The sequence below is a fragment of the Paraburkholderia heleia NBRC 101817 genome (assembly GCF_000739775.1).
GTDB lineage: Bacteria > Pseudomonadota > Gammaproteobacteria > Burkholderiales > Burkholderiaceae > Paraburkholderia > Paraburkholderia heleia.
In genome coordinates, this window is sequence record NZ_BBJH01000043.1 from 1 (window position 1) to 87,745 (window position 87,745).

The 87,745-nt window shown below is 65.0% G+C and carries 80 protein-coding genes, 2 pseudogenes and 1 riboswitch; of the genes and pseudogenes, 26 read left to right on the forward strand and 56 right to left on the reverse strand.

The window, feature by feature from the left end:
- Window positions 1-191: 191 nt before the first annotated feature.
- From BHE01S_RS29190 to BHE01S_RS29205, 4 genes are all read right to left on the reverse strand, one after another.
- Entirely contained in the window at window positions 192-959 is a 768-nt protein-coding gene (locus BHE01S_RS29190) for an amino acid ABC transporter ATP-binding protein (protein ID WP_042270112.1), read from the reverse strand.
- Window positions 956-1,624 (reverse strand): amino acid ABC transporter permease, encoded by a 669-nt coding sequence (locus BHE01S_RS29195; protein WP_042270114.1) that lies wholly within the window; start codon window positions 1,622-1,624, stop codon window positions 956-958. The genes BHE01S_RS29190 and BHE01S_RS29195 overlap by 4 nt, the downstream gene beginning before the upstream one ends.
- 17 nt (window positions 1,625-1,641) lie before the next feature.
- A complete protein-coding gene (locus BHE01S_RS29200; protein ID WP_042270117.1) occupies window positions 1,642-2,397 on the reverse strand; it encodes a transporter substrate-binding domain-containing protein in 756 nt (251 codons plus the stop codon).
- Between the two features lie 70 nt (window positions 2,398-2,467).
- Window positions 2,468-3,217, reverse strand: a complete 750-nt coding sequence (locus BHE01S_RS29205) for an IclR family transcriptional regulator (protein WP_042270245.1) — start codon at window positions 3,215-3,217, stop codon at window positions 2,468-2,470.
- A gap of 171 nt (window positions 3,218-3,388) precedes the next feature.
- Here BHE01S_RS29205 and BHE01S_RS29210 point away from each other — a divergent pair, with 171 nt between their 5' ends.
- A complete protein-coding gene (locus tag BHE01S_RS29210) occupies window positions 3,389-4,381 on the forward strand; it encodes an ABC transporter ATP-binding protein (RefSeq protein WP_084069352.1) in 993 nt (330 codons plus the stop codon).
- Complete coding sequence (locus tag BHE01S_RS29215) at window positions 4,378-5,139, forward strand: ABC transporter permease (RefSeq protein WP_042270119.1); 762 nt, start codon at window positions 4,378-4,380, stop codon at window positions 5,137-5,139. The genes BHE01S_RS29210 and BHE01S_RS29215 overlap by 4 nt, the downstream gene beginning before the upstream one ends.
- A gap of 40 nt (window positions 5,140-5,179) precedes the next feature.
- Here BHE01S_RS29215 and BHE01S_RS29220 read toward each other — a convergent pair whose 3' ends face one another.
- From BHE01S_RS29220 to BHE01S_RS29235, 4 genes are all read right to left on the reverse strand, one after another.
- Complete coding sequence (locus BHE01S_RS29220) at window positions 5,180-6,535, reverse strand: hypothetical protein (RefSeq protein WP_042270122.1); 1,356 nt, start codon at window positions 6,533-6,535, stop codon at window positions 5,180-5,182.
- A gap of 101 nt (window positions 6,536-6,636) precedes the next feature.
- Window positions 6,637-7,404, reverse strand: a complete 768-nt coding sequence (locus BHE01S_RS29225) for a ParA family protein (RefSeq protein WP_042270124.1) — start codon at window positions 7,402-7,404, stop codon at window positions 6,637-6,639.
- A gap of 347 nt (window positions 7,405-7,751) precedes the next feature.
- Window positions 7,752-8,288 carry a nucleoside deaminase gene (locus tag BHE01S_RS29230; RefSeq protein WP_042270126.1) on the reverse strand — a complete coding sequence of 179 codons (537 nt, stop codon included), beginning with the start codon at window positions 8,286-8,288 and terminating at the stop codon, window positions 7,752-7,754.
- 26 nt (window positions 8,289-8,314) lie between these two features.
- A complete protein-coding gene (locus tag BHE01S_RS29235; protein ID WP_042270128.1) occupies window positions 8,315-9,427 on the reverse strand; it encodes a BMP family ABC transporter substrate-binding protein in 1,113 nt (370 codons plus the stop codon).
- A gap of 206 nt (window positions 9,428-9,633) precedes the next feature.
- On the opposite strand from BHE01S_RS29235, the gene BHE01S_RS29240 reads away from it, so the two are divergent.
- Window positions 9,634-10,071 carry a cupin domain-containing protein gene (locus BHE01S_RS29240; RefSeq protein ID WP_042270130.1) on the forward strand — a complete coding sequence of 146 codons (438 nt, stop codon included), beginning with the start codon at window positions 9,634-9,636 and terminating at the stop codon, window positions 10,069-10,071.
- Window positions 10,072-10,076: 5 nt separating this feature from the next.
- Here BHE01S_RS29240 and BHE01S_RS29245 read toward each other — a convergent pair whose 3' ends face one another.
- Complete coding sequence (locus BHE01S_RS29245) at window positions 10,077-11,426, reverse strand: polyhydroxyalkanoate depolymerase (protein WP_042270132.1); 1,350 nt, start codon at window positions 11,424-11,426, stop codon at window positions 10,077-10,079.
- A 126-nt stretch (window positions 11,427-11,552) separates the two neighbouring features.
- Window positions 11,553-11,714 carry a hypothetical protein gene (locus BHE01S_RS38105; protein WP_157025706.1) on the reverse strand — a complete coding sequence of 54 codons (162 nt, stop codon included), beginning with the start codon at window positions 11,712-11,714 and terminating at the stop codon, window positions 11,553-11,555.
- 24 nt (window positions 11,715-11,738) lie between these two features.
- Between BHE01S_RS38105 and BHE01S_RS29250 the strand changes: the two genes are divergently transcribed.
- Both BHE01S_RS29250 and BHE01S_RS29255 read left to right on the forward strand, forming a co-directional pair.
- Window positions 11,739-12,398, forward strand: a complete 660-nt coding sequence (locus BHE01S_RS29250; protein WP_042270134.1) for a glutathione S-transferase family protein — start codon at window positions 11,739-11,741, stop codon at window positions 12,396-12,398.
- Window positions 12,399-12,586: 188 nt separating this feature from the next.
- The gene (locus BHE01S_RS29255; protein ID WP_407669568.1) at window positions 12,587-14,035 is read left to right on the forward strand and encodes a circularly permuted type 2 ATP-grasp protein; all 1,449 of its coding nucleotides are present in this window, start codon (window positions 12,587-12,589) and stop codon (window positions 14,033-14,035) included.
- Between the two features lie 37 nt (window positions 14,036-14,072).
- Here the strand turns inward: BHE01S_RS29255 and BHE01S_RS29260 are convergent, their stop codons facing one another.
- On the reverse strand, window positions 14,073-15,146 hold the full coding sequence (locus BHE01S_RS29260; protein WP_042270137.1) for a zinc-binding metallopeptidase family protein: 1,074 nt from the start codon (window positions 15,144-15,146) through the stop codon (window positions 14,073-14,075).
- Window positions 15,147-15,340: 194 nt separating this feature from the next.
- On the opposite strand from BHE01S_RS29260, the gene BHE01S_RS29265 reads away from it, so the two are divergent.
- From BHE01S_RS29265 to BHE01S_RS29285, 4 genes are all read left to right on the forward strand, one after another.
- Complete coding sequence (locus BHE01S_RS29265; protein ID WP_042270140.1) at window positions 15,341-18,817, forward strand: transglutaminase family protein; 3,477 nt, start codon at window positions 15,341-15,343, stop codon at window positions 18,815-18,817.
- A gap of 77 nt (window positions 18,818-18,894) precedes the next feature.
- Window positions 18,895-21,537 (forward strand): circularly permuted type 2 ATP-grasp protein, encoded by a 2,643-nt coding sequence (locus BHE01S_RS29270; protein ID WP_042270142.1) that lies wholly within the window; start codon window positions 18,895-18,897, stop codon window positions 21,535-21,537.
- Window positions 21,534-22,424, forward strand: a complete 891-nt coding sequence (locus BHE01S_RS29275; protein WP_042270144.1) for a transglutaminase family protein — start codon at window positions 21,534-21,536, stop codon at window positions 22,422-22,424. Before BHE01S_RS29270 ends, BHE01S_RS29275 begins: the two co-directional genes overlap by 4 nt.
- A gap of 411 nt (window positions 22,425-22,835) precedes the next feature.
- On the forward strand, window positions 22,836-23,303 hold the full coding sequence (locus BHE01S_RS29285) for a hypothetical protein (protein ID WP_042270148.1): 468 nt from the start codon (window positions 22,836-22,838) through the stop codon (window positions 23,301-23,303).
- Between the two features lie 111 nt (window positions 23,304-23,414).
- Here BHE01S_RS29285 and BHE01S_RS29290 read toward each other — a convergent pair whose 3' ends face one another.
- Window positions 23,415-23,783, reverse strand: a complete 369-nt coding sequence (locus BHE01S_RS29290; protein WP_042270250.1) for an NUDIX hydrolase — start codon at window positions 23,781-23,783, stop codon at window positions 23,415-23,417.
- A gap of 233 nt (window positions 23,784-24,016) precedes the next feature.
- Here BHE01S_RS29290 and BHE01S_RS29295 point away from each other — a divergent pair, with 233 nt between their 5' ends.
- Window positions 24,017-24,928, forward strand: coding sequence for a CHAD domain-containing protein (locus BHE01S_RS29295; RefSeq protein ID WP_042270150.1), 912 nt, complete (start codon window positions 24,017-24,019; stop codon window positions 24,926-24,928).
- A 17-nt stretch (window positions 24,929-24,945) separates the two neighbouring features.
- Here BHE01S_RS29295 and BHE01S_RS29300 read toward each other — a convergent pair whose 3' ends face one another.
- A complete protein-coding gene (locus tag BHE01S_RS29300; protein WP_157025710.1) occupies window positions 24,946-25,368 on the reverse strand; it encodes a hypothetical protein in 423 nt (140 codons plus the stop codon).
- A gap of 119 nt (window positions 25,369-25,487) precedes the next feature.
- Window positions 25,488-25,945 (reverse strand): annotated as a pseudogene (locus BHE01S_RS40000) (YncE family protein); the annotation flags it as partial.
- Between the two features lie 624 nt (window positions 25,946-26,569).
- Between BHE01S_RS40000 and BHE01S_RS29310 the strand changes: the two are divergent.
- Together BHE01S_RS29310 and BHE01S_RS29315 are read left to right on the forward strand one after the other, a co-directional pair.
- A complete protein-coding gene (locus BHE01S_RS29310) occupies window positions 26,570-28,153 on the forward strand; it encodes an MFS transporter (RefSeq protein WP_042270156.1) in 1,584 nt (527 codons plus the stop codon).
- A 67-nt stretch (window positions 28,154-28,220) separates the two neighbouring features.
- Window positions 28,221-28,402: riboswitch (cobalamin riboswitch) on the forward strand.
- A gap of 103 nt (window positions 28,403-28,505) precedes the next feature.
- Complete coding sequence (locus BHE01S_RS29315; RefSeq protein ID WP_084069355.1) at window positions 28,506-30,464, forward strand: TonB-dependent receptor domain-containing protein; 1,959 nt, start codon at window positions 28,506-28,508, stop codon at window positions 30,462-30,464.
- A gap of 56 nt (window positions 30,465-30,520) precedes the next feature.
- Here BHE01S_RS29315 and BHE01S_RS29320 read toward each other — a convergent pair whose 3' ends face one another.
- Both BHE01S_RS29320 and BHE01S_RS29325 read right to left on the reverse strand, forming a co-directional pair.
- The gene (locus tag BHE01S_RS29320) at window positions 30,521-31,162 is read right to left on the reverse strand and encodes a Vgb family protein (RefSeq protein ID WP_042270158.1); all 642 of its coding nucleotides are present in this window, start codon (window positions 31,160-31,162) and stop codon (window positions 30,521-30,523) included.
- Between the two features lie 35 nt (window positions 31,163-31,197).
- On the reverse strand, window positions 31,198-32,418 hold the full coding sequence (locus tag BHE01S_RS29325; protein ID WP_042270254.1) for a hypothetical protein: 1,221 nt from the start codon (window positions 32,416-32,418) through the stop codon (window positions 31,198-31,200).
- Window positions 32,419-32,567: 149 nt separating this feature from the next.
- Between BHE01S_RS29325 and BHE01S_RS29330 the strand changes: the two genes are divergently transcribed.
- Entirely contained in the window at window positions 32,568-33,332 is a 765-nt protein-coding gene (locus BHE01S_RS29330) for a DUF899 domain-containing protein (protein WP_042270161.1), read from the forward strand.
- An 8-nt stretch (window positions 33,333-33,340) separates the two neighbouring features.
- Entirely contained in the window at window positions 33,341-34,150 is an 810-nt protein-coding gene (locus BHE01S_RS29335) for a DUF2182 domain-containing protein (protein WP_042270163.1), read from the forward strand.
- Window positions 34,151-34,382: 232 nt separating this feature from the next.
- Here the strand turns inward: BHE01S_RS29335 and BHE01S_RS29340 are convergent, their stop codons facing one another.
- The 9 genes from BHE01S_RS29340 to BHE01S_RS29380 all read right to left on the reverse strand — a co-directional run bounded on the left by BHE01S_RS29340 (window position 34,383) and on the right by BHE01S_RS29380 (window position 42,127).
- Entirely contained in the window at window positions 34,383-34,748 is a 366-nt protein-coding gene (locus tag BHE01S_RS29340) for a BON domain-containing protein (RefSeq protein WP_042270166.1), read from the reverse strand.
- A gap of 35 nt (window positions 34,749-34,783) precedes the next feature.
- A complete protein-coding gene (locus tag BHE01S_RS29345; RefSeq protein WP_042270168.1) occupies window positions 34,784-35,935 on the reverse strand; it encodes a porin in 1,152 nt (383 codons plus the stop codon).
- Between the two features lie 118 nt (window positions 35,936-36,053).
- Window positions 36,054-36,386 carry a Rieske (2Fe-2S) protein gene (locus BHE01S_RS29350; protein ID WP_042270170.1) on the reverse strand — a complete coding sequence of 111 codons (333 nt, stop codon included), beginning with the start codon at window positions 36,384-36,386 and terminating at the stop codon, window positions 36,054-36,056.
- 33 nt (window positions 36,387-36,419) lie between these two features.
- Window positions 36,420-37,130, reverse strand: a complete 711-nt coding sequence (locus tag BHE01S_RS29355; protein WP_052406179.1) for a DsbA family oxidoreductase — start codon at window positions 37,128-37,130, stop codon at window positions 36,420-36,422.
- Window positions 37,117-37,677 (reverse strand): RBBP9/YdeN family alpha/beta hydrolase, encoded by a 561-nt coding sequence (locus tag BHE01S_RS29360; protein WP_042270172.1) that lies wholly within the window; start codon window positions 37,675-37,677, stop codon window positions 37,117-37,119. Before BHE01S_RS29360 ends, BHE01S_RS29355 begins: the two co-directional genes overlap by 14 nt.
- Window positions 37,678-37,699: 22 nt before the next feature.
- Window positions 37,700-38,548, reverse strand: a complete 849-nt coding sequence (locus BHE01S_RS29365; RefSeq protein WP_042270174.1) for a TauD/TfdA dioxygenase family protein — start codon at window positions 38,546-38,548, stop codon at window positions 37,700-37,702.
- A 10-nt stretch (window positions 38,549-38,558) separates the two neighbouring features.
- Complete coding sequence (locus BHE01S_RS29370) at window positions 38,559-39,539, reverse strand: quinone oxidoreductase family protein (protein WP_042270176.1); 981 nt, start codon at window positions 39,537-39,539, stop codon at window positions 38,559-38,561.
- Between the two features lie 74 nt (window positions 39,540-39,613).
- On the reverse strand, window positions 39,614-40,945 hold the full coding sequence (locus tag BHE01S_RS29375) for an MFS transporter (protein WP_042270178.1): 1,332 nt from the start codon (window positions 40,943-40,945) through the stop codon (window positions 39,614-39,616).
- A gap of 126 nt (window positions 40,946-41,071) precedes the next feature.
- A complete protein-coding gene (locus BHE01S_RS29380; protein ID WP_042270258.1) occupies window positions 41,072-42,127 on the reverse strand; it encodes a BKACE family enzyme in 1,056 nt (351 codons plus the stop codon).
- 245 nt (window positions 42,128-42,372) lie between these two features.
- Here BHE01S_RS29380 and BHE01S_RS29385 point away from each other — a divergent pair, with 245 nt between their 5' ends.
- Window positions 42,373-43,374: an AraC family transcriptional regulator gene (locus tag BHE01S_RS29385; protein WP_042270180.1), complete on the forward strand. Its 1,002-nt coding sequence runs from the start codon at window positions 42,373-42,375 to the stop codon at window positions 43,372-43,374.
- A gap of 50 nt (window positions 43,375-43,424) precedes the next feature.
- Here BHE01S_RS29385 and BHE01S_RS29390 read toward each other — a convergent pair whose 3' ends face one another.
- Both BHE01S_RS29390 and BHE01S_RS29395 read right to left on the reverse strand, forming a co-directional pair.
- The gene (locus tag BHE01S_RS29390) at window positions 43,425-44,066 is read right to left on the reverse strand and encodes a response regulator transcription factor (protein ID WP_042270183.1); all 642 of its coding nucleotides are present in this window, start codon (window positions 44,064-44,066) and stop codon (window positions 43,425-43,427) included.
- Window positions 44,063-45,361 (reverse strand): sensor histidine kinase, encoded by a 1,299-nt coding sequence (locus BHE01S_RS29395; protein ID WP_157025712.1) that lies wholly within the window; start codon window positions 45,359-45,361, stop codon window positions 44,063-44,065. Before BHE01S_RS29395 ends, BHE01S_RS29390 begins: the two co-directional genes overlap by 4 nt.
- A 1,075-nt stretch (window positions 45,362-46,436) precedes the next feature.
- On the opposite strand from BHE01S_RS29395, the gene BHE01S_RS29400 reads away from it, so the two are divergent.
- A complete protein-coding gene (locus BHE01S_RS29400; protein ID WP_042270262.1) occupies window positions 46,437-47,912 on the forward strand; it encodes a DUF3300 domain-containing protein in 1,476 nt (491 codons plus the stop codon).
- Between the two features lie 11 nt (window positions 47,913-47,923).
- Window positions 47,924-48,841, forward strand: a complete 918-nt coding sequence (locus BHE01S_RS29405; RefSeq protein WP_042270185.1) for a DUF2950 domain-containing protein — start codon at window positions 47,924-47,926, stop codon at window positions 48,839-48,841.
- 37 nt (window positions 48,842-48,878) lie between these two features.
- Here the strand turns inward: BHE01S_RS29405 and BHE01S_RS29410 are convergent, their stop codons facing one another.
- From BHE01S_RS29410 to BHE01S_RS29465, 12 genes are all read right to left on the reverse strand, one after another.
- Complete coding sequence (locus BHE01S_RS29410) at window positions 48,879-49,712, reverse strand: hypothetical protein (RefSeq protein WP_042270186.1); 834 nt, start codon at window positions 49,710-49,712, stop codon at window positions 48,879-48,881.
- A gap of 19 nt (window positions 49,713-49,731) precedes the next feature.
- Window positions 49,732-50,364: a PqiC family protein gene (locus tag BHE01S_RS29415; RefSeq protein WP_245639893.1), complete on the reverse strand. Its 633-nt coding sequence runs from the start codon at window positions 50,362-50,364 to the stop codon at window positions 49,732-49,734.
- Window positions 50,361-51,986 (reverse strand): PqiB family protein, encoded by a 1,626-nt coding sequence (locus tag BHE01S_RS29420; protein WP_042270188.1) that lies wholly within the window; start codon window positions 51,984-51,986, stop codon window positions 50,361-50,363. The genes BHE01S_RS29415 and BHE01S_RS29420 overlap by 4 nt, the downstream gene beginning before the upstream one ends.
- On the reverse strand, window positions 51,970-53,304 hold the full coding sequence (locus BHE01S_RS29425) for a paraquat-inducible protein A (protein WP_042270190.1): 1,335 nt from the start codon (window positions 53,302-53,304) through the stop codon (window positions 51,970-51,972). The genes BHE01S_RS29420 and BHE01S_RS29425 overlap by 17 nt, the downstream gene beginning before the upstream one ends.
- A 72-nt stretch (window positions 53,305-53,376) precedes the next feature.
- The gene (locus BHE01S_RS29430) at window positions 53,377-53,763 is read right to left on the reverse strand and encodes a response regulator transcription factor (RefSeq protein ID WP_042270192.1); all 387 of its coding nucleotides are present in this window, start codon (window positions 53,761-53,763) and stop codon (window positions 53,377-53,379) included.
- A 96-nt stretch (window positions 53,764-53,859) separates the two neighbouring features.
- A complete protein-coding gene (locus BHE01S_RS29435) occupies window positions 53,860-54,450 on the reverse strand; it encodes a DUF1344 domain-containing protein (RefSeq protein WP_042270194.1) in 591 nt (196 codons plus the stop codon).
- 12 nt (window positions 54,451-54,462) lie between these two features.
- Complete coding sequence (locus tag BHE01S_RS29440; protein ID WP_042270266.1) at window positions 54,463-55,041, reverse strand: BPSL1445 family SYLF domain-containing lipoprotein; 579 nt, start codon at window positions 55,039-55,041, stop codon at window positions 54,463-54,465.
- Between the two features lie 188 nt (window positions 55,042-55,229).
- Window positions 55,230-55,703, reverse strand: coding sequence for a glycine zipper family protein (locus BHE01S_RS29445; protein ID WP_042270196.1), 474 nt, complete (start codon window positions 55,701-55,703; stop codon window positions 55,230-55,232).
- A 290-nt stretch (window positions 55,704-55,993) separates the two neighbouring features.
- Window positions 55,994-57,160 carry a porin gene (locus tag BHE01S_RS29450; RefSeq protein ID WP_042270199.1) on the reverse strand — a complete coding sequence of 389 codons (1,167 nt, stop codon included), beginning with the start codon at window positions 57,158-57,160 and terminating at the stop codon, window positions 55,994-55,996.
- A 260-nt stretch (window positions 57,161-57,420) separates the two neighbouring features.
- Window positions 57,421-58,191: an SDR family oxidoreductase gene (locus BHE01S_RS29455; RefSeq protein ID WP_042270201.1), complete on the reverse strand. Its 771-nt coding sequence runs from the start codon at window positions 58,189-58,191 to the stop codon at window positions 57,421-57,423.
- A gap of 35 nt (window positions 58,192-58,226) precedes the next feature.
- The gene (locus BHE01S_RS29460; RefSeq protein ID WP_042270203.1) at window positions 58,227-59,078 is read right to left on the reverse strand and encodes an alpha/beta fold hydrolase; all 852 of its coding nucleotides are present in this window, start codon (window positions 59,076-59,078) and stop codon (window positions 58,227-58,229) included.
- Window positions 59,079-59,111: 33 nt separating this feature from the next.
- Window positions 59,112-59,807, reverse strand: coding sequence for an alpha/beta hydrolase (locus tag BHE01S_RS29465; protein ID WP_042270205.1), 696 nt, complete (start codon window positions 59,805-59,807; stop codon window positions 59,112-59,114).
- 124 nt (window positions 59,808-59,931) lie between these two features.
- On the opposite strand from BHE01S_RS29465, the gene BHE01S_RS29470 reads away from it, so the two are divergent.
- Together BHE01S_RS29470 and BHE01S_RS29475 are read left to right on the forward strand one after the other, a co-directional pair.
- Window positions 59,932-60,564: a CGNR zinc finger domain-containing protein gene (locus BHE01S_RS29470; RefSeq protein ID WP_042270207.1), complete on the forward strand. Its 633-nt coding sequence runs from the start codon at window positions 59,932-59,934 to the stop codon at window positions 60,562-60,564.
- Window positions 60,565-60,631: 67 nt separating this feature from the next.
- The gene (locus BHE01S_RS29475) at window positions 60,632-60,823 is read left to right on the forward strand and encodes a hypothetical protein (RefSeq protein WP_042270209.1); all 192 of its coding nucleotides are present in this window, start codon (window positions 60,632-60,634) and stop codon (window positions 60,821-60,823) included.
- Window positions 60,824-60,905: 82 nt separating this feature from the next.
- Here the strand turns inward: BHE01S_RS29475 and BHE01S_RS29480 are convergent, their stop codons facing one another.
- Together BHE01S_RS29480 and BHE01S_RS29485 are read right to left on the reverse strand one after the other, a co-directional pair.
- A complete protein-coding gene (locus BHE01S_RS29480) occupies window positions 60,906-61,565 on the reverse strand; it encodes a glutathione S-transferase family protein (RefSeq protein ID WP_042270211.1) in 660 nt (219 codons plus the stop codon).
- 184 nt (window positions 61,566-61,749) lie between these two features.
- The gene (locus BHE01S_RS29485) at window positions 61,750-62,607 is read right to left on the reverse strand and encodes an oxidoreductase (RefSeq protein ID WP_042270214.1); all 858 of its coding nucleotides are present in this window, start codon (window positions 62,605-62,607) and stop codon (window positions 61,750-61,752) included.
- A gap of 123 nt (window positions 62,608-62,730) precedes the next feature.
- On the opposite strand from BHE01S_RS29485, the gene BHE01S_RS29490 reads away from it, so the two are divergent.
- From BHE01S_RS29490 to BHE01S_RS29500, 3 genes are read left to right on the forward strand one after another with little or no spacing between them, the layout of a single operon-like run.
- A complete protein-coding gene (locus tag BHE01S_RS29490) occupies window positions 62,731-63,663 on the forward strand; it encodes a LysR family transcriptional regulator (protein WP_042270216.1) in 933 nt (310 codons plus the stop codon).
- Between the two features lie 38 nt (window positions 63,664-63,701).
- The gene (locus BHE01S_RS29495) at window positions 63,702-63,917 is read left to right on the forward strand and encodes a DUF3820 family protein (RefSeq protein ID WP_042270267.1); all 216 of its coding nucleotides are present in this window, start codon (window positions 63,702-63,704) and stop codon (window positions 63,915-63,917) included.
- A gap of 58 nt (window positions 63,918-63,975) precedes the next feature.
- A complete protein-coding gene (locus BHE01S_RS29500) occupies window positions 63,976-64,386 on the forward strand; it encodes a VOC family protein (protein ID WP_042270218.1) in 411 nt (136 codons plus the stop codon).
- Between the two features lie 59 nt (window positions 64,387-64,445).
- Here BHE01S_RS29500 and BHE01S_RS29505 read toward each other — a convergent pair whose 3' ends face one another.
- Window positions 64,446-65,729 carry an adenylosuccinate synthase gene (locus tag BHE01S_RS29505; protein WP_042270220.1) on the reverse strand — a complete coding sequence of 428 codons (1,284 nt, stop codon included), beginning with the start codon at window positions 65,727-65,729 and terminating at the stop codon, window positions 64,446-64,448.
- A gap of 144 nt (window positions 65,730-65,873) precedes the next feature.
- On the opposite strand from BHE01S_RS29505, the gene gcvA reads away from it, so the two are divergent.
- From gcvA to BHE01S_RS29520, 3 genes are all read left to right on the forward strand, one after another.
- Window positions 65,874-66,773, forward strand: coding sequence for a transcriptional regulator GcvA (gene gcvA / locus BHE01S_RS29510; RefSeq protein ID WP_042270222.1), 900 nt, complete (start codon window positions 65,874-65,876; stop codon window positions 66,771-66,773).
- Window positions 66,774-66,846: 73 nt separating this feature from the next.
- Window positions 66,847-67,215, forward strand: a complete 369-nt coding sequence (locus tag BHE01S_RS29515) for a winged helix-turn-helix transcriptional regulator (protein ID WP_042270224.1) — start codon at window positions 66,847-66,849, stop codon at window positions 67,213-67,215.
- Window positions 67,216-67,237: 22 nt separating this feature from the next.
- The gene (locus BHE01S_RS29520) at window positions 67,238-68,776 is read left to right on the forward strand and encodes an MFS transporter (protein ID WP_052406181.1); all 1,539 of its coding nucleotides are present in this window, start codon (window positions 67,238-67,240) and stop codon (window positions 68,774-68,776) included.
- Here the strand turns inward: BHE01S_RS29520 and BHE01S_RS29525 are convergent.
- From BHE01S_RS29525 to BHE01S_RS29545, 5 genes are all read right to left on the reverse strand, one after another.
- Window positions 68,761-69,162 carry a RidA family protein gene (locus BHE01S_RS29525; RefSeq protein WP_042270227.1) on the reverse strand — a complete coding sequence of 134 codons (402 nt, stop codon included), beginning with the start codon at window positions 69,160-69,162 and terminating at the stop codon, window positions 68,761-68,763. The genes BHE01S_RS29520 and BHE01S_RS29525 overlap by 16 nt on opposite strands.
- A 78-nt stretch (window positions 69,163-69,240) precedes the next feature.
- Window positions 69,241-71,649 (reverse strand): acetamidase/formamidase family protein, encoded by a 2,409-nt coding sequence (locus tag BHE01S_RS29530; RefSeq protein WP_042270229.1) that lies wholly within the window; start codon window positions 71,647-71,649, stop codon window positions 69,241-69,243.
- Between the two features lie 272 nt (window positions 71,650-71,921).
- Window positions 71,922-73,172, reverse strand: a complete 1,251-nt coding sequence (locus BHE01S_RS29535; RefSeq protein ID WP_042270231.1) for an acetamidase/formamidase family protein — start codon at window positions 73,170-73,172, stop codon at window positions 71,922-71,924.
- Between the two features lie 66 nt (window positions 73,173-73,238).
- Window positions 73,239-74,855 carry an amino acid ABC transporter permease/ATP-binding protein gene (locus BHE01S_RS29540; RefSeq protein WP_042270233.1) on the reverse strand — a complete coding sequence of 539 codons (1,617 nt, stop codon included), beginning with the start codon at window positions 74,853-74,855 and terminating at the stop codon, window positions 73,239-73,241.
- Window positions 74,855-75,781: an ABC transporter substrate-binding protein gene (locus BHE01S_RS29545; protein WP_042270234.1), complete on the reverse strand. Its 927-nt coding sequence runs from the start codon at window positions 75,779-75,781 to the stop codon at window positions 74,855-74,857. Before BHE01S_RS29545 ends, BHE01S_RS29540 begins: the two co-directional genes overlap by 1 nt.
- A gap of 508 nt (window positions 75,782-76,289) precedes the next feature.
- Between BHE01S_RS29545 and BHE01S_RS29550 the strand changes: the two genes are divergently transcribed.
- Window positions 76,290-76,940: a VC0807 family protein gene (locus tag BHE01S_RS29550; RefSeq protein WP_042270235.1), complete on the forward strand. Its 651-nt coding sequence runs from the start codon at window positions 76,290-76,292 to the stop codon at window positions 76,938-76,940.
- Window positions 76,941-77,233: 293 nt separating this feature from the next.
- Here the strand turns inward: BHE01S_RS29550 and BHE01S_RS29555 are convergent, their stop codons facing one another.
- The 9 genes and pseudogenes from BHE01S_RS29555 to BHE01S_RS29595 form a co-directional block, all read right to left on the reverse strand.
- On the reverse strand, window positions 77,234-77,923 hold the full coding sequence (locus BHE01S_RS29555; protein WP_084069357.1) for a GNAT family N-acetyltransferase: 690 nt from the start codon (window positions 77,921-77,923) through the stop codon (window positions 77,234-77,236).
- 704 nt (window positions 77,924-78,627) lie between these two features.
- Window positions 78,628-78,897: pseudogene (locus BHE01S_RS29560) on the reverse strand (efflux RND transporter permease subunit); the annotation flags it as partial.
- Window positions 78,898-78,976: 79 nt separating this feature from the next.
- Window positions 78,977-80,305, reverse strand: coding sequence for a cytochrome c (locus tag BHE01S_RS29565; protein WP_042270238.1), 1,329 nt, complete (start codon window positions 80,303-80,305; stop codon window positions 78,977-78,979).
- Entirely contained in the window at window positions 80,302-82,074 is a 1,773-nt protein-coding gene (locus tag BHE01S_RS29570; protein ID WP_042270239.1) for a GMC family oxidoreductase, read from the reverse strand. Before BHE01S_RS29570 ends, BHE01S_RS29565 begins: the two co-directional genes overlap by 4 nt.
- A gap of 1 nt (window position 82,075) precedes the next feature.
- On the reverse strand, window positions 82,076-82,837 hold the full coding sequence (locus BHE01S_RS29575) for a gluconate 2-dehydrogenase subunit 3 family protein (RefSeq protein ID WP_042270240.1): 762 nt from the start codon (window positions 82,835-82,837) through the stop codon (window positions 82,076-82,078).
- A 165-nt stretch (window positions 82,838-83,002) separates the two neighbouring features.
- On the reverse strand, window positions 83,003-84,823 hold the full coding sequence (locus tag BHE01S_RS29580) for a methyl-accepting chemotaxis protein (protein ID WP_042270241.1): 1,821 nt from the start codon (window positions 84,821-84,823) through the stop codon (window positions 83,003-83,005).
- A 431-nt stretch (window positions 84,824-85,254) separates the two neighbouring features.
- Window positions 85,255-86,109: an urea carboxylase-associated family protein gene (locus tag BHE01S_RS29585; protein ID WP_042270242.1), complete on the reverse strand. Its 855-nt coding sequence runs from the start codon at window positions 86,107-86,109 to the stop codon at window positions 85,255-85,257.
- A 130-nt stretch (window positions 86,110-86,239) separates the two neighbouring features.
- Complete coding sequence (locus tag BHE01S_RS29590) at window positions 86,240-86,914, reverse strand: GntR family transcriptional regulator (protein ID WP_042270271.1); 675 nt, start codon at window positions 86,912-86,914, stop codon at window positions 86,240-86,242.
- Between the two features lie 8 nt (window positions 86,915-86,922).
- On the reverse strand, window positions 86,923-87,745 hold an 823-nt coding region (locus BHE01S_RS29595), incomplete at its 5' end, for an amino acid ABC transporter ATP-binding protein (protein ID WP_042270243.1).

Genomic DNA, 87,745 nt, shown 5'->3' on the forward strand with positions numbered 1-87,745 from the left:
ATCCGCGAGATCGGGCGTCACGTTGCGCAACGTGCCCGCGGCGTCCCATTCGAGCAGCACGTTGCGGCGCCAGCCGTCGGGCAGGTAAGCATGGTCCGCGAAGAGCGCATTCGTCATGGAAAGCGGGGGAATCAGCGCGCCCCTCGAATCAGGCCCGCGCGATATCGATTGTGACGGTACGGACGAGCGGTTCATGCGCGCGACAACACCGCTTGCAGGAAACTGCGCGTGCGCGGTTGTGCCGGCGCGGTGAAGATCGTCGAAGGCGGTCCCGCCTCGACGATCTCGCCGCCATCCATCACGACCACGACATCGGCCACTTCCTTTGCGAAGCCCATCTCGTGCGTGACGACCACCATGGTCATGCCCTCGGAAGCCAGCAGCTTCATGACCTGCAAGACCTCGCCGACCAGTTCCGGGTCGAGCGCCGAAGTCGGCTCGTCGAACAGCATCACGCGCGGCTGCATGGCAAGCGCGCGCGCAATGGCTACACGCTGCTTCTGCCCGCCCGAAAGGCTCGCCGGCATCCCATGCGCCTTGTGCGCGAGCCCGACTTTTTCGAGCAGCGCAAGCGCGGCGGACTCGGCTTGCGCCTTCGATGCCCCGCGCAGCATGCGCGGCCCAACCGTGATGTTGTGCAGCACCGAGAGGTGCGGAAACAGGTTGAACGACTGGAACACCATGCCGACTTCGGTACGCAGCGCATTGAGCGCGCGGTCCTTGAGCATCGCGCCGTTTTCGACGAGGCGATGACCGCAGATATCGATGGTGCCGCCCTCGGGCTGCTCGAGCCCGTTGCAGCAGCGCAGGAACGTGCTCTTGCCCGATCCGCTCGGGCCGATCACCACGACCACCTGTTGCGGCTGAATGTCGAAGTCGATGCCGTTGAGCACGAGGTGCGAGCCAAACGACTTCTTGAGCCCGCGAATGCTGACGATCGGATCCTGTTTCGCGCTCATTGCACCATCCCTCCCGCGCGCAAGCGGCGCTCGACGCGATGCAGCGCATAATTTGTCGTCTGCGTGAGCACGAGATAGACGAGCGCAATCACGAGGTACACCTCCAGCGAGCGATACGAAACACTGATGATCTTCTGGCCTTCATGCATCAGGTCGTCGATCGTCAGCAGCGAGACCAGCGCGGAATTCTTGATGAGCGCGATGAATTCGTTGCCGAGCGGCGGAATCATGCGAACCACGGCCTGCGGCAGGATGATCGCGCGCATGGCCTGCGCCGCCGACATGCCGATCGAACGCGCGGCTTCCATCTGCCCGCGATCGACGGACTGGATCGCGCCGCGCACGATCTCCGAGACATAGGCCGCCGAATAGAGCCCCAGCCCCAGCATGCCGCAGACGAACGCCGGCAGCAGGATGTTGAACTGCGGCAGTCCGAAGAACAGCAGGAACAGCTGCACGAGCAGCGGCGTGCCGCGAAAGAACACGAGGTAGCCCGTGCAGAAGCCGTAAATGAGCCGCCGTTGCGGCGCGAGCCGGCCGATGCCGATCAGGAGCCCGAGCATGCAGCTGAGCACGAGCGCGGCAGCGGTCACTTCCACCGTCACCAGCGCGCCGTGTGCGATGTCGGCCCAGCCGGCGATAGCCGGAGAGAAGTCGAGTTGCATCGATCAGATCCGCCGGGTCACTTCGAACTCGTGCCGAACCACTTGTTCACGATCTGGGCGTAGGTGCCGTCCGCCTTGATCTTCGCAAGCGCGGCATTCAGCGCATCGCGCAGTTGCGGTTCGTCCTTGCGCACGGCAATGCCATAGGCCTCCTTCGTCAGTTCCGTGTCGAGCACGCGAAATCCCGCGCGCGTGCGGGCAAACTGGTACGCGGCGGGCTTGCCGGTCACGGCGGCGTCGGCGCGGCCAATGCCGACGAGGTCGAACATTTCCTGGTTCTTCTCGACCTCGACGCGCGTCACCTTCGGGTAGTTGTCGCGCAGGAAGTTCACCGACTTCGTGCCGACCTGCACCGAGACCTTCTTGCCGTCGAGATCGGCGAGCGTCTTGATGGGCGAATCGGCCTTCACGAGCGCAACGAGGCCGCCCGCGAAATACGGCTGCGTGAAGTCCACCACCTGGCTGCGTTCAGGCGTGATGTAGATGCCGGAGATCGCAGCGTCGAAGCGATGCGCGATGAGACCCGGAATCAGCCCCTTGAAGTCGATGTCGGTCCACTGGATCTGCTTGCCCATTGCCTTGGCGAGCGCGTTCATCAGGTCGACGTCGAACCCGGTGCGCTGACCGTTTTCCGTGAACTCCATCGGCGGGAACGTCGCATCAGTCGCGACCTGGAGGACGTTCTGCGCCTGCGCGCTCGCGGTGCCGGGTGCGGCGGCGGCGAACATCGCGAGGGCGACGCACGTGGCGGACAGCAGGTTGTGCAGTTTCATGTTGGACTCCTGTGTGGTTTGTCGGGACGCTGCGGTTTTGGGCTTCGTTCTTTGTCGTCGTGCGTTGCGGTCAATCGGTCTGCAGGCGGGCGGAGATGGCGTGCGCGGTGCGCAAGGTCCAGTCGGCGAGCTGCCGCTCGCGGCCCGCCACGCGCGAGGACGGCGCCATCAAGGTAATCGATGCGTTGGCGAGCACGCCGCGCGCAACGCGCCGGAACACAGGCGCACTCACGCCCCATACGCCGGGGTCGACTTCGCTTTCGCTCACCGCGTAGCCGCGCGCGCGAATCTGCTCCAGTTCCGTTTCCATGGCGGCGCGGCCCCGAGAGTCGCCGGCGAAGATGCGCTCGAGCGTCTCGCCGCGCGCCTTGTCATGCATGAACGCGAGCAACGACCTGGCCGACGCCCCGGCCTTGAGCGGCACCGCGCGCCCCTTCTCGAACGAACAGCGCAGCGAATGCGTGCTTTCGACCATTTCGAGGCAGACCACCTGGTCGTTCACGGCGACGACGAGCCCAACGCTCTCCTGCGAGGTCTGCGCGAGTTGCAGCATGCCTTCGCGGCTCGATTCGACGAGCAGCGAATTGACGTCGAAGCCGAGCGCGAGCTGCAGACTGATGGGGCCCGGCGCGTAGTAGCCGGCATCTTCGGTCACGAAGCCCCAGCGCTTGAGCACCGCGACCTGGCGATAAAGCGTGCTTTGCGCGAGCCCCGTAGCCGCGAGCATGTCCTTCGCGGACATTGCCTTGCCGCGGCTCGCGAGTGCCGAAAGCACGAGTAGCAGGCGCTCTGCGCCGGTAACGCCGGGGTCCTGTTTCACCTGGAAGACGAAAGCTGAATTGATGCGCTCAGCATGCCACGTCACTCCCGGAAATCAAAAATACGATTCCCAACGAATGGGAATGAGACGAGAGGGTTTTCCCTGGGGATGTCCGATGTCCCGCGTGGGTCCGCGCGATGTCTTTTGCCCGCTTCTGGTAATGTCACGCACATGCAAACGATCCTCTCTGTCGAGAATCTCTCGAAAGTCTATGCGTCGGGACTCCGGGCGCTCACGAACGTCAATCTGGACATCGCGCGGGGCGAGATCTTCGCGCTGCTGGGGCCGAACGGCGCGGGCAAGACGACGCTGATCAGCATCGTCTGCGGCATCGTCAATGCGAGCGAAGGCAGTGTGCGCGTGGCCGGTCACGATATCGTCGCCGACTACCGCGCCGCGCGCTCGCTGATCGGCCTCGTGCCTCAGGAACTGACGACCGACGCGTTCGAAACGGTCTGGGCCACCGTATCGTTTAGCCGCGGCCTGTTCGGCAAGCCGTCCAACCCCGCGTATGTCGAGCGCGTGCTGCGCGACCTCTCGCTGTGGGAGAAGCGCAACAACAAGATCATGACGCTCTCGGGCGGCATGAAACGCCGCGTGCTGATCGCGAAGGCGCTCGCGCACGAGCCGCAGGTCCTGTTTCTGGACGAACCGACGGCGGGGGTGGACGTCGAGCTGCGCCGCGACATGTGGGAACTCGTGCGCGGGCTCAAGGCGAATGGCGTGACGATCATCCTGACGACGCACTACATCGACGAGGCGGAGGAAATGGCCGACCGCATCGGCGTCATCGACGCGGGCAAGATCATGCTCGTCGAGCACAAGGACGTGCTCATGCGCAAGCTCGGCCGCAAACAGCTGACGTTGCAGCTCGACGCTCCGCTGAGCGCCATTCCGGACGGCCTCGCCGCCTGGGGGCTGGAGCTGGCCGGCAGCGGCGCCGAACTCGTCTATACCTACGACAGCGAGAACGAACGCAACGACATCATCACGCTGCTGAAGAACCTGAACGAAGCCGGCATCGGCTTCACGGACCTGAAAACGAGCCAGAGTTCGCTGGAGGACATCTTCGTGAGTCTCGTCCACAAAGATCCGGCGGCCCCCTCGCGGCCCGCCCCAGCTTCAGTCGCGGAAGACGGCAAAAGACAGGTAACCTCCCGATGAACCACTACGCAATTCGCGCCATCTACCGCTTCGAAATGGCGCGCACGCGGCGCACGCTGATGCAGAGCATTGTTGCGCCGGTCATTTCGACCTCGCTCTACTTCATCGTATTCGGCTCCGCTATCGGCTCGCGCATCAAGGAAGTGAACGGCGTCAGCTACGGCGCGTTCATCGTGCCGGGCCTGATCATGTTGTCGCTGCTCTCGCAGAGCATCTCGAACGCGTCGTTCGGCATCTACTTCCCGCGCTTCACGGGCACGATCTACGAACTGCTCTCGGCGCCCGTGTCGTACCTCGAAATCGTGGTCAGCTATGTCGGCGCGGCGGCGACCAAGTCGGTCGTGCTCGGGCTCATCATCCTCGCGACCGCGGCGCTCTTCGTGCCGATCCAGATCCAGCATCCCGTGTGGATGGCGCTGTTCCTGCTGCTCACCGCGGTCACGTTCAGCCTGCTCGGTTTCATCATCGGCATCTGGGCGGACAACTTCGAGAAGCTGCAGATCGTGCCGCTCCTCGTCATCACGCCGCTGACCTTCCTCGGCGGCGCCTTCTACTCGGTCGACATGCTGCCGACGGCGTGGAAGGTGATCACACTATTCAATCCGATCGTCTATCTCATCAGCGGTTTTCGCTGGAGCTTTTACGGGCTCGCGGATGTCGACGTCGGCGTGAGTCTCGGCATGACAGCCGCCTTTCTCGCCTTGTTCCTCGCCATCACCGCGTGGATCTTCAAGACGGGCTACCGGCTGAAAACCTGACGCCAGGGCCTGCTCAGATTCGTAACGGGCGCCTCGAACTTCAGGCTGGCAGCTGTCCCGGCGCGCCGTCGAGCGGCCGGTCCTGCGGGCCGTTCAGGGGAGCGTCGAACGAGCCGTCCAGAATGCGCAGCTTGTCGGTCATATCGGGGAAGTTGTGACCCGCCGCGCGCAGCTCGTTCACGAGCCGATGCGCAACGGCCCGGCAGTGAGCGAGCGTTTCGTGCAGGCGCGGCTCCGACTGCAGACCGGTCACGGCCCGCTCCAGGTCCGGTGGCGATTCGCTCAGCAAAGCGGGAACGACTTCGTCCGGCGGGATCAGCGAGCCGTGACTCAGCAGTTGCGCGGTCCAGTCGCAGCCGTACAGCAGTGCGCGCCGCTCGGCCCTGCGCGCCTCGTCCTGTTCGAGCGTGGCGAGGCTGTGGCGATTCTTCTGAATCTCGGCGCGCCACGGCGCCAGAATGTCGGCACGCAGCGCCGCTATCGCATCGCCGAGCGCAGCGTTCTGCCCGCCCGCAACGAGCCGGCGTTCATCCAGCCTGTCCACCTCGTCCCGGTAGCCCTCGAGGTACGCCAGCCAGTTCAACGGCAACTCCGGCTTTTCGAAGAAAGCGCGCCTCACTTCATTGAGTTCGTTGCGAATATCCTGCAGCGCCTGGTTGTCGGCAAGACGCGCCTCATGCACGTCGTGCGCCGTCACCATCTGCCGGTGCAGCGGAAAGAGCGGATTGCCGTAGCGCCGCTGCAGATGCCGCTCCGCCGCACCCGGACGGGCGCTCCATTTCCAGTTGGGCAACGATTTCGCGTCGAACCCGACCGCCTGGATCATCGGCCGGAAAACGGCCAGCGCTTCGTCAGTCGCATGGCGAAAGCAGTCCGCCAGCTTGTAGTCGTTGCCTTGCAGGGAGGCGGCCGCATCCCCCGCATAAGGCGAATCGGGCCTGAGCCTGAGCGTGCCGGTGGCCAGAAAGAATTCCATCGGCAGCTCGATGCTCAGGCCTTCCAGGCTGAACGCCCGCTGCCCGGCGGAAATCGTCTCGACAGCGTGCGCGAGACGGTTTTCCTGATCGAGGAGCGCATCGATCGCGTCCCCCGACGCCGGCTGCGCCGCATCGGCTAGCAGGCAGAACGTTTCGCGGACCATTCTCGCCGCGATGGTGCCGTGCTTTTCAGCAAAGAGCCAGAACCAGAGGGCGAGCTGATAGCCCTTGACCCCATTTTGGGCGATCGATTCGACTTCGGGCGTGAATGCGATGCCGGGCGCGGCCCAGTTCGTGAACGGCGGCGCGCCGGCGCCCTGGTACATGCTCAGGAGTTGACGTATCGATTCATGCGTATCGCCGGGCCAGTTGCGCGCCGCTTCCTGGCGCTTCTCTATCTTCCAGAACCTCCAGTCCATTCTGAACCTCGCAAGAGAGCAAGAGTCTCGGTGCGACTCGCTGCGAGGGATACTTGCACACTCCGCCGGGGGCGTAAACCGGTGATGTCCGCGCTTGCCCTTTACGCCCCGCTCAATTCCCGATGGAGCGCGACGAATTCGCGTGTGAGCTTGTGCGCCGGATCGAGGTGAACGACGGGCCTCGCCTGCTGATGCGATTCGCGAATCTTCACTGACGAAGACAGCCGCGACGACAACACCGGCAGCCCTTCATCGACAAGTTCGTCGACGAGTTTCTGCGGCAGGCTCGCGCGCGGCTGGAACTGGTTGATGACGATGCCTTCGACGGTGAGCCCGGCATTGTGATCCTGCTGAATTTCCTTCACGTTCTCGAGCAGCGTATAGAGTGCGCGGCGCGAGAAGTCGTCGCAGTCGAATGGGATGAGACAGCGCTCGACCGCGATCAGCGCCGAGCGCGTGTAGAAGTTCAGCGCGGGCGGCGTGTCGATGTAAATCGCATCGTACATGTCGAGTTCCTTGAGCGCATCACGCAGCTTGTAGATCTTGTAGCGCGACTCGAGCTTTCCGTGCAGCGTGTCGAGATCGGGATGCGCGGGCATCACGTCGAGATTCTCGAAGGGCGTCGAATGAATGAACGACGTGACCTCGACCGGGCGGAAGCTGAACGTCAGCGCGGTTTCGAAGAAGTCGGCGACGTTGGGCTTCGCGTCGGTGGAAGCCGCGCCGAGCAGGTACTGGCTCGAATTTGCCTGCGCGTCGAGGTCGATGACGAGCGTACGCCGCCCCTCATTCGCGCTGATTGCAGCGAGATTGCAAACGATCGTTGACTTGCCTACGCCGCCCTTCTGATTGAACACCACACGCCGCATGTCTTCGCTCCCCTGTTTCTCTCATTCGATGAGATGGATGGGGATGAGCATACCCGATGCGGCGGTGCAAAAAGATTCCGGGTGGCGGTTTTCCTGTTTTCCCGGTAAGCGGCTAGTTATCTCACCGCTTCATTTTCCCGCGCCGCCTGACTGGTTATAACCCGTGCCGTCGCATGCGTAACTCGCGGTTGCTGGCAGCGCCAGGACAAACGATACAGCCAACAGGGCTGCAAAGATGCGCCGAGCTTTCATTTGCTTTTCTCCTGTTCAAATGTACGCCGGTGCATCAAGCATAGGTCAGGTGACTGACAGAGCAAGTTCGCGCGATTACGACATGAAGTCACGGCTCACGCGTGTCCCCAGAATGCGCGCTGCACCTGCATCACTTCCTCCTCGACCTCGGCTACGGGCCCGATCAGGTCGACGCGCTTCTGGCAATGATCGAAAACATAACGCGACGACACACTCATCGTCGGGTTCTCCGCGTGATTGCCCGTAGCCTGCAGCAGCCGCTCTTCGGTCATGCCGAACACCACGCGCCCGATGTTCGCCCAATAGGCCGTGCCCGCGCACATGCAGCACGGCTCGACCGTCGTATAGAGCGTGCAGGTCCACAAGTATTGCGGCGTGAAGTTGAGCGCGGCGATGCGCGCGAGCACGGCTTCCGCATGATTAACGGTATCGACATTGCCCTGTTCGATGAGAACCGATTCCTGATCGGGCCCGACGAGAATGGCGCCAAACGGGTGATGGCCCAACTGCGTCGCGCGTTGCGCGACCACGCTCGCGCGCCGCAAATGGCGGACGATCTGCTCGCGCGTCGGCGCGAGCCCTTGCTCAGGGAATGCCGATGCGTTCTGTTGCGGGGAAAGGGTCAGGCTCAAAACGCGTCTCCTCCTTGCTGGCGGGGTTATTTCGGCAACGCGCCGTCCACGCCCTGCACGAACCAGTTCAGCCGCAGCAACTCGGCGTCGGGCAGCGACGTGCCCGCTGCCACCTTGATCGCGCCGCTCTGATCCTTGATCGGTCCCGCGAACGGATCGAATTTGCCGGCGATGATGTCGTCGCGCTTTTGCGCGAGCGCCTTCTGCGCGGCAGGCGATACGGCTGCGGTATTGATGTCGGCGAGGTCGATGGCTTTTTCCTTGAGGCCCCACCACGTCGGCGCGTTGGTCCACGTCCCCGCTTGCACCTGTTCGATCAGGTGAGAGTAATAGACGCCCCAGTAACTCACGCAAGCACCCAGCTGGGCGTTCGGGCCGAACTTCTTCATGTCGGAGTCCCAACCGAACGCATGCACTTTCTTCTGCTCGGCCGTCTGCATCGTCGCCGTCGAGTCGGTGTTCTGGATCAGCACGTCCGCGCCCTGGCCGATCAGCGTTTCGGCCGCCTGTTTCTCCTTGCCCGGATCGAACCAGCTATTGATCCAGATGACCTTGACCTTCGCATTCGGATTGACCGAACGCGCGCCCATGGTGAAGGCGTCGATGTTGCGCACCACTTCGGGCACCGGCACCGAGGCGACAAAGCCGAGCGTGTTCGTCTTCGTCGTATAGCCGCCGACGAGACCGGCCAGATACGCGCTCTGGTACGTGCGCACGTCATAGGTCGCAAAGTTCGCGGCCTTCTTGTATCCCGTCGCATGCTCGAAGACGACGTCGGGATAATCCTTTGCCGTCTTCAGTTCGAAGTCCTGAAAGCCGAAGCTGGAGCCCACGATAATCTTGTTGCCCTTGCTCGCCAGGTCGCGAAACACGCGCTCCGAGTCGGCGGATTCGGGCACGTTCTCGACGCGCGTGACCTTGATCTTGTCGCCGAACTTCGCTTCGATCGCCTTGACGCCCTGTTCGTGCGCGTAGGTCCAGCCTGCGTCACCGGGGTTGCCGAGGTAGACGAACGCAACGCCCATCGGGGCCGCAACGGCGGCAGTGGGGCTCAACGCGGCCCAGGCGCCGAGCGTGGCGAAAAGCGCAGCCATGAGGCGTAGTGAGCGCGCCGCCGCGCCAGCGAATCTTGTTGCCATGAGGTCTCCGAAACAGGAATGGGAAGGTCGAATAGTGGTCAGTCAAAATTGAGGCCGAAATCTGGATTTATTATGTGACGAATAACGGAATCGATATAACGCTCAATGCGTGGTTGCAGCACGCAAACGTCCACCGCCTCGCGCTGGAACGCCTCGTGCTTGCCAAACCCGTTGCCCCTTCAACCTTTGCGCTCGGGAGACCTGCCATGCAAACCGCATTCGCCACGGATTTTTCGCACGTCAAGCCGCAGGACACGTCATACACGGGCGGCGGGCTGCGCGACTTCTTTGTCTATCGTGACCTGGGCATCGCTGAAGCCACGCATGGCAAGGTGGTCGCGCAACTCGTCAGGGCAAATCTTGCGCCGGAACTGGGCACGGGCTGGCACCGGCATGAGGCAGACTTTCATATCGTCATCATGCTCAAGGGCTGGGCGCGCTTCATGTACGGCGACAAGGAAACGCTCGTCGAAGCGGGCGACTGCGTGCATCAGGCGCCGGGCATCGCCCATTACCTCTTCGATTACTCGCCCGACATGGAGTACCTCGAAATCGTGAGCCCCGCCGACTTCAAGTCGATCGATGTGCAAGCGCCCTGCGCCGTGCCCGCGCCGACGCCCTGGCAAGCCGGCCCTGCAATCTAGAAGCCCTATTTGGGCTGCGTTTCGGCAGCGCGGCTGATTGCCATGGCCGCATGCGCATCGGCATCGAGCAGCGCGCGCAGGGTCACCCGATCGTCGCCCATCGCCTCCGGCGCCGCGATGCGCCGTGCGCGCGGTTCGTGGTCGTGAATGGTCGAGCGCACGAGCGGGTAAATCTGCGTGTCCCAGCGGCGGCCATTGAATACGCCGTAGTGGCCCACGCCCGTCTGCACATGATGCGTCTTCATATAAGGGCGCAGCCCCCGGCACAGGTCATGGGCGGCAACGGTCTGGCCGACTGCGCAGATATCGTCCTTCTCGCCTTCGATCGTGAGCAGCGCGGTGCGGCGGATCGCGTGCGGTTCCACGAGGCGCTCGCCCACCTTGAGCTTGCCTAACGGCAGGGCGTATTCCTGAAACACCGAGCTGACGGTTTCCAGGTAGAACTCCGCGGTGAGATCGGACGTGGCGAAGTACTCACGGTAGAACACGTTGAGCGCATCCGCCCTCGCGGGGTCGCCCTTCGCCCGCTCGTGGCGCATCTCCTCGAACGAAGCGAGATGACGCTCCAGGTTCATCGACATGAACGCACTGAGCTGCACGAAGCCCGGATACACGCGACGTTGCGCGCCTGGAAAACCGCCTGGCACCACGCTGATCAGATTGCGCTCGAACCACGTGATCGGCTTGCTGTTGGCGAGTTCGTTGACCTTGGTGGGATTCACCCGGCAATCGATCGGTCCCGCCATCAGCGTCATGCTCGCAGGCTGCGCGGGATCGTTGTCGGCGGCCATCAGCGAGACGGCGGCGAGCGCCGCGACCGTTGGCTGGCAGATCGCCACCAGATGCGCATCGGGGCCGATGCGCCGAATGAAGGACATGACGTGCTCGACGTATTCGTCGAAGCCGAAGCGCCCCGCCGACAAAGGCACGTCGCGCGGGTTGTGCCAGTCGGTGATATAGACGTCGTGGTCGGCGAGCATGGTGCGCACGGTGCCGCGCAGCAGCGTCGCGAAGTGTCCCGACATGGGAGCGACGAGCAGCACGCGCGGCTGCGGCGTGGCAACGTCCTTGCGAAAGTGCAGCAGCGAGGCGAACGGCGTGCGCTTGACGACCGCTTCGGTCACCGGCGTGCGCACGCCATCCACCTCCACCCCATCGATTTCGAACGGCGGACGCGTGTGCGAGAGCCCGGCAAGCTCGATCTGCTCGCACCACGCATCGAGATAGCGCGTATCGAAGCCGCAGGCGAGCGCGGGCCACGCCGCGAGCGCCGCGCGGGAGAACGACGCAGTAGTACGCCCGAACCTCGTCAAGTCCGCGAACGTCTGGTAGGCCAGATAGGCGAGCAGGTTCATTGGCAAAGATCCCGATTGTCTTGAACGCGAAGTGAAGCAGGCAATACATATGCCAGAAGCGTGCATTGGCACAGTGCTTGCACCTGCCGGGCAGGGTGCGCGAGCCCTCGTGCCCTGGCCGGCGCGTCACGCCGTGGCGGCACGGCGCGGGCGCTGCGCGGCAAGCGGCGGGATGGTTCCCCTGCATGCCGCAATGTAGTGCGGCCAGTTGGCGTGAGCGGTGCATGCAGCGGCGATGCGCGCATTCGGTGCATGCGGCTTGCCGAGCGTCGCCCTGTTTGCCGTCATGTCCTCACCGTTCAGGAGCTTTCCATGAGTCAGACGAATACGACCCTGACGATCAGCAGCCGGAACTATTCGTCGTGGTCCATGCGCGGCTGGCTGCTTGCCAGACTCGCCGGACTCGAATTCGACACGGTGACGGTGCCGCTCGACGACGCGGCCACGCGCGCCGAACTGCTGCTGCTCTCGCCTTCCATCCTCGTTCCCTGCCTGCGCCACGACGGCATCACGGTCTGGGACACGCTCGCGATCTGCGAATACCTCAACGAGATCCAGCCGCAGGCACAGTTGCTGCCCGCGGACCGCACGGCGCGCGCGCACTGCCGCTCCGTGTGCGGGGAAATGCATTCGGGCTTCGGCGCATTGCGCTCCGCCCTGCCGATGAACCTGCGCGGCCATTTCCCGAATTTTCGCGTCTGGTCGCGCGCGCAGGACGATATCGGGCGCATCGTGACGATCTGGCGCGAATGCCTGCAGAAGTACGGCGGCCCGTGGCTCTTCGGCGAGATCGGCGCGGCGGACGCGATGTATGCGCCCGTCGTCACGCGCCTGCTTACCTATGACGTGCCGATCGACCCCGACATCGGCGACTACTGCATGCGCGTGCTCAAGCAGCCTTATGTTGCGGAATGGATCGCGGCAGCCCAGTCGGAGACCGAGGACATCGACGAACTGGATATGGAATTCTGAGCGTCGCCGCGCACCAGCATCGGGCATGAGGGCTTGCGCTCGCAGGTCCGGCACCGGCATGGAAGTTGCATTGACCCCATGCAGCCCGATCACCGAACAGGATGAAAAAGCGCGGAGCAACACGAACCATCGAGCGCAAAGAACAGCGAACGGAAAAAACGAGCATGACGCAAACAGTCTTCAACGAGATGTTCGAGTACGGGGAGTTCGACGTTCGGGGCCTGGCCGCCGCGGCCTTCGCGCAGGCCGGCGAGCCGCGCGCCCACTATCGCGAATTTTTCGCCTGGATGCGCGGCCAGAGCGAGCAGCAGATGCTCAAGAAGCGCACCGAAGCCGATGCCATCTTCCGGCGCGTGGGCATCACCTTCGCCGTGTATGGCGAAAAGGACGAAACGGGCGCGGGCACCGAGCGCACGATCCCGTTCGACGTGATCCCGCGCATCTTCCAGCGCCAGGAGTGGAACACGCTCGAGCGAGGCCTGCGCCAGCGTGTGAACGCGCTCAACCGCTTCCTCCACGACATCTATCACGAGCAGGAGATCGTGAAGCGCGGCATCGTGCCCGCCGACCAGATCTTCCGCAACGCACAGTACCGCCCCGAGATGCAGGGCGTGAACGTCGCGCACGACATCTATGCGCATATCGCGGGCATCGATATCGTGCGCGCTGGCGAGGGCGAGTTCTACGTACTCGAGGACAACCTGCGCGTGCCCTCCGGCGTCTCGTACATGCTGGAAAACCGCAAGATGATGATGCGGCTCTTTCCCGATCTGTTCGTGCGCAACCGCGTGGCGCCCGTCGCGCATTACCCCGACCTGCTGCTCGACACGCTGCGCGCCGCCGCGCCTTCGGGCTCGGACAATCCCACGGTCGTGCTGCTCACGCCGGGCATGTACAACTCGGCGTACTTCGAGCACGCGTTCCTCGCGCAGCAAATGGGCATCGAACTCGTGGAAGGCCAGGACCTGTTCGTCGAGAACGACCACCTCTATATGCGCACGACGCAGGGCCCGCAGCGCGTGGACGTGATCTACCGGCGCGTGGACGACGACTTTCTCGATCCGCTCGTGTTCCGCTCCGACTCGGCGCTCGGCGCGGCGGGCCTCATGAACGTCTACCGCAAAGGCAACGTGACGCTGTGCAACGCGGTGGGCACGGGCGTGGCCGACGACAAGTCGATCTACCCCTACGTGCCCGACATGGTGCGCTTCTATCTGGGCGAGGAACCGCTGCTCAAGAACGTGCCCACATGGATGTGCCGCAAGGCCGACGACCTGCACTACGTGCTCGACCATCTGCACGAACTGGTCGTGAAGGAAACGCACGGCGCGGGCGGCTACGGCATGCTGATCGGTCCCGCTGCCACGCGCGCCGAGATCGAGGCGTTCCGCGCGGCACTCGTCGCGAACCCGGACAAGTACATCGCGCAGCCCACGCTCTCGCTTTCCACCTGCCCGACGTGGGTCGAGACAGGCGTCGCGCCGCGCCACATCGACCTGCGCCCGTTCGTGCTCTCGGGCAAGGAAGTCCGCATGGTGCCGGGCGGGCTCACGCGCGTCGCGCTGCGCGAGGGCTCGCTCGTGGTCAATTCCTCGCAGGGCGGCGGCACGAAGGACACCTGGGTGCTGGAGCGCTGAGCCGGCGCAGCAACGAACTCGCGCGGCGCGTGGACGTTCACGGCCGCGAAGACGAAGCCGAGATCACGCGATGAACGAAGCGCAACTTGTCGATGACGGGCGTGGCCAGCGCGAACGGATAGCCGTCGGGCATGCCGAGGCTGCGGTTCAGGCTGTTGAGCGCGTAGGTGAGCGCAAACCAGCGCGCCATCAGGCTGTCGAAGCTCGCCTCGTCCACCGGCGTCTGGTCGATGAGCGTGGGCTCGTCGGGGCTGTCGGGCAAGAGCGCGAGGCCGCAGGCCGTGGCCGTGTCGAGCGTATCGACGATATGCAGGTAATGCGCCCACGTCTCGGCCCAGTCCTCCCAGGGATGCACGGACGCATACGCGCTCACGTGGCGCGCGGCCCAGTCGGGCGCGGGGCCGGCGGCGTAATGCGCGGCGAGCGCGGCCGCATAGTCGGCGCGCTCGTCGCCGAAACGGCGGCGAAACGGCTCGAGCCAGCGCCCCGCCGGCTCCTGCGCGATGAGACGGTCGAAATAGTAGTGGCCGACCTCGTGGCGGAAATGCCCCAGCATGGTGCGATACGGCTCGTGCAGCGACACGCGCGTGCGCTCGCGATGCGCGTCGTCGGCCTCGGCGATGTTCATGGTGATGAGGCCGTGATCGTGGCCCGTCATGATCGGCCGGCCATCGCCCGTTGCTTCGAGGAACTCGAATTGCAGGCCCTGTTCCGGGTCTTCGGCGCGCGTGACGAGCGGCAGGCCGAGCGCCCCCAGCGTGTAGAGCAGGCGCCGCTTGGCCGTCTCGAGGCGATACCAGTACAGGCGGTTCTCGGGCCGCGAGAGGTTGGGGATCGTGCGCGTGAACTGGCAGGCGCGGCACAGCGTGTCTTCGGAATCGGCCGGGATCATGCCGTTGCAGACGTTCTCGACCGCGTAGTTGTGGCACTGGCGAAAGAGCGCACCCTGGGCCCGCGCATTCAGGCTGCGCCAGCGGCCCTCGCCCGCATCCTCGAACGCGTGCATCTCGCCTGTCTGCGGCACGTAGCCGAGGCGCGCCTCGCAACGCTCGCAGCGCTCGTTCTCGAAAAACACCAGCTGATTGCAGTGGTCGCAGTGAAAGGTCTTCATGGCCGCATTCCCGGGAAGGCCGCGCGGGCCGCAGCACTTCGCGCAGCACGCGGCGTGCCGCGCACGCGCATGGGCGCGGTTGTCACCCCGGCTGTCACATCCCGCACTTGCGCCATGCGCATCATAGGCGCGCTGCGCCGTGCGCCGCTTGCCCCTTTTCCGCCGTTCCATCCACGTCGATCGAGGAGTCGGGTGTGTCCATCCGTGTCGCGTTAAACCATGTCACGCAGTATCGCTATGACCGGCTCGTGCGCCTCGCGCCTCACGTGGTGCGCCTGCGCCCCGCGCCGCACTGCCGCACGCCCATCCTCTCGTATTCGATGCGCGTGGAGCCCGCCGGTCATTTCGTCAACTGGCAGCAGGACCCGTTCGCCAACTATCAGGCGCGGCTCGCGTTTCCCGAGCCGACGCGCGAATTCCGCGTCACCATCGATCTGGTCGCGGAAATGGCGGTCTACAACCCGTTCGACTTCTTTCTCGAACCGAGCGCCGAGCGCTTTCCGTTCGTGTACGCGCCCGAGCTGGCCGCGGAGCTTGCGCCGTATCTGGCGCACGGCGAGCCGACGCCGCGCTTCGCCGCGTTCGTCGAGACGATCGATCGCACGCCGCGCGTGACCATCGACTTCCTCGTCGATCTGAACCAGCGCCTGCAACGCGAGATCGGCTACCTGATCCGCATGGAGCCCGGCGTGCAGACGCCCGAGGAAACGCTGGAGAAAGGCTCCGGGTCGTGCCGCGACACGGGCTGGCTGCTCGTGCAGACGCTGCGTCAGCTCGGCCTGGCGGCGCGCTTCGTCTCGGGTTATCTGCTGCAGCTCACGCCCGACGTCAAGGCGATCGACGGTCCGCGCGGCGCCGAAGCCGACTTCACCGACCTGCACGCGTGGTGCGAGGTCTACCTGCCGGGCGCGGGCTGGATCGGGCTCGATCCGACCTCGGGCCTGCTCGCGGGCGAAGGCCACATTCCCGTGGCATGCACCCCGGAGCCCGGCAGCGCCGCACCGATCGCGGGCGCGCTCGACGAATGCGAAGTCGAGTTTTCGCACTCGATGTCGATTTCGCGCGTACTCGAAACGCCGCGCGTGACGAAGCCCTACACCGAAGCGCAATGGGCCGACATGCACGCCATGGGTGTCCAGGTGGACGCCGCGCTCGCCGGCCAGGACGTGCGTCTCACGATGGGCGGCGAGCCGACCTTCGTGGCGGCCGGAGACCGCGACGCACCCGAATGGAACACCGACGCGCTCGGCCCGACCAAGCGCCGCTACGCCATCGCGCTGATGGACAAGCTGCGGGCGCACTATGGCGCGCTGGGCTTTCTGCATATCGGCCAGGGCAAGTGGTATCCGGGCGAGCAGTTGCCGCGCTGGGCGCTTTCGCTCTTTTGGCGCGCGGACGGCGAGCCCTGCTGGCGCGATCCCGCGCTCTTCGCCGACGAGCGCTCGCCGGCCCATCACACGGCGGCGGATGCCCAGCGCTTCATCGCACACCTCGCCGCGAAGCTCGCGGTCGATCCCCAGCACGCGCAGGCGGCCTACGAAGACACGTGGTATTACCTGTGGCGCGAGCGCCGCCTGCCCGTGAACGTCGATCCGTTCGACTCGCGTCTCGACGACGAGCTGGAGCGCACGCGGCTGCGCCGCGTGTTCGACGCGGGCCTCGATGCCGTGACGGGCTACGTGCTGCCGCTCGCATGCGAGCGCGCCGGGGCGCCGGCGGGCCAGCCCGGGTTGCGGGGTCCGCGCTGGGTGAGCGGCCCGTGGTTCTTCCGCGACGAGCGCATGTACCTGATTCCCGGCGACTCGCCGATGGGCTATCGCTTGCCGCTCGATTCGCTGCCGTGGGTCGCGGCGGCCGACTACCCGTGGCAGCACGCGCGCGATCCGTTCGCCGCGCCGGCGCCGCTGCGCAGCGCGGCCGAGTTGCGCATGCAGTACGCGGCGGGCTTCGACGAAGCTGCGAAGGCGGCGACTGGGGGCGGCGCGGGCAGCGCCGCCTACGCAGAAGGCGCGGGCAACACCGGCGAACTCAATGCAAACCGCTACCCCGGGCGCGGCGAATCGGCCGCCTGGATCCACCGCACGGCACTGTGCGTCGAAGCACGCGACCCGGCGCGCGCCGCTGGGCCGAAAGCCGAAGCCGCATCGTTCGGCCGCGCGCAGGGCCAGTTGCACGTCTTCATGCCGCCGCTCGCCGAACTCGACGATTACCTCGACCTGCTGGCCGCCGTCGAAGCCACCGCCGCCGACCTCGCGCTGCCCGTCGTCATCGAAGGCTATCCGCCGCCGCGCGATCCGCGTCTGAAAATGCTCCAGGTCACGCCCGACCCCGGCGTGATCGAGGTGAACATTCACCCGTCGTCGAACTGGGACGAACTGGTCGAGCGCACCGAATTCCTCTATCAGGCCGCGCACGAAACCCTGCTCTCCACCGAAAAGTTCATGCTGGACGGCCGCCACACGGGCACAGGCGGCGGCAATCACCTCGTGCTCGGCGGCGCCACGCCCGCCGACAGCCCGTTCCTGCGCCGCCCCGACCTGCTCGCGAGCCTCGTGGCCTACTGGCACAACCATCCGTCGCTGTCCTACCTGTTCTCGGGCCTCTTCATCGGGCCGACGAGCCAGGCACCGCGCGTGGACGAAGCGCGCAACGATCAGGTATACGAACTGGAGGTCGCGTTCGCCGAGATCCAGCGTCAGGTCGATCTGCTGCGCGGCTTCGGAAGCCCCTTCGACGACGGCCCGCGCGTACCGCCCTGGCTCATCGACCGCACGCTGCGCAACATCCTCATCGACGTGACCGGCAACACGCATCGCGCCGAGTTCTGCATCGACAAGCTCTACTCGCCCGACGGCCCGACCGGGCGCCTCGGCCTGCTCGAGCTGCGCGGCTTCGAAATGCCGCCGCACGCGCGCATGAGCCTCGCGCAGCAACTGCTGCTGCGCGCGCTCGTCGCGCGCTTCTGGAAGACGCCGTACACGCAGCGCCTCACGCGCTGGGGCACCGAGCTGCACGACCGCTTCATGCTTTCGACCTTCGTGCAGATGGATTTCGACGACGTGCTCGCCGAAACGTCCGCGGCAGGCTTCGCGCTCGACCCCGCCTGGTTCGCGCCGCACTTCGAATTCCGCTTCCCGCTGGTGGGCGAACTGCAGACGAGCGGCATCGCGCTCTCGGTGCGCCATGCGCTCGAACCGTGGCACGTGATGGGCGAAGAAGGCGGGGCCGGCACCACGGTGCGTTACGTCGATTCGTCGGTCGAGCGGCTCGAAGTGCGCGTGCTCGGCATCAACGAAAGCCGCCACGTCGTGACCGTGAACGGCCGCGCGCTGCCGCTGCAGCCCACCGGGCGCGTGAGCGAGAGCGTGGCGGGCGTGCGTTTTCGCGCGTGGCAGCAGGCGGCGTCGCTGCACCCCACCATCGGCGTGCACGCGCCGCTCACGATCGATATCGTCGACACCTGGAGCGCGCGCGCGATCGGCGGATGCCAGTATCATGTTGCGCATCCGGGCGGCCGCAATTATCAGACGTTTCCGGTCAACGCCTACGAGGCCGAAAGCCGGCGACGCGCCCGCTTCTTCACGACCGGCCACACGCCGGGGCCCGTGGAAGTGGCGCCGCCCGAGCGCAGCCTCGAATTTCCGTTCACACTGGATCTACGCTGCGGCTAATTGCGGCCGATAACCCGTCAAGCGCCCTAACCGAAAGCGCGCCTCGCGAACGAGGCGCGCTGCCACGACCCACGATCTTGCCGACCCAATCCACCCTGCCGTTCGATTCCTCCGCCAGCGACGACGAGGCGTGCGCGCCGCTGCGCACGCTGCCAGTGCGCGCCGGACACTGGGACGAACTGCAAACGGCAGAAGGCGAGCTGCGCGAGCCCTGGCGGCAGTTTTTCGGTCTGCTCGGCAAGCCGGGCGCGGCGGGGTTCGACGGCGCCGCGGCGTCAGTCGCGCGCCAGGTACGGGAAAACGACATCACCTATAACGTCTACGCGGACGCGGGCGGACCGCGGCCGTGGGCGCTCGACGTGCTGCCGTTCATCATCGACGAGGCCGAATGGGCGCAGATCGAGCGCGGCGCCGCGCAGCGCGCGCGCCTGCTCAACGAGATCGTCGCCGACGTCTACGGGCCGCAAACGCTGCTCGCGCGCGGCCTGCTGCCGCCCGCGCTGGTGTTCGGCCACCCGGGCTACCTGCGCGCCGTGAAAGGCTTTGTGCCGCCCGGCCGCCAGTATCTGCAGATCGTCGCGCTCGACCTCGCGCGCTCGCCCGAAGGCCAGTGGACCGTCGTCTCGCACCGCACGGAAGCGCCCTCGGGACTCGGCTATCTGCTGGAAAACCGCCTGATCGTCTCGAGCCTCTTCGCCGAGCCGTTTCGCGCCCTGCGGGTGCACCGTCTCGCGCCCTCCTATTCGCAGCTCGTCGCCACGCTCGCCGCAGCCGCGCGCGCGATCATGAACGCCGACGAGCGCAGCGTGAGCGGCGCGTCTGCGCATATCGTGCTGCTCACGCCGGGGCCCTTTAGCGAGACCTACTTCGAGCACGTGTTCCTCGCGCGCTACCTCGGCCTCACGCTCGTCGAGGGCAAGGACCTCACGGTGCGCGACGACATGCTGTACCTGAAGACGCTGGACGGCCTGGAGCGCGTGCACGCCGTGCTGCGGCGCCTCGACGATACCTTCTGCGATCCGGTCGAGCTTCGCGCCGACTCGACCATCGGCGTGCCGGGCCTGCTGCAGGTCATGCGCGCGGGCAACGTGATGGTCTCGAACGTGCCCGGCGCGGGCTTCGTCGAATCGCCTGCGCTGCACGGCTTCATGCCCGGCATCGCGCAGGCGCTGCTCGGCGAGGAACTCGCGCTGCCGGGCATCGCGACATGGTGGTGCGGCGAAGACGCCGCCTGGCGCGATGCGCTCGCGCAGGTGCCCGAGGCGCTGCTCGTGCCGACGTGGCCGGGCGCGGCGAATGCGTCGTCCGCGCCGCCCGCGGTGCCAGGATTGGCCGCCGGCCTGCAAACGCTCGCCGACTGGCGCGAGCGCATCGAGCAGTTGCCCAACGCCTTCACGGTCCAGCAGCCGCTGCGCTACAGCTATACGCCGCGTTATGAGACCGGTGCGGGCATGCTCGGCGCCCGGCCTGCCGTGCTGCGCGTCTACGCGATCGCCGACCAGGAATGCGGCTGGCGTGTGCTGCCTGGCGGCTTCACGCGCCTCGCTGCCGAACATCAGGAATCCGTATCGATGCAGATGGGCGGCAGCAGCGTGGACACCTGGGTGCTGTCGAGCCAGCCCGGTTCGACCTTCACGCTCCTGCCGAGTCCGATCAAGCCCGGCGAGCTGCGCCGCGAGCGCCGCCGCGTGCCGAGCCGCGCGGCGGAAAACCTGTTCTGGGCGGGGCGTTATGGCGAGCGCGCCGAAAATGGCGTACGCCTGTGCCGGCTGATTCTCGGTTCGCTCGAAGGCAGCGACGCCGAAGAGTTGTTCGACACCTTCATCGAACTGGCCGCCGCCAACGGACTCGTGCCCTCAACGGTCAGCGAAGCCCGGTGCAGCCTCGACGACTTCGAGCGCGTGCTCGTGGCCAACCTGCACGAAAATGCGGGCGCAACGGGAATCGGCCGCACGCTCGCGAGCCAGGCGTACGCGTGCGGCGAAATTCGCGGCCGGTTGTCGAACGACCATTGGCGCACCGTGCTTGCCTCGCGCAACGACTTCCGCGATGCGCTTCATGCGCTTTCGCTCGTGCCTGCGGCTGCGCGTCAGGGAGCGGCGATCGAATTCAGGCGCCCCACGCCGTACGACCGCATGGCGCTGATGGGCGCGCTCGATGCGCTCGCCACCCAGTTGAGCGCCATCAGCGGCTGCCAGGGCGACCGCATGACCCGCGACGAAGCCTGGCGCCTGCTGTTCGCGGGACGCCATATCGAACGCGTGGCCGCGTTGGCCACCATGCTCCGCATCGCCGCGCACGAACGCACGCTCGCCACGCCCGCGGGCTTCGACGTGCTGCTGCAACTGTTCGACAGCACGCTCACGTATCGCTCGCTGTATCCGGGGCGCCTCGAGGTGCCCGCCCTGCTCGACGTGATCGTGACCGACCCGACCAATCCTCGCGGCCTCTACGGCGTCTATGCGCGGCTACGCGCGCGGCTCGACGAAATCGCCCAGGCGGCGCGCGGTCCAAAGCGCGAGCCGTTCGCCTCGCAACTCGCGCCCGTCGAGGCACTGCCGACGCTGGAGGCGATCTGCGAGCCCGGCGACGACGGCCGCTACCCTGCGCTCACCGCACTGTGCGACAGTCTCGCCGAGCGGATGGCAGCGATGTCGAACGAGATCAGCGCGCGCTGGTTCAGCCACGCCGCGCCGCTCGCCGCACAGGTCTGGTCATGAACGGCACGCGCCTCGCGGTCACGCACCGCACGACCTACCGCTATTCGACGCTCGTCGAGACCGCGCAGCATCTCGCGACCATCCGCCCGCTCGACCTTCCCTGGCAGCGCGTGCTCGCCCACCGCGAGCGTATCGAACCCGCGCCGTCGTATCAGACGAGCCGCCGCGACGCCTTCGGCAACGAGGTCCTCTACTTCTCGTTCGACGCGCCGCACGACTACCTGCGGATGACGAGCGAGACGAATGTGCTGCTCACGCCGCGCTACGCGACGCTCGACGCTCGCGGCACCCCGGCGTGGGAAGACGTCGCGCGCAGGCTGCGTTACACGGCGGGCGGCACCTTCCATGCAGAATCCGAATTTTGCTTCGCCTCGCCGAATATCGCCCTGCTGCCCGAACTGCGCGCCTACGCGCTGGAGAGTTTCGCGCCCGGCGCTCCCGTTCTGGCCGGCGCGATCGACCTGATGCATCGCATCCACGCCGATTTCGCGTACCGCCCTTCGGCAACGTCGTTCGACACGCCCGCCGCGCGCGCATTCGAACTGCGCCATGGCGTGTGTCAGGATTTCGCCCAGGTGATGATCGGCTGCCTGCGCTCGATCGGGCTCGCCGCGCGCTACGTGAGCGGCTATCTGCGCAACGATCCGCCCGAAGGCGCCCAACCGATGATCGGCGCGGACGCCTCGCACGCGTGGGTGTCGCTCTACGTGCCTGCGCCCTCTGCCGGCTGGATCGATCTCGATCCGACCAACGACGTGCTCGCCGACCAGGGCCACGTGACACTCGCCATCGGCCGCGACTACACCGACGTGTCGCTGCTGCGCGGCGTCATCCTTGGCGGGGGAGCGCACCGGGTGGACGTGGCGGTCCATGTGAGCGCAGATTGAAGGCTGCGTCCAGACCGGCGCCGAAGCGGCGCAGCGCCTGCCGGCGAATCAGGCCGGGTCATGACGTAAGACCAGGAGCGTGGCTGAATGCAGGCGCGATACCCACGCGCCCGCATTGCATTTCGGGTTATGGCGCGATCGGCTTGCCGCTCGCGTCCTTGACCTTTTCCTTCCGTTACGACTTGATTTCGCTGACCACTGACTCCGGCAGCGAGATGTAGTCGAGGCTATCGGCGGCGGACGAGCCGTTCTTGAAGGCCCAGTCGAAGAATATCGTTATTGATGCACCGGACGTTACGTTCGCAATGTGACGATTGGGTGACACTGCGTTCGAAGGCGGATCCCGGCGCGTGTGGAATGTCGGCATAAACGGTATATACTGTTTATACCATTTTCAGACCGAATATCGATATGACTGTAGCGACCACACGCAAAGCCACAAAGAAGGCGTTCCACTTCCCGAAGTCCGCGGCAACCGCGGAAGAGCAAAGCGAAGCCGCAAAGCCCGCTGCGCAAGCGCAAGCGGCGGTCAAGGCCAAACGCAAAAAGGCCGTAACCAAAGCGGCAGCGACACCCGCTAACGGCGCTGCAGAGGCGCCGGCTCCTGCTGCCGCCCCCGCGGAAAAGGTCAAAGCCAAACGCGTGAAGAAAGACAAGGTCGTGCGTGACAGCTTCACGATGCCCAAGACGGATTACCAGCGCATTGCACTCCTCAAACGCAAGTGCCTCGAAGCCGGCGTTGAGGTGAGAAAGAGCGAGTTGCTGCGCGCCGGTCTTCAAATGCTGGAAGCGGCCCCGCAGAAGCGGCTGCTGGCTGCGATCGAAGCGCTTGAAACCGTCAAGACGGGCCGTCCGGCCAAAGGCGACGAAAACGCGTGATGCGCGCGAAGCGCGAATGACGATGGGCTTGAGGCATCGGCCAGTGGGAAGGCAGATGCATCGGGATTGAACGCCGTGGGCGTTCAATCGCTCGCCACGCGGGCCGTGGCGTTACTTCCTGCGCCGCTGATTGATCAGCCGCACGATATCGCTCGTGGGGCCGCTCGTGATCAGGCGCGGGATGTCGTCGAGGTGGACCCATCGACACCTGGCGATCTCGCTGCTCGGCCGCGCTTTGGCCTGCCGCGGTATCTCGCAGGAAAAGACGTGATGGTGTTTCTGCTTGCCACGAATGTCGAACAGGTACCTGGCCGATTTGCCGGGGAGCCGGGTCTCCTCCTTGAGTTCTCGAAGCGCGGTCTCCGTAAGTTGCTCACCGCGCTTCAACATGCCACCCGGTAGTGCCCACTTCGACTGACTGCGTGCTACCAGGAGAATTCGCTTACCTCTACGACAGATCACGGTGGCCCGTTTCTTCAACTCGAACTCCCACTTCGTTCCCGGAGGGCGCTTCTCGATGCATCCGCATAGCAACGCCTGACGTAGATCAGCATCGTAATACAGAAAAGCAGAAGTTCAACCTGCGGGCAGCGCAAAGGCTGTCAACTTGTCAGAACTTGCACAATTCATCAAATCGTCACAAAGATCGGGTTGCCGGGCGTCCATATGATATGGTTTGGGCCAACCCGTTTTTTGTCAGACTCGAGGCTGAAATGGATATGGACGGTGACTGGCCGTTGCCGCGGCCGCGCACTCGCTTCAGAATCGATCGGCACCGCTGCGGTGCGCCACTTACCAGCAGGACCTCCATCGCCAGCACCTTCTCATCATTGGCCGTGCCGGTGGTCATCGAGGTGGTGCAAAGAACACAGTCCCTCGCGACGGAAGTCGACCCCGAAGCATTTCATCAGCTTCGGGTGGCCTTCAGGAAACTTCGTGCCTTGTATTGGGCGTACTCGCCCTGGCTCGGCGAGGAAGCCACCGCGCACGCCAGCGAAGAATTCAAGCGCCTCGCCGCCGTGGCGGGCGGAACGCGCGACTGGGACATCGCCGGCGATCTCCTCAAAACCGCGCAGAAGTCGGACGCGTCCATCAAACTGCTCGTGAGCGCCGCGCGTGAGAAGCGCGCGCAAGCGGTGGCGCATAGCCAGGCCATGATCAGGAGCGACGCCGTCGAGGCATTTCTGAACGACGCCGTGCTTCGCGCGCAAACCACGCTGCAATCGTGTTGCAATCATCTTCCAATCCGCGCGTTTGCTAAAAAACGAGTCCGTATGGCGCAGCGCACGCTTCGCAAGCGCAGCAGACGCGCCGTGCAAAGCGAGGCTGGCCACGAGGACAATCTTCATGACGTGCGCAAGGCCGGAAAAAAGCTGCGCTATCTGCTCGAGTTTTTTCAACCCGTAATCAAAGGCGGGCACGACCGCACCATCAAGGAGCTGACGGCCGTGCAAAAGACGCTGGGGCAGTTCAACGACATTGCCGCAAGCGAGACCCTGATCCGCAACGCGCGTTTCGACCAGGTTCCTGCCGACGTCGTCGAGAAGTCACTGCAATGGCTAGAAAGAGAAAAGTGCCAGCGAATAGACATAGCCTCACGAAAGGTCAAAGCCATTTCCGATTGACCCAGCGCCGCCTGCAATCACTGGCAGGTCACGACGCTAACGGGCAAGTTCTCACTCGCCGTGCCGAGCCGCTCGCGCGATGCGGTGGTAATGGAACCGCCAGGCGGTATGCATTCCGATTGCCCCATTCCCCCGCCTTCCATTTGCGGCGCGCCGTTGTTGAACGACTGCCACGTGATGATGACCGGCGCACCGCAGTTGTTGATCAAGTCGGTGTAGTCGACGCCCAGTTTGGCATTCTTCCCGCGATATTCCCGGTCGACGCAGTCTGTCGAAAGCTCGCTCGGCTCGAAGCGAGCCGAGGCTGGAGGCGCCGCGCGATCGCCCGCAGCGCCGGGCGTGACATGCGCGAGAAGGATCACGAGAAGGACTGCAAGTTGGCTGTGGGCCAGATTGCGGGAAGCTGTCATTTCTTCACCTCGCTTTCGCGTGCCGATCACCGTCAGTTAGCTTCCCGCAGAAGCAGGCGTCAAGCGCCAGGCGCTCCATTGCGTGGGCAAACAGACAGTATCGCTGATGAGCACCCGGCCTTTTACTAAGGATTTCGAAGTGACCGGGCCATCACAAGGCAATCCGCCGGGTTGGTCTCGAAGCTCGCGAGGCCCTGATGTGGCCGCTGCCGTCGGCGTGGTCCGAAAGGCCGGGGAAGTATGGCTGGCCCGCCTGCAATCCCGTTGCCGCAGCCTGCAGCACCTGCAGCAATCCCTGATCGAACAACGCCACTGAAGTGGGCGCAGCGCCATGGCCGGCTTCGGCGCCACCCACCGGAACCAGCGTGACGTGCGTTGCCTCGCCCGCCGCGGCGGGCGGCTGCGTGTTGGCCGTGCCGTCGCCATCCGGCACGGCGTCGGGCACGTAGGCCACGGCTTGCGGCGCCTGGCCGACCGGCACCGTGGCGATGACCTTGTTGGTCAGCGTATCGATTGCCGTCATCGCGTCGCCGTTTTCGAGGCCCACGTAGACACGCGTGCCGTCGCCGGATGGCCAGATGCCGTGCGGCAGGCTGCCAACCGCAATGGCCCGCCACCAGCGAAAAGCGACATCGGTTTCCGGGTTGAAGGCCCACATAGGGCTGAAGTTGGCCGGGGCCGGTTCGCCGAGACGGATGACACCGACCAGACGATTGGCTGCGGGATCGATGATCGACACGGTGTTCGAAAACTGATCGGACGAATAAACGCGGTCCCGATGGCTCACCGGGATATCGGCGGCCGCCAGCGAGCCGGGGACCTGCCCCGCCCCGGCGGGCGTGGCGGCGGCAAACGCAGCGGCGCTCGGGGCCGCGCCAGGCATGGCGATGTATTTCATGACTTTGTCTCCCGCGTCCTGATGCGAGTGGATCAGTGGTAAACAACGGACTCGCCGATCTACTCCATGCAGACCAAAATCGAATTGCAGATCGGCGCGCCGCGAAACGTTGGCAAACGCTTGTCGGGCAAACGCCTGCCAACTCCTCGAGCCTCGCGCGGGCCGGTCGGAATAACTTCGCCGGTTGCGCGTTCGTTCCGTGACATTCGCGTATGCGGGCGTACCATCGTTGCACTACGCACGAAAGGCGAACGCGCGGGCCCGGCCGGTTCACATTCTGCCGGGTGCTGCCGCATAGCAGATTAGCCGCGCCGCAGCGGTAAGGAGCGCTACATGGCCACGAGCATCGGGCTTCACGATCAAGGACGGCAACTGTTGCCCTTTCGCGAGTCGGTACTGGCGATGCTCGGCGTCGCGTCGGTTTCGATGCTGATCGCGCTCGACCAGACCATCGTCGGCACCGCGCTGCCGCGCATCGTCGCGGAGCTCAAGGGCTTCGAGCTTTATGCATGGGTCGCGACGGCCTACATGCTCGCGTCGGTCATCACGATTCCGATCTTCGGCCGTCTGGGCGATCTGTTCGGCCGCAAGCCCTTCATGCTGGCAGCGATCCTCCTCTTCACCCTCGCCTCGGTGCTCTGCGGGATCGCGACCAACATGCTGTTCCTCGTGCTCGCGCGCGGCCTGCAGGGCATCGGCGGCGGCATCATGATGGGGACGGTCTTCGCGACCGTCGCCGACCTGTTCCCCGATCCGCGGCTACGCCTGCGTTGGCTGGTGTTCGTCTCCTCGGCGTTCGGCCTTGCGAACGTGGTCGGCCCCACGCTCGGGGGCATGCTGACCCAGCACGGCAGCTGGCGCCTCGTGTTCTTCGTCAACGTGCCGGTGGGCGTGGCGGCGCTCTTCTTCGTACATGCTTTCCTGCCGCACCTGCACTACGCCCGCGATGGCGCGCGGCTGCGTCTCGACTGGCTCGGCGCCTGCGTCGTCGCCGTCACGTTCGGCGCGCTGCAGCTCGCCATCGAGCTTTTGCCGAGGCAAGGCTGGACGACTTCGACGATCGTGCTGGCCGTGATCGTGGTGGTCTGTTCGTTGACGCTTTTCTTCTGGGAAAAGCGCATGGGCTATCCGATCATCCCCGTGGACATGCTGCTCGACCGCAAGCTCGGTCCGCTCTTCGCGATGTCGGTGCTCGGCGGGTTTGCGCTGTTCTCGCTCGTGTTCTATGTGCCGCTGCTGTTCCAGGGCGGCTATGCGATGTCGCCGCGCGCCTCGGGCATGCTGATCACGCCCCTGCTGCTCGGCACGACGGTCGGCAGTTTCGTGAACAATCGCGTGGTCACGCGCATCCGGCGCGCCAACGCGATCCTCTACGTCGGCTTCGCGTTGTCCGCTTTCGCGAGCCTCGCGGTGGTCGTCCTGCGCGGCAACGAGCCGCACCTCGTGTGGATGGCGTGCATGGGCGCGAGCGGCCTGGGGCTGGGCCTCGTGGGCACGAGCCTCACGGTCTGCTCGCAGCAGATCGTCTCGCGCGACCATCTCGGCGCGGCCACGGCGATGCTGCAATCGCTGCGCACCTTCGGCGGCATGCTGGGCACGGCAATGACGGGCGCGCTGCTCGGACACCTTTACACCATGGGCGTGAATCGCTCGCTCGACTCGTATCGGGCCACGCAGTGGTTCAAGTCGTTTGCGAGTCCCGAACTGCTCGTGGACCGCGCCGACCAGGCCGCGCTGATCAATCGCCTCGTGAGCGCCGGCCATGCCGGCGACGCGATGATGAACTCGGCGCGCGGCGCACTCGTCGATTCGATCCACATGGGCCTCATCGTCGCTGCCGCAGCCGCGCTCGCCGGCCTGTGTCTCGCGTGGTTCGTGCCGCCCGTGCGGGTCGGCGATCTCGAGGCTCGGCCGTAAAGCCGCGCGGAAAGGGAGATTTCGCCACACCCCGCCCGCAAAGGTTGACGCGGCGACGGTGCGGCCATTACCCTTGCGCGCTGATGGTTCCCGGCGACGGGATCAAAAGGGAACGCAGTGCAAGACTGCGGCTGCCCCCGCAACTGTCAGCGGCGAGTCCATGCCAGAGAGGGCCACTGGGAAACCGGGAAGGCCGGCAATGGACGTCGACCCGCGAGCCAGGAGACCTGCCATCAGCCGAGTCCAGCAGCCGCAGCGGGCGGGGATGCCCAATGCGCAAGCACCGCCCACGCGGCGATCGCCCGTTGCACGGACAGCCCGTATCTCAGGAGCTGTTTCCAGCCACCGCATCATGAAGTTTCGCCAATTCGTATTGACTTGCGCCGCGCTCGCCTGTGCGTGGCAAACCGCGCACGCCGCCGACGCCACCGCCACCGCCGATGCCACGAACGCATCGCCCACCCAGCCGCAGCAGCAAGCCGGCGACGACGCCACGCTGCCCAATATCCTCGTCGTGGGCGACGCGCAGCATCTGCCGCAATCGTTCGACCAGCGCTACGCGACCACCCAGGTGCTCACGCGCGAGGACCTCGAGCGCGTCTCCCCCGCCGACCCCAGCATCGCGCAGGCGCTCGCCACGCTGCCGGGCGTCACCGTCTCGCAGACCGGCGGGCCGGGGTCGTACACAGGGGTGAGCATCCGCGGGTCGTCGGCTGACCAGGTGGCTGTGTTCATCGACGGCATACGCGTGGGCTCCGTCACCACGGGCACGGCAGAATGGGCCGATCTCGCGACCGCCTCGTTCGACCGCGTGGAGGTGATCTCGGGCCCCGCGGCGGCCTCGTTCGGCGCGGATGCCATGGGCGGCGTCGTGCAGCTCTTCACGCGCCATGCGTCGAACCAGCCGAACCAGACCACCGTCTCGTTCGGCGGCGGCTCGAACAAGACCTTCGACACGCAGGTGCGCACCTCGGGCACGATCCCATCGACAGGACCGCTCTCCGCGCTGAGCGGCCTCACCTACTCGCTGGGCCTGCACGACTACAACACGGCGGGCATCGACGCGACGCAACCCTGGGCCTACGGCCACGAAGACGGCCGCAACCCTTACCACGCGCAGAACCTGGACGCGCGCCTCGGCTATGCGCATGACGACTGGTCGATTTCGACCTTCGCGCTCTACCACCGCTCCGATCTCTCCTATGACAACGCGGGCGGCAACGACCGCCAGCGCGACACCCAGCTCACGACCGGCCTCGCGTTCCACCTCGACATCACGCCGACCACGCAGTTCGACCAGTCGGTGGGCTACGCGACGGACCGTCAGTTCCTCTATTCGAACGACCCGACGATCCCGACCGACGAGATCGACTCGACACGCTTTTCCACTTCCACGTCGATCACGCATCAGGAAAGGGGCCACACGGTCTTCGGCATGCCGCTCGACGGCGAGACCAAGCTCGCCTACGACTACACGCGCGAGATGGCGTTCCTGCCCGTCGATGTGCCGGGCGGCCTGCCCGCGCGCAACGATTCGGCCGTGTCGATGCATCAGTCCACCACGCTCGGACCCGCGACGCTGTTTCTGGCGGGGCGGCACGAAATCGTGCAGGGGCAATCCGTGAATACGGGCAACGTCGCGCTCTCATGGGCGATCACGCCGGTCTACACGGCACGCGTTTCGTATGGCAATGCGTTCCGTCTGCCGACGTTCAACGACCTTTACTATCCGGGCTACTCGAACCCCGACTTGCGGCCCGAGCGCAGCGACTCGGTCGAAGCCGCGCTCGATGCGGCCACGTCGTTCGGCACGTTCACGGCAGCCGTGTACGACACGCGCGTGCACGACCTCATCACGTACAACTCGCAAACCTTCCAGCCGGTGAACGTGGGCCGTGCGCACATACAGGGGCTCGACCTCTCGTACAAAGGCACGCTCGGCAAGTCCACGCCGGTGAGCCTCACGGTAGGGATCCTGAATCCGCAGGACGTGACCGGCCAGACCTGGCTCAATCGCCGCCCGCGCCAGACGGTAAGCCTGAGCGTGGATCACACGTGGGACGAGTTCCAGCTCCACGCGCTCAGTACCGGCGTTTCGCTGCTCTATAACGGCTCGACGTTCGACGACCAGCTCAACACGATCTACCTGCCTTCGTGGACGACCGTGAGCCTGCGCGCATCGTACAAGGTCAACGCGCATCTCGCGCTTTCGGCCACGCTTGCGAACGTGTTCAACCGGCAATACGCGAGTGCCTACGGGTACAGCACGCTGGGGCGCACGGCGTTTGGCAAGGTCACCTATACGTTCTGAGCGTTCTGAGCGTTGCATGCGAGCGGGTGCGCCCGGGCGATTGCGCGCCCGCTCGCCTAATCCTCGCGCCTGGGCCGCCGCACCGCGCGAATCTTCCCGCTGTTGCCGCCGCCGCAGAAAAACTGCTCGCCGCCATCGGACTCGAGCCCCGAAACGGCGGTTCCGGGCGGCATGTCGAGCTGTTCCAGCACTTCGCCCGTGCCCGGATCGATACGCCGCAAGTCGCTCTCGTCGCCTTCCCAGGTGCCGTGCCACAGTTCGCCGTCCACCCACGTCACGCCCGTGACGAAGCGGCTCGATTCGAGCGTGCGCAAAATCGCGCCCGTCTGCGGATCGACCTGATGGATCTTGCGCTCGCGATACACCCCGACCCAGAGCGTGCCGTCCGCCCACGCGAGCCCCGAGTCGCCGCCGCCTCCCGGCGCGGGAATCATGGCGAGCACGCGGCCCGTTTCGGGGTCGATCTTGTGGATGCGGTCCTCGGCGATCTGAAACAGATGCCGCCCGTCGAAGGCCGTGCCCGCGTGCGCCGCGACGTCGATCGAGCGCTGCGTCTGGCCGCTCTCAGGATCGAGCGACGCGATGCGCTCGCCCACGGCGAACCACACCTGCTTGCCGTCGTACGTGACGCCACCCACCTTGTCGATGCCGGGATAAGGGCCGTACTCGCGGACGATTTCGGCAGTCGTTCGTTTCATGATTTCCTCCTTCGATGCAGGGACAGGCGCTCATCCTAATCGCCCGGCAGCGGCGCGGGGAGTAACAAGGTCGTCGCGAATCCGGGGACGGGCGGCGTGGTCCAGCGGCGCGCGCGCCCGTAGCCGAACGACTGCACCTTGTCCGCCGCGGCGAGCGAATCGAGCGCACGCTGCACGGTGCGCTGGCTCGCGCCGAGCGCGAGCGCCAGCGCCGAACTGGACCACGATTCGCCATCGGCGAGAAAAGCCAGCACGGCAGCGTGCTTTTCCTCCACAGGCCGCGCCAGCACCACCACCTCGCTCGCCTTGCGCGGCGACAGCGCAAAACCCTGCTGGGTTGCGCCGATATCGGCGACGTCGCGCAACAGCGTACGCAAGCGGCCGATTTCCACGCGCAGGCGGGCGCGATGCGTTTCGTCGGCGTGCTTCGTGCGAAAGGCGCTGGCGATGAGCGCGTCGCGCGGCACGTCGGCGGGCCACGCCTGCGCGAGCGCGCGGGCGAGCACGAACAGCACGGGGCGCCGTGCAAGTTCGATGACGGTCGCGCCCTCGCGCACGACGTAGCGGCACGCGTCCACGATGAGCGCCTTCGAGGCGAGCAGCGCCTCGACGTCTTCCAGCAGCAACACGCGCGCTTCACCGCGCGCGATGAGGCGCGCCGCCGGCGAGGTCAACAGCAGCGCGGCGCTTTCGATCTCGGCGCTCAGCGCTGCGATGCCCGCCTCATGTGCGGCGCGCGCGGCCTCGGAGAGCGAGCGACGCGCCGCCTGCGTTTGAATGCGCCGCATGGCAATGCCGGCGGCGATCAGCTCGTGGGCCGCGCGCAATGCGGGCGGCAGCGGCGCGGGATCGGCTTCGGCAAGCATGCCCCCGGCTTCGTCGAGCCGGCCGACGAGCAGCAAGCGGCGAATTTCCAGGTAGCGCGCATGCGCGGCATTGAGGCGGTCGCCATGGGCTTCGAGCGTTTGACGCGCCGCAGCGAGCGTGTCGGTCGGCCAGCCGAGATCGCGCGAGGCGAGCGCGATTTCGGCCTCGGCGACGACACAGCGCGCGCGCGCCACGGCCTCGCGCGAGCCGAAGCCGCGGGCCGCGCTGCGCAGCAGCGCTTTGGCGCGCGCGAAGTCGCCGAGCTGCGCCATGGCGATGCCGCGCAGCGCGAGCGCGGGCGCGTCGCCGCGCAACGCGACCCGGTTCAGCGCGCCGAGCGGATCACCGGCCGCGAGCGCGCGCGCCGCCGCCGTGAACAGCGAATCCATGGTCATGGGAATCCCGCCACACTTGTCACTCCCCCTCCTTCCGGGTCCGGACCTAATCTAACACGGCGATCGAACGAATCATCGATCGAACGGTGCGGCGGTGCCCACAGCACGCCGCCATCAAAGCGAATCCATAGGAGGACCAGGCAATGGCAACCCATACCACCGGAACACGCGAAGACTGGCTTGCAGCGCGTATCGAACTGCTCGCAGCCGAAAAGGAGCACACACGGCGCGGCGACGCGCTGGCGCAGCAACGCCAGGCGTTGCCATGGGTGCGTGTCGACAAAATCTATCGTTTCGAGACCGAAGACGGCGGCGCCACACTCGCCGATCTCTTCAAGGGCCGCTCGCAACTGCTGGTCTATCACTTCATGTTCGGGCCGGACTACGCGGCGGGCTGCCCGTCGTGTTCCTCGATTGCGGATGGCTTCGACGGCATCGCCGTGCATCTCGCGAATCACGACGTGCGGCTCATGGCCGTGTCGCGCGCGCCGCTCGCGAAGCTGCTGGGCTACCGCAAGCGCATGGGATGGCATTTTCCGTGGGCCTCGTCGAGCGGCAACGACTTCAACTTCGATTTCAACGTCTCGTTCACCACCGCGCAGCAGCGCGCGGGCGACATCGAATACAACTACGCGCGCAGCGGCCACGCCATGGACATGAATCCGCCGCCCGCGCCCGTTGCCGAGTTCGCGGCGAGCTGCGGCACCGACGCGGCGACCTATACGCGCGACCGTCCGGGCCTCAGTGCATTCGTGCTCGAGGACGGCGTGGTCTATCACACGTACTCGACCTACGCGCGCGGCCTGGACGGCGTGTGGGGCATGTACCAATGGCTCGACCGTGCGCCGAAGGGACGCAACGAGGCCGGCATCTGGTGGCACCGGCACGACGAGTACGCGGAAAACTGAGGCGCATCATGGATAACGTCGGCATGACGGTACGGCGGCACAGCGGGGCGCCGCGTGCGATTTTCTTCGGCGTCGCGGCGCTGGTCTTCGCGGCGAGCGCGGCGGCAACGGTCGTCTGGTGCGCTTCGATGCAGGCGATGGGCGGCACGCCTATGCCGGGCGGCTGGACGATGTCCGCGCTCTGGACGCCCCTGTGTGGACACACCTGGTTCGACGCCGCCGTATCGTTTGCCGGCATGTGGAATGCAATGATGGTCGCGATGATGTTGCCCGCGGTCGCGCCGGCTTTGTGGCGCTATTTCGAGGCGGTGAGCGAAGCGCGCGCGGCGCATGCGGGTGGGATGACTGCGATGGCCGGGGCGGGCTACTTCTTCGTGTGGCTCGTGGCTGGGGTGCTCGTGTTCGCGGCGGGGGCACAACTTGCCGCGCTGGCGGTCGAGGCACCTGAGTTGGCCCATTCCGCGCCAGCCGTGGCGGGTGTCGTCGTCGTGATCGCGGGTGTGCTGCAGTTCTCCGCGTGGAAAGCGCGGTGGCTGGCGTGCTGCGGGAACGTGCCGTCGTGCGGGCATGCGCGGCTCGATGTGCAAGCGGCGCTGCGTCACGGCTTGAAGCTCGGCCAGCATTGCCTGTGCTGCTGCGCGAATTTGATGGCGGCACTGCTCGCCGCCGGTGTGATGGATCGGCCTGCGATGGCTCTGGTCGCGGTGGCGATTGCCGCGGAGAGGTGGGTGCCGGGTGGCGCAAGAGTCGCACGCGGGATTGGCGCGGCGGCGATTGCGGTGGGCCTGGTGATGGTGGCGCGGGCGGCGGCTGCATAAAAAAATCGCCGTTCCGCATCCGCGAAACGGCGATAAAACGCTCCGACTCTAACGTCGAACTCGCGCCTCAAGACTCGCGCCTGCACACGAGCCCGATCGACGCTCCGGATGGTGATTCGTCATCCGGAGCAACAGCAAGAGGTCGACTGGATTCCACCTCCGTGCTGCTGGGCGAAGCCCGGCGCAACCGGGGACGCCCGGCAGCACCGCGCTCCACGCCTCTTGTGGCGGCTTACATGCCGCCCAAAGACTTCTGCACCGTCAGCTTGTTCGTCACCGACGTCACACCGGGAACGCCCTTCGCAATCTCTTCGACTTTACCAGCCTGTGCTGGGTCGGCAACCGTACCGGTGAGCGTCACCGCGCCGGACTTCGCGCGCACGCTGATGTTGCCCGCGTTGATCGACTTATCCTTGCCGATGGCCGAATACACCTTGCGACGCAGCGCGCGATCCGCCTGCCTGCCCGTCGGCGCCGCGGCCCCCGTGGCAGCCTGGGCGCCGGCAGGCGCGAGCGCGTCGCTCTGGGGCTGCGCCCATGCGCTCATGCAAGCCGCCAGCGTCGCGATCGCCAGGCCAACTACCGTGGTTTTCTTCATGAAATGTGCTCCGTTTCTTCTCGATAGTGGGAGGATCAGAACGTGTGACGAATACCGACCATGGCCGCCGTCGTCGACCGGCCCGGCGCGACCGGCGCACCGTAGATAATCGTCTGGTTCATGGTCCCCTTGTTGCTGACGTAGCCGACCTGGGCGTAGGTCCTGGTCGCCTTCGAAAGGTTGTATTCGGCGCCTACGGCGACTTCGCTCGAATGATTCGCCGTGTTGTTGCGGTCCTTCAAATAGTAGTAGCCCGAAGTCACCTTGAATGCCGGACTGAACTGGTAACCCAGGCCAGCCGAAATCATTTCGAAGTTATACGTTGCTTTGCTCAACAAGCTGGACGAGTTCGCCGAGCTGAACGAGCCGGATATCGAGAATCCGCTGATCGTGTACATCGCGCCGACGTAATAGAAGTTGTTGTTGTTGCGGCCCGTCGCCGGCGCGGCCGGTGCCGTCGGATAGTTGCCCGGGAACGGGTTGGTGTCGTGCCCGCTGTAGTACACGCCAGCCAGGTTCAGGCCGTAATTCGAATACTTGAGCACGGCCGACTCGCGCGTGCCGCCCTGGAACTGCCCCGGCGTGCCGCCCGGCGCGTACTCCAGCGCGAGCGACGCACCGTAGAACTTGGGCGAGTTATAGACGATGGCGTTGCTGTCATAGAGCGCGCCGATCGGCGCGTTCGTGCTGGTGCCGGGCCAGCCGGCCGCCTGATTGAGGCCCAGCCACGCTGTCAGGATACTGCCGAAATACTGCGCGCCGCGAACGTCCGTGTCCGACATCGCATAGATCATCGGAATGATCTGCCGGCCCGCGTCGATCGAACCGAACCAGCCCGATCCGCCGATGGTCGCAAACTGGTTGAAAACCGCGGTCACGCCCGGCGTGTCGGACAGACCCGTCTTGCCGTTATTGGACGTGAACGACCCCTGAAGCTTGAAGTTGATCTTGTACCCGCCGCCAATGTCCTCGGTACCCTTCAAGCCCCAGATGCTGGAGTAGATACCGCCGTCCTTGAGCTGCCAGGTGCTCCCGAGATTCTTCGCAGTGCCGGAAAAATTGGCGGCCGAGGTGCTCTGATACAACACGCCGCTGTCGACGACGCCATAAAGCGTGACCGACGATTGCGCATGGGCCACGCTGGCGAACAGGGCCAGCGCTGCCAGGCTGCCGAACTTCAATTTCATTGTCTCTCTCCGTGTGTGTGGCTGTCCGGCGGTCCCGGCGCCTTTTGGTGTGACCTGAAAGGTTTGTTATCCTAAGTGACCCGTTTACGTATACGATAGCGAACGGGGCGCCGCACGGTTATGCCCGGCGGGAAGCCGGCGTTTCCATCACGCTCACCAGCAGCTTGCCTTCCACGGCCCGCACAGGAAACGTCGTGAGCTTCAGTCCGGCCGTGCCGGGCATACAGCCGCTGCGCACGTCGAAGCGCAGTCCATGCGCCGGGCAGCGCACCATGCATCCTTCAAGCGGGCCGCTCGCGAGCGAGGCGCCGTTGTGGGGGCACGCATTGTCGATCGCGTGCAGCTGTCCTTCGATATTGAACAGAACGATGCTGCGACCATCGACGAAAACCAGCTTGCGCTGGCCCGGCGCAAGTTCGTCGGCCATGCCGACGGGCACTTCACGTGTCATTCCCGTTCCCCCTCCGATTTCCTTCAGCTTGCCTCAGTGAGCGATCGCCAGCGCCATCGTGCCGGCCATCGCCACCGGTGAATAGACGCCCGAGAGCGAATAACCCGTGTTGAACACGAAATACGGCACGCCGTTCACCTGCGGGTCGGCGTAGGGCGTGCGCTGACCCGTCGTGTCCGCGAGGCGCTTCGATGCGGCAATGTGCGCTGCCAGGCTTTCGCGCTCGAGGCCGCATTCGAGACCCAGGCGTTCGAGCACCGCGTAATCGCCGATGTTCTGGCCTTCCATGAAGTAGGCCTTGAGCACGCGGTCGATCAGCGCCGCGCTCTGTTCGCGCGCGCCGCGGCTGACGGCAAACGTGACGAGGTCGTGCGCGGCGGCGGTGTTCGGCAGCACCTCGATGCGCTCGAACGCGAACTCCACACCCGCGTCGCGCCCCGCGCGCTGCACCTGCGCACGCCGTGCGGCCACCGCTTCGGCACTGCCCAGGCGGTCGCGATAGAACACGTGATACGGCATGCCTTCGAGGGGCGTCCACGGCAGCAGCTGGTGCGAGCGCCACTGCACACGCACGCGCACGTCGGGCCGCGACAGCGCGAAACGCGCGAGCGCTGCGTCCAGATTGCGCTTGCCGATCAGGCACCACGGGCAGATGAAATCGAAGAAGGCTTCGATCGTCAGGACGGGCGGCTCGCCCGCGTCGCGACTCGCCTGCGCCGCCCACTTTTGATCAGACAAGTTCATGAATCAACATCTCCGCCATGGGCCATTCGCCAAAACCCGCTGCGGGATTCAGGTGACCGACTTCGCCCAGGTCGACGAGGCTGCTGCCCCAGTCCTTCGCCATGGCCTCCACGCGCTCGAAGCGCGCGAGCGGGTCGTTGCGGCTTGCGCCCACGATGCTCGGGAACGGCAGCGGCTTGCGCGGAATCGGGTGCCAACCGTTCCCGGCCAAGGCTTCGAATGCCGGATAACCGGGCGGCAGCGGCGTTTCGAGGTCGGCCGGCGCGGCGAGCAGCGCGCCATGAATCTTGCGGCTGTGCCGCTGCGCCCAGTGCACCGTGATCATCACGCCCGCGCTGTGCGCGACGAGAATGACGGGACCGTCGATCTGCGCGAGCGCCGCGTCGAGCGCGGCCACGCGCGCCGCGCAGCTGAGCTTGTCGTGCTCGAGCGGCGGCACCGAAGCCGCGTTGGGCAGCTTTTGCTGCAGCAGCGTTTGCCAGTGCTGCGCCACGTGGTCGCGCAACCCCGGGACCATCAGGACGGTCGGTGTGGTCTTCAGCGTCATTTTTTATGGTCTCCCGCGCGCTTCAGTACGGCTTGTCGCCGATAATGCCGGCGCGTTCCATCTTGCGGTGGCACGGCGGGTAGTCCATCACCGCATAGTGCTGGGTGCTGCGGTTGTCCCAGATCGCGATGCTGTTCGGCTTCCAGCGCCAGCGTACCTGGTACTCCGGAATATAGGCCTGGCTCACGAGATAACGCAGCAGGTCGCCCGCACCCGGGTTGGCATCCTGCCCGAAGCGCACGCGCTCGGGTGTGTGATAGTTCGTGAAGTGCGTCGTGAATGCGCTCACGAACAGCACCTTCTCGCCGGTCTCCGGATGCGTGCGCACCACCGGATGTTCCGCGTCGGGAAACTGCGCCTTCAAGGCATGGCGCTTCTCGATCGGCATGGCCGCGCCGAAGCTCGCCTCGATGCTGTGGCGCGCATACAGGCCGGCGATCTGCGCCTTCACGTGTTCGGGCAGCTTCTCGTAGGCGAGCACCATGTTCGCCCACATCGTGTCGCCGCCCACGGGCGGGCACTCCACGCAGCGCAGCACCGCGCCGAACTGCGGCGCCTCGCGCCACGTAGCGTCAGCGTGCCAGGCGTTCTCGTAGCGGTCGTTGGGCTGGTCCGGGTTCTTGTAGATGCGCACGAGGCCCGGATGGTCGGGGTCGCTGCCCGCAACCGGATGGTCCTCCAGTTCGCCGAAGCGGCGCGCAAATGCCACGTGCTCGGTGCGCGTGATGTTCTGATCGCGCAGGAACAGCACGCGGTGCTCGAGCAGCGCCGCGCGAATCCCGGCGAAGAGCCCGTCGTCGTAAACGGCATCGGCGAGATTCACGCCGGTCAGTTCCGCGCCGATGGCATAGGTCAGTTGTTCGACTTTCATGCTGCATTCCTCAGATGACGAAGACCGACGAGCCCGTCGTCTTGCGTGCTTCGAGGTCGCGATGCGCCTGCACCGCGTCTTCCAGCGCGTAACGCTGGTTCAGTTCGATCTTGATGCGGCCCGCCGCAACGTGGCCGAACAGCTCGGCGGCAAGCTCGTTCTTCTCCGCGGGGTCGGCGATATAGTCCGCCAGCGCCGGGCGCGTGAGATAGAGCGAGCCCTTCATCGCGAGGACCTGCGGATTGAACGGCGGAATCGGACCGGAAGCCGTGCCGACGCAAACCATCAGGCCGCGCCGCTTGAGCGAGTCGAGCGACGCCTCGAAAGTATCCTTGCCCACGCTGTCGAACACCACGTTCACGCCCACGCCGTTCGTCAGTTCGCGCACGCGTTTCGCAACATCTTCGCGGCTGTAGTAGACGATGTGGTCGCAGCCATGCGCGCGCGCCACTTCGCCCTTCGCCTCGTTCGACACCGTGCCGATCACCGTGAGGCCGAGCAGCTTCGCCCACTGCGAGACGATCAGACCGACACCGCCTGCCGCTGCATGCAGCAGGATCGTGTCGCCGGCCTTGAAGTCGTGAATGCGGCGCATGAGGTACGCCGACGTGAGGCCTCGCATGGTCATGCCGGCCGCCGTTTCGCACGCAATCGCGTCGGGCAGCTTGATGAGCGCAGCCGCCGGAATCAGGCGTTCGGTGCTGTACGCGCCGAGCGTGTTGATGAAGCCGGTGTAGGTCACGCGGTCGCCCACCGCGACGTTGCTCACTTCGGGGCCCACGGCCTCGACCACGCCCGCGGCTTCCACGCCCATGCCGGCAGGCAGCGGCACGGGGTAGAGGCCTGAGCGGAAGTAGGTATCCGCGAAATTCAGGCCCACTGCCTCATGACGCAGGCGGACCTGTCCGGGGCCGGGCTCGCCCACTTCAACGCTCTCGTAGCGCAAGACTTCGGGACCGCCGGTTTCGTGCAAGCGTACTGCTTTCGCCATGTTCAATCTCCTATCCTTTACTCGAACGCATTGACTCGAACTCAGTCAAGCTGACTCGAACTGCCTGTTCAATTTCATCGTTGTGCGTGGCCGCCGGCTTCTTCGCGCAGTGCGTTCACACGATCCAGATCGACGGCATAGTTGCGCTTGCCGATCAGGAAAACCGCTGCCGCGACGAGCGGCGCAAACGGTACGAGCTGCAGCGCGCCCAGCAGGCCGATGTGGTCGGCGGCCATGCCCGTGAGCACCGCGGCGGGCGCAAGGCCGAGCAGGTTGTTCGCCAGCGTGAGCGTGGCGAACGCCGAAGCGTGGATCGACGGCGGCGTGAGATTCGCCACCATCGCGCCCGAGGGACCCGCTGCGCCTGCGCAGAAGAACATGGCCGCGCCGATCAGAACCAGCTGTGCCGGGCCCGCCGGTATGCGCAAGCCCACCGTGAGCAGCGTGAAGCAGATCAGGCAGTACGCAATGGCAATGCTCCATTTGCGCGCGCCGTTATCCTTGCTGATGCGGTCCGCGAAGTTGCCGCACACCACCATGCCAACGCCCGTCACCAGCACGAACAGCGCGGCGGTCGCAGCCGCTTTGCCGGTCGCCATGCCGTAGTAGCGGTTCAGAAAGCTCGGCAGCCAGCTCCACACGGCCGCCGGCACGAGCAGATGCACGCCGCTGCCCACATACGCGCACACCACGGAGCGCGTGGAAAACAGACCCTTGAGCAGCGCGCGCAAGCTCATGCGCATTCCAAGGCCATTCGCTTCGCGGCTCACGCCTGCCGGCTGCAGCGGGGCAAGGCGCTTTTCCGTGACGACGATGCGATAGATCACGACCAGCACAATCCCCATGGCCGCCATCGCGCCAAAGGCCGCGCGCCAGCCGAGCTGCGCCGCCACTGCACCGCCCAGCGCCATGCCCAGCACCGAGCCGAACGCGCCGCCCGCCATGAACGCGCCCGTAATCGTGGAGCGCAGCCGTACCGGAAAAATACTCAGGACAACGGCAATACCCACGCTGCCATAAGCCGCTTCGCCGATGCCGACGAAGGCGCGCGCCAGCAGCATTTCGCCGTAGTTCGTCGAGAGCGCGCAGCCGAGCGTGGCGATGCTCCACAGCGCTGCCATCAGGACGATGCTCTTCACGCGTCCCCAGCGGTCGGCGAGCACCGAAAGCGGAAACGTGAGCACGCCCACCATCAGCGCGACCACGCTGCTCAGCGAGCCGAGCTGCGTGTCCGTCAGGTTCCATGTGGTCTTGAGCAGCGGAAAAACCGCATTCAGGACCTGCCGCGACATGTAGTCCGAAAGCAGCAGCCCGACCGTCAAGGCGAACACCACCCACGCGTAAGCAGGCACGCTCGTCTTTGTCGTCGTCAATTCGCCCGCGGTGGGCTCGGCATGCGTGAGCATGGGTTATCTCCGTGGTGTCCCGCTCTTCGTCGGGTTCCGTTGTTCTCTCAGGTCTGCCGGCGGCCACAAGGCAAGCGCCGGACACCTGTTTGCAGGCCCGCGCTCGCGGCGCGGGCCCCACTACGATTACGCCGCGCGCAGCGGCAGGTTCTTCACGCCGGCCACGCGGTTCGGCGCCATGCCGTTGGCCGCGAGCGTTTCGTCGACCGTCTCGTACTGCACGCCAATGCGGTAAATCTCGCGCGCTTCCTTGCCCGTGGCAATTTCACGGCCCAGTTCGCGCGCCACGCGCACGCACTGCTCGATCTGCTGCACGGACGTGAAGCGCTTGCCGTGCTGGTCGATGATCGTATCTTCGATGCCGCAGCGCGGATGCAGACCCATCGACATCGCCATCATGTTGAACGGCAGCACGTTCTTGAGCAGCGATTCCGCCGTGACCGTGCAGCCATCCGGCGCGCGATGCACGAAGTTGAAGAAGTTGAACGGGTTCGGGCCGTCGAAGCCGCCGCCAATGCCGATCCACGTGAGGTTCAGCGGGCCCTTGTACGCGCCCTTGCGCACGAGGCGCTCGAGCGTTTCGAGCGCGTGGATGCCCGTGAGCTGGAAGTGCGGCTGAATGCCCGAAGCCTGCAGGCGGCGCAGATGCTCCTCCACCCATGCCGGACCGGCCGGCACCGTCATTTCGCTGTACGCGGCCATGAGCGCCGGGTGCGACAGCGACGTGCCCTCCAGGTATTCCGGATAAAGCAGCTCCATGATGTTCATCTGCGTGGTGTTGATCGCCACGGTCACCTGGTCCGGCTTCGGCTCGAGGTCAGCCAGCATGTGGCGCGTGTCGTCGGAGAGCCACCTGGCAGCCTGGCCATCGTCTTCCGGCGCGAACGAGATCGAGCCGCCCACCTGGATGATCATGTCGGGCACCGCCGCGCGCACGCCTGCGATCAGCTCGTTGAACTTCGAGAGGCGCTTGGAGCCCTTGCCGTCGAGTTCGCGCACGTGCAGGTGCAGCACCGTCGCGCCCGCGTTGTAGCAGTCCACGGCCTTCTGGACCTGTTCTTCCATCGTCACCGGAATGTCTTCCGGGAAGTCTTCGGGCATCCATTCCGGGCCATACGGCGCGGTGGTAATCACAACCTTGTCCTGGTTCTCGGGGTGCAGCGAATCGTCGAGGAATTGCATCGTGTTCTCCAATATGAGGGACGGTATCTCAACGTTTGGCAACGTGACCCAGCGCCTGAAATACCGCTCGGAACCTGGCTGATCCGTTGAGATGCACGATACGGCAATCCTGCGCTACACTTTTCTGATCGCGCGCCATCGTTTTAGCTTTTCGCGCCACCAGGCGTTAACACCGACATAAGCGCAAGCCCATGTTCTACGGCTGACGAGGCGCAACGCGGCCGCAGCAAGGAGGAGACACGACAATGGAGACAACCGCGAGTTCGGTGTCGATGAGCGGGTATTTCGACATCGCAAAGCGCGTAGGGCTTAACCCGGTCGAGCTTGCACGCGAGGTGGGAATCGACGCCGCGGCGCTCGCGAATCCCGATGACCGCATTCCCGTCGCCGCGGCCTGCGTGCTGCTGGAGCGCTCGGCCGAAAAGGCGTCGTGCCCGACTTTCGCGCTCCAGATGGCCGAGGTCCGGCACAAGTTCGGCAGCGGCGTGGTCAACATTCTGCTCGCGCACAAGCGCACGCTGCGTGAAGTGCTGCTCGCGACCGCCGAATACCGGCACCTGCTCAACGAGGCGCTTGCCGTGTATGTCGAGGACGCGGGCGCGACGGTCACCATCCGCGAGGAACTGGTGGTCGAGCCGGGCATTCCCACGAACCAGGCCATCGAACTCGCGGTGGGCGTGCTCGCGCGCCATTCCGGCGCGCTGCTGGGCGAGCACTGGAAACCGCGCGCGGTGCACTTCGTTCACCGCGCGCCGCCCAGCCTCACGTTCCATCGGCGTTTTTTCGGCTGTCCGCTGGAATTCGGCAGCGACTTCAACGGCATCGTGTGCACGGCCGCCGATCTCGACTACCCGAACCCCGCCGCCGACCCGGAACTGGTGCGCTACGCGGAGAGCCTCGCCGAATCGCTCAACGCGACTGGCGTCGATTCCACGGCGCTCGAGGTGCGCAAGGCGATCTACCTGCTGCTGCCGCTCGAGCAGGCCAGCGTCGAAGGGGTGGCCGCGCATCTGCGGCTGAGCGTGCGCACCATGCAGCGCCAGCTCGGGGCCGCCAATACGAGCTTCACGCGGCTCGTGGAGGAAGTGCGGGGCGAACTTGCCGTGCGCTACATGAGCAACCCGCGCTATCCCATCGGACGCGTCTCCGACCTGCTCGGCTACGCCCAGCAGGGCTCGTTCACGAACTGGTTCAGCGCGCGTTTCGGCATGACGCCGCGCGACTGGCGCAATAGCCATTTGAAATGACGGAACGACCGCGCGCGCCCTGCCCCTCGGTCCCTTGGTCCCTTGGTCCCTCAGCCTGTATGCGCAAGCGGGTGCGACTCGGGCGCGTCGGCATCGAACGTGGTCATGAGCCGCACCAGATCGGCAAGCGAGTTCGCTTTCATCTTCTCCATGACGCGCGCGCGGTGAATCTTGATCGTTTTCTCCGCCGCGCCCAGTTCGTCGGCCACGAGCTTGTTCGGCCGACCCGTCACCACGAGCGCCATGACCTCGCGCTCGCGCGGCGTGAGCTTTTCCACCCGGCGCTGGATCTCCGCGCGCTGCTCGCGTTGTTCGTACAGGTGGCAGGCGCGTTCGAGCGCGCGCGCCGTGGCTTCGAATAGCACCTGCGCGTCGATCGGCTTCGTCAGGAAATCCGATGCGCCGGCCTTCATCGCCCGCACCGCCGTATTCATGTCGCCATGGCCCGAAACGAAGACGATCGGCACGCTGCCCTCGAGCCGCTGCTGCAATTCAATGCCGCTCAAGTCGGGCAACTGGAGGTCGAGCAGCAGACACGCCGGCGCGCCGGTCAGGTCCGCGCCGTGCAGAAAGGCGCTGGCGCTGCCGTACGCCTGTGCCGTGTAGCCGCCGGAACGCAGCAAGCGGCAGAGTGCGTTGCGAACGTGCTCGTCGTCGTCCACGACGAACACGATGGGAGTTGGCGAGTTCATGGTGAAAAACGCGTAGTCGTTTGCACGCACGCGCCCTGAGCGGGAAGTTCGATATGGAACGTGAGTCCGCTATCGGCGTTGCGCTCGGCCCAGAGCTGGCCGCCGTGCGCCATGACGATGGTGCGGCTGATGGAGAGGCCAAGACCCAGACCTTGCGGCTTGGAGGTCATGAAGGGCTTGAACAGCGTGACGAGCCGGTCGGCATCGACACCCGGACCATGATCGCGGATGGCGAGGCGCACCCTGGCGCGATCCTCGCTCGCCGTGACGACGATGCACACCCTGCGGTCTTGCACACGGCAGTCGTGCACCGCATCGAGTGCGTTCAACAGCAGATTGACGAGCACCTGCTGCAGCTGAACCGCATCGCCGCGCACTTGCGGCAGCCCGTCCTCGATTCGCGCGCCCACCGCCGCGCCGCAGGTTTCCGTCTCGCGGCGCAGCAGGCGTACCACGTCGCGCACGAGGCTGCCTACGTCGACCGGGCACAACTCGGGCGGCTCGCAGCGCGCCGACTGACGCATCTTGCGGATGATCGCGTGAGCGCGCGTGCTATCGGACACGACCTCGCCAAGCAGTTCCCGCAGGTCGCTCATGGCCGGCGGGCTCTGCGCGAGAAACCGCTGCGCCGCCTGCGCGTTGCTGAGAATGGCCGTGAGCGGCTGGTCGACTTCGTGCGCGAGCGCGGCGGCCATGTCGCCCACTTCGGATGCCCGTTCCCGACGCAGCCGGCGCGGTTCGTTGCTGAGTTCCGCGAGCATTGTGTCGTGACTTTCCGGTTCGATGACGACCACCATGCGCGCCGCGGGTCCGGCCGCGAGCGACGCCGAAGCGCTCACATGCACGTCGATATCGGCGCCGTTCTTCGAGCGGGCGATGGCCACGCGCGTCACGCTATGGGGCAGTCCTTGCGCGGACTTCAGTGCGCCAAACGACACGGGACGCGCGTCTCTTCGCCAGGCGACGAGTACGTCTTCAATACGCATACCGATCAATTCGCCCAAGGCGTAGCCGAGCACGCGGGTGGCCATGCCATTGGCCCATGCGACCTTGCCTGCTTCGTCGATCACCAGCGCCGCCGCGGACACGACTTCGAGGACGCTGTGCAGGCTTTGCGCAATAGCTTGCGTAGCCTGCGCCGATACGTGGCCGGATTTGCGCGCGGCCCATGCCTTCCCGTTCGGGACACTGCGTGGCTTGATCCTGTCGAGCCACGCCAGCAGACCGGCCGCTGCGTGTTCGGCTCGCGATCTGCCCAGTTTTAGTTTTTCGTTCCCCATGTCTGCCCTGATCACGGTGTCCTCCGACTACGCTGCCCCGCTCCGGTTTGCGAAACGTTTCAAACGCTTCGGCGCCGAAGCAGAACGGATTTGACGAGCACCCGAATTCCGGCCGTTTTTGGGGCAGGCTGCGCCCCCAATACCGACTACCGCCTACTTTTGATTTTCGAAAAACGCTCCGGCAGTTGCGGAGAATGAATCAGTCATTGAAGAAAAGAACGGATGGGATCATGATTGCGGAACCATGTTACGGTGCACTTTCACCGCGTTTATTATATGAAAGAAATTGCCGATGATTCATCCCGCGCGCAATGATTTTCGATAAGTTTTTCCGCATACAGCGCCACGCAAGCGCTCCGGGTCATGAAAGCGCTTGCACCGGCCTATATACACTGACTATTTTACGGGAACATTTGCGAACGTTTTCCTGGATTTAGATAAATGGCTCGCGAAATCAACTTCATTCAAAACGAATAGCGATTCCGTTATTTGTCGTGCGAATTGTCGATTCTGTTTTTTATGAAATAACCGCAGCCATTATTTCGAACGGGAACCGCGTTGAATGGCCGTGGCGGATCCGTCACAGCTTCAGCGCGTGACGCGCTCGTACGGCTTTGTTGCCGATCAAGGCGCCGAAGCCGGCATTGCTGCACTCGCCGCATGCGGCTGCGTCGCATTTTGCTGACCATGCTGCTGGGACTGGTTCGAGCGGGCCTTGTGTTCCGCTTTGCGCTGCACGTCCCGCATCTGCTTCGTACCCATCGTTCCCGCTTGTGCAAATACTTCAGACATGAAAACGGGCGCGCAAAGCAGGAGCGCCAATGCACACGGCGCAGCAAAACGCATTTTCATTCTGGACCTCCAGGTATCGGCACTGCCAGCCTCGACGAGTGAATAGCATCGTTGCGCCGCCGTTGCGGTGTCAATAGGACTCTGGTCCGATTGCCAGCCCAGAGCGGCTTACCGGACTATACCCGTGGGGCTCTGCGCCTCGCCATACTCGAACAGGAATGCGCGCACGCGCTCGCCCCTTCACGTTGTCGCTATCCGTCCCGCAGTCCGGTTGAGCAAACGAATGGAAGGATCGGCCATGACCTTATGGATCAAACAACGCACGTACACGCTCTGCCTGCTCGTGCTCGCATTGCTCCTGGCAGGCGCTCAAGCGGTGCGCGCGCAAGACGCGCCGCAGCCGGCCCCATACAAACCCGAGGAACTGGAGGCGCTCGTCGCACCCATTGCGCTCTATCCCGATTCGGTGCTGGCGCAAGTCCTGATGGCATCGACTTACCCGCTCGAAATCGTGCACGCGGCGCGCTGGGTCAAGGAGCACCCGAAGCTGAAGGGCGACGAAGCCGTCAAGGCCGTACAGGACCAGCCGTGGGACACGAGCGTGAAATCGCTCGTTGCGTTCCCACAGGCGCTCGAACCGATGAACGACAAGCTCGACTGGACCCAGAAGCTCGGCGACGCATTCCTCGCGCAAGAAAAAGATGTGCTCGCCGCCGTGCAGCGCCTGCGGGCGCGCGCACAGGACTCGGGCAACCTGAAGAGCAACGAGCAGCAGAAGGTCGTGGTCGAACAGCCGCCCGCGCAAGGCGGCCAGACCATCGTGAAGATCGAGCCGGCCAACCCCGAGGTGATCTACGTGCCCGCGTACAACCCCACGGTCGTTTATGGCGCATGGAGCTACCCCGCCTACCCGCCGTACGCCTGGCCGCCCTATCCCGCTTACTATCCCGGCGGCGCGCTGATGACCGGCTTCGCTTGGGGCGTCGGGCTCGCCGCCGCGGGCGCGATCTTCAGCAACTGCAACTGGGGCGGCGGCGACGTCAACATCAACGTGGACAAGGCGCGAAACGTCAATCGCAACTTCGACAGCACGAAAGTCCAGGGAGGCAAGTGGCAGCACGATTCGAGCCACCGCCAGGGCGTTGCCTACCGTGACAATGCTACGCGCGAGAAGTTCGGCAACAACGTGGCAGGCGCAGACGGCCGCCGCGACTATCGCGGCCGCAGCGGTCAGAACGGCCAGAACGGCGCCAGCGTGGCTGACCGCGCCGGCAACCGCGGCGGCGGCGCAGGCGGCGAGGGCCTGGGCAGTGGCAACCGCGGGAATCAGGGCAATCGCGGGGGCGCAGGCAATAACGCGAGTGTCGGCAATCGCGCAAACTTCGCCGACAACGGGGCGGGTGGAAATCGCGGGAACCTCGGCAATAACGGCACCGGCGGCAATCGCGGAAATCTCGGCGATAACGGCGCCGGCGGCAATCGCCCGAACATCGGCAATAGCGGTGCCAACGGTGCCGGAGGCAATCGCGGCGGCATGGGCAACAACGCCGGCGCGAGCAATCGCGTGAGCACCGGGGCAGGCGCCGGGTTTGGCGGCGGCGGGGGCTATAGCGGCGGCCGTGACGGCGCCTTCCAGGGTGTGGGCAGCGGCGGCGCCACTCAGCGCGACGCGAGCCGCGGCCGCTCCAGCATGCAGTCTTCAGGGTTCAATCGTCCGAGCGGCGGCGGCGGGATGCGCGGCGGTGGCGGCGGTCGTGGCGGCGGCAGACGCTAAGGAGAACGGCCATGAGCAGACATGAGTTTCTCCGTCCCGCTGCATCGACAGCGCTCGCAGCGGCGATTGCCATCGCACTCCTCGCGTACGCACCGCGGCCTTGCGCGGCCGCCGGCCAAAACACCTTCGCTACACCCGACGCGGCGATGGCCGCGTTCGGCGACGCCGTGGCCGGCAACGACGAAGCGGAACTGCGCACGCTCCTCGGTGCAGATTTCCGCCGGCTCATACCGCCGGTTGGCGCGGAGATCCGCGACAAATTCCTCAGTGAATGGCGGACTTCGCACACCATTCAGGATACCGATGCAAATCATGCGATGATCGCCGTTGGCGACGACGGCTGGACCTTGCCGATCCCGCTCGTCAAGACCGCCCAGGGCTGGCACTTCGACACGCATGCCGGCGTCGAGGAGATGCGCGTGCGCCGCATTGGCCGAAACGAGCTTGCCGTGATGCAGACGATGCTCGCGGTCTACGACGCGCAACGCGAATATGCGCAGACCTATCACGACGGCAGCAACATGCTGGTCTACGCCAGCAAGCTCGCGAGTTCGCCCGGCAAGCAGGACGGCCTGTACTGGCCGACCGGCCCCGACGCCACGCCGAGCCCGCTAGGCGTCGCATTCCTCAAGGCCGGCGCGCGCAATGCCGAAAACGCCGGTTACTACGGCTACCACTACAAGCTGCTGACCTCCCAGGGTCCGCACGCGCCAGGCGGCGCGTATAACTACCTGGTCGACAACAAGCTGTTCGGCGGCTTTGGCGTCGTTGCCTGGCCGGTGCGGTACGGCGACACGGGTATCAAGACATTCATGGTGAGCCATGACGGCCAGGTCTACGAGCGCGACCTCGGCCCGGATGGCGCGGCGAAGGCCGAAGCGATGACGTCCTTCGATCCGGGCCCGGGCTGGTCGAAGGCTTCGCCGTGACACCCGGCATCGGCCCAACCTCGACGCAGCGCCGCGGTCAAGGCGCGTGCGCAGGTTCGGGGGCGCTCGCTCGCGCCGGCGCCTCTTCGCCGAGCATGTAGAGCAGTAGCGCGTCGCGGTCGGGTCCGCTCATCGCCGCCGTCGAGCGCATGAGCACCGCGCTCGCCCAGCAGATGTCGGCCATCGTGGCGCCCGGCCCGCCGTTCGTGACGCGCTCGAGCCGCGCCACGGCTTGCGGATCGCCAGCGAGCGCGGCGTTGACCGCATCGTCCAGATGCCGCAACGCCTGCTCGTACGCCCCGGGTGTGGGCAACCTGACCGGCGCGGCGAGCACGGAACGGATCACCACGCGATACAGCAACGAGAAGTATTCGGCCGTGTCGGCATCGCTCATGCTGCCGATCGACATGCTTTGGTCGATGTCCTGCACGCTCGCCATGCCCCGGCAATTGCCGCGCGCCGCGCGGCCCATGTATTTCGCGAGCAGCGTGAAGTACGCCAACCGGTCTTGCGGCGTCAGACGCACAATGCCGCCGCGGATCAGGCGCTCGCGCGCCGCGTCGTCGCGCAGCCGCGCTTCGAGGCCCGCCGCCCCGCCGGGCATGGCGACCGCTACGGCCGGGTCCGCACGCAGCCGGTAGAACCAGGCTTCGACGATGCGCGCCTTGATCGTCTCCTGCTCCACACCGGCCTCGCGCAACGCCGCCGCGCTTTGCGCGGAGGTCGGCTCGGCGGGCGCAACAACGTAATCGAGCACCGCGAAGAGTCCCGCCGGCGTGTCCTCGTTACGCGGCACACTGCCCGATGCATCGTGGCCCATCAGCGCCAGCGCAATGGACAGTGCGAGCGATGCACAATGCAACGTCTTCATGAGATCCCGCGTGGCGTACTCACTCCGTCGCACTGCCAACTGTTGGGTGATCCGCGCGAATCGCGGCGGCAATGTCCGCGCTGATGGTGGCGAGTGCGCGATCGTGCGCGTCGACGAGCGCGCCGTAGTCCTGACTCGTCACCTGCTCGTGCGCCACCGTGTGCCCGAGCGTCAGCGCCTGGTGGCCCGGCGGGCGAACGACCCATTGAGCATCGATCGTCACCGAGTCTCCCAGTACGCTGTCAATGCGTGTGATATCCACGCGAACGCGCCAGACCGGCGGGATGGCCGCGCCATCGAACGTCGAGACGTGCGCCGTACCGAGCCGCTGCGCAAGGTCCGCGGCAACGACACGCCCGACGTCCAGCTTGAGCGGCGTGGCCCAGCGCGCGAACTCGTTCATCTGGATCGTGTTGTCCGGATTGCGCGTCACGATTTGCGGGCGGTCCACCATGTCGGGCACGGTCACGGGACCGACGATGACATCGAGCGCAGCAGCGCCCGTTGGCACGGCGGGCGATGTGTTTGACGCCACCGTGTTCGCCAGGTCGGCGCGCAGCGCATAAAACGTGGGCGACGGCGAGGAGCAGCCGGCCAGGCACGCCAGCGCAGCGGCGAGAGCGCGAGACGCGGTCAGGTTGCGGCGGTTCACTGCTTGCCTCCTGGTTTGCCCTGCACCACGGCCTCGGGATGGCGCTCGAGATAATCCGTGAGCATGCGCACGGAGGCGGCGGTGCGGGCCAGTTCACGCATGGCGTCGCTCGTGTTCTGCTGGAGCTGCGAGTCGGGCTGCAAGGCGTCGGTAGCCGAGTTGAGCGTCGATTGCGCCGCCGAGAGCGTGTCGTGCGCCTGCGGCACGACGTCGGTGCCAAGCTTCGCCATCACGTCGTTCGCGCTTTGCAGCGTGCGCTGCGCATTCGCGCCGATCGCCTCGAAAGGAATGCCGTTGAGTTTGGCGAGCAGCCGCGTGAGCGAATCCTGCAGCGACTGCAACGTGCGCGGCACCGTCGGCATCTCGGGCGGCGTCCTCGACCAGTCGATCTTCGCCTTCGGTGCATCCGGGAAGGTGTCGAAGGCGACGTAGAGCTGTCCCGTGAGCAGATTACCCGAGCGCAGCTGGAACCGGAAGCCGCTGGCAATCAGGAACTCGGCAAGCTGGCGCGGTTGGTCGGTGAGGCGGCCGGTCGGGTGGCCATTCTCGAAGCGAGACGTAAAGCGCTCCGGATACAGATTGATTTCAACAGGAATGCTGAACTGTTTCCTGACCGGGTCGAAACGCGTGTAGATACGTGTGACCTCGCCGATCACGACGCCGCGGAAATCGACGGGCGCACCCACGGTCAGCCCGCGTACCGAATCGTAGAAGGTCACGACGTAGGTGTCGACAATGCGATAGTGCTCCTTCATCGAGTCGGCGTGCGTGGCGTAAAGCTCGAACTTCGAGTTGGCGTCGGCCTCCGGCGCTTCACCGCCGGCATCGGCGTCGGGCGTTTCGAACGCCACGCCGCCAATGAGCAGCGACACCACCGACTGCGTGTTGATCTGCACGCCGTCCGGGCTTAGCGAGACGTCGAGTCCGCTCGCATGCCAGAAACGCGTGTCGCTGCGCACGAACCTGTCGTAGGGCGCGTTCACGAACACGCGCAACGTCACGCCCTTGCCGTTCGGGTCCATTTCATAGGAAGCGATCTGCCCGACCTGAAGACGGCGGAAAAACACCGGCGAGCCGACATCGAGCGAGCCCATGCTCACGCTGTGCAGCACGAACTCTCGCCCCGGAACATCGCCCGGGATGACAGGCGGCACTTCGAGTCCCACGAAGTCGTGGCGCGTCTTGCCGGAGTTGCCCTCGTCCATGCCCACATACGAACCCGAGAGCAGCGTGCTCAGGCCCGAAACGGTGCCGCCCGAAATGCGCGGGCGCACGACCCAGAAGCGCGTGTTGTCGACGAGCATGCTCGCCGCGTCTTTCACGAGCTCGCCGGTCGCGATCACACGCTTGTGATCGGGCGAGAGCGTGACCGCCTTCACCACGCCGATATCGACGTCCCTGTATTTGATCTTCGTTTTGCCGGCCTCGAGGCCGTCGCCGGTCTTGAAGCTGACCGTGATGGTCGGTCCCTCCTCGATGACTGCCTTGGCGGCGAGCCAGCCGCCAATGAGCACCGCGACGATCGGCACGAGCCATACGATCTGCATGCGCCAGCGCGAGCCGCGCACCGGCTTCGCCTCGGGCAGGTCCGGCAAGGAATCGCCGTCACCGGGCGCTGCCATTTTCCCGCTCCATCGCGTCCCAGATGAGACGCGGGTCGAACATGTTCGCGGCGAACATCGTGAGGATCACGACGGCGCCGAATGCGATCGCGGCCGGGCCCGCCTTGATCGTGGCGAGCGCGTTGAACTGCACCAGCGCGACGAGCATCGTGATCACGTAGATGTCGAGCATCGACCAGCGTCCGACCAGCTCGATCAGCCGGTAGATGCGCGTGCGTTGCTCGGGCAGCCAGGTCCAGCGGCGCTGCGTGGACCACGTCAGATACGACAGCCCGAGAATCTTCAGCATGGGCACGGCGATGCTGGCAATAAACACGAGCAGCGCAAGCGGCCAGGAACCCGACACCCACAGATACACCACGCCGCTCATGATCGTGTCCTTCTGCGTGCCGAACAGCGAACTCGTGTCCATGACGGGCAGCACGTTCGCGGGCACGTACAGCACCATCGCCGCGACCAGAAGCGCCCAGGTGCGCGAGAGACTCGCGACCTTGCGCATGTGCAGCGCGCTGCCGCAGCGCGGACACGCCGCCGCATGCGCGGCCGCCGGCATGCGCGCGAGCAGCCCGCACGCGTGGCAACGCGCGATGCCGCACGCGGCGCCCGTGAGTGGGACTGCAGCGTGCTCGCCTCGCGCTCCGGGTACCTCGCCAGGCGCAACGCCCGTTCTCACGTTGGGCACGTATGGCGCGTTGAGCGCGCTGGCGGGCTGCGTCGCCCGCGCCACGCGCAACCAGAACTGGCGCACGTCGAACGCCGCGCTCGCGCCCGCGAGCACCAGCATCAACGCGCCGAACGACCACAATGCAACGCCCGTCACGACCGTTGCGATATGGGACAGCTTCACGAGCGCGACCAGCAGGCCGAGTATCAGCACCTCGGTCATTCCCCATGGCCGAGCGATGTACATCGCGCGAAACAGGAGCGGCGCCTGCCAGGGCGCGCGGTCGATCGCGAGCGGCACGAGGAGGGCGAGCAGGCAAACGATCTGCATACCCGGCATGAGGATCGTCGTGGCGAACACCAGCGCCGCGATGGGCCACATGCCGTCGAGATAGAGAATCCCGACGGCATGCCACAGCGTCGTGCGCACGAGATTGCCGTTCACCGAGAGTCCGACGATCGGATACAGATTGGAAATGACAAACAGCACGAGTGCGCCCAACGCAAGCGCGAGCGCACGGCTAAGGCTTTCCGGAAGATCCCGCTCCAGTTCGGCGTTGCAGCGCAGGCAGCGCAGCGTGCCACCCGGCGGGCAAGACGCGCCGCGCTGCATGAGATCGCAGTCGTGGCAAACAAGAAGCTCCGCGCGCTTCATCGCGGGGCCTTCCCGGATCCGGTCCTGGCGTGGTCGATTCATCGTCGCTGTACCGATTCGGCATGCGGGGCGTCAGCCTGGCGGAGCCACGCCAAGCACCGCATGAACCGCGCCGATGAGCGCGGAGTCGTCGAACGGCTTGCGCAGGTACGCAACCGCGCCGGCGGCCTGCGCCTGCTCGCGCACGCGCGCATCGTCGTGCGCCGTAATCACGATGCACTGGATGCCGGTTCCGCCCAACCGGCGCTGCACCTCGATACCGTTGATGCCGGGCATCTGGATATCGAGGACCACGCAGGCCGGCGCGCGAGGCGCCGCGGCCGCCAGCGCGTCGAGAAAGGCCTCGCCGCTGGTGTACACGTCGGAGTCGATGCCGACCGACTTCAACAGGCGCTGGATCGCTCGCCCGACCGACTCCTCGTCGTCGACGACGGCCACGGATCGTGTCACGTTGTTCATTTGACTAAGCGTTCGGTTACCGGTGAGGACAGCCGGACGGGCGCCGCCGTGAGGGCCGACCGGCATCCTGAGCGCAAGCGGCTGCCCCATGCGCGGCTACTTGTGTAACGCAGGCTTGACGGATACGGCGAACGCTTCCGTATACACTGCCTCGACCTGATCGCCGACCTGCACGCCTGCGAGTTGCTGGGGATCTTCGACCCGCAAGTCCATCGTCCCCCCTTCGGGTCCCATCAGCGTGACCGTTTTTGTTTTGGTGTCGACCGCCACGACATTTGCCGTGACCTTCACCTCGCGCCCCACCATGCCGCCGGGCTTCTCGCCGGCAGCCGCGCGCTCGACCTGCGGCGTTTCCTGTACCGAGGTCTCGCCGCCGCCTCCCTTCTTCAGGCTCAGCGTGAGGGATTCCTTATAGGTCATCGTCACGACATCGCCAACCTTTAGTTGATCGAAGTTTCTGACTTCCGGTCCCAGCTCGGCTTCGACCAGCTTGCCGTCGTGGCGCTTGAGCGTGACGGTGCGGGTATCGGCGTCGATCTTCGTAATCGTCGCCGTCACCTTGTGCATACCGGCGACGGTTGCCTTGCCCGGCTCGTGCGTCACGTTGGCCGTCGTCTGGCCCTGGGCCGCGGCAAGCTGCGCCGCGGCGGCGATGACAGCTGTTACAACCCACTTGAGGTACGGCATCGCGACCTCCTGTTACAGATCGAGTTTCGTCACCTTCGTGCCGGCGACCGACGCATCGGCCATGATGCCCGTATTGGTCATCACGATCGCCTGAACCGGCGCCGTCGCGGTTCTCGTGTCGATCTGCCCATTCGCACCGACCTTGACGAGTGCAACGGCTACGTCGCCGCCAACCGACCAGCCCTTCGAATTGCGGAACTTGTCGAGCGAGTCCTGCGTCATGAAGAGAAAGATCACGGCGGTGGACTGCACCCCCGCCTGCAAGCCGAACGAAGCCGCCGCCGTGCTGTAGTAACCGACCGTCGATCCGCCTACGCGCAACGCACCCTGGCCATATGAGCCGCCAATAATGAACGCTGCCTTGCCGACCGAAGGAAAGACCAGCACGCCCTGCGACTTGGCAACCAGTTCCTGCGAGCCCGGCACAGTCGAGAACAGCCGGGACATCGTGCCGTCCACGGCCGCATCGATCTCCTGGCGTTTCGCCGCGTCGGTCGCGCCGCTCGTCCCACTGTTCGTGGTCGTGCTGCAACCCGCTGCGGCCAGCCCGGCCGCGGCCGCCGCCGTAAGCACAAAAATCCGTCGCTTCATTGTTTCCTCCATTGAGTTTAGACAGCCCGGACACGGCACTCACGCATGCGGATCGAACATCACGCGGGAATGAGACGTTGCTCGCACATCGTTGCTCAGCGTTGAGTTACATGGTCTCAGACGCGGCACACAGGACAAATCGGACCTTGGTCTTACGCCGCCCCGCGCCGCAGCGCACACCGCGCGCGCTACTGCACCGTGTAGCCGCGCCCTTGCATGCACGCGGCAAAAGCCCGGTTGAACGTGTCAATCGCGCCCTGCTGCTGTTGCTGGGCGTTGGCCTGCTGGGCACGCCGGTTCTGTCTCGCGCGCGATCCGCCCACCATCGTTCCGGCCGCGGCGCCTACTGCTGCACCCCTGCCCGCGTCGCCTGTGATCGCGCCGATCACCGCGCCGCCCGCGGCGCCGCGCGCTGCGCCCTGAACACGCTCGCCACCGCCCACGGCCGGGCCTGAAGGCGGCGGTGGCGTCGACGCAACCTGCTTCGGATCGATACCCGTGTTGCTCTTCGCCCACGAGTAGCACGCCGATTCGTCCGCCTGCTGTTGCTGCGCGCTTTGCCCCTTCGCGGGATAGGCAATTGGGGTTGCCTGCGCGGCACTCGTCAAAAGCAGCACGGCGGCGCACAGGGCGCCAGTCCGGCGATTTATATAGGTATCCATATCAACTCCTTGAGCGCGTGCGGGATCGCGCCGATCACGCCTGCTGCTATCGGCGGAAGGTTGGGAAGCGACAGTCGTGCCGACGGCACGACGCCCGAATGCGGGGCAAACACCGCGCCGTGCGACCGGCGCGGTGGTCTGTTCAATGATGTGGGAGCGGCACAGCGAAGGCAATCAGACCATGGTCCTACCGTCAGCCGCAGCGGCTGACAGGCTCAATGGCACGCCCGCCGGCGCACGGCCGGAACGGCCATGCAGTGCGGGGAGCGCAGAAGAGAGGCAGCGGGCGATCAGAACTTGTGACGAATGCCGAGACTCACCATGATTTGCGAACTTGAACTGCCGTTCAGCCCATAGTCGGCAACGGAAGCGACCGCGGTGGTCAGAATGGAACCCGTTGCGCTCGGCACGCGCTGCGTGCCGTTGGCGTGCTGCCACGCGCCGACGAGGTACACGTCGGTACGCTTGGAGAGGTTGTAGTCGCCGCCCAGCGAGACCTGGTTATAGGTTGCCGAGGTGTCGCCCGCGCTGTGCGTCCATGTATAGCCGACACCGATAAGCGACGCCGGCGTGAGCGCATAGTTCACGAAACCGCCAGCAACGTTGTAGCGCTGGTTGGATGGGAAAAGCGACTGCGCGTCGGCCTTGTATTGCGCGTTGCTATACCGGCCGCCGAACGTCCACGGTCCGGCCACGTATTGCACCGCGACGGAGCCAATGCCGACCCACTTGGCGGTTTCGTACGCGAGGTTCTGAAAGCCGCCATCGAACATGCCGTCCGAGCTGCTGGTCCAGTTGGTGCGGGGAATCGTGGAGTTTGCGTTATGCATGCGGACGTAGCCCGCCGCGATGCTGAATGGGCCGGTCACATAGCTCGCCGCCGCCGACCAGGTCTGCTGGGAACCCGTCGCGCCCGCGACGCCTCCGAACGCATACATGCCTTCGATCTGGAAGCCCGCGAATTGTGGCGAGAGATACTTGATCGCATTGTTCGTACGAGAGCTGTTGTCGTTGTTGTCGACGTCGCCCGGCGTGGCGAAGGTGCTGCCCCAGTAATTGTCTGCGGTAAGCGGCTGAACCATGTCGACGACCGGGTCGTATTGACGGCCCAAGGTCAGCGTGCCGTACTGCTGGTGCGTCAAGCCCACGAACGCCTGGCGCCCGAACAGGCGGTTGCCCTGCTGCGAAGTTCCGCTATTGATGTCGAATCCGCTTTCCAGCTGGAAGATCGCTTTCAGGCCGCCGCCCAGATCCTCGGTTCCCTTCAACCCCCAGCGAGACCCCTGCAGATTGCCACCTTGCATCCGATACAGGTTGTTGCCCTGAGCGTCGGCGTTGTGGACGAACTGAAAAGCTTCGTCGATCACGCCATACAGGGTGACGCTGCTTTGCGCGTGAGCGACCGGCGCCAGCACGGTGAACGGAACAGGAAGCAACATAAGCGCAAGCTTTTTCATGTTTGCAACTCCTTCACGCACCAGGTAATCGGTATTCCTATATTAGTCGCTCGCTTCGGAACGACCCCGGCGTGAAATTGGTTCCGTTGTCGGCGCAAGACACCCAATGCGACGCGAATGAACCCCGACGCCTTGTAACCGCAGCTTAAATAAGGCATTGAAACCGGCATGTTTGCTAATGCCGTGGAGCTCGTCTCACCGCGCCGAGGCCCATTTCGAATAATCAATCAGGAGTCCATACACGGTGCGCGCCTCGCCGCTCAGATCGACTTGACCTCGCCGCCGTCCATCCTCAGCGTCGTGCCGGTCATCCAGTGCGCGCCGGGCGAGACGATGAACGCCATCAGGTCGGCGATTTCCTCGGGGGTGCCGTAGCGCGCAATGCCGGCTTCGGCCGGGAACTTCTGCGTGGCTTCCTCGACGCTCATGTCATGCAGCGGCGCCCAGTGCTCCAGATACGACTGGCGGCGACCCGTCATCACGGGGCCCGGCAGCACGCTGTTGACCTGTACGCCGTCCGCGATGCCGCGGTCCGAAAAGGCCTTCGCCAGCGCGACAATCGCCGCGTTGATCGTGCCCACGGCCGCATAGGGCGCCTTCGGAAACACGGCCGAATTGCCCGACATCAGCACGACCGCGCCCGAACTGGCCTTCAGTGCCGGCCACGCTTCGATCGTCAAGCGTCGCGCACCGTGCAGTTTGAGCGCGAGACCGCGCTCCCATTGTTCGTCGGTCATTTCGAACAGATCGATCTGCGGCACCGCGCCTGCAATGTTGAGCAAGGCGTCGATACGCCCGTACGCGGCAAGCGTTTGCTCCACCACTTGCCGCGCGGCATCGGCAAGCGAGAGATCGATGTCGATGACGAGCGCTTCGGCGCCTGCGCTCCTCACCTGCGCGGCGGTCTCTTCGAGTTGCTCGCGGTTGCGCGCGACCACGGCTATAGCGTCGAAGTCACGCGCCAGTCTCACGGCCGTCGAACGGCCAATGCCCTGGCTTGCGCCCGTTACGATTGCGATTTTGCCGGCCATCTTCCCGCTCCTAATTTGATCAGTATTGCCAACCATCAATCGAGAAATTCCGTGATCGCCATAGCGATCTCTTCAGCGTGCGTTTCCAGTGCGAAGTGGCCCGTGTCGAGAAAGCGCACCACGGCTTGCGGCAAGTCGCGCTTGAATGCCTCCGCGCCCGCAGGCAGGAAGAACGGATCGTTCTTGCCCCACACGGCGAGAAACGGCGGACGATGCGTGCGGAAATACGCCTGAAACTCGGGGTACAGCGCAACGTTGCTCCGGTAGTCGCGGAACAGGTCGAGCTGGATCTCGTGCGCGCCGGGGCGGTTCATATAGTAGTCGTCGAGCGAATAGCCGTCCGGCGATACGGCAGACGCATCGGGCACGCCGTGCGTGTATTGCCAGATCGTCGTTTCGCGCGAGAGCAGCGCGCGCAGCGCGTCGCGGTTGGCCGGCGACGGGTCGGCCCAGTAAGCCCGAATCGGATTCCAGCCGTCGCTCAAGCCTTCCTCGTAAGCATTGCCGTTTTGCGAAATGATCGCCGTGATGCGCTCGGGATGCGCGAGCGCGAGGCGAAAGCCCGTGGGCGCACCGTAGTCGAATACATACACCGCAAAGCGATCGAAGCCGATGCGCTCGGTGAAGCGCGCCATCACGTTCGCGATGTTCTCGAACGTGTACGCGAACTGGCCCCGGTCCGGCAACTCCGATTGACCGAAGCCCGGCAGATCCGGTGCGACGAGATGAAAGCGGTCGGCGAGCTTCGGAATGAGGTCGCGAAACATGTGCCCGGCACTCGGAAAGCCGTGCAACAGCAGGAGCTTCGGCGCGCCCACGCGCCCAGCTTCGCGGTAAAACACGTTGAAGCCGTCGACATCGGCGCGGCGGTAGGCAATGGCAGTCATGGGTTCCTCCAGAGGTGAACGGAATACGCGCGTTTAGCGCGAAGAAACGGACCGAACGGCTTCGGCGATGATCTCGGCCACGGCATCGGGCGCCGTGACGCCCGGGGTGTGATCGACTTCATGGGCGCGGATCTGGGCGTTCATCCGGCTGGCCATGAAGCGCTGCGTATCGGGATCGATCATGCGGTCCTCGCCCGCGACGAGAAACCAGGCCGGCCTGTCTCTCCATAGTGGCCGCGCCACCGCTTGGCCGATACACGCCGCCGCAATCGGGCGCTGGATCGCGGCGAGCGTCGCCGCCTCCTGCGCAGTGGCGTGCTGCGCGAACGCGTTTGCAAACGCCTCGCGCGGCAGCCAGATCCAGCCGTGCCGGTCGGGCGCGAGTTGCGGCGCCTGTGGGTGCGTCTTCCCACGATAGAACACGTCGGCCACGGTTTCGCCCTCGTCGGGCGCGAGCGCGGCCACGTACACCAGCGCCGCGACGTTCGCAGCGCGCGTGGCGCCGATCACGGCCCCCGCATACGCGTGACCGCCCAGCACGACGGGCCCCTCGACGCGTTCGAGCGTGCGCTCGAGCGCCGCCACATCGTCCCCCAGCGAAGCGAGCGGAAGCGGCGCCGCCACGGCCTCGATGCCCTGCCGGTTCAGCCGCTCGATCACCTTGCTCCAGCTCGACCCATCTGCCCAGGCGCCATGCGCCAGCACCACGCTCGCTTGACCGTGAGACATGCTCCACTCCTTGTGTAACCTATTTAATTGGTATTTAGAGGTTACTAACTAGTAGAGTAACTTGTCAATGGCAATTTGACTGGTTACACTGAACGCACCCTGATTACTCTTTTGCGGCAAGAAAATGGACTACCGCACCCTGCCGGCGCTATTCGTGGCCGACGCGCCCGGTCTCGACTTCCTGAACTCGGTTGCAACACCCGTGGACGTGCCCATCGACTGGATCGCCGACGGCGCAGGTTTGCTGTCCTGGCTCGAGCAGGCGGGTATGGTCCCCGCTCCGGCGCTTGCCGCCATGCGCGCGCGGTTTACCGCGGCCGAGTTCGACGCCGCCGCGAGCGAGGCGCGCGCACTACGCGAATGGTTCAGGACCTTCGTGCGCGAAAGAAAAGGCCGGCCGCTCGCCAGCGCCGATCTGGCCGAACTCGCGCCGCTCAACGATCGGCTCGCGCGTGACGACCGCTATGGCGAAGTCGTTGCGGCCAGCCATGCGGGAGCAGCGGCGTTTGAATATCGCGTGAATCGCCGCTGGAAAACGCCGGAATCGCTCTTGATGCCTATTGCCGAAGCGCTGGCGAAACTCGTCTGCGGGCAGGACTTCACGCACGTGAAAGCCTGCGAGGGCCCGAAATGCACGCTGCTCTTCGCCGACCACACGCGCGGGCATGCGCGCCGCTGGTGCAGCATGGCGATCTGCGGGAATCGCGCGAAAGTTGCCGCGCACCGCAAACGGCTCAAGGAGCGCGCAAGCGCTTAGCGCCGATCCACGCCCCGGGAGCGGGCCTTGCGGGATATGGCGGGCCTACCGGAATGGGAGAGGAACGATGACCGCCAGCACCCCGAAGCCCCATGAAAATGGCGCCAGCAACGCCAGCGAAAATCAGCAACAGAAGCCCACCGGACACAGCGACGACAAGCGCAGCGCCATGCCCGAGCGCGATGACAAATCGCGCAAGCAGTCGCCCGCCGACCGCCCCGGCAAGCAGTCTGGCGAAGGGGAACCTTCGGTGGGTTGATGTCGTTGTCTGGATAGCGAAGGAGACTTGCATGGCGCCAGCCCCTTTCGCATCACTGCTTTGCATACCTTATCAAATCGCGTCAGTCGCGATCCGGTGCGCCGAGCGGAAACAGTGGACGATAGGGCCGCGCTTCGTTCACGGCCCGCGCATACGAAGGCCGCGCGAGCAGGCGCTCGCGATAGGCACGCAACACAGGATAGGCCGGGGCGATGCGATGCGTCCAGTCCGCATAGAAAAGCGACGAAGACGCGGCGCAGTCCGCCATCGTATAGTCCTCGCCCGCCGCCCACATTCTGCCCGCCAGATGGCCTTCGAGCCACGCATAAGCGAGTTCGAGCTTTTCCTGCGCGAAGACGCGCCCTTCGTCGCGTCTGGCCGGGTCGCCGGTCAACGCACCCTCCACGGCGCGTTGCACGGGCGTCATGACATGCAGGTCGAAGAAGCGGTCGAGAAAGCGCACGTCGAGCGCGGCCATGGGATCGGCGGGCAGCAGGCGCACCGGCCCGGGATGCGCGAGCTGCAGGTATTCGATGATGATGCTGGTTTCCGCGACGTTGCGCTCGCCGTCCACGAGCACCGGAAACTTGCGCAGTGGCCAGCGCTGCAGCCACTGCGCCGTATGCTCGGGCGAATCCGGACCGATGTCGCGGAATTCGAAAGGTGTGTCGTTCTCGTAGAGCGCGATGAGTACTTTCTGCGTGTACGAGGAAAACGGATGACCATATAGCGCGAGCGACATCGTCGAGTCTCCGGGCCAGCGGCAAGTCGTTGAACCATGCCTGTGTTGCGCGCGGATTGCAAGTGCTGCCGGGACCTGCAGCGGCACGTGTTCGGGGTTTCGTGCTGTGGGCATCCAGCACCGTCATCCGCTATCTGGAGTCGCGCCATGACGGCGCGGGCCGCACGTCAAGTTGCCACGAGGCTCAGGCAGAGAAGTCAGTCGATGCCGACAGCGCTTGCCACGTTTGCGTTTCCTGCGCCACGTAAGCGTTTTTCGCGGCAATGGCAGCGAGCGTGTCCGTGCCAAGCGGAAGGCGCAACGGCGGGTCCGCCGCCTCGACGAGCGTGATCAACGCGGCCGCAAGCTTCGTCGGGTCGCCGGGCTGGTTGTGATTCAATTGCACGGCCTTGCGGCGAACGGCGCCCGAGGTTTCGTCGTAGTCGTCGATGACGTCCGGCGCGACGACCAGCGAGGAGCCATCCAGAAAGTCGGTACGAAAATAGCCCGGCTCGACAACGGTCGCGTGAATGCCAAGCGGCTTCAACTCGGCATGCAACGCTTCCGTAATGCCTTCGACGGCGAACTTCGTCGACGAGTACACGCCAAATCCGGCCGCGGCACGATAGCCGCCAATCGATGAAATATTGATCACGTGGCCCGAGCGGTTTGCGCGCATCGTCGGCAACGCCGCACGCGTGACGTTCAGCAGACCGAATACATTCGTGTCGTACATGCGGCGCACGTCCTTGTCGGCCGACTCTTCCACCGCGCCCAGCAGGCCAAAGCCGGCGTTGTTGACCAGCACGTCGACGCGGCCGAATCGCGCGACCGCCGCCTGCACTGCCGCCTTTGCCTGCGCCTCGTCGGTGACGTCCAGCGCGACCGGCAACACCGCGGCCGAGCTGCCGAGACGCTCGACGATCGCCCGGACGTTACGTCCGGCGGCCACGACCGCGTTGCCGTCCGCAAGCGCCGCTTCGGCAATCAATGCGCCAATGCCGCGCGACGCGCCAGTGATGAACCATACGCGCTTGAAACCACCTTGTTGAGCGTCAGCCATGATGTCTCTCCTACGTGTGTGTGTGATGAGGTGATGCCATGGTAGGCGCGGCGATTGACATAAACTAGCCGTATATTACTGGCGTGATAATCAACTTTTATTTGCGAATCGGGACACTCCGAAATGAACGAAATTCGCGCGATCACCACGTTCGTCCGTGCCGCGGCGCTTGGGAGCCTGCGTGGCGCCGCGGTCGACCAAGGCATCTCGCCGCAGGCCGCGAGCCATGCAGTGATGCAGCTGGAGAAGGAACTGGGTGTGCGGCTCTTTCACCGGACCACCCGCAAACTGAGCCTCACCGAAGAAGGCCAACGGCTTCTCGAGAGCGTGGAGCCGGCGCTCGCCATTCTGTCGTCCGCGCTCGACGAGGCCCGGCGCTCGAAAGAAGACGTGGCCGGCATGCTGCGCGTGAGTGCGCCGCGCGCCTTCGGGCTCCCGGTCCTGTGGCCGTACTTCGAGGAATTCCAGAAGCGTTATCCGAACGTGCAGCTAGAAGTGCAATTCGACGATCAATTCACGGATCTCGTGGCCGACCGCTCCGACGTGGGATTTCGCGGCGGACCGCCGCCTTCGGGCGGTTCGATCGCGCGCCGGCTGGCGCCGATTCAGCTGATCGTGTGTGCGTCGCCGGAATATATCGAGCGCAACGGCGCGCCGCAAACCATCGAAGCACTCGCCCAACATCGCTGCACCGGGTACCGGCGCGCCAACACGGGCAAGCTCGCGCAGTGGCAGTTCCGTCTCGGCGACGAGATCGTCTACCGCGACATACCCGCCGCCATCTGCGTGAATGACACAGAACTGGAAACGCAGGCGGTGCTTGCGGGTCTCGGCATCGGGCAGTTGGGCAGCTTCAGCGCCGCGACGCATATCCGTTGCGGACGACTCGTTCCGTTGCTGATGCAGCACATCACCGAATACGGCACGATTTATATCTACTACAGGCATCGAACCGAACAGTCCCTGCGCGTGAAGACGTTCATCGACTTCATGGTCGAACGCATGGCCGGCAACCGAAACTTTTTTCTCGATCCGTCCGAGCTTCGCGCCGGGTAGCATCCGCGCGCAAACGCCGGACCGTGCACAATGTCGCCATGCAAGCTCAAGACCTCGAACGCCTCGTCAGCCTCGCCATGCCCTTCGGCAAATACAAGGGCCGGCTCATCGCCGACCTGCCCGGGCACTACCTCAACTGGTTCGCGCGCGAAGGGTTCCCGCCCGGCGAGATCGGCCGGCTGCTCGCACTGATGCACGAGCTGGACCATAACGGCCTGAAGGGCTTGCTCGAGCCGCTGCGCAAACGCGGCTAGCGCCAGGGCGCCACCCGGTGGACAATGCCCGTGCGAAGCACTTGCGAGGCTACCCGACATGGCGAAATTTCAGCCCGACGGATGGCATACCGTCACGCCCCGAATCGTCGTACGCGACGCGGTGAACCTGATCGCCTTCATCAAGACGGTGTTTCAGGCCCAGGGCGCGTTCCGCCACGGACTGCCGGCCGAAATCAGGATCGGCGATTCCATCGTGATGGTTAGCGACTCGGACGGTGCTCGCGAGCCGATGCCGGCATTTCTGTACGTCTATGTTCAGGACACCGATTCGACCTACGAGCGGGCGATTGCGGCAAACGCGATCTCGCTCGAGGTCCCGACCGACCTGCCATACGGCGACAGGCGCGCGATGGTCAGGGATCCGTGGGGAAACACCTGGCAGATCGCCACACATCTGCGCGACTTCTCGACTGCCGAGACCCGTTCGAGGTTGGCCAACGAAGGTTAGACCAGGCGGCCGTCTGGCGGCGGGTCGCGCTCCGCTGCCCGAATGCCCGCACCGTCCGCTTACGCGAACGGGGATTGCAGGACGATCGCATCATCGCGTTCAGGACCCGTGGTGACCATCGCCGCGGGAACACCGACTTCGCTCTGAATCGCCTCGATCAGCGCCGCTGCCTGCGGCGGCAGATCGCCATAGGAGCGGATGCCGCGGGTCGAACCGGCCCAGCCGTCGAAGCGCCTGAGAACCGGCTGCAGGCGCTGCTGCCCGGCGTTCGTGGACGGCATGTAGTCGATGCGCACCCCATCGAGCAGGTAGCCCACGCAGAGCTGCACCGACTCGAAGCCATCGAACACATCGAGCTTGGTCAGCGCGAGCTGGTTGATGCCCGCCACTTTGCAGCTCTGACGCAGTTGTACGGTGTCCAGCCAGCCGCAGCGGCGCGGGCGGCCGGTGTTGACCCCGTATTCGCCGCCGCGCTGCCGGAGCACGTCGCCGGGCGCGCCTTCCAGTTCCGACGTGAACGGGCCCTCGCCGACACGCGTCGCATAGACCTTGCTGACGCCAAGCACCCGCCCCAGGCGCGAGGGGGCAATGCCGGCGCCGCTGGCCGCGCCGGCGGCAATGGTGCTCGACGACGTCACGTAGGGATAGCTGCCCCAATCCACGTCGAGCATGACCGCTTGCGAGCCTTCGAATACCACGCGTTTGCCTGCCGAATGGGCGTGGTCGAGCCGCTCCCAGACGCGGCCCACGAACGGCAGGATGCGCGGCGCCATGGCAAGCAGGCCGCTCAGCATCGGCTCGCGCGGGAACGGCGCCTGGCCCGCGCCGCGAAGCCAGGCGTTATGGTGCTCGAGCAGAACGTCGAGCTTCTGGGCCAGCAGGTCCGGTTCGGCCAGGTCGCACACGCGCAGCCCGCGGCGCCCCACCTTGTCCTCGTACGCCGGACCGATGCCGCGCAAGGTGGTGCCGAGCGGCTTCGCGCGCATCCGTTCCTGGGCAGCGTCGAGCGCGCGATGCACCGGCAGGACCAGCGTGGCCGTCTCGGCGATCTGCAGCACGTCCGGCGTGACGCGGATACCCATCGCCGCCATGCGGTCGATCTCCGCGAGCAGCGCCTCGGGATCGAGCGCAACGCCGTTGCCGATCAGGCCGGGCTTCCCGCGCACGACACCGCTGGGGAGCAGCGCCAGCTTGTAGGTCCGGCCGTCCACCACCAGCGTGTGGCCGGCGTTGTGCCCGCCGTTGTAACGGACGACGATATCCGCGTTCTCCGCGAGCCAATCTACGATCCGGCCCTTTCCCTCATCGCCCCACTGCGCACCGACCACGACGACATTCGACATGCGAGATTTACCCTGGTGAGTTAATCGAACAGATCCGGAACCGGAACTGCTGCAAAGGGGCTCAATATAGGGCTACGCTCACGCCACGAAAAGCGATGTAAACTCACGGAACTTGTCAGGAAAAGTCACATAGGAATTGACTGGATGTCGCGTCGTCTGCCGCCGTTGAACGCCCTGCGCGTATTCGAAGCCGCCGCCCGCGCGGAGAGTTTTTCCGTGGCGGCCGGGGAACTTTGTGTCACGCACGGTGCCGTTAGCCGACAGGTGCGGCAACTGGAGGACTGGCTTGGGCTCGACTTGTTCGAGCGGCGCGGCCGCCGGGTCGTCCTGACCGCGTCGGGGCGCGCTTATCTGGCCGAGGTATCGGCGGCGCTGGATCGCATCGCGCTCGCGACCAGTGCGCAACTTCGTGCCTCGCGCGCGCAGATCGTGAGGGTCAACGCGCCCACGACATTCGCGTTGCGCTGGCTGTTGCCGCAGCTTTCCGGCTTCCAGCTGACCCACCCGGCGGTGGAAGTCCGGCTGACGACTTCGGATGAGCCAATCGACAAGCTCGTCGACGAATGCGACGTGGCGATTCGCGGCAGCGAGCAGAGATCGGCGGGCTATGCGGTCAAGGAGTTTTTATCGGAAGTCCGCCTGCCGGTGTGCTCACCCAAGGTGCTGGAGTCCCACCCGATACGCACGGTCACGGACCTGGCGCACCACACCCTGCTTCACACGGCGACCTACCCCGGCCTTTGGGCGCAATGGCTCGCGGCAAGCGGCCACCCAGGGCTTGCCGCTCGCCATTCCCAGCAACTGGATCACTTTTATTTGACCCTGCAAGCCGCCATCGACGGTCTGGGGATCGCAATGGGCCCTACCGCCCTTGTCGCGCTCGACGTGAAAGAAGGCCGTCTCGTGTTTCCGTTCGAGGGCCCCGCCTTGCCGGCATGGCGCTATTGCAGCTATGTCCGCGAAGCACGCCTCGACGATCCTGCAATCAACGCCTTCCTCGCGTGGTTGCGCGCACTCGGCCAGCGCTTTTCGCATCGTGTGTAGCGTCGGACCGGCGCATCGCCTGTTCCGCGCTCGCGGGTTGACAGCCCGGATTCGATGCTTTAAAAAGTAAAGCATGAAAATTCCACGGCCAGGACAACCCGTACGCGGCTCGACCACCGGACGGCCGATCATGGTCGTGCTGGACCTGCTCGGGCGGCGTACCGCACTGCGGATACTGTGGGAACTTCGCGGCGAGGCGATGACGTTTCGCGCGCTCCAGCAAGCGTGCGACACCAATGCCCGCTTGCTCAATACGCGGCTCGCGGAATTGCGGGCATCCGGTCTCGTCGAGCACGGCGATGGCGGTTACCGGATGACAGCCGAAGGCCGGAAGCTCTTGAGCGCGCTGCAGCCGCTGCTAGCGTGGGCGCGTCAGTGGGCGGCGCGCGATCCGGAAGGGTTTGCCGCCGCCGACCCCGATCACACGGGCCGCCAGGCGTAATTCTCGGTTTCTCAGGCAAGGGATGTTGCACAACGTGAACCATCTGCGCTGGAAGATCGTGGCATTGCTCGTAGCGCCGCTCACGTTCGTGATGACGCTCGACCGCACGGCCATGGCTGTCGCGGCCCCGACGATCCAGAACGAACTGGGCCTGTCGATCGTCGAGATGTCGATGATTCTCACGATCTACTTCTGGGCCTATGCAATCGGGCAGATACCGGCCGGCCGCGCGGCCGAGCGCTTCGGGTCGCGCAAGGTGCTGTTCGGCACGAGTACGCTCTGGTCGCTCATGATGCTCGCCACGCCGCTGGGCGCCTCATTTGCCTGGCTCTTCGGGTGCCGGCTCGTGCTGGGCGGGGCGCAGTCGGCGGACTGGTCGAGCAGCGTCGTCGCGCTCAAGCGCTGGGTTCCGGCCAGCGAGCGCGCGAAAGGCAACGCCCTGCTGCTCGCGGGACTCTATCTTGGCCCGATCGTTGCGGCGCCGCTTACGGCGTGGACCATCGCACGGTTCGGCTGGCATGCCGTGTTCTTCGGATTCGGCGCATTGGGCCTGCTGCTCGGCGCGATCTGGTGGCTCGGCTACCGCGACACGCCGGCGGCACATCCGCTCATCACGAAGGCGGAAGTCGAGTACATCGCCGCCGGCCAGCCAGCCGAGCGCGCGGCAGCCAGGGGCGCGCTCGGCCGCTGTCTGAGGCAGTGGCGCTTCTGGATCTTCGGTGTCCAGTACTTCCTGCTGGTGCTGATCCAGAGCTTCTATACGACGTGGCTGCCAACCTATCTCATGCGCGCGCGCGGGCTCTCGCTCAAGGCGATGGGTCTGTACGCATCGTTGCCCTGGGTCGCCGTGTTCGTGGCGGTATTCGTCGCGGGGGCGTTCAGCGACTGGCTGCTTCGAAGGACCGGATCGATCTATCGGGCGCGCACGCCCGTCGCGATGACCGGATTTGTCGTGAGCGCGCTCGCGTTGACGGCAGCCTCGCGAGCGGATTCGATTGCGATGGTGATCGGCTTGCTGTGCCTGTCCTTTGCGGCGGTGGGGTTCGTGCAGGTAGTCGTGTGGTCTGCCACGCAGGATCTCGGGCGCGCGTTTGCCGGTGTCATGTCCGGCTGGACGAACGTGTGGGGGGCCCTCTCGAACGTCGCGGGCCCCATGACGCTGGCTTTGGTCGTCAAGGTCACGCATAGCTGGGCAAGCGGCATGATCGTGACAGGCGCGGCGGCCGCCTGCGGTGCGCTGCTGTGGCTGTTCGTGCACCCCGAGCGGCCCTTGCTCGATGACGAGGCGAGGATTGCGCCGGACGAGCCCGCCGCTCGCGGCGGACCCAAGGATGGTTTTCGCCGTTCCGATGCTCAGCTTCGTTCCGAACGAAAAGGCGAGGTCGATCTGCGTTGCATCGGCCATCCGTGCCTTCAGCGCCGCAGCAAGGCTATCGGTGGGGACGATGTCGAACCCCGCGCCGGAGCAGAGCGCGATACCGGCGGCGGCGGCGCGTGCATCCTGCGCGTGGCAGAACTGGAAAACCGGGATTTCACCCGTGACGTCTACGTCTGCCTATAAGCAACAAAGTCAATTTCGACGAGCGCGTCGCGCGCCAATCCAGTCACGCCGATGCAGGTCCGCGCCGGCAATTTCTCAGGCGGGAAATAGGCAGCATAGACCGCGTTCATCGTCGCGTAATCTCGTTTGAATTCGGTCAGAAAGATCCGCACGGAGACAACATCTTCGAGCCCAAGCCCCATCCCCTTTAACACGAGAACCAGATTGTCCATCACGCGGGTGGTCTGTGCTTCAACACCATCGGGAAGCGGAGCGTTGTCGTCATCCGGCGATGTCGGCATCTGGCCCGTGAGGAACACCCACCCGTGCTGCTCGGTTGCGTGTGAAAAGGGACCGACTGGCGTGGGCGCACCCTCAATCATCCAGAATCTCGTTGATAAATCCATCTACCGTAACTCCATGAACAAAGAAAGCGTCGTATGCGCACTACGCCAGGCGGCACCATAGCGCATGTCACAAAATCATTAATCCGCGAACAAGGCCTTGCGGATAATCGCGTGCATCCCCCAGTTGCCGTCGACAACCTGTGTCACGCCGAAGTCGACCGCAACCGACATCAACGAGATTGCTTCGTCTTCGGTGAGACCCCTGGTCGTCATCAGAAAGCGGCGCGTCTTGATGAACGCGTCGCGCATCGCGAGGTCGAGTGTCGGCTTCTCGTAGACCTTGCTTTGCGCGTGCGTGCCGAATTCAGTCAGATAGTTTGCATGGCTGAAACCGTGCAGCACCCACTCTTCGGGGGTTTCGACGAGCGGATACGTGAGGTCCGCGTAGGGTCGACCGGCAAGCGTTGCTCTCTTGTGCAGCACAAGTTGGAAATCGCCGGTCAGCGAGCATTCGATCGCGGTCCCACACAGTTCCGAATCGCCCTGCGACGCGTGCGGATCCCCGACTGACAGCAACGCGCCGGTTACGCCAATCGGCAGATAGACGCTCGCGCCCTGCGCAACGCGCCAGTTGTCCAGGTTGCCGCCGAACGCAGACGGCGGGATCGAATCGATGAGGCCGTCCTGCTGCGGCGCGACTGCAATCAGGCCGAAATGCGGGCGCACGGGAATCTTGACACCCTTCAGGATCCCGTAATTTTCCTCGACTGTCGAATGGTCTACGGGCACGCCCGGATAATCGATGGTCGGATGCACCACACCGAACGGATCGCGCTGCGGCGTCCAGCGGTAGTTGTAGACCGCACGCGCATATGGCGGACCGTCGTGCGGCTGCGGCTCGGCGTCGAGCTCGTAAATCGTCACAACTTCTCGCGGTTTAGGCTCGGTCAACAGCTCGCGGTAATGGAAGCCCCACCACGCGGCCGCGTTGCTGCCAAACGCGCGCCCGCTGAATTGCGGATTCGCGCAGCGCCGCGGATGGACATCGAGAATCCTGACTTCCAGTACATCGCCCGGTTCGGCGCCGCGTACCGCGATCGGACCGGTGCAGATATGCACGCCAAACCCTTCACCGGCGCCGCGTCCGTAGATCGATGCATCGATCGGTCCGGCACCGCGCCGGTTCACGTTCTTGCGCTCTGCGGTCCAGTGGAACACGCTTTCGGCGCCTGGATCACCGGCAATCATGCGCGCCCAGTCGTCCGACGCATGCTGCGTCAGCGTCTCTATCGTCACGGTATCGCCGCTGTCGACTTCGAGCACCGGCTTCAGGTCATGCGAAAAAAAACCCCAGTGCACCGTGTTGGCCGTCGCACGCAACAGGTGGTGGCACGACTTGCCGGGCCGGCGGGCGACGCCCCTTGTGGGCCTGGCCCGCATCTCGACCGTGGGACTGGCCACGACCGTACTGGCATCGTCGAGCGTTGCTTCCCGCGGCAACGCTTGCGCGCTGGCCTGCGCCGCGGCTTGCGCATGGCGCAGCAGCGCCTCCGTGTTGAACGGCTGTCCGCGCGAAATGCGCTGCACCAGATGCCGGGCCAGATCCAGGCTCGCTTCGTTACGGAAGGCGCGCGGCGAGGTGTGATACTGCTCGCGAAACGCACGGCTGAAATGCGCGGGATCGTTGAAGCCCCAGCGGAAACAGATATCCGAAATCGACATCTTTTCGTGTAGCGGATCGACCAGTTCGGCCCTGCAACGTTCGAGGCGGCGCAGCCGCAAATAAGTGGAGAAGCTCTGGCCGGCGGATTCGAACAGCTTTTGCAGGTAGCGCTGTGAGACGCGCTCTTCTGTGGCGAGCAGCGCGAGACTGATTTTCGGATCACTGAGCCGTTCATCGATACTGCGGCACACGCGCGAGAATATCGCCGCCTGAGACGATGTCAGCCCGCTGATCGGCGTTTCGCGCTGATGCACGGCGAGAATCGCGACCAGGAACTCGATCAGCGCGAGTTCAAGCGGACGCAGCTCGCTGGCCGACAACGTCTCCACGCTTTCCGCCAGTGCCGCCAGAAAACCGGAAAACACGTGTCCGACGCCGGCATCGCCGGCGATCCGACCGGCACACATCGACGACGGCGCAAGCAGCCGCCCTCTGATCGCCGTACGCGGAATACGCACGATAAAGGCGCGGAAATCCGTGCTGAAAACCAGCGAGCCAGCCTCGCGTGACGGCAGATAGACGAGGTCGTTCAACGTCAGGGGCTGACGCCGGCCGTCGGCGAGCAGCGTCGCCGCGCCGTCAAGGTGCAGCACGATCAGCACGCTGTCGCCGCCGGCAGCATTCGGCTCGAGCGTTTGCGCAACAGACGCCAGCAAGCTCAGATCGAAGCCCCCAACCGACCGCTGCGCCTGGATCGTGCCGTGCAACAACCGTGCAGCAGGCATCGCGCCGCTACGCCATCCCATCGTGCCGAGCGCTTCCCGCCAGGCGCGAAGCCGTTCGACTTCCGGATAGGATTCGGTAGTGAAGCGCAGCAGATCCAAGTGGACTCCAGGGCCGATACCTGCGGCGCGAGCGCGTCGCAGGGCGCCCGCTCCATGGATGGATTCGGGGAGACGGGCGAAGCATCGGTGAGCAATATTCGCGCCATCACGCGTCGACTGCATCGACGCGCCGGCCCTGAGAGGCAGCGCGCGAGAAGCCGCCGCAGTCGTGCGCGAGGCCGCACCAGCAGCGCGCATATGCACCGTGCCGACGCATCCGGCACGCCGGCCCACGTGGGCTTCGCAGCACCCCGCAGCCCGCACGGGAACGCTCAGCCCGCCGCGCCGCCGACGAAGACGTTCTTGCGAATCGAGCCGTGCACGCCCCAGTTGCCGTCGACGACTTGCGTGACACCGAAATCCGCGGCGACCGACATCAGCGCGATGGCCTCGTCCTCGCTCAGCCTGTGTACGGTCATCAGGAACCGGCGCAGCTTGCGGAACGCGTCGCGCATCGCCTTGTCGAGGCTGGAGTGCTGTGCCACCTCGATCTGTCCAGCCGGCCCGAGCTCCGCCAGGTAGTTCGGGAAGGTGAAGCCGTACACCGACCATTGGTCGTCGGTTTCCAGCATCGGGTGCGTGAGGCCTTCGAGGATCGTGCCGCCCAGGTCGTTCTTCTTGTGCAGAACGAACTCGAAGTCCCCGGTCAGCGAGGTCTCGATCGCAGTACCGCCGAGCTCGCTGTCGCCTTGAGCCGCATGCGGATCGCCGACCGAAAAGAATGCGCCTTCGACCGCAACCGGGTAGTACATCCGCGCCCCCTTGCCGACACGCCAGTCGTCGATATTGCCGCCAGTGTAGCTGGGTGGATTGGAGCTGACGTAGTCGGCCTCCGTAGGCGCCAGCCCCATCGTGCCGAAATGCAACCTGGCCGGCACCTTCACGTTCGACAGGATGTTCTCGCGCTTGCTGACCAGCGAATGATCGACCTTCACGCCCGGATAATCGATCATCGCATGAACGATGCCGTCCGGATCGGTCTGCGGCGTCCACACGTAGTTGTAGACCGCACGGGCGAACGGCTCGCCGGAGGTATCGAGCTCGAAGATCGTCACCACTTCACGCGGCTTCGGCTCCTCGACCAGATCGTGATAGTGAAAGCCCCAGGATGCCGCGACGTTCGAACCGAAACAACGGCCTCGATAACAGGCATTGCAGCTCGGCCTCGGCCGTACGTCGAGAATCCGCACTTCGAGCACATCGCCGGGCTCGGCCCCTTCAATCGCAACCGGCCCGGTCAGCAGATGTACGCCGACGCCTTCGCCGGAACCTGGCGTAAAGGGTCCATCGGTTTTCCCGGCGCCGCGACGCGGCATGGCCTTGTGCTCCCGGGTCCAGTGGAAGATGCTTTCGGCGCCGGGGTCTCCCGCGACCATCCGTTCGTGATCGTCGTTCGCATGGTGTGTCAGCGTCTCGATCGTGATCCGGTCGCCAGAGCGCACCATCAATGCGGGCTCGACTTTTTTGCTGAAGTAACCCCAATGAACCGTCTCGGGCGACACGGGGAGAGTATGGTGCTTCATGGTTGTTCGAACCTCGTAAGGTGCCGGGCGCAAAGGCGCCGGCAATGCTGAATGGCGCGCGTGCTTTCACGATGCGACTTCGAGTCGGTCGTCGGCGCCCATCACGCTCAGGAATCGCGCCGTCAACGGGTGGCGCGGGTGTGTGAGCACTTCATGCGCAGGCCCCTGTTCGACCACCGCGCCGCCGCTCATGAACACGACGCGATCGGCGACCTGATGGGCGAAGCGCAACTGGTGCGTTGAGATGATCATCGTCAGACCGCCTTCGTCCACGAGCCGCCGGATGACGTCGAGTACTTCGCCGACGAGTTCGGGGTCGAGCGCGGACGTCGGTTCGTCGAGTAGCAGCACGCGAGGGTTGGGCGCAAGCGCACGGGCGATAGCGACGCGCTGCTGTTGGCCACCGGACAGATGGCGCGGCAACGCATCGGCGCGATGACCAAGGCCGACGCGTTCGAGCAGTTCACGCGCGCGGTGCGCGGCGTCGGCGGGCGCCATGCCGTGCACCCAGCGCAGCGGCCCCGCGATGTTCTCGCACGCTGTCAGATGACTGAACAGGTTGAAATGCTGGAACACCATGCCGACGCCGGCACGCGCACGTTCATTGGCGATATCGCCCTGGTTCATCTGCCGGCCATCGACCCGGAAACCGAGGCGCTTGCCGGAGATGCGGATTTCCCCCGAATCCCACTGCTCCAGGTGATTGATACAGCGCAGCAGCGTGCTTTTGCCCGATCCGCTCGGCCCGAGGAGCGCAATCACCTCGCCGAAGCGGACCGTGAGGTCGAAACCGTCGAGTACCGTCTGCCCGCCGTAACGCTTGCTCAGCCCCTTCACCTGCACGGTCGCGCTCTGCTTTTGAAGGGCCGCGTAACGCTGCGCGCGCTCTGCCTGAATGTCAACCGCGTCGGGCGTGGGCGACGGCGCCGGTTGGAACAGCGCATCGACGGGTGCCGCCGGGCCCGCGCCGGGCGAGTTCGCCGCAATCCCGTCACGGCGCCACGGCAGCAGCCGTGCGAAACGCCCGGACGGCCTGCGATCGAGATCGAGCGCGGTTTCGGCGAACAACTGAATTGCTGCGATCATGCCTGTCAGCACGAGATACATCAGCCCGGACGCGAAGAAGATCGAAAAGAAGTCGAACGTCGACGACGCAAGCTGGGTGCTGCGTAAGGTCAGCTCGTCGACCGCGATCACGGAGGCCAGAGACGAGTTCTTCAACGCACTGACCGACTCGTTCCCGAGCGCCGGTATCATCGTGCGGATGGCCTGCGGCGCGATCACGCGGCGCAGCAGCACAGCCGGTGTCATACCGAGCGCCTGCCCGGCGAGCAGCTGCCCGCGGTCGACGCCGAGCACGCCGGCGCGCAGGATCTCCGCGATGAATGGCCCCTCGTTCGCCGCGAGCGCGAGACCCGCTGCGCCCATCGCGCTCAACTTGAGCCCGATGTGCGGCAGCGCGTCATACGCGAACACGAGTTGCAGAATCAGCGGCGTACCACGAAAAATCACTGTGTAGCCGCGCGCGATGGCGGCAAGCGGTCCCACCTTGCTCAGTTGCATGCTCGCGAGCACCAGTCCCACGACCAGGCCGCCCGCGAGCCCGAGGGCCGTGACTGCGATCGTAAAACCGATGCCGCTCAGCAGATACGGCAGGCCGAGATAGTGCAGAAACAAATTCATCAGTTCGAGGCAATCAGCTTGGGGGTTTCGAGGTTATCAACACCGAGCGACCACTTCTTCAGCAAGGCGGTCTGGATGCCGGCCTTCTGGATCGCGACGAGCGCTGCCATTACGGCTGCACGCATTGCGGGATTGGTTTTCGGAACGCCGATACCGATCGAATACGGCAGCGTCACCGCGCTGGCCTTTTCGAGTTGGTTCGGATACGCCTTGACCGCCTGGTCCACCGTGTTCACGTCGTTGATATACGTGTCGGCACGGCCGGCGAGAATCGCCTGGATCGCGTTCGCGTTGTTGTCATACAGCTGCACGGCCGCTTCCGGCTTGTTCGCCGCCTTGCAGACCGGCGCAAGATTCTGGATCAGCGGCACTTCGACGTAGCCGGTGTTCTCCGCAGCGGTCGTGCCGCACATTGTCGGATTGATCCCGCTGATCTTCTTCGGATTTCCCTTCGCGACGAGCACACCGTCGAACACTTTCGAATAGGTGATGAAATCCGCCGCCTTCGCGCGCTCTTCGGTCGCATAGATGTCGGAGATCACGATGTCGGCCTGGCCGCTTTGCAGCGTGGTCAGCAGCGCCGCAAACGAGACAGGCTTGTACGCCATCTTGAAGCCGAGACAGTTGCCGATCGCCTCGCCGAGATCGATGTCGAAGCCGATGTATTTACTCGGGTCGTTCGGGTCCAGCGCTTCATAGCCCGGCGTGTGCGGGTTGATCGCGTTGACTAGCGTCTTGCCCTTGAATTGCGGATATTTCGCCTGAAGCGCCTCGCATTCGGCAGGCGCCGGCGCGGCGGCCTGTGCGTGACCCGAGATCAGCAGCGCCAGCAGACTGAGGGCGCCAAGAACCAGCTCGCGCCAGCGGCGGGCAAGACCGCCTGCGCGCAGCACGCCATGCCCGTGATCGACAAGATTGGTATACATCCCGGAACTCCCTGAGCGGCAGATGTCAATGGCCCACACCATGTACGCCTTGTTGCATCGCACCAGCGCAAGGGTAGATAGTCGAAATTCCGCGTACTTGTCCCAGCGCGCACAAATATTTGCTCAGAGACGAAGGAGGTTGGCATACCGCGAACCGCAATCGAGCGTCACACAAAGGGTTGGCCAGCAGATCTTCCGCGCGACCGAAATGCCGCCGCCGACGCGCCGCGGGAGGCGGCAACACGGACTATCCAGGACTTCGGGGCGCGCGCGAGTCGGCGCCGCGTTCGTCAAGCGTCCGGCGCCACGGAAGATGGGAACACGCAATCCTTCCTTTCCCGTTAAGGACCTCATCGACGTTGCACATGTAACGGATCATGTATCGTGTTTGGCCGAGACGCTTATGCACCGCGCTATGGCTCGCGCGCCGGATGCCGGACAATAAGCGCATCGAGGCAGGCATCCTGCCGGCGAGCGGCGCCGGTATCCATCACGGGACATCGATCGCATGAAGCACCCGTTCCGCTATCTGTCCGCCCTTTGCATCAACGTGCTGCTGCCGTGGCTCGCGTATCGGCTGGCGCTGCCGCACTGGGGCTACCTGCAGGCGCTCGCGGCGTCGGCACTGCCGCCCCTCGCCTGGATGGCCTACGACTATATCCGCTTGCGGCACTTCGATGCGCTCTCCGCGCTGGCGCTCGTCAGCATCACGCTGTCGCTCGCGCTGACGCTGCTCGGGCGCGCGCCGCTGGAGCACGCGGTCGAGGCGCCAATGATCTCAGGCTCGATCGGCATCGTGTTCCTGCTCTCGCTCTTGCTGCCACGCCCGCTCGTGTTCTACCTCGCGCGCTCGAAGGTCACGCGGAAGAACCGCGAGGGCGCGGCCGAATTCGAGCAGCACTGGCGCGAGCGCCCAGGCCTCGTCGCGATGATCCGCCGGATGACGGTCGTCTGGGGCGTCGGCCTCATCGCGGAGAACGGGCTGCGCTGCTGGATAGTCTGGACGTGGGCCGGCAAACCGGAGCCCGCCACGGTGTCGGCAGCGGTGGGCTATGTTGTCTATGGCGCGCTGATGCTGTGGACGTTCTGGTATCGCCGCCGCTTTTTGAAACGCGTCGGCAATGCGGCCGAAGCGTTGGCCAAATCGGCGGGATCGTGACCGCGCGCATGAACCCAATTCCAGTCTGGGGGCAGTGTCGCCACATGAAGGGGTAGACAGGCTGACCTATGTGGCCTTTCACGACCCACAAGCGTCACCGATCCAGCTCCGCGGAGCGCGCCGGACCCTGCCGGGATATGGACATTCGGTTGGGCGACGAGTCGGTTCGCATCCGGTGACGGTGCTGAAGCACCGAGCCCGATCCATTGGTTGACACTTATCGCAATGAACTGAACCTGTAGAGTGAGCATCACACCAGAACAGCCTGCGCGCAACCGTCAGCATGTGTGACCTCACGCAGGCGGTGATGTCTGCATTGCCCGTTGATCCGCCCTGATCCGGGAGAAAAGGTGGACGTCGTGAAATGCATCCTTCCAGTAGCCCCATTGCCGCATTACACCTTCCTCCACAAATCCCAAGCTTCTTAGCAGTCCGATCGAGGCGTGATTGTCGAGGCTCGTTACCGCCTGGATACGGTTGATATGCCAGTGGTCATATGCATGCGTAATCGCCGCGTTTAGAGCTTCGCGCATCAATCCCTGTCGCCATGAATGACGTTCCAATTCGAAGCTAATACTTGCTGAATAGAACCTGGAGTCGAATCTAAACCCGCATGATCCAATGAAACGCATGCTGCATTTCGACACGATTGCCCAGCGCACGCTCATTCCTTCAGCCAGCTCCTTAACCATGGCGGAGACAAGCAGCCGGGCATCGTCGATGCTGTTTAGCGGCGCTATGTCGTAGAAGCGCATCACTTCGTGATCGGACCAGATTTCGAATATCCTTTGGGCGTCGGACATCTCGATTGGGCGAAGCTGAACCCGGGCTGCCTTAGAGACGTCGACCTTGGTAAGGAGTGGGGGCATTGGTTTGTCGCGCGTTGACCAGCTTCGACGAAAAGGGACCGCCAGAGTGCGACAAGCTTTCGGCACTCGGACAAAAACGCCCACCATCGTCACTGTTCCTGACTTGCAACACATGATCACGAGGCTATCGAAGTGCGCGCCTGCGGGTCTGTGAAGCGGGATTCAGACGTCCGTTTTCGGGTTACGCGGGCAAAACAAGGCAGAACTGGACGACTGAATGAAGCATAGCAGCCACGTCGGCCGAGCCGTTCGGCGCCTCAGCGCGGATACTTACTAATTTTTACGAAGGCTACTCTACGTAACCTTTCGTAACCCGAGGGCGCGTAACGATGCCGCCAGGTCACGCTAACGGGCAGTGTGGTGATGGAGTCGGAGTGCGAGGAACCTCTCGCTGCACAATCTCACCGTCGAGCCGTTCGCAGCTTTGTCGCCAGAGATCCAAGGCCCGTTGTTTGCCATAGCGCTGAATGCCCTGGAACGTGCTCGATCGTCTCTTGTTGGCCGGGGCTGTGTGAAAACGCGGGTCGAATGGACCTTCGCAAACCAGATTCAACCCTCAGCGTCAAGGCAAGGCCCGACGAAGACCAATTGCGGCTTTTGCTGGCGAACAACAGAGTTTTTTGAAAGCGGAGCTTGTTTTCAGAATCTTTCGACTTGAGACTTCGATGACGGAACAGCCTGTGTGATGGCACGAACACCGCCTCATAACGTGTTCGAGGAATCGCTGCTAACGGCGTGTGGCCGCCGCGTCTCCCTAATGGCGAAGACTTCGGCGGCCCATTTTTAACAGTTGGACGGCGATTCTTTCAATCGAAGATTTATTTGTCACCAGGCACGTCGGTCTTGCTCGCGCCCAGCAGCACCAGCGGCATCCGCGCGATCAGGCCTGAGATGATCGCCACCGCGAGCGGCGGCTGCATCGCGGCGCCCTGGCCCAGCGCGAACGCGAACGGCAGGAGCGCGAGGATCGCGGCAATGGTCGTCATGGCGATAGGGCGCAGGCGGTTGCGGGCCGCCGCCTGGAGCGCCTCAGGAACGCTTACGCCTTCGTCGCGTACGAGGCTCTGAAATTCCGGGACGTAGAAGATCTGTCTAGCGACGAGCATCAGACTAACGCTTAGCCGCCGGGAAACGCCGCACGTTTTTCCGCGTGGCATGCAACATGCATCAATGACTGCTGTTGCGAATCCGCCGTACCGCGTCGGCGTCGACGGCCGGCGCCTGATTGCCCCACGCGCCGCGAATGAACGTGACGACGTCCGCGACCTGCTGGTCGTTCAGGCGCTGGCCGAACGCGGGCATCGTAAACACGGTCGGCGCGGTCTTCGTGCCCGGCATCGACGCGCCGTGCAGCACGAGGCTGATCAGCGAGGTCGGGTCCTGCGCGTTCACGGTCGAACTCAGCGCGAGCCTCGGAAAGACACCTTCATAGCCGTTGCCGTCCGAACGATGGCACGCCGCGCAGTTGTCCAGAAAGGTCCGCGCGCCGGGCGAGTCCGGATGGCCCGCATGCAACGCCAGCGCCACCGCATCCGAGTACACAAGCGACGCATGCTGCCGTGCCGGCGCGAGTGATTGCAGATAGTCGGCGATCGAGCCGAGATCCGCATCGCTCATGTATTGCGTGCTGTCGATCACGACGTCGCGCATCTCGCCGAACGCAGCCGAATGCGCGTCGCGGCCCGCCTTCAGGAACGCGACGATGTCGTCGCGGCTCCAGTCGCCAAGTCCATCCACCCGGTCATCGCGCAGATTGTTCGCGAACCACTGCTCGACCACACCGCCTTGCAGGAACGCCGGGCCGCCGTGATCGGTCAGCGCTTTTTCCTGCAGCAACATGCCGCGTGACGTATGACACGCGCCGCAATGGCCAAGACCTTCGACCAGATATCGACCGCGTTCGAGCGAGACCGTATCGCCATCGGCCGCTTGCGCGTTCGTGGCGATCGCGACGTCCGGCGCGAATGCGGTGCGCCACAGCGCGAGCGGCCAGCGCATCGACAGCGGCCAGCGAATGCCGTTCGGCGTGCGCGGCTGATGAACCGCCGCGACGCCGTGCATGAAGTACGCGTACAGCGCCTTCACGTCATCGGGCTGGATGCGCGCGTACGACGGATACGGCATCGCCGGATACAGCGTATAGCCGGCCTTCGCCACGCCATGCCGCAACGCCTTATCGAAATCCGCATACGTGTAGCGGCCGATGCCGGTGTCGGCATCGGGCGTGATATTGGTCGAATAGACCGCGCCGATCGGCGTCTGCAGCGGCAGGCCGCCCGCGAACGGCTGGCCGCCCTTCGCCGTATGGCATGCAGCACAGTCGGCGACGCGCGCGAGGTACTCGCCGCGTTTGACGAGCGCCGCGCCGTCGCCGTCAGCCGCTACGCCGGCAGCACCGGAGGAGGCCGCGAGCGCGAGCGCGTTCGGCCCGGCAAATAGCGTGAATGCAACGGCCACCGCCGCACAGGAACGAAGTATCGTGAGTGCGTTTCTCATGCTTGCACCATCGGGCCGGGGTTCTTCAGATATTGTTCGCGGATCGCGCGCGCGGCCCAGTAGCTGAGCGCGCCGACCAGCCCGGTCGGGTTGTAGCCGAAGTTCTGCGGGAACGCCGATGCGCCCACGACGAATACGTTGTGCACGTCCCAGCTCTGCAGATACCGGTTCACGACGCTCGTTTTCGGATCGGCGCCCATCACAGCGCCGCCGGTCGTGTGCGTGCTCTGATAGACGCGCGTGTCGAAGTGCGAGCCCAGCTTACGCGCGTTCACGTCGACGTGATCGGTCAGGACGCGCGCGACGCGTTCGGCCTGCCCAACCGTGTACTGCGTCATCTTCAACTCGTTCTCGTGCCAGTCGAACGTGACGCGCAACAGCGGCTGGCCATAGGCGTCCTTGTAGTTCGGATCGAGGCTCAGGTAATTGTCGCGATAGGACATCACCGAACCCTGGGCCACGATCGTCATCATCCGTTGATAGCTGTCCTGCACCGCCGCCTTCCATCCGCTGCCCCAGCCCTTCGTGCCCTTCGGCACGCCGGCTTGCCCGATCGGACGGCCGCCGGTGCGGTTATGGCGCACGTTCGCCCCGCCGATGAAACCGAGCGGACCGTGATCGAAGTTATCGCCGTTGAAGTCGTCGATCGATTGCCCGCCGCCGCCCGCGCCGATGAACGGATTCAGTTGCGTGCCCTTCGGCAGGAACGCGTTGACGCCGCCGTTCATCTGATACGCGAAGTTGCGGCCGACCACGCCTTCGCCGGTCGCCGGATCGTAAGGCTGACCGATGCCCGAGAGCAGCAGCAGCCGCACGTTGTGCATCTGGAACGCGCTCAGCACGACGATATCGGCCGGCTGCTCGACCTCGCGGCCTTGTGCGTCGATGTACGTCACGCCCGTTGCGACCTTGCCGCTCGCATCGCGATTGACGCGCACCACCTGGCAGCGCGTGCGCAGCTCAAAGTTCTTCTTCTGGAACAGCGCCGGATGAATCGTGGTCTGCGGCGACGACTTCGAATACATGTAGCAGCCGAAGTCTTCGCAGAAGCCGCAGAAATTGCACGGCCCGAGACGTACGCCGTACGGGTTCGTATACGGCGCCGACACGTTGGCGGCTGGAATCGGGAACGGCTCGTACCCGAGTTCGCGTGCGGCACGCGCGAACAGCTGCGCGCCGTAGACGTCTTTCAGCGCGGGGTTCGGGTACTCCTTGCTGCGCCACGATTCGTGACGGTTGCCGCCCGGCACGATATTGCCGTTCAGGTTGCCGGCCTTGCCCGAGATGCCGGCCACGTCGTCGAAACGCGTGAAGTACGGCTCGAGCTCGTCATAGGTGACGCCGAAATCCTGAATGGTCATGCCGTCGGGGATGAACGACTTGCCGTAGCGCTGTTCGTAATGGCTGCGCAATTGCAGGTCCGAGGCGTTCGGACGCCACGTGAGGCCGTTCCAGTGGAACCCGGCGCCGCCGACCCCGTTGCCGAGCAACATCGCACCATGCTGCCGGTACGGCACGGCGAGCCCGTCCGTCGTGTGGCGGAAGGTCAGTGTCTCCTTGGACAGATCCTGATACAACTTGCCGCGAATCGCATACGACAGCTCGTCCGCGATGTTCGGATACTTCGCGGTGTTCGCGGTGTCCTGCATTTCGCCGCGCTCGAGCGCGAGCACGTTGAGACCCGCTTCGGCCATTTCCATCGCCATGATCGCGCCGGTCCAGCCGAACCCGACCATCACCGCATCGACTTTGTCTTTCTTGATCGCCATCTTATGCCTGCTCCCCGAGAATCGACACCGGACCGAGCGGGTACTTGACGCCCGGCTGCTCGACCCAATCCGCGTAGTCCGCGCGCGCGCCGGGAAAGCCGATCATTTTCCAGCCGGCCATGTGCCTGTTGCCGCCGTACATCGGGTCGGCGAAATAACCTTCCTTCGTGTTCTTCAGCAGCGTGCTGAAGAAGAGCTTCGGCGGCACCGCATCGAGATGCAGCTTGCCCGCTTCGAGCTGCTCGAGCACCTGGACGCGCGTCTCACGCGGCAATTGCGCAAACACCTTGCCGTGATCGCGCACGCATGCCGCGTTGCACCCTTCGATGCCATGCCGGTACACATCGCGCGGCACGAGGCCGAGCTGATAACCGAGCTCGGGCACCGCTTCCGGATGAAACGGCCCGTGCATGTACCACAGCCGGCCGTGACCGTAAGGCGTCTCCATCTGGCGGTCGATGAATTCCGGCACGCCGGCTTCGAGCGCGCCGGCGCCTGTGCTGTCGGCCGGAATCAGCTCGTCGACGGCCGCGTGCAAGAAGTCCCATTCCGCGGCGGTGAAGAAAGTCGGCAAATATTGGGCGGTAGCGGCCGCGGCGTTGGCGCTCGTGACCGGTGCGGTGCTCGCGGCACTCGCGTTGTCCGTCGCCTGCGACGGCGTACAGCCCTCCTGCGTGACGATCACGGGCGCGATGGCGGTAGCGGGAAGGATCGTGAATACCTGACGCAGAAATTTTCTGCGTGCCTGGTCATCGTTTTTCATTGGATCGAGAGGGCCGTCAACGGAAGAAGAAAGAGAAACGCACCGGTACATGGCCGACGTGTGTTATGCGAACGGTGCGCGTGGGTTGCGCGCCGCAACGAGGCACGCGACCCACGCTGGATCGCAGCGTGCGTCGCGCGAAAATCGCCACGCCGATCGCGCAGCCTAGAAGGTGGTCCAGTCGTCGTCGTGCCGGGCCGACGCGCTGGCGACGGGCGCTGCAGCCGAGTCGGCCGCGGCCGTCGCAGCGGCATGTGCCGGCTCGACGGCCCCCACCTTGGCAGCGGCGGCAGCGGAACCCGCAGCCGCAGCGGCGGACGGCGCGCGGCGCGCGGCACGCGGCGCTGCGGCAGTCGAAGATGACGATGCCCCGCCGACGCGAGCCGGCGCCGCAGCCGCAACGGGACGCGTCAGGCGCTGCGCCGCCGGCGTCGCGGTGCCCGCGTTGCCGCCCTGTTCGACCTTGAAGCTCACCACCGCCGTGCGCAGACGGCCCGCCTGCTCCTCGAGCGAAGCGGCCGCCGCTGCCGCCTGTTCGACGAGCGCCGCATTCTGCTGCGTGACGTGGTCCATCTGCGAGACGGCCTGATTCACCTGTTCGATGCCGCGGCTTTGTTCATGCGAGGCGGCTGCGATTTCGCCGACGATGTCATGCACACGCCCGATCGACTGGCTGATCTGCTCCATCGTGCTGCCCGCGCGCGCGACGAGTTCGGTGCCGGTGCGTACACGGTCCACCGACGTGCCGATCAGATCCTTGATCTCCTTCGCGGCGACGCTCGAACGCTGGGCGAGCGAGCGCACCTCGGACGCGACCACCGCGAAGCCGCGCCCGTGTTCGCCGGCGCGCGCCGCTTCGACGGCGGCGTTCAGCGCGAGGATGTTCGTCTGGAACGCGATCCCTTCGATGATGCTCGTGATCTCGGCAATCTTGCCGGAGCTGTCGCCGATGCCGGTCATGGTATCGACGACCTGGCTCACAATCTCGTTGCCTTCGAGCGTCACGTGGCGCGCGGTCGCGGCCAGTTGGCTCGCCTGCTGTGCGTTGTCCGCGTTGTGCTTGACCGTCGACGTCAGCTCTTCCATGCTCGCCGCCGTTTCCTGCAGCGAAGCCGCCTGCTCTTCGGTGCGCGCGGACAGATCGACGTTGCCGGCCGCCATCTCACGCGTCGCGGTGGCAATCGCTTCGCTGCCGCTGCGGACGTTGCGCACGGTTTGCAGCAGGCGCTCCTGCATGTTCGCGATGCCTTGCAGCAACTGGCCCATCTCGTCGCGCGCCTTGACGTGAACCGAGCGCGTAAGATCACCTTGCGCGATCCGGTCGAAGTGCGACAGCGCATCGCCAAGCGGCCGCGCAATCGCCCGGCGCAAGTTCACGAAGCTGCCGATCGCGGTGATGACGCCGACCCCCATCGCGACGATCGTGATGAGGCGAAACAGCGCAAACGTATGCTCCTGCTCGCCGAAACCTTGCTTGGCGGTCGAGTATTGATACTCGCGCAGCTTCGCGCTCGCGGCGTGATACGCGGCATACAGGTCGTTGTTCAAAAGCGCGGCCTTCATGACGCTGCCGCCGTCGCCGCCGATCAACGCGTTGCCGAATGCGTCGAGCCCCTCGTCCATCGCATTGCGTCGCTGGATCAGGTCGCGCGCCAACCGGTCTTCCTCGGGCGTGCGCGGCAGCTTCATGTAGTTGTCGAGTGACGCACGCGCCTCGGTGCGGTAGTCGCGCGAGTGCGTGATGATGCCGCTCAGGCCCGGCGCGGACGGGTTCAGCGCCGCGCGGAACAGCGCCGAACGTTCGCGCTGCAGGTCGATTTCGGCATCCCCGATAAGGGTCGCGCTCGGCAGCTTGTCGCTGAAGGTGTCGCGGTTCGCGTCGTTGCTGCTCGTCATCCCGGCAATGCCGAGCCCACCGATGACGAGCAGCAACACGGAAAGCAACCCCATCGCCAGCGCGAGTCGCGATTTGATCGAAACTTGCATGTGCTAACCCCCGACGCCTTATATTCATTTCTGGAATGCTTTTATTGACGGCATACAAAGGGCATTCTTTAGCAAATACTTCAAACCACGAAAAATGTCTTGTTATTGAAATAATAATGAAAGCATATTGTTTGTTGATGCTTTCAAACCGCAGCGTGCCCGCGTCCTCCGTGTAAAGACTGCGACAAACAGCCCGCACTGTGTGCGGGCCTGGTACACGTCAACGAAGATCTGGAATGGGTGCGTCCAGGCCGCGAGAAACATCAACCGGGCATTGTGAGGGCGGAACACGTCATCTCCTTCAACGATGGGCAGACGGGAAAGGACGCAGACGCCATCACTCCGTGCAAGACCCAAACGCCAGCGCTGTTCCGCCTGGCCCCCTGTCTGCGAAACGCGTCAGCTGACACCGACCGTGTGCGCAGCCGTGGTCAGCAGCCGCACTTCCATTGCGGCTGGGACAATGTCATGCCGTGCTGTCCGTTGTACGCGGCAACCGCGGGCGGTGTCCACCCCTCCAGCATCTGCGGTGCGAGCCGGTAGATCTCGATGCCGAGCGGTCGGCATACCTCCAGCGGATCGCGCGCGTCCGGCCCCCACATCGGCAACGACAGATCGCCGCCCGGGCAGGTGGAGAGCGCGCACAGCAGGTCGATTTCCGCGAAAAATTCGAGGTAATCGCCCTTCTTCGCCGGGCAGGCTTTCATGAAGTACTTGTCTTCGAGATTCAACCCGGTGCACTGGAACACGTTCAGCACGTCGTGCACGTCGTATTCGGTCAAGCCATAAGGCGCGATTGCCCGCGTCAGGTTCGAGTGGCAGTGGAAATGAAAATCCTCCCCGGTCAGCATGCGGTTCACGTACGGGTCGCAGCGCGTGCCGAGCAGATCGTGAACGCGGCCACCGTGCTCGTCGACGCCGTAGTCGGCGAGACTGTCGTCGGTGATCGTCACCATCGGGCGCAGGAACGGCAGCGTCGACCACAGGCGATCGAAGGTGCTGACGTGCGCCTGTTGCAACTGGCGCGTGCGCGAGGCCCACATGCGCTCGCGCGGGTTGTGCAGGTTCCACATGTTCAGGTCGGCGACTTGCGGACCTTCGATCGTGACGATCCGGAACACGTGACCGGCCGGAACCGTCCATGCCTGCCCCGAGCGGATGGGCACCACGAACGATTCGACCAGCGTGCGCGTCTCGTGCTCCGAGGCAATGCGCCGATAGAACGCGCGGTCGGGATCGAGCGCAGAACCCTTCGTGGATTGATAGGCGGCAGGGTAATTCAACATGATTAATATTCCTTATTGAATGCACGAACGGGATGCGCTCACCAAACGCCCTCGCCCGTTTGCAGGTTAGCGGGTGAACAGATCGATGATGGACGCATGGCGCGCGGCAACACCGCCGCACGTCCACGAATCAAAGGTAATCGAGCAGTGCATGCTCCGATTGCGTCAGGTAATCGGCGAGCGCGGCGCGGGCTTCCGTCATGCGGCCGCTCGTGATCAGCTCCAGAATCTGCTGGTCCTTTTCGATCCAGGGGCGCTGGAAGCGCCGCTCGTCGGGGGCCGATGCGAACACCAGACGCAGTTGCGCGAGTATCGTCGTGAAGAAGGCGTCAAACAGCGCGCTGGCGAGCAATTGCACGATGCGGCGGTGAAACAGCAAGCTATAGGTGCCGACGCTGCGCCAGTCGCCTGCCTCCGCCGCCGCCTGCGCACGCACGACCGCGTCGTGCATCGTCGCGATTTCGTCTTCCTCGATCGGGGCTTCGCGCATCAGGGCCTGAAGTTCGAGCGTGCGCCGCACCCGGTAGATGTCGCGCACGTCGTGGCGTGTCAAGGTGCGCACGATCACGCCGCGATGCCGGTAGTGCACCGCAAGCCCTTCGCGGCACAAGAGCCGCAGCGCCTCACGCAGCGTATTGCGCGAAACGTCGTGCGCCTGCGTGAGATCGCTCTCGACGAGCGCGGTGCCGGGCGGCAATTTGCCTTCGATGATCTCGTCGCGGATCGTCGACAGGATACGGTCGGTGACCGATTGCGCGGACTCCTGGTCAGCGGGGGCGGTTGCAGCCGGGGTAGCGTTAGGCATATGGGCTTTCATGCGAGGTGAACGTCTTTGAGGAAGCCGGCGATTCGCGAAGTCTTGTCGAGCACTGCCAGTTCGTGCGGCGGCGCATCGTTGACGATCTTGCCCGATTCCATGAACACGATGCGGTCGGAAATGCGGAACGCAAAGTTGATTTCATGGGTGACGATAATCATGGTCATGCCTTCGCGCGCGAGTTCTTCGATGACCTTGAGCACTTCGCTGACCAGTTCCGGATCGAGCGCCGAGGTTGGTTCGTCGAACAGGACGATCGAAGGCTGCATCGCCAGCGCCCGCGCGATCGCCACGCGCTGCTGCTGCCCGCCCGACAATTGATGCGGATACTTGTGCGCATGCGCGGCCATGCCCACCTTCGCCAGCAGACGCATGCTCGCCTCGTCGAGCGACGCGCCGTTTTGACGCCCGTGATAGCGCGGCGCGAGCGTCACATTCTGAAGCACGGTCTGATGTGGAAACAGATTGAAGCTCTGAAACACCATGCCGATATCGAGAATCCCGCGCATGTACTGGGCATGCGGCACCTTGCCATGCTTCGCGTGCGGCGGCCACAGGAAGGCCTTGGCATGCAGGCGCACTTCGCCGTCGTCGAGCGTTTCGAGGCCATTCAGCGTGCGAATGAGCGACGTCTTGCCCGAGCCTGACGGGCCGATGATCGACACGACTTCTCCCGCGTGCACCGTCAAATCGATGCCCTTGAGCACTTCGTGCTTGCCATAGCGTTTGCGGATGCCGATGGCTTCCAGTGCGCGCGCCGCGCTGCCGCCCCGCGCCGCGCGGTCCCGCGTCGCGGCAGGCTCGGCGTGCGGCGCTTGC

Excerpts from the sequence above, each read along its gene's own strand:
- BHE01S_RS29190 (WP_042270112.1), bottom strand. The coding sequence starts at position 959 with ATGAGCGCGAAACAGGATCCGATCGTCAGCATTCGCGGGCTCAAGAAG.
- BHE01S_RS29195 (WP_042270114.1), bottom strand. The coding sequence starts at position 1,624 with ATGCAACTCGACTTCTCTCCGGCTATCGCCGGCTGGGCCGACATCGCA.
- BHE01S_RS29200 (WP_042270117.1), bottom strand. The coding sequence starts at position 2,397 with ATGAAACTGCACAACCTGCTGTCCGCCACGTGCGTCGCCCTCGCGATG.
- BHE01S_RS29210 (WP_084069352.1), top strand. The coding sequence starts at position 3,389 with ATGCAAACGATCCTCTCTGTCGAGAATCTCTCGAAAGTCTATGCGTCG.
- BHE01S_RS29215 (WP_042270119.1), top strand. The coding sequence starts at position 4,378 with ATGAACCACTACGCAATTCGCGCCATCTACCGCTTCGAAATGGCGCGC.
- BHE01S_RS29220 (WP_042270122.1), bottom strand. The coding sequence starts at position 6,535 with ATGGACTGGAGGTTCTGGAAGATAGAGAAGCGCCAGGAAGCGGCGCGC.
- BHE01S_RS29225 (WP_042270124.1), bottom strand. The coding sequence starts at position 7,404 with ATGCGGCGTGTGGTGTTCAATCAGAAGGGCGGCGTAGGCAAGTCAACG.
- BHE01S_RS29235 (WP_042270128.1), bottom strand. The coding sequence starts at position 9,427 with ATGGCAACAAGATTCGCTGGCGCGGCGGCGCGCTCACTACGCCTCATG.
- BHE01S_RS29240 (WP_042270130.1), top strand. The coding sequence starts at position 9,634 with ATGCAAACCGCATTCGCCACGGATTTTTCGCACGTCAAGCCGCAGGAC.
- BHE01S_RS29245 (WP_042270132.1), bottom strand. The coding sequence starts at position 11,426 with ATGAACCTGCTCGCCTATCTGGCCTACCAGACGTTCGCGGACTTGACG.
- BHE01S_RS38105 (WP_157025706.1), bottom strand. The coding sequence starts at position 11,714 with ATGACGGCAAACAGGGCGACGCTCGGCAAGCCGCATGCACCGAATGCG.
- BHE01S_RS29250 (WP_042270134.1), top strand. The coding sequence starts at position 11,739 with ATGAGTCAGACGAATACGACCCTGACGATCAGCAGCCGGAACTATTCG.
- BHE01S_RS29255 (WP_407669568.1), top strand. The coding sequence starts at position 12,587 with ATGTTCGAGTACGGGGAGTTCGACGTTCGGGGCCTGGCCGCCGCGGCC.
- BHE01S_RS29260 (WP_042270137.1), bottom strand. The coding sequence starts at position 15,146 with ATGAAGACCTTTCACTGCGACCACTGCAATCAGCTGGTGTTTTTCGAG.
- BHE01S_RS29275 (WP_042270144.1), top strand. The coding sequence starts at position 21,534 with ATGAACGGCACGCGCCTCGCGGTCACGCACCGCACGACCTACCGCTAT.
- BHE01S_RS29285 (WP_042270148.1), top strand. The coding sequence starts at position 22,836 with ATGACTGTAGCGACCACACGCAAAGCCACAAAGAAGGCGTTCCACTTC.
- BHE01S_RS29295 (WP_042270150.1), top strand. The coding sequence starts at position 24,017 with ATGGATATGGACGGTGACTGGCCGTTGCCGCGGCCGCGCACTCGCTTC.
- BHE01S_RS29310 (WP_042270156.1), top strand. The coding sequence starts at position 26,570 with ATGGCCACGAGCATCGGGCTTCACGATCAAGGACGGCAACTGTTGCCC.
- BHE01S_RS29315 (WP_084069355.1), top strand. The coding sequence starts at position 28,506 with ATGAAGTTTCGCCAATTCGTATTGACTTGCGCCGCGCTCGCCTGTGCG.
- BHE01S_RS29320 (WP_042270158.1), bottom strand. The coding sequence starts at position 31,162 with ATGAAACGAACGACTGCCGAAATCGTCCGCGAGTACGGCCCTTATCCC.
- BHE01S_RS29325 (WP_042270254.1), bottom strand. The coding sequence starts at position 32,418 with ATGGATTCGCTGTTCACGGCGGCGGCGCGCGCGCTCGCGGCCGGTGAT.
- BHE01S_RS29330 (WP_042270161.1), top strand. The coding sequence starts at position 32,568 with ATGGCAACCCATACCACCGGAACACGCGAAGACTGGCTTGCAGCGCGT.
- BHE01S_RS29335 (WP_042270163.1), top strand. The coding sequence starts at position 33,341 with ATGGATAACGTCGGCATGACGGTACGGCGGCACAGCGGGGCGCCGCGT.
- BHE01S_RS29340 (WP_042270166.1), bottom strand. The coding sequence starts at position 34,748 with ATGAAGAAAACCACGGTAGTTGGCCTGGCGATCGCGACGCTGGCGGCT.
- BHE01S_RS29345 (WP_042270168.1), bottom strand. The coding sequence starts at position 35,935 with ATGAAATTGAAGTTCGGCAGCCTGGCAGCGCTGGCCCTGTTCGCCAGC.
- BHE01S_RS29350 (WP_042270170.1), bottom strand. The coding sequence starts at position 36,386 with ATGACACGTGAAGTGCCCGTCGGCATGGCCGACGAACTTGCGCCGGGC.
- BHE01S_RS29355 (WP_052406179.1), bottom strand. The coding sequence starts at position 37,130 with ATGAACTTGTCTGATCAAAAGTGGGCGGCGCAGGCGAGTCGCGACGCG.
- BHE01S_RS29360 (WP_042270172.1), bottom strand. The coding sequence starts at position 37,677 with ATGACGCTGAAGACCACACCGACCGTCCTGATGGTCCCGGGGTTGCGC.
- BHE01S_RS29365 (WP_042270174.1), bottom strand. The coding sequence starts at position 38,548 with ATGAAAGTCGAACAACTGACCTATGCCATCGGCGCGGAACTGACCGGC.
- BHE01S_RS29370 (WP_042270176.1), bottom strand. The coding sequence starts at position 39,539 with ATGGCGAAAGCAGTACGCTTGCACGAAACCGGCGGTCCCGAAGTCTTG.
- BHE01S_RS29375 (WP_042270178.1), bottom strand. The coding sequence starts at position 40,945 with ATGCTCACGCATGCCGAGCCCACCGCGGGCGAATTGACGACGACAAAG.
- BHE01S_RS29380 (WP_042270258.1), bottom strand. The coding sequence starts at position 42,127 with ATGCAATTCCTCGACGATTCGCTGCACCCCGAGAACCAGGACAAGGTT.
- BHE01S_RS29385 (WP_042270180.1), top strand. The coding sequence starts at position 42,373 with ATGGAGACAACCGCGAGTTCGGTGTCGATGAGCGGGTATTTCGACATC.
- BHE01S_RS29390 (WP_042270183.1), bottom strand. The coding sequence starts at position 44,066 with ATGAACTCGCCAACTCCCATCGTGTTCGTCGTGGACGACGACGAGCAC.
- BHE01S_RS29400 (WP_042270262.1), top strand. The coding sequence starts at position 46,437 with ATGACCTTATGGATCAAACAACGCACGTACACGCTCTGCCTGCTCGTG.
- BHE01S_RS29405 (WP_042270185.1), top strand. The coding sequence starts at position 47,924 with ATGAGCAGACATGAGTTTCTCCGTCCCGCTGCATCGACAGCGCTCGCA.
- BHE01S_RS29410 (WP_042270186.1), bottom strand. The coding sequence starts at position 49,712 with ATGAAGACGTTGCATTGTGCATCGCTCGCACTGTCCATTGCGCTGGCG.
- BHE01S_RS29420 (WP_042270188.1), bottom strand. The coding sequence starts at position 51,986 with ATGGCAGCGCCCGGTGACGGCGATTCCTTGCCGGACCTGCCCGAGGCG.
- BHE01S_RS29425 (WP_042270190.1), bottom strand. The coding sequence starts at position 53,304 with ATGAAGCGCGCGGAGCTTCTTGTTTGCCACGACTGCGATCTCATGCAG.
- BHE01S_RS29430 (WP_042270192.1), bottom strand. The coding sequence starts at position 53,763 with ATGAACAACGTGACACGATCCGTGGCCGTCGTCGACGACGAGGAGTCG.
- BHE01S_RS29435 (WP_042270194.1), bottom strand. The coding sequence starts at position 54,450 with ATGCCGTACCTCAAGTGGGTTGTAACAGCTGTCATCGCCGCCGCGGCG.
- BHE01S_RS29440 (WP_042270266.1), bottom strand. The coding sequence starts at position 55,041 with ATGAAGCGACGGATTTTTGTGCTTACGGCGGCGGCCGCGGCCGGGCTG.
- BHE01S_RS29445 (WP_042270196.1), bottom strand. The coding sequence starts at position 55,703 with ATGGATACCTATATAAATCGCCGGACTGGCGCCCTGTGCGCCGCCGTG.
- BHE01S_RS29450 (WP_042270199.1), bottom strand. The coding sequence starts at position 57,160 with ATGAAAAAGCTTGCGCTTATGTTGCTTCCTGTTCCGTTCACCGTGCTG.
- BHE01S_RS29455 (WP_042270201.1), bottom strand. The coding sequence starts at position 58,191 with ATGGCCGGCAAAATCGCAATCGTAACGGGCGCAAGCCAGGGCATTGGC.
- BHE01S_RS29460 (WP_042270203.1), bottom strand. The coding sequence starts at position 59,078 with ATGACTGCCATTGCCTACCGCCGCGCCGATGTCGACGGCTTCAACGTG.
- BHE01S_RS29465 (WP_042270205.1), bottom strand. The coding sequence starts at position 59,807 with ATGTCTCACGGTCAAGCGAGCGTGGTGCTGGCGCATGGCGCCTGGGCA.
- BHE01S_RS29470 (WP_042270207.1), top strand. The coding sequence starts at position 59,932 with ATGGACTACCGCACCCTGCCGGCGCTATTCGTGGCCGACGCGCCCGGT.
- BHE01S_RS29475 (WP_042270209.1), top strand. The coding sequence starts at position 60,632 with ATGACCGCCAGCACCCCGAAGCCCCATGAAAATGGCGCCAGCAACGCC.
- BHE01S_RS29480 (WP_042270211.1), bottom strand. The coding sequence starts at position 61,565 with ATGTCGCTCGCGCTATATGGTCATCCGTTTTCCTCGTACACGCAGAAA.
- BHE01S_RS29485 (WP_042270214.1), bottom strand. The coding sequence starts at position 62,607 with ATGGCTGACGCTCAACAAGGTGGTTTCAAGCGCGTATGGTTCATCACT.
- BHE01S_RS29490 (WP_042270216.1), top strand. The coding sequence starts at position 62,731 with ATGAACGAAATTCGCGCGATCACCACGTTCGTCCGTGCCGCGGCGCTT.
- BHE01S_RS29495 (WP_042270267.1), top strand. The coding sequence starts at position 63,702 with ATGCAAGCTCAAGACCTCGAACGCCTCGTCAGCCTCGCCATGCCCTTC.
- BHE01S_RS29500 (WP_042270218.1), top strand. The coding sequence starts at position 63,976 with ATGGCGAAATTTCAGCCCGACGGATGGCATACCGTCACGCCCCGAATC.
- BHE01S_RS29505 (WP_042270220.1), bottom strand. The coding sequence starts at position 65,729 with ATGTCGAATGTCGTCGTGGTCGGTGCGCAGTGGGGCGATGAGGGAAAG.
- gcvA (WP_042270222.1), top strand. The coding sequence starts at position 65,874 with ATGTCGCGTCGTCTGCCGCCGTTGAACGCCCTGCGCGTATTCGAAGCC.
- BHE01S_RS29515 (WP_042270224.1), top strand. The coding sequence starts at position 66,847 with ATGAAAATTCCACGGCCAGGACAACCCGTACGCGGCTCGACCACCGGA.
- BHE01S_RS29520 (WP_052406181.1), top strand. The coding sequence starts at position 67,238 with ATGTTGCACAACGTGAACCATCTGCGCTGGAAGATCGTGGCATTGCTC.
- BHE01S_RS29525 (WP_042270227.1), bottom strand. The coding sequence starts at position 69,162 with ATGGATTTATCAACGAGATTCTGGATGATTGAGGGTGCGCCCACGCCA.
- BHE01S_RS29535 (WP_042270231.1), bottom strand. The coding sequence starts at position 73,172 with ATGAAGCACCATACTCTCCCCGTGTCGCCCGAGACGGTTCATTGGGGT.
- BHE01S_RS29540 (WP_042270233.1), bottom strand. The coding sequence starts at position 74,855 with ATGAATTTGTTTCTGCACTATCTCGGCCTGCCGTATCTGCTGAGCGGC.
- BHE01S_RS29545 (WP_042270234.1), bottom strand. The coding sequence starts at position 75,781 with ATGTATACCAATCTTGTCGATCACGGGCATGGCGTGCTGCGCGCAGGC.
- BHE01S_RS29550 (WP_042270235.1), top strand. The coding sequence starts at position 76,290 with ATGAAGCACCCGTTCCGCTATCTGTCCGCCCTTTGCATCAACGTGCTG.
- BHE01S_RS29555 (WP_084069357.1), bottom strand. The coding sequence starts at position 77,923 with ATGTGTTGCAAGTCAGGAACAGTGACGATGGTGGGCGTTTTTGTCCGA.
- BHE01S_RS29565 (WP_042270238.1), bottom strand. The coding sequence starts at position 80,305 with ATGAGAAACGCACTCACGATACTTCGTTCCTGTGCGGCGGTGGCCGTT.
- BHE01S_RS29570 (WP_042270239.1), bottom strand. The coding sequence starts at position 82,074 with ATGGCGATCAAGAAAGACAAAGTCGATGCGGTGATGGTCGGGTTCGGC.
- BHE01S_RS29575 (WP_042270240.1), bottom strand. The coding sequence starts at position 82,837 with ATGAAAAACGATGACCAGGCACGCAGAAAATTTCTGCGTCAGGTATTC.
- BHE01S_RS29580 (WP_042270241.1), bottom strand. The coding sequence starts at position 84,823 with ATGCAAGTTTCGATCAAATCGCGACTCGCGCTGGCGATGGGGTTGCTT.
- BHE01S_RS29585 (WP_042270242.1), bottom strand. The coding sequence starts at position 86,109 with ATGTTGAATTACCCTGCCGCCTATCAATCCACGAAGGGTTCTGCGCTC.
- BHE01S_RS29590 (WP_042270271.1), bottom strand. The coding sequence starts at position 86,914 with ATGCCTAACGCTACCCCGGCTGCAACCGCCCCCGCTGACCAGGAGTCC.